The organism is Pseudomonas protegens, assembly GCF_013407925.2.
In the GTDB taxonomy this organism is placed as follows: domain Bacteria; phylum Pseudomonadota; class Gammaproteobacteria; order Pseudomonadales; family Pseudomonadaceae; genus Aquipseudomonas; species Aquipseudomonas fluorescens_AP.
In genome coordinates this window covers 5,664,305-5,776,744 of sequence record NZ_CP060201.1, presented here as the reverse complement: position 1 = coordinate 5,776,744, position 112,440 = coordinate 5,664,305, and the positions used below count along the sequence as shown (strand labels likewise).

Below are 112,440 nucleotides of genomic sequence, written 5' to 3'. Positions count from 1 at the left end.
CCCCGACCCAGTTGCTGGAGTTGAAACCGATGGCCTCGTGCTCGGGCAAAGGCCACTGGCGCAACAGGCGGCTGACCAGGGTCTGGCAGTCGTCGAAACTGCCCTGCACCGCAAAGCGCCACAGCCCCGGGTGATGGGCCGCCTGCAACTGCCGCCCCTGCTGCTCGGGCACGGCGTTTTGCGGATAGAACACCAGCACCTGGGTCTGCGGACAGTCCTTGAAGGCGTCGATCGCCGCCAGGGCGGTGTCGCCGTTGCTGGCGCCCACCAGGACCCCACGCCGCTGCCGGCGCTGGAGAAAGTAGCTCACCAGTTGGGCCTGCAGGCGCGCGGCAAAATCCTTGGCCGAACCACTGGGGCCGTGAAACAGCTCCAGCAGCCATTCGTTGCGATCGATCTGCCGCAGCGGCGCCACCGCGCGATGGCCAAAACCGCTGTAGGCCCTGTGCAGCAGCGCCTTGAAGTCGGCCTCGGGCAGGCTGTCGCCAACAAAGGGGCTGAGCACGCGAAAGGCCAGTTCGGGGTAATCCAGGGTCGACCAGTTGGCGATTTCCTGGGGGCTGAAACACGGCAGCCGCTGCGGCACATAAAGCCCGCCGTCGGCGGCCACGCCGGACAGGACCACGGTTACAAAATCCACCTGTTCGGCGGCACTGCGGGTACTCACATAGCGCATGCTTGGCTCCGGCCAGTCATTTGTAGCGATGGGCCTGCTCCACCAGCCAGGTGGAAAACTTCAGCGCATCGGGGTGTTGCTCGGCATCGGCGCCGCGCACCAGGTAAAAGGATTCGCTGGCCTCGATACGCTGCTCGAAGGGCTCCACCAGACGCCCGTCGGCAAGCATGTCGGCAACCATCGAGGAGCGGGCCAGGGCCACGCCCTGACCCAGCTCGGCCATGCGCAGGGTCGAGATCAGGGTGTCGAACTGCATGCCCCGGGACGAGTCCACCCGGCTGGCACCGGCCCGTTCAAGCCAGTAGCCCCAGCCCTCTTCGTAGCCCAGCACGTGCAGCAGTTGATGGCGGGCCAGATCGTCCGGCACCTGCAGCGGCAGGCGCGCCAGCAAGGCCGGGGCGCAGACCGGGAACAGGCTGTCCCAGGTCAGGCGCTGGGCCACCAGCCCCGGCCAGTGACCGCGGCCCCAGCGGATTTCCAGGTCGTCTTCGCCATCCAGCTCCTTGACCCAGATATTGCTGATGTAACGAATGTCCACCTGCGGCTGGGCCTGCTGGAAGGTCGGCAGCTTGGGCGCCAGCCAGTGGACGAAGAACGCCAGGCTGCCGCGCACCTTGATCGGCCGGTGCTGGTGCTGGCCGAAGATCTCGTTGGTGCCCACCGCCAGCCGGGTGATGGCGTCCTGCACCACCGGCAGGTAGGAGCGCCCCTCCTCGGTCAGGTCCAGGCCCCGGGGCAGGCGCTTGAACAGCGCCACCCCGAGGTGGCTTTCCAGCTGGCGGATCTGCTGGCTCACCGCGCCCTGGGTGAGGAACAGCTCCTCGGCGGCGTGGGTGAAGTTCAGGCAGCGGGCGGACACTTCGAAGGCGCGCAGCCAGTTCAGCGGGGGCAAGCTTTTCTGCTTCATGGCCTGGCTCTCATCAACGCCCTGGATGCCGTTGCCATCCGTCAGCCCGGCAGGGCATCGGACGAGCGTGCCAGAGGTGCCAGGGCCAGGCGCCGCTGGCGGCTGCTGCGGGTAATGTAATACACCAAGTAGCACCAGGCGATGAACGGCACACCGAAGTACAGGGCCACCCGCTGCTCAGGGTCGAAGCCGATGCCGACACAGGCCAGGGCGCAGCACAACAGCGCCCCCAGCGGCACCCAGGGGTAGCCACGGACTCGGAACTTCAAGTCGCGCACATCGCCGCCGTTGGCCACGAAGTGCCGGCGGAAGGCGATCTGGCTAGCGGCGATGCTCATCCACACCACCACCACCGCCAGCCCGGAAATCGACACCAAGGCCAGGTAGATGGTGTCCGGGGCGAACACGCTGCTGAGCAGCGAGGCGGCGCCCCCGGCCATGCTCACGATGATCGCGTTGAGCGGCGTGCCCATGCGGGTCAGGGCCGAGAACTGCTTGGGCAGGTGGCCCTGGTCGCTCAGGGTCCAGAGCATCCGCGAGGCGGCGTACAGCCCGGAGTTGGCGGCCGACAGCAGCGCACTGATGATCACGAAGTTCATGATGTCGGCCGAGTACGGAATGCCGATGTAGGTGAACACCGTGACGAACGGGCTTTCCACCAAACCGGCCTGCTCCCGCGGCAATAGGGTGGCGAGGACGAAGATGGTGCCGACGAAGAAGATCGCCAGGCGCAGCACCGTGGTGCGGATCGCCCGCGGCACGTTGCGTTGCGGGTCACGGGTTTCGCCGGCGGCGATGCCGATCAGCTCGGTGCCGGAGAAGGCGAAGGCCACCGCCAGCAGGGTCATGGCGATCGGCATGAAGCCGGTGGGGAACAGCCCCTCGCGGGTGAAGTTGCTCAGGCCGATGCTGTGGGCCTGGTCGATGTGCAAGAGGCCGAGGATCGCCCCGCCACCCACTGCCAGGAAGGCCAGCACGGTGATTACCTTGACCAGCGACAGCCAGAACTCGGTCTCGGCGAATAGCCGCACCGAGACCACGTTGGACAGGAACACCACCATGGCGAACAGCGCGCTCCAGATCCACACCGGGGTCTCGGGGAACCAGCGGGCCATGAGGATCCCGGCAGCGGTGAATTCCGAGCCGATGGCCACGGTCCAGGTCAGCCAGTACAGCCAGGCCACGGTATAGCCGGTGCCGGGGCCGAGAAAGCGCGTGGCGTAGGTGCTGAAGGAGCCGGTCTCGGGCATCTGCACCGCCAGCTCGCCGAGGCACATCATCACCAGGTACACCATCAGCGCGCCGATGATGTAGGCGATCACCGCCCCCAGCGGGCCGGCCTGGTTCACCGTGTAGCCGGAGGTCAGGAACAACCCGGTGCCGATCACCCCGCCGAGGGCGAGCATGACGATGTGCCGGGTCTGCATTTCTTGCTTGAAGCCGCCGCGCAAGTCGGTCTGTTGTTCTTGTAGGGACATGATGGTTCTCATGAAAGTTGTCAGGGCAAGTCTCAATTTCTGCGACTGTGGAAATGGGCAGAAAACAAATCGGATGCCACCAGGTTTTTATTGTTATTCCTCTTCATGAAGCCCCCACGGGCTGCCTTGCTGTGGGGGTGTTGCGCGCTCTGTCAGTGGGCGACCTCGGCCCGGGCATTCAGGGAAGGGACGGCGCCAGGCGCCGGGTTGTGCTTGAGGGATTGGCGCAGCCAGGCAAAGGCCTGTTGCAGGTCGGCCAGCAGGTCATCGGTGTCTTCGATGCCCACCGAAATCCGCACCAGCCCTTCGGAAATGCCCAGGGCCTGACGCTCTTCCAGGGTGTTTTCCACATGGCTGGTGGTGCGCGCCGGGCCGTAGATGGTTTCCACCGCACCCAGGTTGCCGGCGCAGTGGGCATAGCGCAGGCGCGGCAACAGCTGCTTGACGCTGTCCATGCCGCCCGCCAGGACAAAGCTGACGATGGCGCCGAAACCGCGCATCTGCGCACAGGCCACGGCGTGGTTCGGGTGGCTGGGCAGGCCCGGGTAGTTCACCGCCTCCACCAGCGGCTCGTTGAGCAGGAACTGCGCCAGCTGCGCGGCGCTGTGCTGTTGCTGACGCATGCGCAGGGCCAGGGTCTTGATCCCGCGGATGATCAGGTAGGCCGAAAACGGATCGAGGCTGGCGCCGTTGATTTCCCGGTAGTGACGCACCTGGCTCATCAGCGCCTCGCTGCCACAGGCCACTCCACCCAGCACGTCGCCGTGGCCACTGAGGAACTTGGTGGCGCTGTGGATCACCACGTCCACGCCCAGGGCCAGGGGGTTCTGGTTCAGCGGCGTGGCGAAGGTGTTGTCCGCCACCACCAGCGCGCCGACCTGTTTTGCCGCGGCGACCAGACGCTGGATATCGACGATCTTCAGGGTCGGGTTGGTCGGGGTCTCCAGGTAAAGCAGGTCGCAACCCTTGGCGATCTCGGCTTCGATCTGCTGCTGGTCGAAGGTTTCGCAGAGGGTCACGGCCACGCCCATGCGCGGTAGGAATTCTTCGAAAATCTTGTTGGTGCCGCCGTAGCTGTCCTTGGTCGACACCACCCGCTGGCCGTGGCGCAGGAAGCTGTAGAGCACGCCGCTGATGGCCGCCATGCCGCTGCTGAAAGCCACCGCCGACTCGGCGTTTTCCAGGTCGCACAATTTGGCTTCCAGGGTTTCCACCGTGGGGTTGCTCATGCGGCTGTAGATAAAGCCAGGGGCCTTGCCCAGGGCCACGTCGTACCACTGGTCAATGTCGTCGTAGCCATAGGCGGCGCTGGCGACAATCGGGGTTTGCGTGGCGTTGTAGGGATGACGGATCTGCTCTCCGCCCCAGACCACCCGAGTGGCGGTTCCAGGATTTTCCAGCCCTGTGCGTTCAGGTTTTTTATTCATTGCAACGGCTCACCATAGAGGGCGCGCGGCCTGTTGCCGCGCTGGATCTGGTGGCCAATATAGAGAAAAGCCCAAGCCCCGAGAAACGATGTTATCGGGGCCAAAGGGGCGGTTTTTTTAATGGCTGCAAGGCCCCGCAAACAGCCGGCACGCAAGGCTTTCGTCGCGCCCCTTGCAAGTGTGCCGCGAGGCTTGCAAAGCTGCTGCGCACCCGCCCGCACAACCCCAGAGGAACAACCATGAAGCGCACCGAGCACCTGTGCCTGATGGCCCGCTACAACCAGTGGATGAACGCCAAGTTGTACCAGGCCGCCATGAGCCTGCCCGAGGCGCAGATCGTCCTCGACCGCCAGGCGTTTTTCGGCTCGATCCTCGGCACCCTCAACCACCTGCTGGCCGGTGACACGATCTGGCTCAAGCGTTTTGCCCGACACCCGGCGCAGCCTCCGGCGCTGGCCCCGCTGCAGCAAGTGGCCCAGCCCCAGGACCTCAAGACCCTGCTGTTCCCCGACCTGCGCGGGCTCTGGCAGCAACGCCAATGGCTGGACCAGTTGATCCTGGATTTCAGCCAGTCCCTGAGCGACGCCGACCTGGACAGCAGCCTGCATTACACCAACACCAAAGGCGTGGTCGCCGAGCGTGACTTCCACGCCCTGCTGGTGCATTTCTTCAATCACCAGACCCATCACCGGGGCCAGGCCAGCACCCTGCTGAGCCAGGCCGGGGTGGATATCGGCGATACCGATCTGCTGCTGTTGATCCCGTCAGAGATCTGATCGGGCCGCGCCTGGCGATTATTTATCCGGGCCTGATCTAGCTTGCGCGCCCGGCTTCTGCGACGATGCGCGCGCAAAAAACCGCTCGCTAAGGAATGGCATCATCAAAGCCCTCAACGCTGCACTTCTGTTGACCCTGCTGTCCCTGACGGGCTGCGGCACCCTGATCGCCCGCACCCCCAATGCCCACAGCGGCTACGACTACTACAAAGGCACCCAGGCCAATATCGAACTGCTGACCATGCGCGGCGCCAGCGGCTACGACGGCTATGCCACGGTCTTCTGCTGGATGAGCATCGTCTGCCCGGTGGTCGCCATCGTCAGCCTGCCGGTGGATGCCGTGGCCGACACCGCGCTGCTGCCCTACGACGCGATGAATCACTGATTCGCGCCCGCCCCTGTCTCGACCCTGCGTGGAAGCCCGATCATCCGAATCCTCCATTACCTGTTGCTGCTCAACACCCTGCTGCTGTCCGGCTGCGGCACCTATATGACTCGCGGCAATGCCCTGGACTTTCGCGACGACCGCTACTACCGCAGCGTCAAGACCAACGCCCAAGTGCTCACCGGCTATGACATGGGCTACGCACGCATGATCACCGGCGGCTGCTGGGTGACGGTGGTGTGCCCGATCCTGATGATCGCCAGCCTGCCCCTGGATGCGGCGCTCGACACCGTGCTGCTGCCCTACGACGCGTTCCAGCCGGAACGGCCCAAGCGCAACATGCACGTGGACATGACCCGTTCGCCCCTGGAAGACCTGCCGGCATTGCCCGTCGCTGCCGAGGTGCAAGACCCGACCGCCAACACCCCGCCCATCACTGCGCAGCCCGACTGAACTGCGCGCCATCCCAGCCCCGCTGCCGCAGCGTGGCTACGCCTGATCCGGTGCGCACAGCGCGGCCATCCGCTGCTGTTCCAGGCAGCAACGCCGGCCGAGGCGATCCACCTGCGGACGCCCGAACAGATAGCCCTGCCCCCACTCGCCACCACAGGCGGTAGCCAGGTTCTGGTCGGTGCCCGTCTCTACGCCTTCGATAATCACGCAGGGCGCCAGGGTCTTGCACAGCTGCACCAGGTGGCTGAGGGTCTGGGCGCTGTTGAGTTCGCCACGGGCACGCTGGATGTAGCCCTTGTCGATCTTGACGATGTCCGGTCGGGTCTGGCGGATGAACTCCAGGGTGCCCAGGCCCGCGCCGAAATCGTCGATGGCCACCCGACAGCCCAGTTCCCGCAGGCACAGGACGAATTCGCTGGCCGCCTCGATGCTCGGCGGCGTGGCGCTTTCGGTGATCTCGATCACCAGTCGCGCGGCGACTGAGGGGAAGTCTCGCAGTTGCTGGACAATGGCGTGCCAGAAGGGGTCGATGATCGCGCTCTGGGCGGAAATATTGCACCCCAGGCGCAAGCGTTCATCCCGTTGCAGGGCATCGATCACGCAGAGCACCACGCTGCGGTCCAGCTCGCGCATCACCTGGTGCTTTTCCAGCAGCGCCAGGGGGTAGACATCGCCCCCCTGGGCATCGACATGCCGCAGCAAGCCTTCGTGGTAGAGCACCCGGCTGCTATCCGGCAGCCACACCACCGGCTGGAATGCCAGCATCAAACGGCCCTCGGCCAGTTCGCGATAAAAGTCTTTGATGCTCTGCATGACGAATCCATAGGCCAGCCAACGATGCACCCTCAGACATGGTGTGACGCCGTGGCCAGCGCGCGCCCAAGGGTCCCTGCCCAACCATGATCGACCCTGCCCAGGCCACCCGGAAGTGTTCCCGGATACCTTTCGCTTGTCCTTGGAAACCTGGCTCAGTGCTTATTCGTCTGCGGCCTTTTGTTTATTGCAATCATGCAAAAGGCCTCATCGATATCATTTAGCCACTAGTTCAGGAAGACCTATGCACAGAATGACCAGCGCCAGCTTTCGGGTGCTTGCCGATGTCATCAGAGAAGGCGGCGCCAACGTCGACGCCCTGCTCAGAACCTTCGGCAGCAGCATCCAGGACGTTGAGGACAATCCCAAGGGCGTGAGGCTGGAACTGGTTTATCAAGTGATGCGCGAAGCCGCCCGGCGCACCGGCAACCCGGACCTCGGCCTGCTGGCCTACAGCAAGGCCCATCCAGCCAACCTGGAAGCCCTGGGCTATGCGGTGATGTCCTGCGCGACCCTGGGGGCGGCGCTACAACGCCTGGTGGATTACCAGGCACTGACCCGCAACAGCTTCTGCATGTGCCTGGAACGCAAGCCCGATGCCTTGCAACTGATCGGCTTCGATATCACCGCCGAGCCCTCGCTGATTCCCCGGGCACTGATCGACGCCGGCGCCGCCCAGACCCTGGGCCTGCTGCACTGGCTGCTGCCGCAGCACAAACCGCGGCCGCAGATGGCCGCCTTCACCTACCCCGAGCCGGCGGACACCCGCATGCTGCGCCGGTTGATGGGCGACAACCTGCAGTTCGATGCTCCGCACAACAGCCTGACGTTCAGCCGTCAGGACTGCGCCATTGCCCTGCCCACCGCCGACCCGGCCCTGGACGTGTTGCACATGGAATATGCGCGCAACCGGCTCAACGTGTTGCTCAGCGGCTCGATGACGGCGCGGGTGCGTCGGGCCCTGTCCGAATCCCTGGCCCAGGGCGCGCCCAGCGACCTGCCGCATATCGCCCAGGCGGTGGGGGTCAGCACCCGCAGCCTACAACGCCGCCTGGGCCATGAAGACGTGCACTTCTCGGCGTTGCAGGACGAAGCCCGCTTGATGCTGGCCCACAGCTTTCTGCGCAACTCCATGCGCAGCGTCAAGTACATCGGCGCGCTATTGGGCTTTCGCGACCAGAGCAGCTTTCACAAGGCCTGCCTGCGCTGGTTCGGCATGACCCCGGGGCGCTACCGCGAGCAGTGAGCCGCGAAAACGACAACGCCGAGCGAAAGCTCGGCGTGAAGGCAACGCAAGGTGGATCAGTGAGCGGCCAGCTGCGGCTGGACTTCCGGCATGGCCGAGGAGTGATGGTTGAGGATCTTCCACTGACCATCGATGCGCTCGTACAGGAAGGTGTAGCGCGCCTGGACCTTCTCGCTCTTGCCCGACGCATCGGTCAGGGTGAAGGTGTAGACGCCGCTGTCCAGGGCGGCATCCGGGCCCAGGTGACGGATTTCACGGTAGTTGATCTGACCTACCGGCTTGGACGCCAGGAAGTGCTCGAAGTAGTCCTGGATCTGTGCGTGAGTGCTGCGCACCTGGTTCGACACGGTCGGCTGCAACACCGCGTTCGGCGCATACAGGCTCACCACCGACTGCGGGTTGCCGGTCTGCAAGGCGCTGTTCCAGCGATCGAACAGGCCGGCGATCTCGCGGTCCTGGGCCGCTTGCGGCTGCTCGGCAACGGCGCTGTAGACATAGGGCTTGACCTCGGCGGCCACCGCCAGTGGAGCGGTGAAGGCAAAAAACAGGGCCAGGGCAGTGGTTTTCAGTTTCATACGATTTCTCCAGTGGGTTTCAATGAGCCACACTTTGCCTATCGCCATCGCCCGCGCCATCGGCCAACTGGAGCTTTTGGCCTATGCCATTCGGCAGATAGGCGTGACGTGCAGCAGCGGGTCTAATGCCCGCTTTTGTTCAACAGCAGCGCCGCCGCACTGGAGCCCCGCCATGTCCACCCCATCCTTCGACCCCGCCAGCGCCCTGGCCCTGCGCAGCCAGTATCGACAGTCGCAGAGCCGCGCCGCGCGCCTGCGACTGCTGGTGGACACCGGCCAGGAACTGCTGCAACTGCCCCCCGAGCAGATGCGCCAGCGGGTGGTGCAACGGGCCTGCGCCTTTGCCGCCATGGACCACGGGCTGCTGCTGGAATGGGCCGAAGATGGCGTGGTCCACACCCGCGCCGCCCTGGGTCATGAAGAACGCCTGCAAGGCCTGCGCGCCCTGGCCGATCACCCGCAGTGGCCGGAGCCGCCGCCGACCCCGGACAGCGCAGTGCTGCGCGTGCTCTTGCACCGCGCCGACGGCCGGGCCTTCGGCGCCCTGCTGCTGGCCAACAGCGTGCCCATCAGCCCGCCGGACAGCGAAGACCTGGAATCCCTGCAACTGCTGGCCACCCTGCTGGCCGCGCACCTGGAAAACCAGCGCCTGCTGCGCGACCTGCAAGCCCGGGAACGCAGCATGTCGGAACTGGTGCAGCGCCTGTTCAGCGCCCAGGAAGACGAACGCAAGCGGGTCGCCTATGACCTGCACGACGGCCTGGCGCAAACCCTGGCCGGACTCCATCAGCGCCTGCAGGGCTTCGCCGGGCGCTGTCCGCCGTTGTCCGCCGAGCTGCAGCAGGACCTGCAGACCATCCTGCAACTGGCCCAGGGTTGCGTCGGCGAAGGCCGGCAGCTGATCGGCGGCTTGCGCCCTCACGTGCTCGACGACTTCGGCCTGCTGCGGGCCATCGACCGCGAAGCCGACCGCCTGCGCGACGCCGGCCTGCTGGTGTACTGGGGCCAGCGCGCGCCGCAGCGCCTGCCCGACGCAGTGGAAATCGCCCTGTTCCGCATCGCCCAGGAAGCCATCAACAACATCCTCAAGCACGCCCGGGCCTCGCAGGTGCACCTGAGCCTGGCCCTGGAGGACGGCCAGGCGCTGCTCGGGGTCAGCGACGACGGTTGCGGCTTCATCAGCTCGCCGGCCCCGGTGGCCGAACAGTTGGGTCAGGTCGCCATGCACGAACGCGCCCATCTGCTGGGCGGCTACTTCAGCTGCGACAGCCGGCCCGGCAATGGCACCCGGCTGCTGGCCAGGGTTCCCGTCCAGCCCTTGGAGCCAGTGCTATGAGTACGCTGATACGCCTGGTCCTGGCGGACGATCATGAAGTGACCCGCACCGGTTTCGTCGCCCTGCTGGCGGGCAATCCGGAATTCGAGGTGGTGGGCCAGGCCAGGGACGGTGAAGAAGCCCTGGCCCTGTGCGAGCAACTGCGCCCGGACATCGCCATCCTCGACATCCGCATGCCGCGGCTCAATGGCCTGGGGGCCGCGCGCCTTCTGCAGCAGCGCCAGCCCGAGGTCAAGGTGGTGATCTTCACCATGGACGACAGCCCCGATCACCTGGAAGCGGCCATGACCGCCGGCGCCGTGGGCTACCTGCTCAAGGACGCCAGCCGCGACGAAGTGATCGGCGCCCTGCAACGGGTGGCCCAGGGCGAGGAGGCCCTCAACAGCGCGGTCAGCGCGCGCCTGCTGCGACGCATGACCGAGCGCGGCAGCGGCCAGATCCCCCAGGCCCAGGCCCTGACCGCCCGCGAGCGCCAGGTCCTGGGGCTGGTGGCCGGTGGCTTCAGCAACCGCGAGATCGGCGAAAAGCTCGGCATCACCACCGGCACCGCCAAGGCCCACGTCGAGCGGGTGATCGGCAAGCTCGGCGCCTCCGACCGTACCCAGGCGGCGGTGCGCGGCATCGCCCTGGGGCTGGTGGCCCAGCCCAGCGGGCAGTGGCCATGAACCTGCGCAGCGCCCGGCGCTGGGCCGACCTGCCGCTGCGGGGCAAGGCGCTGGTGGTGATATCCCTGCCGCTGGTGATCCTGCTGCTGTCGCTGGTGCTGATCTACAGCGCAGAACGCCAGACCGCTCGCGCCGAAGAGGACGTGCGCCGGGTGCTGCTGGTGCAGGGCGACATTCAGACCGTGCACACCCTGCTGGCCGAGGCCGCGGCCAGTGTGCGCGGTTACTTGCTGACCCGCAGCGAGGACTTCCTGCCCGCCTACCTCCAGGCCCGCCCGCAGATCGAAGCCGCCTTGCAGCGCCTGGATCGCAACGTGCGCGACACGCGCATGCGCGAGTACCTGCACAGCATCACCCCGCTGATCCAGACCAAGCTCGAAGGCCTGGTGGCCCTGCGCAACGGCAGCCGCGACGACAGCGCCACGGTGACCGCGATCCTCATCGACAACAAGCAGGTGCTGGATGTGCTGCGCGAGCAGATCAGCGCCATGCGCATCCACGAGGACGCGCTGCTGGCCGAACGCACCGCGGCCGCGGCGGCGACCCGCATGCGCCTGCTGTTCGCCACCCTGCTGGCCGCCGGTTGCGGGCTGTTCGGCGCCATTGTCGCGGTGCTGCTGCTGTCCCGGGGCATCGTCACCCGGGTGCAGCAGGTCCAGGGCAACGCCCAGCGCCTGGCCCTGGGCCAGCCCCTGCTGCCGCAAGCCCCGGAGCTGGATGAAATCGGCCAGCTGGGCACGCGCCTGGTGGAGGCCGGGCAACTGCTGGCCGAGCGCGAGCGCGCCCTGCGCGACAACGAGGAACGCCTGCGCCTGATCATCGACGGGGTCAAGGACTACGGGATCTTCGCCCTGGATACCGCCGGCATGGTCACCACCTGGAACTTCGGCGCCGAACGGATCAAGGGCTACCGCGATCAGGAAATCATCGGCCGCCATTTCTCCCTGTTCTACCTGCCGGAGGAATGCCCGCAGCACCCGGAGATGGCCCTGCGCGAAGCCACCGCCCACGGCCACTACATGGAAGAAGGCTGGCGCTGCCGCAAGGACGGCAGCCGCTTCTGGGCCAGCGTGGTGATCACCGCGCAATACGACGCCAGCGGCGCCCTGCGGGGGTTTTCCAAGATCACCCGGGACATCACCGACCGCCGCGCCGCGGAAATCGCCCTGGGCACCGCCCGCGAAGAAGCCGAAAGCGCCAGCCGCGCCAAGAGCGAATTCCTCTCGCGCATGAGCCACGAACTGCGCACCCCGCTCAATGCCATCCTCGGTTTCGCGCAACTGCTGGACATGGACTCCAGCGCCGGCCAGCGGCCCCAGGTCGGGCATATCCTGCGGGCCGGCCAGCACCTGCTGGGGCTGATCAACGAGGTGCTGGACATCGCCCGCATCGAAGCCGGGCGCCTGCCGCTGAACGTCGAGCCCATGCCCCTGGCGGCGGTGCTGCATGAAGCCCTGACCCTGGTGTCGCCGATGGCCACCGACGCCGGCATCCAGCTCAGTGCCTTGCCGGAACTGCCCGCCGACAGCGGGGTGATTGCCGACCGCCAGCGGCTGATCCAGGTGCTGCTCAACCTGCTGTCCAACGCCATCAAGTACAACCGCGCCCAGGGCCGGGTCAGCATCGAGGTGACCCTGGAGGAGCCGCGCCTGCGCATTGCCGTGATCGACACCGGGGCCGGGATTGCCGCCGATCACCTGCAACGCCTGTTCAAGCCTTTCGAACGCCTGGACGCCGACCCCAAGGTCGAAGGCACCGGCCTGGGCCTGGCCCTGAGCAAGAGCCTGCTGGAGATGATGGACGGCAGCCTGGAGGTGCACAGCACACCGGGCAGCGGCAGCCGCTTCATCCTCGAACTGCCCTGCGTGCGCCTGCCCGATGCCCCGGCCGCGACGCCGGCCACTGTACTGCTGCAACCGCCGGCGCTGCCCACGCCCAGCCCCTATCAGGGCAAGATCCTCTGCATCGAAGACAACCTGCAAAGCCTGGCGCTGATCGAAACCCTGCTGCAGCGCCGCCCGGGGATTCAGTTGCTGTCGAGCATGCAGGGCCAACTGGGCCTGGACCTGGCCCGCCAGCACACACCGCAGATGATCCTGCTGGACGTCAACCTGCCGGACCTGCAAGGCCTGCAAGTGCTGCAGCGGCTGCGGGCCTCCAGCAACACCGCCACCACGCCGATCCTGATGATCACCGCCGACGCCAGCGAACTGACCCAGCGCCGCCTGCTGGAAGCCGGCGCCACGGCGATCCTCACCAAGCCCATTCAAATCCCGGCGTTCTTCGCCCACCTGGACGCCTGTTTAGCGGAGCCCCTATGACTGCCGATATGCGCATCCTCATCGTCGATGATCAGCGCCCCAACCTGGACCTGATGGAACAGCTGCTGGCCCGCGAAGGCCTGCACAACGTCCTGAGCAGCACCCAGCCGCTGCGCACCCTGGAGCTGTTCAACAGCTTCGAGCCGGACCTGGTGATCCTCGATCTGCACATGCCCGAGTTCGACGGCTTTGCCGTGCTCGAACAGCTCAACCGGCGGATCCCGGCCCACGACTACCTGCCGATCCTGGTGCTCACCGCCGACGCCACCCGCGACACCCGCCTGCGGGCCCTGGCCCTGGGCGCCCGGGACTTCATCAGCAAACCGCTGGACGCCCTGGAAACCCTGCTGCGGATCTGGAACCTGCTGGAAACCCGGGCCCTGTACAAGACCCTGCGCACCCTGGTGCCGCCGGAGCAGATCGCACTGCTGCGCCCGTCAAGGGCCTGACCTGCCGCGCCTTGTCGCACCATGCGGTAGTTTTCGCACTGCCGCACATCCCATACCGCTGCACCGTCGCACCCTGTAGCCGCTGCCGCAGGCTGCGATGGGCTGCGCAGCAGACCCACACCGGCTTCCTGATATAACGCTGCGGCCGCTTCGCGACCGTTCGCAGCCTGCGGCAGCGGCTACAAGGAGCGGCCAAGCCTTCATAGATCGCGGAAAAACTCCCCCGGGGTGGCGTCGAACTGCTGGCGAAACGCAGCGATAAACGCCGAGGTCGAGTCATAGCCACAAGCCAGGGCCACATCGGTGACCCGCTCGCCCTGCTCCAGCGGGGTCAACGCGCCAAGCAGGCGCAAGCGCTGGCGCCAGGCGCGGAAGGTCAGCCCGGTATCCTTGAGAAACAGGCGGCTGAGGGTCTTCTCGGTCACACCCAGCTTGTAGCTCCATTGCCTCAGGGTGGTCGGCTGTTCCGGGTGCGCCTGCAAGCTGCGGTAGATCGCCCGCAAGCGCGGATCCAGGGGCAGCGGCAGCATCAGGTCCAGTTGCGGCGCGGCGGCCAGCTGGTCCAGCAGCACCTGGGCCAGGCGCCCGTCGGCGCTGTCCTCGACATACTCCACCGGCAATTCGCTGAAGGCGCGGATCAGCTCGCGCAGCAGGCTGCTGACCGCCAGCACCTGGCAGCTGTCTGTCGCCGCCCAGGTGGTAACGCTGCAATCGAGGTACAGGCTGCGCATCTCGGTGCGCGGCGAGCTGAATACCCGGTGCGGCACCCCGGCGGGAATCCACACCGCGCGCTGCGGCGGAGCGATAAAACGCCCGGCGCTGGTCTGGATCTCCAGCACCCCGGCAATCGCGTAGGACAACTGTACCCAGGGGTGGCTGTGGCGCCGGGTCAAGGCGCGATTGGGCAAGGATTCGGTGCGCCCGTACACCGGTCGCGGCAGACTGGGCAGCCCGGGAATACTGCGGCGGACGATTTTCTCATGTCCTTTAGGCGGCATTAATGGGCTCCTTGGCGTTAGTCGGTAAATTCCAGCCACGTTAGAGTCGCCCCACCGCACTTGGCAACCCCCGGATGATCCCGCTATGACACGCTCGCGTCTTTTGCCCGACAACTTCACCCTGACCCTGATCGGCGTGGTGCTGCTGGCCAGCTTCCTGCCCGCCAGCGGCCAGGTGGCGGTCGGCTTCGGCTGGCTGACCAACCTCGCCATCGGCCTGCTGTTCTTCCTCCACGGCGCCAAGCTGTCGCGCGAGGCGATCATCGCCGGGGCCGGCCACTGGCGCCTGCACCTGCTGGTGTTCAGCCTGACCTTTGTGCTCTTCCCACTGCTGGGGCTGGCGCTCAAGCCGCTGCTGTCGCCGCTGGTGGGCAACGACCTGTACCTGGGCATGCTCTACCTGTGCGCCCTGCCGGCCACGGTGCAATCGGCCATCGCCTTCACCTCCCTGGCCCGGGGCAATATCCCGGCGGCCATCTGCAGCGCCGCGGCATCGAGCCTGTTCGGCATCTTCCTCACCCCGCTTTTGGTGACCCTGCTGCTGAACGTGCACGGCGACAGCGGATCGACCCTGGATGCCATCGTCAAGATCAGCGTGCAGCTGCTGCTGCCGTTCATCGCCGGGCAGATCGCCCGGCGCTGGATCGGCGCCTGGGTCGGGCGCAACAAGAACTGGCTGCGCTTCGTCGACCAGGGCTCGATCCTGCTGGTGGTCTACGGCGCCTTCAGCGAAGCGGTGAACGAAGGCATCTGGCACCAGATCCCGCTGTGGGAACTGGCTGGCCTGGTGGTGGCCTGCTGCATCCTCCTGGCCCTGGTGCTGCTGGCGTCGAGCTTTCTCGGCAAGCTGTTCGGCTTCGACCAGGAAGACCGCATCACCATCCTCTTCTGCGGCTCGAAAAAGAGCCTGGCCACCGGCGTGCCCATGGCCCAGGTGCTGTTCGCCGGCAGCACCCTGGGCGTGCTGATTCTGCCGCTGATGCTGTTCCACCAGATCCAGCTGATGGTCTGCGCGGTGCTGGCCCAGCGCTACGCCAAGCGCCCGGAATCGGTGGCCGAGCTGATGGGTCAGGTCGACCCGTGACCTTTCCTGCAAGGCGGCCCGGCAGTTGGCCGGGCCTGCGCGCAAATGGCGATGAAGCGTGCGCAATGGCATGATGCCGCGGCGAAAATCATCAAGGACCGCTGATGTTTCCCCATCGAATTCAAGCCCCCAGCCAGGCCGACCTGGAACTGCAGGTTAGCGCCCGCCTGGAGGCCGATGACCAGGCCCAGGTCATCGTCCAGTTCGCCAAGGCCGAACAGTACGACGGCGAACTGCTGAGTCAGCTCGACACGCTCTGCGCCCGTTTCGGTGAACGCCTCAAGGTGCGTTTCTATAGCCACTATCCGGGCAGCGCATTCGATGCCCGGGTGTTGCTGGCCCTACCCCATGTGCAGTCCCTGAGCCTGGACTGCCTCGATGCCCTGGAGCATTACGAGGCTATCGGCCGCCTGCCCCTGCTTCGGGAGTTTGCCCTGCAGGTGATCAGCGCCGACCTGCCTGAACTGCTCAGCCTGCCCAACCTCAAGCACCTGCAACAACTGCGGCTCTCCCTGGACAAGGGCCCCGCCATCGACCTCGCGCCGATCGACCAGATGCCCGACCTGCACCAGCTATCCATCAGTGTGCAAAGCCACAACCTGGACGTCCTGAGCCAGTGCCCGAACATCGCCACCCTGAACTTGCACCGCATGCCGGCCAAGACGCCCCTGGGCATGGTGGCCCGTATGTCCGGCCTGCACAGCCTGTCGGTGAGCTTCGGCAGCCGCGAGGGCATGCCGGAACTGCGCAATCCGTACGTTAAGGAACTGGATATCCTGCGGGTCCGTGGCCTCAACCGCCTGGACCTGGACGGGTTTCCACAGCTGCAAGTGCTGCAGATCGAGGATCAGGCGCAATTGAGCCGGCTGGCGCTGGGCGACACTCCCCATCTGCGCAGGCTGCGCTTGGCCAATCTCAAGGCCTTGACGGAACTCAGCGGCCTGAAAACCTCGAACATTGCTGACCTGCGCATCATCAAGGCCCCACAGATGGATCTGCTGACACTGATCGACAGCCAGCTACCGCCCAGCGTGCAGCACCTCAAGCTACTCAGTGGCAAACGCGCCGTGGACAAACAGCTCGAAGCCCGGCAACAGCAACGGGGCATCCCTGAACCCCGCGGCCCATATTGACCGTCGCCCTCTCGTAGGAGCGAGCTTGCTCGCGAAGAACCTCAACGATAACGCGCACTGGCAGGGGATAGGCGGCGCTTTGGAAAGCATCGCGAGCAAGCTCGCTCCTACAGATGGGCATTGATCTGACCGTTCCACCTATTCGGACCTGATAAGGAGATCCCATGTCCTTTGTTCCCGGCTTTACCGAGCTGCTGCTCAATCACCTGAAAAAAGACGAACGCCAGCGCATCCTCAAATCCATCATGGTCACCACTGCTCCCGAGCTGTGGCTGAGCCTGGAATCGGCGGCATTGCTGGACATCAATCGCGATCACCTCGGCCTCGGCGGCCAGCTGGATAAACGCGACGACTTTCGTCCCAGCAACATCAGCGTTGCGCGCAGCAACGTGCCGCGCTGGCTGATCGCCGCAGAACGACGCAAGGTGGATATCTGGGTCGAGGACAGCTACGGCGAACAGCCCTCGACCGCCATCGAATTCAAGGTGGTGCACAACAACAAGAATGCCTATTACAAGACCTGGGAAATCCGCAAGGACCTGGTCAAGCAGATCCCCCGCACCAGTCCCGGTGAGCGCATCGAGCGCTGGGGCATCGTGCTGCTGAGCTACTCACGCTTTTACAGCGACCAGCAAGGCAACTACAGCTATGGCCAGTTCGACAGTTGCCAGGCATTTCTCGATGCCTTCGAAAGAGGACTGAACGACAACAACGAATGGTACGAAGGCGCGCCGGAGCTGGAACTGGAGATAAGACCAACCCGGATAGCCGACCTGGACGGTGCGAACTACATCGAACCCGGGAAAGGCTCGGGGGTGTACCTGGCGCTGGTCAAGCGCAAAGGCTGAATATCCTTTGCAAATGCCATCTGAAAGCGGTTCCCGGCGGTAGCCAAGAGTGGCACTATGCCACCCCGCTTATCCCACATTCATGGAGTGACTGTGACTCATCTGTTTTCCCCGCCTGGGGTCTGCGCCCCTGAGCGTTCTACCTACCGGTTCTTTCCCAGGCTTGGCCTGTTCATTCTGGCGACCCTGTTGTACATCCTGTCGGGAGTACCCGGCATCCTGCTGATGCCGACCGTGATGCAGAGTTATCTGGTGTTCGTCATCATCAGTGGTGCTGCCGCCCTCTCCCTGTCCATCCTGTTCGCCATCCAGTACCGTTCCGGCCTGGCCGCGCAGTTGCGCGGGCGAACATTCATCCAGCCATTAAAAATGGGCGCGCTATGCCTCATCGCGCTCTATGCCCTGTGTGGCGTCATCATCATGTTTCTTTCGCTGCCTCAAGAAGCATTCATGAACGAATTGCTGACGGGGCTCGACACTCGGCAAACCCTGATCAAAGTCGCCTCACTGATTGTGCTGCCACCGATTCTCGAAGAACTGTATTTCCGCCATTACCTGCTGCGGCTGTTTCCGTATGAGAACAGCCAGCTCTGGAAATGGATTGCCGTGATCGCGACGTCGGCCATTTTTGCCGGGTTCCACACCCAGTACGACAACTGGACGTCCATCGCACTGCTCTTTGCCTGTGGCTGTGTGCTTGCTATCGCGCGCATAGCCAGTGGCGCAGTGTTGGTCCCGATACTGCTGCACATGCTGTTGGAGGTCATCGCGCTGAGCGCTGATTGGGCCTTCAAACTGGCCGACCTCTATGGCTGATCGGCGTTTCAGTCAGGACTCGCCCGGTGCTTGAAACAGCACAAGCGGCGGTGCTCGTGGCCTGTTAACCTGCCCGCAACCTCACGTCGAAACCTGCCCCATGTCGATCACCGAGAATCTCCTAGCCTTCACCCTGGCCGCCACCCTGCTGACCCTGACCCCGGGCCTGGACACCGCCCTGGTGCTGCGCACCGCCACTGTGGAAGGCAAACGCCAGGCCCTACGCGCGGCGCTGGGGATCAACGCAGGTTGCCTGCTCTGGGGAGCGGCCGTGGCCTTCGGCCTGGGGGCCTTGATTGCGGTGTCGGAACTGGCCTTCAACCTGTTGAAGTACTGCGGCGCCGCCTACCTGGCCTGGCTGGGGCTGAACATGCTGCTGCGCCCGCGCCGCACCTTTTCCCCCGCTGGCACCGCTGAAAAAACCGGGGCCAACTGGTTTCTCAAGGGCCTACTGGGCAACGTGCTCAACCCCAAGGTGGGGATTTTCTATGTGTCCTTTTTGCCGCAGTTCATTCCCCAGGGGCAGCCACTGGTGCTGTGGACCTTTGGCCTGGTGAGCATTCACGTGGTGCTGGGGCTGATCTGGTCGCTGCTGCTGATTGCCGCCACCCGGCCCCTGGCGGGTGTGCTGCAGCGGGAAAAGGTGATCCAGTGGATGGACCGCACCACAGGGATGATCTTCGTACTGTTTGCGGCTCGCTTGGCCCTGAGCAGGCGCTGAGAAGCCGTTCCCAGCCACCCCAACAAACTTACGAGATCACGCCAAGGCCGCCTCTCAGGCTTGCGCCTCGCGCCGATACTGCTGCCACTCTTCCCAGCAATCCTCGGCCACCAGATCGCGATAGCCGCGCTCGTTTTCCATGCTCAGCGCAACCGCCGCGGGTAACGCGATACAGGCGGCGCTATCACGAATTTCCAGCACTTCCGCCTCGGTCAGGGGCGTGCCCTTGGTGTTCTCGGCATTCAGCAGCAACGCCACCAACGCGGGGACGAATACAAGGCAAAGCTGATCGGTCATGGCTCACTTCCAAGTGTGGGGCAAAGGCCGGAAAGCCTACACACATCGCCCCCATACAGCCATCGAGCGCGGCCGGACATGGCCCATTCACCCCTCGGCTAGCACCGCGCCCCTCTCCTCCAGCAGCTTCACAAAACTGCTCAAACTCTGGGACACGGTGCCGCGCCGCCAGACCAGCCAGGTGCGCAGGAAGCGAAAGCGCGGCGACAGCGGCCAGACGCTGACCGTGGCGCAGCCGGGCATGCTTTCCAGCATGCTACGGGGCATCAGCGCCAGCCCGGCACCGGCGCTGACGCAAGCCAGCATGCCGTGGTAGGACTCCATTTCGTGGATCTTGCCCGGCACTGCGGCGTCCTGGGTGAACCAGCTTTCGAAGTGATGACGGTAGGAACAATTGGCGCGAAAGGCGTAGATGCTTTCGCCGTTGACTTCCCGCGCTCGGGTAATCGGCGCGTGCCCCAGGGGCGCGATCAGCACCATCTCTTCCTCGAACACCGGCAGCCCTTCCAGGGCCGGGTGGCGCACCGGGCCGTCGACGAAGGCCGCCACCAGACGCCCGGACAACACGCCTTCGATCATGGTCCCCGAGGGGCCGGTGGACAGGTCCAGCTCGACCTTGGCGTATTGCTGGTTGTAGGACGCCAGCAAGGCCGGAATGCGCACCGCCGCCGTGCTTTCCAGGGAACCCAGGGCAAACGGGCCCTGGGGTTCCTCGCCGGCCACGGTCAGGCGCGCTTCGGCCACCAGGTCGAGAATGCGCCGGGCGTAGTCGAGGAAGTTCCACCCGGCGGGCGACAGGCGCAGGCGGCTTTTCTCGCGGATAAACAGCTCCACCCCCAGGTCCTGCTCCAGTTGCTTGATCCGCGTGGTCAGGTTCGACGGCACCCGGTGGATCAATTGCGCGGCGGCGCTGATGCTGCCCTGCTCGGCAACGGCCTTGAAAATTTCCAGCTGGACCAGATCCATAGCATTCTCCAAACGTGAACGACTCGCTTAATATTATTCAGTTTTCAGCAAACAACCAGCGCCGTAACCTGCTGCCATTCCCACCCGAGCAGGACGGTGCCATGAGCCTTGTTTCCAGCCACACCCACGCCTTGTCGATCAACCCCGCCACCGGCGAGCAGATTGGCGCCTACCCCTACCAGTCCGAGGCTGAAACCGACGCCACCCTGGAGCGCGCCGCCGCGGGTTTCGCCCTGTGGAAACGCCAGAGCGTCGCCGCACGCGCCACTCGCCTGACGGCCCTGGCCCAGGCCCTGCGGGACAACAGCGAGGCCATGGCATGGATGATCAGCCTGGAAATGGGCAAGCCGCTGCCCCAGGCCCGGGGCGAAATCGAAAAATGCGCCCAGCTGTGCCTGTGGTACGCCGAGCACGGCCCAGCCATGCTGGCCCCGGAAGCGACCCTGGTGGAAAACAACAAGGCGCGCATCGAGTACCGCCCGCTGGGCCCGCTGCTGGCGGTGATGCCGTGGAACTTCCCGATCTGGCAGGTGCTGCGCGGCGCGGTGCCAGCACTACTGGCCGGCAACACCTATGTGCTCAAGCACGCGCCGAACGTCATGGGCAGCGCCTACCTGCTGCTGGACGTCATGCAGCGCGCCGGTTTCCCTGAAGGCGTCTTCGAGCTGCTCAACGTCACCCCGGACGGCGTATCCCGCGCCATCGCCGACCGCCGCATCGCTGCCGTGACCCTGACCGGCAGCGTGCGCGCCGGCATCGCCATCGGCGCCCAGGCCGGCGCGGCGCTGAAGAAATGCGTGCTGGAACTGGGCGGCTCCGATCCCTTTATCGTGCTCAACGACGCCGATCTGGACGAAGCGGTCAAGGCCGCGGTGATCGGCCGCTACCAGAACACCGGCCAGGTCTGCGCCGCCGCCAAGCGCCTGATCATCGAGCAAGGGGTGGTCGCGGAGTTCACCCGCAAATTCGTCGAAGCCACCCGTGCCCTGGTGATGGGCGACCCGCTGGCCTGCGACACCTACCTCGGCCCCATGGCCCGCTTCGACCTGCGTGACGAACTGCACCAGCAAGTCCAGGCGACCCTGGCCGAAGGCGCCACCCTGCTGCTGGGCGGCGACAAGGTCGAAGGCGCCGGCAACTACTACCCGCCCACGGTGCTGGCAGACGTCACCGAGCAGATGACCGCCTTCAGGCAGGAACTGTTCGGCCCGGTGGCCGCCATCATCAGCGCTCGGGATGCCGAGCACGCCCTGGAGCTGGCCAACGACAGCGAGTTCGGCCTTACCGCGACGATCTTCACTCAGGACCTGGAACGGGCCCGGCAGATGACCGACGAGCTGGAAACCGGCGGCGTGTTCATCAACGGCTACAGCGCCAGCGACCCTCGGGTGACCTTCGGCGGGGTGAAGAAAAGCGGCTTCGGTCGCGAGCTGTCGCACTTCGGCGTGCGCGAGTTCTGCAACGCGCAGACGGTGTGGCTGGATCGCCGTTGAGGTCGGGCACGGGGCTTGAGCCATCGGACGGGCCCTGATGCAATCGCACATCCAGCGCTGGCGAGGGGCTGGCGCCCTCGCCTCCTACCCTTGATTGAGCGGCCTGGATTTATGCGGCGCAATGCCCGGATTCGGCTCAGCGAGTCGCCCATGCCGCTCAGCGAAACTAAGCCCGATCCTGCTGTTTTTTCAGAATTTTCTTGAAGCCCTGCCTGGCCCGACCTTTCTATGATGTTTCTTTTTGATATCACCCGAGGTCCGGCATGTGCGCCCCCGCTCAAAAGTTCATCGTTCGCCTGCCTGGTGAGCTTCACACCCAAGTCAAGCGCATCGCCAAGCAGGAAAACCGCAGCATGAACAATGAAATCGTCGACCGCCTGGAAAAATCCCTGGTCGCCTCCGAAGCCCGAAGCCACGACAAGAAACTCATCACTATCCTGCTGGGCAAGATTGCAACCCTGGAACAGCAGATCGAATCCCTGCAAGTGACTCCTCCTGAGCCCAACCCATAACCCCTGCATTCCCTCCAGCAGGGCCGGCAAGCGCCCACCGGCCCTGTGCCTGTGTGCCTTTACCCCCTCGCCGCAGCTTGTATGATGGCGCCCGCCCGACAGCACACAGCTGCAACCACCCCGTGAAAGCCGGATGCCCGCCGCACGGCCCGCCCCACGCCAGTCAGCCGCTGCTGCAAAGGCCGGCCCAGGCCTGCGCTTCAGACCGCGTCGCCCTCAAGGAATGTTCATGCCCCCCGATCACTCGACGTCCCGCTCCCCCACCCTCAGCACTGGCTTGCCGCGCCATCGCCTGACCCTGGGCCTGCTGCTGGCCGGCAGCCACGCCGTGACCAACGCACCGAACTGCCGACCCAGACCATCAGCACACAAGCGCCGTCCGGCTACCAAGCCGACAGCGCCTCGGTGGGCGGCTTCAGCGAAACGCCGCTGCTGGACACCCCGGCCGCCATCAGCGTGATCAACGAAGAGTTGATCCTCGATCAGCAGGCGCGGTTGCTCAGCGATGTACTGAAGAACGACGCCTCGGTGGGCCAGAGCTACGCGCCGGTGGGCTACTACGAAAACTTCGAGGTGCGCGGCTTCTCCCTGAACGCGGCCAGCAGCTACAAGATCAACAACCGCACCATCACCGGCGAGCAGAACGTCGCCCTGGAAAACAAACAGCGGGTGGAACTGCTCAAGGGCCTTTCCGGCCTGCAAAGCGGGGTCAGCGAACCGGGTGGCCTGGTCAACTACGTGACCAAGCGGCCCACGGATATCCGCTCGGTGACCGTCGCCACCGACGATCGCGGCAGCGGTTACCTGGCCACCGACGTGGGCGGCTGGTTCGGCAGCGAACAGCAGTTCGGCCTGCGCGCCAACCTGGCCCATGAAGACCTGCACTCCTGCGTCGAGCACGCCAATGGCCAGCGCGACTTTGCCTCCCTGGCCCTGGACTGGAACATCAGCCCCGATGCCCTGCTGCAACTGGACATCGAATACCAGAACAAGCAGCAGCGCTCGGCCCCGGGCTATCAACTGCTGGGCGGCTCCAGCCTGCCCCACCACGCCTCGCCGAAAAGACTCCTGGGGCACCAGAGCGGCTCAAAGCCGGTGACCAATGAATCGCTGAACATCGGCGGCAGTATCGAGTACCGCTTCAACGACGACTGGAAGGGCAACCTCAGTGCGTCGCGCAGCAAGGTGGTGATCGATGACTACAGCTCGTTTGCCTGGGGCGGCTGCACCACCGGCTGCATCAATGCCAACGGCAACTACTTCAGCCCGGAAGGCAACTACGACATCTACGACTTCCGCAGCCCCGACGACACCCGGCGCAACGATGAAGTGCAGGCGGTGCTCAACGGCCGCTTCGACGCAGCGGGCCTGGGCCATGAGTTGAGTGTGGGGAGCAGCGCGTTCCGCCGCGTGGTGGACAATCGCGATCAGGTCATGCACCGCGTCGACAACGGCAACGGCAGTGGCAATATCGACAGCGAACCCGGGCACTTTGCCCCCTACGACGGCCCACTCGGCGACTCTCATCGACGCCTGGACAGCCGCCAATACGGCCTGTTCCTCAGCGACCGCATCAGCTTCAACGAACAGTGGCAGACAGTTCTCGGCGGGCGTGAAGTGCGCCTGGATGAAAAAGCCTTCAACAGTCAGGACGGCACCCAGCGCCACACCCAACGCTATGTGTTCCTGCCCCAGGCCGCGCTGATCTACAAACCGATCAACAACATTTCGCTGTACACCCAATACAGCAAGGGCCTGAGCCTGGGTGGTCAGGCCCCGTGGTTCGCCAGCAACGCCTACAACACCCTGGCCCCCACCGTCTCGCGCCAAATCGAAGCCGGGATCAAATACGACTGGCAGCGCATGAGCTTTACCGCCGCCCTGTTCCAGATGCGCCAGGCCTACCAGTACTCACGCCCGGATGCTGATGGCGGTTTCACCTACGTCCAGCAGGGCCAGCAAAAGAACACCGGCCTGGAGCTCTCCGCCAACGGCTGGGCCACCCAGCGCCTGCAGATTGCCGCCAGCGTCGCGGCGATCCGCTCCCGGGTCGAGGGCACCGGCACCCCGGCCTACGAAGGCCACCAAACCCTCAACGTCCCCCGCCTGCGGGCCAGCCTCCAAGGCGACTACGCCCTGCCCTGGCTCGACGGCCTGGCCCTGCTGGGTGGCATGCAATACAGCGGCAGCAAATACGCCGACCGCCAGGGCAACGTCGCCACCGGCGCCTACGCCATCTTCAACATCGGCAGCCGCTACAGCACGCGCATTGATGGCTACGACACCGTGTTCCGCCTGACCGTGGACAACCTGTTCGACAAACGCTACTGGCGCGACGCCGGGGAATACATGGGCGACGACTACCTGTTCCAGGGCGCGCCGCTGACGGCGCGGTTGAGTGCTTCGGTGAACTTCTAAGGCAGACGGCCCCTACGGGGTCGATCGCAGCCTGCGGCAGCGGCTACAACGCCCACGAAATCCCGGGCGTTGTGGCTTGCCGGAAAAACTGCAGCGCCGGCACAGGCCAGCCATCAAAATCTCGACAAACACGCCTTGCGCGGCTCCCGCCCATCCTTGACGACGAGTCGCCATGAACAGTGTCACTGAACGCACAGCCTGACCGGCGCTCATATCGGCAACCGCCTTGAGCAAGTCCTCCTGAAACAGCCGCATTTCCTGGCCCATGGCCACGACCTCTCTGCGTGGGATACGCCCTGGTATCGATCAGTACGTCCAGGGTTGCGCTGATGGTTATCCCACAGAACAGCACCGCAATCAGCGCCTCCAGCCTGCCTTACAGAAAAGACAGACCCTTCCTACATCCACCGCAGAAGTCGGCTTGCCGGCGAAGGCGTCTTCAAGCACGCCCTCGCCGGTAAAAAGCACACCCAACAGATTGAGCAAACAAAAGGTCGGCGCGCCTCTTTCCAATGCCGGTGTAAACGTCTCAATCGTCCAACACGCTGTTGGACGATTAGCGCTCCCCTACGCCCATGCAGGCCCACACCACAGAACGGACGCTGTAGCACTACCGGGTGCTGACTTGGTCGCTACTTGGTCGGTTTGTTTGTCGGCATGCCCAGGCCCCGGGGAAAATCAGCAGTCCAACCACCAGTTCAACAGCGTCTCGTCCTCATCGCCGTCGAGGTTTTTATAGACATTGGCGTAGTACCACTCGATCCCGGTTTGCTCGCGGAAGCGATCGAACACCGCGTTGATACGGTCCATGCCATTCCTCGCGGGAACAGCGAATGACAGGTTCCCCTCGAACAGCCCATCCAGGGTTCCGCCCAGCTCACCAGCAACCTCGCTTTCAAGCGCACTGACCACCGCCGGATCAATGTCATCGGCATAGATCTGAATGCAGAAATTCCCACCCCGGCGCAGCACTTGCGCCGGAGCATCGGGATTGCGAATTGAAACGATATCGCCCCGCGCCAGGTTCTGTGCCAGCCCCGGCGAGGACAGCAACTCGTAGGTATGCTCATCGATCTGCCGCGCCAGCAACTCCTCGCGAACGGCGCCATCGTCATCGGCCATGTACACCTGGATCAGCACAGGGGATTGCTTGTCATCCATACGAGGCTCCACAGTTTCCAGGTTCAACACCTGATCCTTGTTCTATTACCCAAGGCTTCCATCCCCTGCCTCAAGGCAACGGCTCAAAACGCCCACTGCCCGCATTCCACGCAAACCCCGGTAACTTGCAGTCCTGAAAGCCAATCCGCAGTTGCTCCCCCTCAGCCTGCACCTGCAAGGTATCCACCCCCAGGTTGCGACACCCCGGCGCCGCAACCGCCAGGGTCTGCAGCAACTTGCCGGTGGCCTTGTCCATCACCTCCAGCGTCGTGATCCGCTGATCATTGCCCGGCATCGGCACCTGGAAATACCAGCGTTTGGTGGAAGCACTCTGCAGCAGCGTGGTGACCGGCTGCGGCCACGAGCGATCCGAATCCACCAGGCCCACCAGCTTCAGCGCAATGGGCAAGGACTTGCCCGTGCGATAACTGGTCCAGGTGCCGCGCACCTGCTCCTGCTGGCGGGAGTTCATCAAGTCATTGAACTGCAGACGCGCCACCGGCAAGCCCTGCTCGTCCAGCTCATCCATGGCCAGCGTCTTGTTGCTGTAGCTGAAGGTCGGCTTGAGGCGGATCGGCGTGCGATAGCGCTGATAGGCATAGGTGCCCTGGTAGACCGCATTCTGGCTACCCAGGGTCAAGACAATCGCCTGCTTGCCCAAGGTCCCCTCATACACTCCATGGGACGCCTGCGCCGGCAACAGCCACAGCGCCAACACCAGCACCACCAGCCCACGAGCAACATCAAACCCGCGCATCAGAAACGCTCCTCGCCCGAAGACAGATATTCCAAACGCTCAGGGGTGATCACCCGGTAATAATCCCAACGCCGAGTGCGCTGGTCGTAGTTGATGAAGTCCTGCTTGCTGAACTCCATCTGCCCACTGGGGGAAAAGCGCAGATCACCCTCCACCGCGAACTGCTCCAACTGCGGATGACGCCGATAGGTCCGCAGATCCCGGCTATACAAGTAATACTGCGTGGGCGAGCACCACACCCGACCATCCGCCTCCCCCACGCGATAGCCCTGGACCTGAAAGTCCATCCGCGCCTCGGCATGAAAATGCCCGAAGGTCAGCGTCCTGGTGCCCACGGACGACAGACACCACTGCCCGCTAATCTCCTGCACCCGCTTACCGGTGGCCCGGCTGATCACCCGGATACTGTCCACCTGCGCCACCTCCTCCCCGGCCTTGCGCGCGGCATGCACACTGAAATAGAAATCCCGATCGAACACCGGCTGCAACAACTCCCCCTCAAACGCCTCCCGCTGACTGTCGCCAAAGCGCGTCACCCGCTGCAACTGCAACGGCTGCTGCGTACCCGTGCGCAGATCCACCAGACTGCCCTGCAGCGCCTCTGCCCCCTCGGCGAACGGCTGCAACGACACCGCCGTCGCCGGCAGGGTCGGGTTGTCCATGATGTTGATCAAAAGCGCAGAGCCGGGATGGAAAGGCGTGGATTCCAAGGCCATGGGCAGGCGCTCGGACTCGGAGAACCAATAGCCGGACATGCCGCCGCCGTATTGGGAGTCGTAGGTGAGCGCCAGTTCAACCGGGGTGTCGCCGAGGGTGCCGCGGTAGGTGGTGGTGGGGTTGGCTTGGGCGGTTGGGGTGATGAGCCAGAGGCCGAGCAAGAGTGCTGGGATCAGGCGGAACAGGAGGTGTGGCAGGTGACGCTGTTGGCCAGCCCTTGTTTGCGGACTGCTGCCAATGGACTGGGTCATGCCTGCGTTCCTTGCGGTGGGGAAAAGGGGCGCAGGATAGCAAAATCGATTGAAGGTCAGATGGTTTTGCCAAGGTCACTCTATAGGCGATATCCACCTTGCTGGTTTCAAGCCCCTTGTGTGTAGCGGATCGATAAAACACTAACCCCTTACGCACAAACCAGACCTGCCTTACAGCGCTGCCGTTGTACCAAAGAAATGCCCTGCCTACAGTTTCAGACGTGATGAAAAGCCCTACCGGCCTCCATCCTGATACTTCGTTCCCCGGCCCTCTCGGCAATCAAAACCCGCATTGATCTGAAACCCCAGAAAGAGGCCGCATGACCGACTCTCGCCCCCTCTCGCTGACCACCCCACCCGTTGGCTACAGCGACTGGCTGGCGGAGTTGAAAACCCGTATTCACCAAGCGCAGCAACGTGCCATGCGGACAGTGAACCGCGAGTTGGTCGCACTCTATTGGCACATCGGCCACGACATACTCCAACGCCAGAACCGCGAAGGCTGGGGTGCCAAAATCATCGAACGACTGGCTCAGGACTTGCGTGCAACCTTCCCCGATATGAAGGGTTTCTCCCGCGCCAACCTGATGTACATGCGCGCCTTTGCCGAAGCCTGGCCCGATTCTGAAATTGTCCAACAGGCTGTTGGACAATTGCCGTGGGGCCACAATCTGCTGCTGATCACCAAGCTGAAAGCTCCACAAGAACGCCTGGCCTACGCCCAACGGGTCGTTGAATACGGCTGGTCCCGAAACGTGCTGGGCATGCACATCGAGACTCGCTTGCTGGAGCGTGAAGGCATGGCACAAACCAACTTTTCAACGCAGTTTCCGGCCCGAAACTCGGACCTGGCCCAACAACTGTTGAAAGACCCTTATGTATTCGACTTACTCGACGTCAACCGAGAAGCAAACGAGCGCGATATCGAACATGCCCTGGTACAGCATGTCACCCGATTTCTGCTGGAGTTGGGGGCAGGCTTTGCCTTTGTTGGTCGGCAAGTGGCACTGGAAGTGGGCGGAGAAGACTTCTTCATCGACCTGCTTTTTTATCACCTCAAACTGCACTGCTATGTGGTCATCGAACTGAAATCTGACAAGTTCAAACCTGAACACCTGGGCCAGTTGGGCTTCAACCTGACAGTCGTGGACAGCCAGATGAAAAGCAGGAAAGACGCCCCCAGCATCGGTTTGCTGTTGTGCAAAAGCAAAAACAAGGTCGTGGCGGAGTACGCATTGCGTGACAGCGCCAAACCCATGGGCGTAGCGGAGTGTCAACTGAGGGCGGCGCTACCGGCGGAGTTGCAATCGACCTTGCCTAGCATCGAGCAGATTGAACAGGAATTGGCTGAGTGCTGAGTGGTGACAAACAGCGATTTAGCGGGATATTGGGTGGTGCAGGCGTGACAAGTAACTCCACCAACCCTGATTTGTTAACAGCTATCAATGGACCGGGTCATGCCGAAGCTTCTTGCAGTTGGTCTTGCTGATGCAAAGTTCATCTCATGTAACAGGTATAGATTCCTCCAAGATCTCAGCCGGCCCTTACTCGCAATAGAGACCGTTCCTACAGGACACCTGTTGTCCCTAATTCCTAGCACTCCTATAGTTTTTCAGACCCTCGATTCTGGTCATCAGCACTTCAAAGCTCCGTCGAAAGGAACAAACTACACCCCGGTTGATTCGCAGCAACAGGTGGCGACTTTTCACTCTTGGAAGGAACGACACCTTGAGCAATATTGTGTAGTGGTCTACTAACTCCGGACACCTTTTTAGGCGAAGATGATCGCCACACAGAGGTGTTCAATGAGCAGACAACGACGTACTTTCACCCCTGCCTTCAAGCGTGAGGCTGCCAGCCTGGTGCTCGATCAAGGCTATAGCTGCCCTGAGGCCGCCAAATCCCTCGACGTAGGTGAGACCGCATTACGGCGCTGGGTTGCCCAGTTGCAACTGGAACGTGGAGGCGTTACGCCGACTGCCAAGGCGCTTACACCGGAGCAGCAGACGATTCAGGAGCTTCAGGCCCGCATCAACCGGCTGGAGCTTGAGAAGAAAATCTTAAAGGAGGCCACTGCGCTCTTGATGGCCGAGGAACACGGGCGCAGACGTTGAAGTCGATTCGGCAGTTGGCCAAGCACTATCCCGTCCAGCTGTTGTGTTCCGTGTTCGAGCTGCCCCAATCCTGTTATTACGCCCATTTGGCCCGGCGGCGTCGTATCGATGTTCGCCGGGTGAGCCTGCGCAGCCGCATCAACGAACTGTTCAGCCAAAGCCGTAGTTCTGCCGGTAGCCGCAGTATCGTTGCCATGCTTCGCGACGAGGGCGTCGAGGTGGGACGCTTCAAGGTCAGAAGCTTGATGAAGGAACAAGGATTGATCAGCAAGCAGCCCGGTTCTCACGCTTACAAGAAAGCCACGGTTGAACGTCCTGACATTCCCAACCTCCTTGATCGGCAGTTCGCCGTGGCAGCGCCGAACAGGGCCTGGTGCGGCGACATCACCTACATCTGGGCGCAAGGGCGATGGTATTACCTGGCCGTTGTATTGGATTTGTATAGCCGCAGGGTGGTGGGTTGGGCAATGTCCTCCAGGCCCGATGTCGATCTGGTCATCAAGGCGCTCGACAGGGGGTATGAAATGCGTGGCAGACCACGAGGCGTCCTGTTTCACAGCGATCAGGGAAGCCAATACGGCAGCCGCAGCTTCCAACAGCGACTGTGGCGCTATCGGATGACTCAAAGCATGAGCAGACGGGGAAACTGCTACGACAACTCGCCAATGGAACGGCTGTTTCGTAGCCTGAAAACCGAGTGGGTGCCGACGGTGGGTTACATGACGAAGGCGTTGGCCGAGCAGGACATCGGTCGATACCTCATGCAGCGATACAACTGGACACGGCCACATCAGTACAACGGTTTCGTGCCGCCAGCGGTTGTTGAGGAAAAACTCAATTCTGTGTCCGGGAATTGTTGACCACTACAGATGGTGCCGCAGTCCGTAACTGGAATGCACCTGGCTGACAGCCAGGCACGCCCCGGTCATCGCATCGTTGCCTTCACCCGACTCAGGATCTCGCGGCGCTGGTTTCGTCAGCCAACGCAGCCTCCACCCGCCCACCGGTAACGGTGCTCAGGGGGCCAGATCATGAGATGCCCAAGCTCTTGGACGTAAGGAGCCGCAAGTCCCGCGTGAGTGGACATCCCCACAGGCCGCAGGGGCCTTGATCCCTGATAACACTCAGCATTCTTGGCGGGATGACGTGGAGGCAACGGTTCGAGAGGTGGTGACGGAGGTAGAGAGTATGAGACGGGTAGGTAGGCGTGATGACCCAGGGATAAATGACGCACAGACGATTGATCAACAGCCTGCCAAAGCATTCAGCACACTGCTGCTTCAGTACCGCGGGTGCTGACGGCCCCTGGGGGGGGGGGAGCAGCTACACCTCTGCTAACGGCTGTGTCTCAGGCTTTCAATCCGCTTTTGCAATCCCTAGAGGAGATGGATATGCGGGTTTAGTGTAGAATACAAGGCAATTAAAATACTTAATTTTAGATTAATTAGAAATATCAAATACATCATATAGTGTTTTTTTTATAAAAATGTCTACATGTTGATTTGGTCAGTGGCTCGTCGTATTTTAGACGGACGTGCCTGAGTGTGCGCACGGTAGCGTGTGGAGGGGTTGGATGCCTGTACTGTTGGATGCACTGTATGACAAGGACCTCAAGGCCACGCTGGAGCGCTGGAAGCAGACGCCAGACAGCCGAGTGATCATCGCCTACGAGTCGGGCGGCTGGCGGTTTGTGATCGTCCGTCTCGATACCTCATTGTGCACGCTCGTCCATGCCGTTACTGGAGAGCTGGGTGAGTTGGCGAAGGCGCTGCTTCTTGACTGGGCAATCGCGAAGGGCCATGGCGCGAGTAAGCTGGAGCTTTTCGCTGGCACCGGCCTGCCCGTCGTCGCCACTGATGTCACAAACTTCGTCGAAGGCCTGCTCAAACTGCCCGTGACAAAGGCGACGAAAAAGGAACTCACGGTGTTCTTCAAAGGGCGGGAAGCCTTGCTCTCCAATATGAGCCGGCCCAGTTTGCCTGATCAAGTCGAGAACTGGATCTACGCCAGGTCGAGCGGCATCTGCGAGTTCGAGGGGTGTGATGCAGTCCTCTTCAAGGACGACCGCGATCACTTCGGTTATTACGGATACCTGGCGCACATCGTCGCGGCGAAGGCCAATGGACCTAGGGGCGACGCAGCGCTCTCCGCCGTGTTGGCACAGTCCCCCAGTAACATCATGCTGTGCTGTGACGTCCACCATCGACTGATCGACAAGGTTGACCCCGACAGCTACCCACGGGAGCGGTTGGAGGCGATGGTCGCAGCCCGAGAGATCTGGCGAGCCCACCAGGTCAAAACGCTGGCATATCCGGTCGTCCATGCCTTGGCTTTCATTGGCGACATCGCGGGTAGAACGACGACGTTCTCTCAGCACGATGCCCGTAAAGCGCTGATGGAGGCCCAACTGATGCCTGCCAGTGAACGGGTGGTTGAGTATTTTTTGCGGGACTCGCAAGGTGGCAATGACGTAAACGACCCCGGGTACTGGTCCGCGTTCTTGCGGACATTCCGTGCCCAGATTCTTCATGTCCACGACGCCATCCGCGGGCACGGTGCCTTCGGTGCCCAAGCAGAGCAGTTGGCGATCTTTCCATTGGGTAACATGCCAGCGATGTTGCTCGGGGGATGGTTGGTCGGTGAAGCTCGGCGCGTAGAGTTGTTCAGTTTCCGGCGCAGTCAGGGAACATGGGTGCGTCCGAAGCCGGAGGCCCCTACGACCTTTACCTGGACACCGCCCGCAGAGCCCCTGCCGGCGGGGGGGACGGTGCTGATCACGCTGGAGCTGACAGCCGAAATCACCGATGCGGCATTGAACGAAGAGCTGTTGGCAATGCCCCGCATCCGCATTCAGCCGAATGCCTATGGGGTGGATGTCGTGGCGTTACCGACGTCGATGGAAAAATACCGTGAGGCCTGCCAAGAGGCTTGGGCCTACGCGGTAGATGTCCTCAAGGCCTCCGAAGTGAGCCTATGCACTGTCGCACCGGCTGCTGCGGTTTTCGCGTTTGGGATGAAGCTTCAGTCTAGGTTGCACCCACGCATTCACATGTACCAGATGGCCCCCCAGAAACCGCCATTCCTGGCCTTCAGCCTTGACCGGCACACCATCACCGCCCCCCACGAACCGCCGAACAATGTGCTGCAACTGGACGCACTGTAAGCAATGGGTGGCCCACAACCGCCTCGTCCCCCAATAAAGGAGCATTAACTTGGAAAATGAAGAGCGTAGTCTGCTAGCTGCGGTGGAGGTGCTTGAACTGCCGCCCGGTGCGTATGAGAAAGCGAAAGCTCGATATGTCTCACTGGGTGACTGGCTCGGCCGCGAGGAATCAACCTTGGCCGAGAACGATCCCCATATCTTCGTGCAGGGATCGTTTGGACTCGGTACGGCCATCAGGCCGTTGCTGGAGGGGGAGGGGGAGGGGTACGACCTGGACCTATCCTGCAAGCTGCGTACGGGCGTGTCGCGAGGCTCGCACAGCCAGGCGCAACTCAAAGAAATGGTGCGCCTGGAGCTTGAGGGGTATCGGGAGGCCAAGCGGATTCAAGAAGCGCTGGAGGAGAAGCATCGCTGCTGGCGGCTGTACTACCAGGATGAGTTGAGCTTCCACCTGGACATCGTGCCCGGCGTGCCCTTGGACGACACTAGAAAGCATCAGCTTTTCGTGGCAATGGAAAGTTTTGGCATCGATAAAGTGGTCGCCAGTGATGTGGCCGATCTTGCGGTTTATATCACCGATGACCGCGCTCCCAGCTACCGAGCAATCAGTGACGATTGGCTGCTGAGTAACCCCGACGGCTATTGCAAATGGTTTGAATCAAAGTCGTCGAACCCCCTCTCATTGGTGATGGCCATGGAGGATCTTCGGGTCGATGAGGTGCCGTTCTATGCCCGAAAAACCCACCTGCAGCGGACCGTCCAGCTCCTCAAGCGGCATCGGGATGTCATGTACCAAGATAATCCAGACTCCAAGCCGATATCGGTCATCATCACTACGCTCGCGGCGCAGGACTATGTTGGTAGCGCAACTCTCCGGGAAGCGCTGACCTGCTGCTTGGGCACGCTTAGCGCTTTCGTGGAGTCGGACGCGAATGTGGTGGTTAACCCGGTCAACCCTGAAGAAAACTTTGCCGATCGCTGGGCGACACCCGAAGGTAAAGAGCTCGAGCTCAAGGAAAACTTCCATAAGTGGGTACGCCAAGCCGTGCGCGACTTCAAACAGATCTCCGACCTGGAGGGTGCGCGCCTTGCGGGCCATTTAAGCGATGTGCTTGAGGTCAAAATCCCGGCGAGCCAGATTGGCGCACCCGGGGTGGCTGTGGCTGCCGCCGCGCCGCGCCAGATTCACATTGCACAGGCTGCCAGCCCTTGGAGTGGTCGCGGTTGAAGGCATTTGACTCGACAATCGAGGCTTTTTTAGACGCTTATCCCCTGATGCGGTATCGGCCATCGGCCATCGGCACTGTGAGGCTGACTGGCCGTTTGGAGTTTTCTGCGGTGACGGAGGGCGCTCCGCCGGTGCAGGATGAGTATCGCATCCAGGTGGACATCGCTAATCCCCTGGACCGAGCCCTCCCGCAGGTATTCGAAGTCGGTGGCCGAATTCCGCGAGAAGGGCGGTATCACGTTAACCCCGATGGTTCACTCTGCCTGGGTTCAATGCTTAGGCAGCGTCTTATCCTCGGCGCGCAGCCATCGCTCGTCGATTTCGTCGAGAAGTGCGTTGTTCCATTCCTCTTTGGACACAGCCTGCGGGAGAGCGGTGCCGCAGCGTTTCCTTTTGGAGAGCTCGCACATGGCCCGGATGGTTTGATCGACGACTACCGCCAGATCTTCGGGATATCGGACGTCAATGGCCTGCGGCGGTTGATGAGGCTGCTCGCATTGAAACGCCGGCGAGCCAATAAACTTCGCTGTAGCTGTGGCTGTGGACGTCGATTTGCTGCCTGCAGTCTGCATCGAAAAGCTCATGTCGCCCGGCGCACACTGACCCGTCTTGATATCAAGCGCGCCTATCTAGAGATTTGGCGGACGGACGTTTAACGACTCTATGCCCGCGCGTAAAGGTGTTCGGCCACAATGGGGTTATGCTGAAGGCCGGTGTGGCGCAGCCCATTCTTACTTAACCAGTACGTTCCTAGGATGCGACCGGTATGGCAACCGCCAGGCTGAAATCGGCAGTGCTCGTCAGTGTAGGGAGGGACCGCGAAAGCGCACCGATTATTGTCGAGATCCTGATCTGATCCCTCTGTGGATTGCTGCAGTTATTTGAGATGATCTGAACCTTGTAGATGGCCAGGCGCAGTCGTTCCCGCTGAGCATTTTTTGCGATGGATCTGAGGCAAGCTGGGATTTTTATGACGTCGCCAATTCTCGATAAAAAACAATTCAAACAATCGAAAACGCCAACAAAACAGGCAAAAAAAGCCGGTCTTTTGCCGGAAAAAAATCAGGCAAAAATTGCAACAAGTGGTGGAACAAATGGGGGAACGGAATAGTTTTTAACAACGATAAGTTATTTATTTTTAGATAGTTATATCAATAAAAAGCTAACCACAAGCCGGCATTTTCTACCCCATCAAATCTCTTCCGACAGTACCGCCGTCCAAATCCGCTTCAACGGCAACTCTGACTTGATCCCTTCGTCAAGCCGGTCGTAATACATAAACAGCTGTTCCAGCAGATCGTCCTGGTTCCATAAGCGCAGACGGAAAAAACTCGACGCCAGCTCTTTTTGCACATTCGAGCGATAACCACCCCACGCCACGAATAGCCCCTGACCAGCATTGAACTTACTCATCGCACCGAGCAGTTTGTCGACAGTTGGTCGATCAACCAAACCCGTGCCCGACTTCACTTCAACGCAGATGGCTTGCCCGCCAAAGCCCATCACGCCGTTACTGGCCAAAATATCAACGCCGCCATCGGCGCCTTCGGGGCTTTGCCAGACACTGAAGCCTTGTGCACGCAGTATCGCCGCCACCAGGGTGGTCAGCCGGTGCCCTTTAAAACGTCGTTCAATCAGTCGAACGATATGGTCTTTACCTGTACGTTCTAGATCCGTTTCGGCCTCTTCAACAGCCACCTCATCCGATGCAGTAGCAGTGTCACACACCAACTGCTGCAACGTCTCGGGCTGCCAGTTATGGCTAGCCATGGAACGAATACGCTCTTCTGCATTATTACGCTGAATGCGGCAAATGGTCATAAACGCGCCGAAGCTGTAGAGCAGGTCTTGGGAGAAGTTGGACCGAGGAATCGCCTCACCAATCCACTCAACCGCCCGCCAATGAAAGAATGGATCAGGGCCGGCGCTGGAGAACTGATAGCCGTCGACAAGTTTGCCGATATAAACCACCGGCTGAGTTTTGAGCGGCAGTACGATCAAGTCTCCAGCCTGCATACGCCGAGCGAAGGGCCAAATCTGGCTGCTCCAATTCTGTAGCGTTTTGGGCTTCGCTTCTGGGTAACGTATCGACAACTCTACCTGTACTTGTTCGCGATTCTTGAGGGTGCTCAAGTCGACATTCAGCCCATCCCACGTCACATAGACGCGGCGTTCACTGATGAACTTGTCCTCAAACTCCCCTGCAGACCCTGCCCGGACCAGCCATACGGCCATTGGTGTTTCTCCCTGTTTGTTGTTCAGAGCCACTATCGAGCTGGTTCTTGCTAGCGCAACTAACCGATACGTATGTGCTCTTTCAGTCATCTAACTCGGCGGATGATCTTTGGTGCGTAGAGCTGATACCCGACGATTGGATCAAGTGCAAGGGTTGGATGGCGTTTCGTTGTCGCTCAATGGCGGGTCCTCGGTTTAACTCAACTCGACTGGCACAAGGTCACCGCCCAATTCACAACTCCTTGTAAGGCTAGTCCCTTTCTATTGAGCGACTTTTCCTAGAGAATCCAACCCGCTTGCGCCTGATACTTCGGCTGGCTAGGCTCGGTTCATCACTGCATATCAGTGATCGGGTTTAGCAGCTCGAATCATCACATTGGGCGCATCGACGTCACCTGTTGGCAGAGTTTTTCTTCTGCTTTTTATGGTGGCTGTGCGCAGGGCACCTTCGGGTGCGCCGGTTTCCAATGTGACCGGTCTGCTAACCTGCGTACAGCTGCCACTCCTTCGTTTAGCAGCGATCGCTGGCAGCTCCATTCACATTGGAGATGCACCATGAAAAAGCTCGTTCCCGATCCGCCCCTGTCCTTGCCTGGGCAATTCAGAACCCCCGAACACGATATCGACACCCAGCGAATTCGCTTGGCCTTGGCCGCGCATAGCGCCGAAACCTCAATCCTGAATAGTCTGAAAGACACCGTACCTACGTCCGTAGGTCATCAATCCATGTTCAGTGTCCGCCCCGGCATCAATGCCGAAGAAGCCTTGGTGCATGTGTCGTTGCTGCTGGACTGTGCGGTACAGGTCAGCGATGAAATCACCGAGCGCGCCAGCGGTGTGGAGCGTGGTTTGATTTGGTCAATGATTCATTCGGTGGAGATGGCTAGAGCAGTGGTGGATTCGTTGCTAGATGCCAATAAACCAGCGCAGCCTCTGTAATCGACTAGATACTCAGAAGTCCGAAAAATATGGAAGCGGGGTGAAGGCTGATTTGCCCCGTTTCTGTTAGGCCGCTTTCTCAGGCAAGCCAGCTCCTACAGATGCTGTAGCCCTTCGATATTGCTTAAGCTCTCTCACTGCCCAGCCACGGCCATAGACACGTGGTGAGAGGCAACGCGCCCCCCCCCTGCTCGCTCCCTTTCATACTCACTACTGAACTCCCAAACTAGTTGGGAAAAGAATATCCTTACGGCCTCTTACGCTGTGTCGTACAGCGAATCGGGAAACCTACGGATAGCCCCCCGCATGACCTCTGCACCTATCAGCAATCAATCCAACCCTGCTTGGAGCCGCGACGAGCTCGTTCTTGCCCTGAATCTGTATCTCCTTCACCGCAACGGTTTACCCGGCGTGAATCATCCGGATGTTTTGGCGTTATCGCAGGCTCTCAATCTCATCGGCAATGCCACCGGGGTGAGCAAGAATCAGAGCTTTCGCAATGCCAACGGTGTGTGTATGAAGCTCAACAACTTCCGGCGTTGGGACCCGAGCTACACCAACAACGGGCGTACGGGGCTTGCGAAAGGCAATAAGGATGAGCAGTTGGTGTGGCTGGAGTTTGCCAATGACCCGGAGCGTCTTGCTGAGGTTGTGGCGGCGATCAATGCCAACGTTCAGACGATTCCAGCTAGCCCTATCGATTTAAGCGCAGCGGATGACCCTGGCTTCTTCGAAGCAGAGGAAGGCAAAGTGCTCACCCGGGTGCATCGGGTGCGGGAAAGAGACAAGAAAATCGTTAAGCGCAAAAAAGAAGAGGCGCTGAAGCAACATGGGGCGCTGCAGTGTGAGGCGTGTGGTTTTAATTTCAGCCAAACCTATGGTGCAGATGTGGAGGGGGTGATCGACGTCCACCACACTAAACCTCTGCACACGCTGCAGCCGGGTGACAAAACTAAGCTCGCTGATTTGGCGTTGTTGTGTGCCAATTGCCATCGGGTGGTGCATTCACAACGCAAGTGGCTGAGTGTGGCTGAAGTGAAGGAGCGGTATCAGGCCAATCTGAAGCAGACGTAAATGTGATGTTGTGACTCCCTGGTTTAGGGAGTCAGAGTGGCTGGTTGGAAGGTTTGGCGGCGATCTTGCGCCGCCTTCGCTGGCAAGCCAGCTCCTACACGGGCTGGCGTCAACCGATGGCTATGTGGTGTCAGCGAACGTTGCGATACAACATCAACCGCGCCCCCTCATGCATCCCCCGCGTCAACTCCAGCAACCTCTCAAACTCCTGCGGATGCTCCTGCGCCACATCCTCTCGCGGTGTGCTCGATGCCAAATCATGCAAGGTCGCGCCACTGCCGTCGTGCTGCATCTGCAACAAAAAGTCCTTGGTCACGCCGCCAATCACCGGGAAGGTCCCTTCCCTCAATACCAGCGGCACCACGCGCTCGCCTTCCGGCGCAGGCTGTTGAATATCCCGCCCCATGGCGTCATTGGTGAAGGGCATCCCGACCATGCCGGCCACGGTAGGCAGCAGGTCGGCGAGGCCGACGGCTTCTTCGATCACTCTGGGCTGCAACATCCCCGGGGCATGGATCAACAGCGGTACGTTGTTGCTTTCCAGCCCTAGCTGTTCAAACGCGGGGGCCATGTGGGGGATCTGGCTGATGCGGGTGTTGTGGTCGCCGAAGAACACGAAAATCGTGTTGTCGTAGTAGCCCCCCGCTTTGGCGATCTCTATAAGTCGGCCGATGTTGAAGTCCAGCAGGCGCACGGCGTTGTATTGCTCCAGGCTGCGGGAACCGGCGGCCTGGACTTGTTCCAGGGGCAGGTCTTGAGCTTGAAAGCCGTCGTTGTCCTTGGGGATGGTGAACGGGCGGTGGTTGCCGGAGGTTTGCAGGTAGGCGAAGAACGGCTGGTCCTGGGGGATGGCGCGCAGCAGGCGGTCGCTTTCCTTGAACAGGTCAAGGTCGGAGATGCCCCAGACGTCCACCAGGGGCGATTGCCAGTGGCTTTCGTCGTACAGGCGCACGTTGTCGATGCTCTGGCGGATCAGGCCGTTGATGTTGGCCCAGCCGGCGTTGCCGCCGATCAGGTAGAGCTTGTGGTAGTCGCTGAAGGCGTTGATCAGGCTGTGTTGCCGAGTGATCAGGGGCTGGCGGGTGGCGGTCTCTTGGCGGGTGACGTCGGGCACGCCGGTGATGCTGGCCCACACGGTCTTGGCGGTGCCGGTGACCGGGACGTAGAAGTGTTTGAAGAACCAGCTCTGGCGGGCCAGGCGGTCGAGGTTGGGGGTGGGGTTGAGCGGGTTGCCGTAGGCGCCCACGGCGCTGGTGCCAAGGGATTCGAGCATGACGAAGATGACGTTGGGCGGCCGGGGGCGGTCGATGCGGTACGGCTGCACGCCTTGTTGGCGGGTGAAGCTCAGGCGCTGCGGGTCCGGCTGGTCGACGCCGAGGTAGCGGGCCAGGGCCGGGTAGTGTTGGCGCACTTGGGCTTCGTCGTACTGGGCCTGGCCGGCCTTGAGGGTGTCGTAGAAGAACAGCACGGGGTTGAGGCCCAGGGCGGCGATCTGGCTGTTGCCGGAGAAATAGGCATCGCTCCAGCGCAGGGGCACGGGGTTTTCCAGGTTGAGGTTTTCTACCCGGCCCAGCAGGCCGAGGAACACGGCGGCGATGCCCAGGGAGCTGACGCTGGCCAGGGACCAGCGGCCCAGGGGTTGCGCCGGGCGGTCGAGGGTCAGGCGTTCCAGGCGCAGCAAGGCGTAGCAGCACAGGGCCAGGGCGCAGCCCCAGGCGAGGACGATCCACAGCACCGGGTAGCTTTCCCAGAGCATTTGCCGGGAGATCTGTGCGTCGTCCAGGTAGCGCAGCACCGTGGCGTTGATGCGCACGCCGAGGTAGGCGTAGTGGCCGAAGTCGATGATGTACAGCAGCCCTACCCCGCCCAGCACCAGCAGCAAGTAGGCCCGGGCCAGCCAGCGCAAAGTTGGCAGGCGCAGCAGGTTCCAGCGCGGCAGCCAGGCCAGCAGGGCCAGGGGCAGCAGTAGCAGCAGGGTCAGGCGCAGGTCGAAGCGCAGGCCGATGCCGAGGGTCTGGAGGATGGCTTCGCGCTGGTCGGCGGCGCTCAGGTCCACCCCGGAAAAACCCACGGCGAACAGCAGCCGCAGCAGTGCCAGCAAGCCGAATACCAGCCCGATTGCGCCCACGCCGTAGCGCAGGCGGCGTGATTGCAACCCGCCCATCATTGACCTCTGTGTGGTGTTGTCGAAGGCCGCGGCGCGGCCTGTTGGTTTAGCCGGCAAGGGGCTGCCCGCGGCTGCGCTGGGTGACGCGGCGCCACAGCCACAGCAGCAGCCCGCCGCTGCCGGCGATCAGGCAGTAGCCCGCCAGCAGCGGGTCCAGCAGGTAGTCCCAGTAGTTTTCCGAGGGCTTGAGGCGCAGGGCAAAGGCCAGGGTCCCGGCTGCCAGCATCAGTACCCCCAGCAGGTTGCGCTGCCACAGCAGCACCAGCGCCGTCAGGCCCATCAGCACGATCATCGGCCGTGGGTTGTAGCCCCAGCGGTAGGGGTCGAGGTAAGTCAGGCCCAGGGTCGCGGGGTACAGGCTCAGGGTCAGGCCGATAAACAGCAGCAGGACCTGCACCCGGTGTTTGGCTGGCAAGGGCGCCATCACCCCCAAGTGCCGCAGGCTGACCCAGCCCAGCAGCACCAGGGTGCTGATGGCCAGATCATCGGTGAAGCTGCGCACATAGGCCGCCAGCGGCAGCTGGTTCAGTGGAATAAAGCTGACCAGCGCCAGCACGGGCAGCAGCCAGGGCCGCCAGGGCGCGGTCAGGCGCAGGCTGCCAAGCAGCACAAAGCCCAGGAGGATAAAACTCAGGTGGGCTTGCCACAGGGAAAGCATCACAGGCGCTCCGCCAGCCACGCCGCGTTGAAGCTGACGTGCTTGATAAAGGTGTTGTTCCAGGAATAGACCAGGTGGTACAGGCCGTCCGCCCCGCGGCTGAAGTAGGGGTATTCGTACTCGAAGTCACAGCCCTGGGGCTTGCACACCCGGTAGTCGAGGTTGCTCAAGAAGCGCTGTTCCAGGGGCAGGCGCCGGGCGCCGCTGGAGGCGCGGAAGCCTTCACCGATGATGTCCTTGTAGGCCTCGTGGGAAAACGGCTGGCCCAGGGAGTCGGGGGACTGGTCCAGTTCCACCAGAGGGCGCCATTGGCTGAGGCCGGCGTCGGTGCCATACAGGCTGAGTTTGAAGCGCCCGTCCTGCAGGTCGTTAAGGGCCACCAGCAGGCCCTGGTCGTCGGTGCCCACCGCCGCCAGGGACGAGTTGGGGTTGGACGGTTGCAGCGGATAGGGCTCGCTCCAGGTCCGCCCGGCGTCTTCGGTGCGGCTGGCCAGGACCTTGTGGTGGGTGTCGCCGGCGTAGCGCAGCATGGCCACTGCGCGGCGTTCGTCCAGGGGCACGATGGTCGGTTGCAGGGAGTGCTTGCCACGGCTGATGCGGAATTTGTCGATCACTGCGCCGTCGGCGCTCAGGTACAGGTACTCGGCGAACTTGCCCATGAACTCGTGGTACACCGGCAGGCCGATTGAGCCGTCGGCATGGAACACCGGCGCGGCGCGCACCAGGGTGCTGATGTTGAAGAACGGCGAGGTCACCAGTTGGCGCGGCGCCGACCAGCTGCGCCCCAGGTCATCGGAAACCATCAGGTTGATGGCGCTGGTGGCCCAGCCGCCCACCGATACCGAGACGTAGAACAGCCACAGGCGCTGGTCCGGGCCCAGGGCGATCACCGGGTTGCCGAGCTTGCGGATGTAGCGCCCGGTGCCGTCACGGGTCGATTCGCGGGTGGCCAGCACCTGCTCGGCGCCCCACTCGCCGCTCTTGGCGTCAAAGCGTGCGCTGCGCACCTGGACGTCGGCGGCGCCTTCCCGGGAGCCGGCGAACCACACGGCCATCAGGTCGCCGCCGGGCAAGCCGGTCACCGAGGACGAATGCACGAAGTCATCCAGGTCCGAGGAGACGAAGCGGCTGCTGTAGTGCGGTGTGCTGTTGGCTTTAGCCGCATCGCCGCTAACGGCAGCCTGGGCGAACGGCGCCAGTTGGTGAGGCGGATGGCTGCGCCAGGCGACAATAAAGACGACGGCCAACAGCAGGCTGCCGCAGAGGAAGATCAGGCGAAAGGACAGCGCACGCATACAGGAGCCCGTGGCAAATACAGGGTGGGAACAAGGGAAAGACCATTAGTGCCGATCACTGTCCGGCAAGGGTCGGCGGCGGCCGGTGAGCATCGACAACGGCAGGTTGTCGCGCACCTGCAGGCTTTCAAAAATCGCCGCGCACACATGCAGCAGCACCAGGCCCAGCAGCACATCGGCGCTGGTTTCGTGCACCTGCAGCGGCCAGTCGGCGCCCCACAGGGCATCGACCTCTTCCATCAGGAAACCGCTGATGCCGATCAGCAACAGCGCCAACAACATCAGCAACATCACTAAAGCCCCGAGGGGCGAATGCCCCAGGCGATGCTCGGGGCGCCCGGCCAGCAGCGAGCGCAGGTGCCCCGCCAGCCGGGCCCGGGTCGGCCAGAAGTCGGACCAGCGCGCACTGCGCGGCCCGACAAATCCCCAGACTGTGCGCAACAGCAGCCAGGCCATGGCGTAGTAGCCGAGCCAGACGTGCCAGTCGTCACCGGCTTCATTGAAGAAGTAGTTGCCGATAAAGACCCCGGCGATGGACAGGTGAAACAGTCGCACCAGCGGGTCCCACAGCCGCAGGGAAGCGTGCGGCATCAGCCTTTGATCTCGGTCTTCACCGCCTTGCCGGTGACCGGGTCGTGGTAGATCTCGACCTTGCGCTGGTCCTTGTCAAAGCCGTAGATCTCGTAGCAGTTGCCGTCGGTGACCTTGAACTTGCTGATCTGGTAGCCCTGGGCCTTGAGCTGTTCCTGAAAGGCCTTCTGATCCTGCCATTGCGAGCGTTCGGCGGTGGTGCATTGCGGGCCGGCGACGGCCAGGGGGCTGGCGATGATCAGGGACAGCAGGAGGATCTTGCGCATGGAAAACGCTCCGGTGATGGGGGAGATTCCACTGTGCAAAACCAAGCTTAGTGAAAGCTTAGTTGGCAACGCGCGGTAACATTTTCCCCGCGAAAAACCCCTGCCGGCCAAGCTTGGCCGGCGTCATCATGCGCCCCTTCCCTGCCCCCCGCCCGACCGAGAACCACCCATGCGCCTGCTGCTTGTCGAAGATGATCGTGCCCTCGGCCAGGGCATCCGCGTGGCGCTGAGCGCCGAAGGCTACACCCTGGACTGGCTGCAGGACGGCGCCAGCGCCCTGCACGCCCTGCGCACCGAAAGCTTCGACCTGTTGCTGCTGGACCTGGGCCTGCCGCGGCTCGACGGCCTGGAACTGCTGCAGCAATTGCGCGCCGCCCAGCAGGACCTGCCGGTGCTGATTCTCACCGCCCGCGACGGCACCGCCGAGCGCATCGCCGGGCTGGATGCCGGGGCCGACGACTACCTGGTCAAGCCCTTCGACGTCGAGGAATTCAAGGCCCGGGTCCGCGCCCTGCTGCGCCGCAGCCAGGGTCGTGCCCAGCCGCTGCTGGAACACGCCGGCATCCGCCTCGACCCGGCCAACCAGCAGGTGCAGTACCACGACGCCGAGGTGGTGCTGACGCCCATGGAATACCAGTTGCTGCACCAGCTGATGGTACGCCCGGGCAAGGTGGTGACCCGCGAGCGCCTGTCCCGGGCGCTGTACGGCTGGCAGGACCGGGTCGAGAGCAACACCCTGGAAGTGCTGATCCACAACCTGCGCAAGAAGCTCTGCAGCGAGCTGATCCGTACCGTGCGCGGCGTCGGTTACGTGCTGGCGCTCAAGCCATGAACTCGGTGCGCACGCGGATTCTGCTGCCAGTCCTGGTCCTGGTGCTGCTGGGGGATTTGCTGATCAGCTGGCTGGTGCTGCGCGACAGCCACCATGAAATCGAAGAGGTCTACGACGCCCAGCTGGCCCAGAGCGCGCGCCTGCTGCAAGGGGTGCTGCGCCAGCGCGACCCGGCTCAAAAACCGGACGCAGCGGACTGGGAGCGCCTGCACCAGGCCTTCGACCAGGCCATGAGCCGGGTCGGCGTGGACGGTGCCGCCCACCCCTATGAAACCCGCCTGACCTTCCAGGTCTGGCGCGACGACGGCCAGTTGCTGATGCGCTCCGCCGAGGCCCCGCGGCTGGAGGCGCCGCCCACCACCCTGGGCGCCCACGATATCCTGGAAAACGGCAAGGACTGGTGCGCCTTCCTGCTGGCCGATCCTCAGCAGGGCTTGCTGATCTGGGTCGGCGAGCGCGATGACATCCGCCAGGACCTGATCCAGCGCATCGTCCGCCATACCCTGTGGCCGACCCTGATCGGCGTGCCGCTGCTGGCGCTGCTGATCTGGCTGACCATCGGCTGGGGCCTGGCGCCGCTGCGGGCCATGGCCCGGGCCATTCGCGGGCGCAGCAGCGACACCTTGCAGCCGCTCGGGCTCAAGCCCCTGCCCCAGGACCTGGAACCGATGCAGACCGCCCTCAACCAGTTACTGGCGCAGATCGACAGCCTGCTGGAGCGCGAGCGGCGCTTTATCGCCGACGCCGCCCATGAACTGCGCACGCCCCTGGCGATCCTGCGGATTCATGCGCAGAACGCCCAGAGTGCCGGCAGCCCGGAGCAGCGCCAAGAAGCCCTGGACTTTCTGGTGAGCGGCGTCGACCGCGCCACCCGTATCGCCAGCCAGCTGCTGACCATGGCGCGCATTGAGCCGCAACTGAACAGCCCGCGCCTGAGCCGCATCGACCTCAGCGCCCTGGTGCGCGAAGAGCTGGCGGAACTGACGCCTTTGGCCCTGGAGAAAGAGGTCGAACTGATGCTGGAAGGCGACGAAGGCTGCCTGATTGATACCGACCCGGTGGCTTTGGCCATTGCCCTGCAGAACCTGGTGACCAACGCCCTGAACTTTGCCCCCGCAGGCAGCGAGGTGCGGGTCGGCCTACGGCCCCAGGCGGATGGCGCGATGCACCTGTGTGTGGAGGACGCCGGGCCCGGCATCAATGAACAGGAGCGCGGACGTTTGCTGGAGCGCTTCTACAGCCAGGGCAATGCCCATGGCGCCGGGCTGGGGCTGGCGATTGTGCAGATGATCGTCAGCAAGATCGGTGGTCGCCTGGAGTTGCGCAATCGGCCTGAGGGCGGGTTGTGTGCATTGTTGTTGCTGGGGCCGGCGCTTTAGTCGGCGGCGCGAAGGGCCTATCCTGTGCGCCGCTCGGGAATGGGGGTGGTCTTTTGGCCGCCTTCGCTGGCAAGCCAGCTCCTACACAGGCAGGCACCATCCATCGTAGGAGCCGGCTTGCCGGCGAAGGCGATCTCGCGCCCCCCTTCTCCAGCCATATGCAATGACAATCAGGGAGATACCCATGGCCATGCCGGAACGGCTGAAACCAACACCACCGACGCCGACTACAAACGCGCTGATGAAGGACCTGCTGGAGCAGATCCTCGACCAGATCTGGGACAACCAGGGCCGGGAAAGCCCCGAGATCAGTGCGCTGATCGAGCAGTGGAACAGCCACGCCGGCCGGCCTTTTGAGTTCCACGAGTTTCTCGTGATGCACAGCCATACCAGCGCGGAGAACTTTCTGCGCACGGCCTTTCATCAGAAGCGCTACGTTGACGACCTGAGCTTCGACGAAGCGTGTGCCCTGGCGGGTTTCATCTGTAAATGCGAGGGCACGGAGTCTGATATGGACTACGCCTTGAGCCTGCTGGAAACCAACTTCCCCGAGGCCAATGCCTCGGACCTGATCTTCTGGCCCAACGAGTGGTTTGGCGAGCCGGACATGCTGCAGGTGGACATGACTGCGCCGCAGATCATCGGCTATCTGATGGGCAAATCCTCGCGGCAATTGCCGGACGCACCGCCGATCGACTTGCCCTACCCCATACCTGTGAACCCTTAGCGGCGACGGAGACGCTCGCCGCTAAGAGCGAAGGATTGCCCAGCCATCAGAAACCGGCCCGGTGAAGTTTCACCGGGGTATCGCAGCGTCTGGTTTAGCGAGCGCTTTGCGCCCGTGCGCAGCCTGCGGCAGCGGCTACAGGGTTGCGTGAGCGGCGCACTGAGCACCGCCCCCTGCCCTCAAAGGTTGCGCACGACATTCAGCGCCGCGCTGCTCTGCGCCACGGGCATGATTTCGATGGAGTTGATGTTCAGGTGCTCCGGCTGCTGAGCAATCCAGCACACGGTGTTGGCGATGTCCTCGGGGCGGATGGCTTCAACGTCCTTGTACAAGGCTTGCACCGCTTCCATGTCGCCGTTGAGCCGCACCACCGAGAAGTCGGTGCCGGAACACAGGCCCGGTTCGATGTTGGTCACCCGTACCCGGGTGCCGGCCAGGTCTGCCCGCAGGTTCAGGCTGAACTGTTTGACGAAGGCCTTGCTGGCGCCATAGACGTTGCCGCCCGGGTAGGGATAGGTACCGGCAATCGAGCCGATGTTGATGATCAGCCCGCTGTTGGCTTCGACCATGCGTGGCAGGACGCGCTGGGTAATCAGCGCCAGGCCGGTGATGTTGGTGGCGATCATGCGTTCCCAGTTCTGCGCGCTGCTGTGCTGAGCGCGTTCGATGCCCAGCGCCAGCCCGGCGTTGTTGACCAGCAGGTCGATGGCCAGGGACGCCTCATGGATCTGTTCCACCGCCCGTTCCAGGGAGGTCTTGTCGGTGACATCCAGCTCCAGGGCGATGAAGTTTTCACCCAGCTCCTGTTCCAGGCGCTGGAGCTTGTCCATGCGCCGTGCGCCACCGATCACGCGATAGCCTTCGGCGACCAGTCGGCGACAGATCGCTTGGCCAAAGCCGGCCGAGGCGCCGGTCACAAATGCGGTTTTCATGGGTTTCTCCTTGGTCAGGCGATCAGGCCAGGTATTTCACGCCGAGGCTGGCGAACAGGCACATCATCGAGAGCACCAGCACCTTGCGCACCACATCGTTGCCCTTGCGGATGGCCAGGGCGCTGCCCAGGTGGTTGCCCAAAATGTTGCAGGCCACCAAGGGCAGGGCCAGCAGGTAGATCACCTTGCCGGCCATGATGAACGCCACCAGGGCGCCGATGTTGGAGGCGAAGTTGAAGGTCTTGGAGTTGGCCGAGCTGGAAACCAGGTCCATTTTCAACAGGTAGTGAAAGGCGATGATGAATATGCTGCCGGTGCCCGGGCCGAAGAAGCCGTCATAGAAGCCGATGACCAGGCAGGTCAGGGGCACTACGGTAAACAGCATGGCATCGGACAGCACGTGTTCCCGCACCGGCCGGTCCTTGGGGGTGAGGAAAATCAGGATGCCGAAGGGGATCAAGGCGAGGATGATCTTGCCCACGGTTTCCTGGGAGATCGACACAATCAGGTGCGCCCCCAGGTAGGCACCGAGCAGGGAAAACGGCACGCCGACCAGCGCCACCTTCCAGACCATCTTGCTGTTGACCAGAAAGTTCCTGATGGCCGCCAGGGTGCCCAGGGTGCTGACCAGTTTTTCCTGGCCCAGCGCCACCTGCGGGGGCAGGCCCACCAGCAGGAATCCGGGCACCAGGAACAGCCCGCCCCCGCCAGCAATGCTGTCGACAAAACCGGCGACGAAGGCGATGGCGCCCAGCAGCAGAATCGCCAATACCCAGTGTTCAGCCCAATAGGCTCCTAACAGTTCCATAGCGTTACCCTACAAAGACAAAAAGAATCAGGAAAGGACTTCATACAGATGGTCGGCTCGCGCAAAGCGCACGCGGTTCAGGTCATTGACCGCGAACACGCGCAAGAGCCAGCGGTCGGCGCCGTCGTTTTGCGGCTCGAAACCGTCGCGGGCGTGCAGCACCCGCTGGTTCTTGAAGATCATGAAATCCCCGGGCAGCAGCAGGTGCGGCTCATCGAAGCGGCGGCTTTCCAGCAGCGCGCGCAGGGTGTTGAGCGCGAGCTCAGCGCTGGCGTTCATGCCGTAGGTGTTTTCGCTGTCGAAGCGGCACAGCCACTCGTTGGCCGCGCCGCGCACCAGCACCGCGAGGTTGGGCGTTGAACGGCGCTGGCTGGCGAACGAGTCCGGGCGGCGCACCTCGAACTGCGGCAGGCTCAGTTCGCGCACGGTGGCCGCCGGCAGTTGGTCGATCACGTCGTCCAGATTGACCAGCGTGGTGTTGATCCGCGGATCGCAACGCATGCCGAAGAACGACAGGTATTCCGGGCAGCAGGAGAGCTCGCCGAGCGCTTCGGATGACAGCGGCAAGTCCGGGTTGTCGACGTGGTAGGAAAAGCGCAGGCGCGATCCGTGCGAGCTTTTCTGGCTGGAGGAGGTACGAGAAGGAATCACATGGCGGAACAGGCGTCCGTCATTCTCCCCTTCATACACCACCGGATGGATACCCAGCAGGCTTTGCAGCGACAGGCTGACCAGGCAGGCGATGGGCGTGCTCTTGGGGCTCAGCACGCCGGAGTAAGGCGTCGGTGGAATGTCCCGGTCTCGCGGGCAGTTGCGAATCACCATCGAGGTGAGGTCGGGGTCTTCGACAAAGGTCCGGATCTGTCGCGTCAGGGCAGCCCCCAGTACATCCTGGGCCTGTTCCTTGAGCTGAAAATAAATGTCCTTGGTGGCCTCGAATTCCAGAGGCGTCTGACTCAAGACGGTTTGCCAGGCGCTGGAAATAACCCACGGCAAGCGGATTTCCAACGTTGCCACGGCCTCGACTGCCTGCTTGTGCTGTGCGCTTTCCATTTCAGTTGAATTCCATAGTTCGATGCGCGTTGCGCCTGGCCCGGGAGGCGGCACAACCTGTTGTATTTTTGTGATTCAGCTCACACGACACCCGTGTAATGCCGGGACAAACCAGTCAATGCCTCGATAACATCTCGAAACAACATCGACGTAATCATTGTAATTACACAAATAGACTCGATTCAATTTATTTCTGCCGATCTGGCTTGCAGCGCGTGAATACGGCTTTAAAGTCATTGAATTTATTGAAATTTCTCATGAAATAAAATTTCAGCACGGTAAAGCCAACGAAAAACCTGGCTTATCCGACAGAATTAAATCGCATCAATTCGGTGCAATAGCCTCGATTACCACAGGATTACGCCCCTTCGCGGGTTCATGTTAGGCTTGCGTGCTCGTGCAGACTTTGGTGCTTTACCTATGTGGGTTCCTCAATACAGCGGCCACGCGCAGCCGGTTTACCTAATGATTGCCGACGCCCTGGAGCAAGACATCCGCTCCGGGCGCCTGAGCCCTGAAGATCGGCTGCCCACCCTCAAGGAGTTGGCCGAGGCCTTGAAAGTCACCCCCGGCACCGTGGGGCGCGCCTATGACGAAGCGGCCAAGCGCGGGCTGGTGGTGGGGGAAGTCGGACGCGGGACTTTTGTCTTGCCGGCCAAGACCAGGACGGCGCCTGCCGCAGCGCAAACCAGTACCGATAGCCACAGCGCGCAGATCGATCTGTCGATCATCAAGCCCAATGACGCCAACGTCGGGATGTGGCTGCGCGATTCCATTGGCGAGCTGGCCCAGTCGGCGGACCTGAACCGGGTGCTGGACTACGCCACCGATGGCGGACACGCCGTGCACAAGCAGGCCGGAGCCCGCTGGGTGCAGCGCAGCCTGCCCGAGGCGCGCTGGCAGCAGATCGTGCTCACCAGCGGCGCGCAGCACGGCTTGCTGGTGGCCATCAACAGCCTGTCCAACACCAACGACCTGATTCTCTGCGAAGAGCATTGCTACCCCGGGATCATCTCCCTGGCCCACAGCCTGGACAGGCGCCTGATGGGCGTGCAGATCGATGAATACGGGCTGGTGCCCGAGGCCTTCCGCGCGGCGTGCGAGGAGCACCGTCCGGCCCTGCTGGTGTGCGTGACCACGCACCAGAACCCGACCAACTCGATCATGCCGCCGGAGCGCCGCGAAGCCATTGCCCAGATCGCCCGCGAATACGATGTGTTCATCATTGACGATGACATCTATGGCTTTCTGGAAACCCACAACGTGCACAAGCCGATCTCGGCCTACGCCCCCGAGCGCTCGGTCTACCTGACCAGCCTGTCGAAAAGCATCCTGCCGGCGCTGCGCATCGGTTACCTGTACGCCCCGCCCGAAACCCTCTCGCGCCTGTCGTCCATGGTCCGCAGCAGCGTGTGGATGCCCTCGCCGATGATGGCGCAACTGGCCAGCAACCTGATCAACAGCGGCACCGGCGAGCAACTGATCAAGGTGCAGCAGCAAGAGGCGGCCGTGCGCCAGCAAATGGCGCGGGAGATTCTCGGCAACTATCAAATCAGCAGCCAGCCCAACAGCTTTCACATCTGGCTGGTGCTGCCGCAGCCCTGGAACTGCGACGAGTTTGCCAACCTGGCCCGCGCCCAGGGCGTCACCGTGGTCAGCGGCAGCCAGTTCCTGGCCCAGCGCACCACGGCCAGCCGCGGCGTGCGCATTGCCTTGATGTCGCCAAGCCGCGCCGAACTGAGCTTTGCCCTGACCAAGCTGGCCAGCTTGCTCGCCTCACCCGAGCCGCGCCTGTTCTACTGACCGCCCCGGCAGCAGAGCCTGAGGCCGCCGGGCTTCAGCCCTGGTCGCCACCGCCCACCGGCAGCACCGTGCCGGTGATATAGGACGCTTCGGCGGAGGCGAGGAACAGGATCGCCGCGGCCTGCTCGTCGATGGTGCCGTAGCGTTTCATCAGGCTGCTATCCAGGGTCTGATCGACGATCTGCTGATACCAGACCTGTTCCTCGGCGCTTGGCTCGGCGCTGTTGCGCGGGATACGCCGCGGCGGGGCTTCGGTGCCCCCCGGGGCGGTGGCATTGACCCGCACGCCACGACCGGCGGTTTCGAAGGCCAGGCAGGCGGTCAGCGCGTTGATCCCGCCCTTGGCCGCGCCGTAGGGCACGCGGTTGAGACTGCGGGTGGCGATGGACGAGACGTTGACGATGGCGCCACTGCCCTGCTCCAGCATCGGCGGCAAGGCGGCGTGGCAGCACCACAAAGTGGGGAACAGCGAGCGGCGCACTTCGGCTTCGATCTGCGCGGGCTCGTAGTGTTCGAAAGGCTTGGCCCAGATGGTGCCGCCGACGTTGTTGACCAGCACATCGAGGCGGCCGAAATGGGCGATGGCCGCGGCCATGATCAGGCTGCACTCGCTGTACTGCTCCAGATCGGCGGTCAGAGCCAGGATTGGGTAGCGGGGGCTGAGTTCGGCGGCCAGTTCGAAGACCAGCTCGGAGCGGTCCACCAGCACCACGCGGGCGCCCTCTTCGGCCAGGCGCTCGGCAACGCGACGGCCGATGCCTTGGGCGGCGCCGGTGACCAGGGCGACTTGGTTGTGGAAACGGTTCATGGAAACCTCGTGAACGCAAAAAGATAGGGAGAACACCACCCGACGTAGGAGCCGGCTTGCCGGCGAAGGGGCCCTTGGGCCTTGCTGCACCCTGATGGACGCCTTCGCTGGCAAGCCAGCTCCTACAAGGCCATGGCTTGCCGTGTGGGATTGCGTAGGAGCCGGCTTGCCGGCGAAAGGGCCCTTGAGCCTTGCAGCGCCCTGATGGACGTCTTCGCTGGCAAGCCAGTTCCTACAGCGGGGAAGTGCCCTTCAGGCGGCGCTGGCGGCGAACTTCTCGTAGTAGAAGTTCGCCGGGGCGATGCCCTGCTCGCGGATGAACTGGCTCACCGCTTCGACCATCGGCGGCGGTCCGCACAGGTAGATGTCCACATCGCCCTGGTTGAGGTGCGCCGGTTCGATGTGCTGGGTCACGTAGCCCTTGCGCGGGTACTGGCTATCTGGATTGGCCACGCAGGCGCTGAAGCTGAACTGCGGGATGCGCGCGGCAAAGTCTTCCAGGCGCTCCAGCTCCACCAGGTCGAAATCGTGGGTCACGCCGTAGATCAAATGCAGCGGGTGCGCGCTGCCCTGCTCGGCGATTTTCTCCAGCATGGCGGTGAACGGCGCCAGCCCTGTGCCGCCGGCCAGCAACAGCAGGGGCCGGCGGATGTCCCGCAGGTAGAAGCTGCCCAGGGGCCCGGCCAGGGTCATGCTGTCACCGGCTTTGGCCAGCCCGGTAAGAAAGCTGCTCATCAGGCCGCCGGGCACATTGCGGATCAGGAAGCTGACTTCGCCGTCGCGTTGCAACGAACTGAAGGAGTAGGCCCGAGTCTGCTCGCTGCCGGGCACCCCGAGGTTGACGTATTGCCCCGGCAGGAACGCCAGCTGGCTCAGGGCTTCACCCTTGATCGACAGGGCAATGGTGCTGTCGGACAGCTGGCGCACCGCGCTGATGCGGGCCTGGAAAGTCCCCTGCCCGGCGCGGCAGACCTGGGACGAAGCCGGCACCCGTACCACGCAGTCGCTCAAGGCGCGCATCTGGCAGGTGAGGACAAAACCCTGCTCGGCCTCGTCGGCGCTCAGGGCGTCTTCGATGTAGTCCTCGCCCAGCTCGTAGCGCCCCGCCTCGGCAAAGCACTTGCAGGTGCCGCAGGCGCCGTCGCGGCAGTCCAGGGGGATATTGATGCCCTGGCGGTAGGCGGCGTCGGCCACGGTTTCGCCGGGGTTGGCGTTGACGAAACGGGTCACGCCGTCTTCGAAATTGAGTGCGATTTGATGGCTCATGGCAGTCGCCTCAGAGGTGGTAGATATCGACGACCTGGCGAACGTAGTCGTTCTTCAGGATGACTTTCTTGGCCAGGATCAGCGGGTTTTCGCCGCGCACATCCAGGGTGTAGAAGCTGCAGCCGAAGTAGCTGTCCACGGTCTTGTAGCGAAAGCTCAGGGTGTGCCAGTTGAAGCGCAGCTTGCATTGGCCGTCGCCCTGTTCCAGCAGCTCGATATTGCTCAGGTTGTGCGAGGTGCGGGTGTCGGGAATGCTGGCGCTGGAGCGCTCGGTCTTGATGCGGAACACCCGGTCTTCCAGGCCGCTGCGGTTGCCGTACCAGATCAGCGAGATTTCCCGCTGCGGGTCTTCGGTCAGCTGGTCGCTGTCGTCCCAGGAGGGCATCCAGAAGGTCGCGTCCGGGGCGTAGAGTTCCAGCCAGCTGTCCCAGTCCTTGTCGTCCAGGTAGCGGGCCTCGCGATACAGGAAATCGCGCACGGTGTCGTAGGAAACAGTCATTGCACGGCCTCCACGTCGATCTGGCGAGCGGCTTCACGCTCCAGGGCTGCCAGCAGGGTCTGCTGCCAGTACTTGTGCTGCATCACGAACAGGCCCTCGTCCTCGGTACGCACGCCGCTGAGGATCGGCTGCAGGTCGATTTCTTTCGCCGCGTCGTCCGCGCCCCGAACCCAATGCTCGGCGCCACGGGACATGTCGTTCCAGGCCGTGCTGCTGCCCTGGTAGCCGAGCTGGCAGGAGCGGAACTCCTCCAGGTCGTCCGGGGTGGCCATGCCGCTGACGTTGAAGAAGTCTTCGTATTGGCGGATGCGCCGGGCCCGGGCTTCGTCGCTCTCGCCCTTGGGCGCGATGCAGTAGATGGTGATTTCCGTGCGGTCAACGGAGAGCGGCCGGGCGATGCGGATCTGCGAGCTGAACTGGTCCATCAGGTAGACGTTGGGGTACAGGCACAGGTTGCGCGAGTTCTCGATCATCCAGTCGGCCCGGGCCTGGCCGAAGTCCCGGGCCAGCTCGTCGCGGCGTTCGTACAGCGGGCGATCCTCGGGGTTGGACCAGCGGGTCCAGAGCAGCATATGGCCCTTGTCGAAGGAGTAGAAACCGCCGCCCTGCTTGGCCCAGCTGCCGGCGCTCATGGTGCGGATGCCTGCCCCGGCCTCGCGCTGCTTGCGCTGGTTCTGGGTGGCGGCGTAGTTCCAGTGCACCGAGCTGACGTGGTAGCCGTCGGCGCCGTTCTCGGCGGTGAGCTTCCAATTGCCTTCGTAGATGTAGCTGGAGGAGCCGCGCAGCACTTCCAGGCCGTCGGCGGACTGGTCGACGATCATGTCGATGATCTTCGCCGACTCGCCCAGGTGTTCCACCAGGGGCAGCACGTCGGGATTGAGGCTGCCGAACAGGAAGCCGCGGTAGGACTCAAAGCGCGCGACGCGGGTCAGGTCGTGGGAGCCGTCGCAGTTGAAACTGGCCGGGTAGCCCGCGGCGGCCGGGTCCTTGACCTTGAGCAGTTTGCCGGTGTTGTTGAAGGTCCAGCCGTGGAACGGGCAGGTGAAGGAGGCCTTGTTGCCGGTCTTGTGCCGGCAGAGCATGGCGCCGCGATGGCTGCAGGCGTTGATGAAGGCGTTGAGTTCACCGTTCTTGTTGCGGGCGATGAACACCGGCTGCCGACCCATGGTGGTGCTGTAGTAGTCGTTGGGATTGGGGATCTGGCTGTCGTGGGCCAGGTACAGCCAGTTGCCTTCGAAGATGTGCTGCATCTCCAGATCGAACAGCCGGGGGTCGGTGAACATCGCCCGCTTGCAGCGGTAGACGCCCTGGTCGGGGTCTTCTTCAAGCAGGGAATGCAGGTATTCGGGTCGCAGGGACATGGCCGCCGCCTCCATTGTTTTTATTCAGGCAGGGCCATGCTAGGACCGGGGTTGGCGGGGCAATAGCCGATGCGTGCAGACCTGTATCCGTTTTCTGCAGATTGCTCTGTAGCCGCTGCCGCAGGCTGCGAACGGCTCCGCAGGAGACGCAGGGGTCCCGAGGACGCCGAAGGTCTGCCGGGTGATCGCCAGGCACAGGTCGGAACGGATGCCCATAGCGGGGTGGGCCGGTCAGTGGCGACGCTTGAGGGTGTCGGAGGGCAGTTCGCCGTATTGCTGGCGGTAGCTCTGGGCGAAGCGGCCCAGGTGCGAAAAGCCAAAATCCAGGGCCAGTTCGGTGACGTTGCGCACCGGGCATTGCGGGTCGCTGAGGCAGGCGTGCACCCGTTGCAGTTTCTGCTGGCGGATGTAGTTCTTCGGCGTGGTGCGGGCGTTGCGTTCGAACAGCGCGTACAGCGAGCGCAGGCTCATGCGTGCCTGTTGCGCCAGTTCTGCGCAGCCGATGTCCTGCTTGAGGTTGCGTTCGATGTAGTCGGCAATGCATTCGAAGGTCGCCGCCGAGGCGCTCAGGGTGCCGCGCTGGACGTTGGTCTGCATCAGGCCCAGCAGTTTGCCCACCAGAATGTGCGCGTAGTGCTCCTGGACCTTGGGCATGGCCTGCAGGGCTTCGGACTCCTGGCACAACAGGCTGAGCAAGGGCACGAAGCCTTCAAGCTCCTGCAGTTGGTAGCGCTGGCGCAGAAAGCGCACGCCCTGCCCCGGGTACTGCCAGCGCTGTTCCTGGCAGGCGGCTTCCAGCAGGCGGGTGGGAATCTTGATGATGAATTTTTCGCAGTCCTCGGAATAGGTCAGGTCCACCGGGTCGTCGGGGTTGATCAGCAGCAGCTCCCCCGGGGCCAGGCAGTGTTCCTGGCCCGCCCCCCGCCACAGGCAGTGACCGCGCAGCAGCACTTGCAGGTGATAGATGCTTTCCAGGGCCGGCGAGGTGACGCGCACGCTGCCGCCGTAGCTGAGGCTGCACAGGTCGAGGCTGGCCAGGGTCCGGTGGTTGAGGCTGGCCTGGGGCTGGCCGGCCCGGGGCAGGCGGATGCAGTGGCTGCCCACGTGCTGATTGACGTAACCGGACACGGCATGGGGATCGGCTTGAACAAACACGCGGCTGCGTTCACTCAACAGATGCATTTGCATAATCGGGTCACTCTGATTGTTCTTGTTGGGGCCGCACCGCGCGGTGGCAAGCCGCGCTGGCAGGCAATCACGCAAGGTCAAAAAGCCCAGGCCGACAACGACAAAAGCCACGGGCCGCTCAAGGCGTCCGTGGCTCGGTCTTGCCGTGTCGGGGGTCAGGCCTCCAGGGCACGCACCCGTTCGTGGCGCTGCTGTTCTTGCGGCTGGGCCGAAGGCTGCAGGGTGAAGTCGAAGTGAATTTCCGCGAAGCGGCCACTCACGCCCAGTTCCTTGGCCCGCACCGGGTCCTCACTGAAGGTGATCTTGGCGATCAGCTCGTCGCGGGTGGCGTAGGCGAAGTCGTCGTGCAGGTAGGGATCGCCGTCCAGGTTGATCTGGGTGGTCAGGTGGCGATGGTCATCGGCCGAGATGAAGAAGTGGATGTGCGCGGGGCGCTGGCCGTGGCGACCCAGTTGGTCCAGCAGTTGCTGGGTCGGGCCTTCCGGCGGGCAGCCGTAGCCGGACGGCACGATGCTGCGAAAACGGTAGCGGCCCTCGGCATCGGTGACGATGCGCCGGCGCAGGTTGAACTCCGACTGGCTGCCGTCGAAGTAGGAATAGGTGCCGCCGGTGTTGGCGTGCCAGACGTCGACGATGGCGCCAGCCAGGGGCTGGCCGGCGGTGTTGGTCACCTGCCCTTGCATGAACAGCACCACGCCCGGATCAAGGCCGTCGTCCAGGCGCGCTTCGCCCTGGCTCAGGGGCGCGCCGGCCACGTACAGCGGGCCTTCGATGGTGCGCGGTGTGCCGCCGGTCTTGCCGGCCTGTTCGTCGGCGGCGTCCATCATCAGGTCCAGGTAATGCTCCAGGCCCAGGCCCGCGGCCAGCAGCCCGGCTTCCTGGCGAGCGCCGAGGACGTTGAGGTAGTTGACGGCTTTCCAGAACTCTTCCGGGGTGACGTTCAGGTCTTCGATGATGTTCACGGTGTCCCGCAGGATGCGGTAGACGATGGCCTTGGTCCGGGGGTTGCCGCCATCGGTGAACTGGCCGCTGGCTTCTTCAAGAAAGCGTTGGGCGCTGGCAGTCTGGGAAATTCTGACGTTCATGATTAATCCTCATCTTGTATTTATTAGAGTGGTGAACGGGCTGGTGCGAACTCAGCGGTCATCCTCATGAATGGACGAAGGATGCCTGCACAGGGCGTTAACTTCGATGGCCATGTACGGGTACAGCGGCAGTTGCATCAGGGTGTCGTGCAGTTCCTGCACGCTGTCGACGTCGAACACGCTGTAGTTGGCGTACAGCCCGGCGATGCGCCACAGGTGACGCCACTTGCCTTCGGCCTGCAGGCGCTGGGCCAGGGCCTTTTCCTCGGCTTTCAGTTGCGCGGCGCGCTCGGGGTTCATGTCGACCGGCAGGTTCACGGTCATTTTCACGTGGAATAGCATGCAGCCCTCCTCAGGTGTGATGCAGCACGGGGGTGGTTTTGTCGCGACGGAAGAACGCCAGGCGGTCTTCGTCCAGGCTCAGGCCAAGGCCCGGTGCCCGTGAGACATGCAGGTGGAAATCCCGGTACACCGGCGCCTCGGCGAGGATGTCCTCGGTCAGCAGCAGCGGGCCGAACAGCTCGGTGTCCCAGCTCAGTTTGTTCAAGGTCAGGAAGGCGTGGGCCGAGGCCAGGGTGCCGATGCCGCCTTCGAGCATGGTGCCGCCGTACAGGCCGATGCCCGCCGCCTCGGCAATCGCCGCGGTGCGCAGGGTGGCGCGGGGGCCGCCGTTCTTGGCGATCTTCAGGGCGAACACCGAAGCCGCGCCTTCCCGGGCCAGGTTGAAGGCGTCTTCCACGCACTCGATGGATTCGTCGGCCATGATCGGCGCCGGGCTAATGGCATTCAGGCGCACCATGCCGGCGCGGTTGTTGCGCGAGATGGGTTGTTCGATCAGATCGATGCCGTTGCCGCCGAGGATGCGGCAGGCGCGCAGGGCCACGGCTTCGTCCCAGGCCTGGTTGACGTCGACCCGCACGCTGGCGCGATCACCCAGGGCCTTCTTGATGGCGATCACGTGGGCCAGGTCGCGGTCCACTTCACCGGCGCCGATCTTCAGTTTGAAGATGCGGTGGCGGCGCAGGTCGAGCATCTTTTCGGCTTCGGCGATGTCCTTGGCGGTGTCGCCGCTGGCCAGGGTCCAGGCCACCGGCAGCGCATCGCGCACCCGACCGCCCAGCAGTTCGCTGACTGGCAGGCCGAGGCGCTTGCCCTGGGCGTCGAGCAAGGCGCTTTCAATCCCGGATTTGGCGAAGGTGTTGCCGCGGATGCTCTGCTCCAGGCGCAGCATGGCAGCGTTGATGTTGCTGGCGTCCTGGCCGATCAGCAGCGGGGTGAAGAAGCGGTCGATGTTGGTCTTGATGCTGTCCGGGCTTTCGTTGCCATAGGCCAGGCCACCGATGGTGGTGGATTCGCCCAGGCCTTCGATGCCGTCGGCGCAGCGCAGGCGGATCAGCACCAGGGTCTGGTTCTGCATGGTGTGCATGGCCAGCTTGTGGGGGCGGATGGTCGGCAGATCGACGATGATCGTTTCGATCGATTCAATGGCAGAAGCGTGCATGTCCATACCCGTTAGGTTCTTGAAGTTCTGCGCTCGATTCTGTCCCGGCTTTTTCCGGGGTTCCAATATAGAATTGGTCTGGCTTGATACCTTAAAAGTATGCACATCTCTACAGGGGGAGCTGTCATGGAATTGCGTCATCTGCGCTACTTCCAGGTGCTGGGGGAAACCCTCAATTTCACCCGCGCCGCCGAACGCCTGCACATCGCCCAGCCGCCGTTGAGCCGGCAGATCCAGCAGTTGGAGGACGAGCTGGGGGTGCTGTTGCTGGAACGCGGCCGGCCGCTGCGCCTGACCGCCGCCGGGCGGTTTTTCTTTGAACACTCCAACCGGGTGCTGGAGCAATTGGGCAAGGTCTGCGACAACACCCGGCGCATTGGCCTGGGGCACAAGACCTGGCTGGGCATCGGCTTTGCCCCCTCGACCCTGTACGGCGTGCTGCCGCAACTGATCCGCCGCCTGCGCAGCAACGAAACCCTGGAACTGGAACTGGGGCTGTCGGAAATGACCACCCTGCAACAGGTGGAAGCCTTGAAGACCGGGCGCATCGACATCGGCTTCGGGCGGATCCATATCGACGACCCGGCCATTGTGCAAAGGGTGCTGACCGAGGACCGGCTGGTGGTCGCCCTGCCCGCTGGCCATCCCTTGCTGGGACAAGAGCTGAGCCTTGAGCAACTGGCCAACGAGCCCTTTGTGCTGTATCCGGCCAATCCGCGGCCGAGCTACGCCGACCATGTGATCGCGCTGTTCAGTGCCCGCGGCCTGAACCTGAAGATCGCCCAGTGGACCAACGAATTGCAGACCGCCATCGGCCTGGTGGGCGCCGGCATCGGCATCACCCTGGTGCCGGCCTCGGTGCAGGTGCTGCATCGCGACGACATCGGTTTTTGCCCGCTGCAAGAACCCGAGGCCACCTCGCCGATCATCCTCAGCCGCCGGGTCGGCGAGCCGTCGCCGGGGCTCACCCATTGCCTGCACCTGATTGCCCAGTTGCGCAGCGAGATCGGTCGCGAACAGCCCGTGGTCAGCTGACTCGGTGCGGGTGTAGCAGGCCCCCGCCAAAACCACTGCTACACCCCACCCTGCGGGGATTACACTGCGCCCGATGTGATGGAAAAAACTCTGGAATCGATCATGGAAGTCTCAAGAACCCGACTGATCCTGCGCCGCGCCGCCGCCTTCATGCTCGACCAGGTGCTGGCGCTGGCGGTGTATGTGCTCCTGTCGCTGAGCCTGCACGGGGTGCTGGCGTTGCAGCCGGTCAGACAGTTGCTCGAGCTCGAGCAACAGACGGGGCTGGAGCCCTACCTTCATTCAATGCTGTTCATGCTGGTCTGGCCCTTGTACTTCGTGGCCTGGGAGTATTTCTTCAAGGGCCGGACGCCCGGCAAGTGCGCCCTGGACCTGGTGGTGATCAACGCCGCCGGGACGCCGCCGACGCTGATCCAGGTACTGATCAGAAGCGCCACCCGCCATCTGGAGGCCGCGTTCGCCTTTGTCCCGCTGATGGCCTGTGCGGAATCAAGCCGCTGCCAGCGAATAGGCGATATGCTCGCCCGCACCTATGTGATCCCGCACAAGGATCTGCAGCAGATACGCAGTGAAATGCCAGCACATCCCCTGCCCCGGGCTTGATGCCTGAAGACTGCCCGTTCCCCTCAAGGAGCCCCGATGCCCGCCGATGCCCTGCACCACGAAATAGCCTTGGAAAGATTTCTCGCCGCCCGCCCCGAACTGCGCGAAGCCCTGGACAAGCTCAATCCGCTGGAGGCCCAGGCCAAGGGCGAGACGCCCGAGCAGTACCGCGCCGAACGCCTGCATGAAGCCTTCGAGGCCGAAGCCGAGCGCCTGGGGCTGTTCGCCTGGGAACAGAGCCTGCAACTGACCGCTGCCAGCCCCGAGGAATTCCACGCCCAGCGCCTTGAAGTGCACAAGGAAGTGGCGGAAATGGCCGGCATGCCGTGGGACGAGTACTGCGCCCTGCACGGACTCGAAAACGCCCATTGACCCGCACCCGTCCACCGTAGTCCCTGTTCAGGAGAACCGACGATGCTGCCTTCGACTTCCACCCAATCGGCCAGCGCCGCCCTGCAGCACACGCAGAAATGGCGCGGGCGAGTCGGCCTCGGGCTGGTGGCTTGCCTTTCGGTGCTGGCCGGGATGACCGACGCCATCGGCTTCATGGCCACTGGCGATTTCGTGTCCTTCATGAGCGGCAACACCACGCGCATGGCGGTGGCCATCAGCAATGGCGAGCTGAGCCTGGTGCTGCGCCTGTTGCTGCTGGTGGCGACCTTTGTCGTGGGTAACGCCCTGGGCGTGGTGGTCAGCCGCCTGGCCGGGCACCGCGCCCTGCCCTTGCTGCTGAGCATTGGCGCATTGCTCTGCGCCTCCGCCGCCTGGCCCTTCGAGCAGCAATTGCCGGCCTTGCTGGCAGCCATCATCGCCATGGGCATGCTCAACGCCGCGGTGGAAGAAGTGAACGGCCTGCCCATTGGCCTGACCTATGTCACCGGTGCCCTGTCGCGCTTTGGTCGCGGGCTGGGACGCTGGGTACTCGGCGAACGGCGCAACGGCTGGCGGGTACAGCTGGTGCCGTGGAGCGGGATGTTCGCCGGGGCGGTGCTGGGGGCCTTGCTGCAACAGCACCTGGGGCTCAAGGCGCTATATGTCAGCGGCTTGTTTGCCGCTCTGCTGGGCATCGCGTCGTTGAAGATTCCGCGCCGCTGGCAACTGGGCTACAAGACCCGCTGACCTGCGCCGCCGTCAGTCGAACAGACCGCCGCTGTCGGTATCGATGACGATCGATGACAGGCTGATGTGCCGCGGCCGGGTCAGGGCAAAGACCACCGCTTCCACCACGTCGCGGTTGGTGCCCTGCTCGCCCTTCTGTCGTGCTGGAACCTGCTCCCAGGCCGGGTCCAGCGGCGAAATGTCTTCCAGATACGGCGGATGCACACACAGCGAGCGCACCGGCGTGCCCTTGAGCACCTGGCGCAGGCCGTCGGCCAGGGCCAGTTGCCCGTGCTTGGCCGCGTAGAACGGCAGCGACACGCTGTGCAGCGGTGCATTGGGCAAGCCGCTGATGGAGCCGATGGTGACGATGTCCGGACGCGTGGAGGCCTTGAGCGCCGGCATCAGGCCCTGGGTCAGGAGGAAGGTGCCCGTCAGGGCCGCATCGATCACTCCGGTGACCTCGGCCGCGCTGTGGGGCTGCTCGCTGGCCTCCAGCCACATGGCGCCGTTATTGATCAGAATGTCCACCTGGGGCTGGCGCACATGAATCTCCGCCAGGGCCGCCTTGACGCTGTCGCTGCTGGCCAGATCCACCACCACGCAATCGGCAGCCTGGGCGGTGCGCGCCTTGATGGCCGCACTCACCTGCGCCAGGGCCTCGGCGTTGCGCCCACAGAGAATCAGCTTGCAGCCCAGATCCGCCAGACTGATGGCCAGTGCCGCGCCCAGACCACGACCGGCCCCCGTGACCACCACCACCGCCGAATTCAAGTCCATCATCCCTTGCTCCTTGTCCCAGGTTGAATGAAGGCGCGAGTCTATCCCTGGTTGCTGCTTCAGGGCCCGGGCAAAGCTTTACCCGATATGTCCCGGGCTGCCTGAGCCAGAGCCCTGGCGGCGAATCGGGTTTAGCCGATCCACGGAGAAAGCTTTATCATGGCCGCAGTTTTATCCATCGAGTCCGTCATGAAGTTCGCCATCGCCCTGTTCTCCGCCGCTCACGCGCCGTCCTCGCGCCGCGCCCTGCTGTTCGCCCAGGCGGCGCTGGCGGGCGGGCATGAGATTGTCCGGCTGTTTTTCTATCAGGACGGCGTGTACAACGCTGCCAACAGCATCGTCACGCCCCAGGATGAGCAGAACCTGCCCCGGGAATGGCGCGACTTTGTCGAGCAGCATCAGTTGGATGGCGTGGTGTGCATCGCCGCCGCCCTGCGTCGGGGTGTGTTGAATGCTGACGAAGCCCAGCGCTATCAGCGCACGGCGGTGAGCGTCGAGGCGCCGTGGGAGCTGTCGGGGCTCGGGCAATTGCATGACGCGGTACAGGCCGCCGACCGCCTGATCTGTTTTGGAGGGGCGTGAGATGGGCAAATCCCTGTTGTTGATCAGCCGTCAGGCGCCCTGGTCCGGCCCTGGTGCCCGGGAGGCCCTGGATATCGTCCTGGCCGGCGGCGCCTTCGACCTGCCTATCGGCCTGCTGTTTCTCGACGATGGCGTGCTGCAACTGGCGCCGGGGCAACAGGCCTCGCTGCTGCGCCAGAAAGACCTGAGCGCCAACCTGCAGGCGCTGGCGCTGTTCGGCGTCGACGAACTGTTTGCCTGCAGCGCCAGCCTCGCGGCTCGCGGCCTCGACCCGGCGGCCTTGAACCTTGACGCGGTACAGCTGCTCAACGCCCCGGAACTGGCCGGGATCATCGACCGTTTTGACCAGGTGATTACCCTCTGATGTCGACCTTGCATGTGTTGTCCCACTCGCCCTTCACCGACACCCGCCTGAGCAGTTGCCTGCGCCTGCTGGGCAGCGCCGATGGCCTGCTGCTGTGCGGCGACGCCGCCTATGCCCTGCAGCCGGGCACCACTCTTTACGGCGAACTGGGCGCCCGCAGCGGCCTGAATCTGTATGTGCTGGAAGAAGACTTGCAAGCCCGGGGCCTGGAGCTGCCGACCTGGGCCAAGGCGGTGGATTACCCAGGCTTCGTCGAGCTGTCGATTGAGCATGACAAGGTCAATACCTGGCTATGAGTACCCTGACTGTGGGCGCTCGCGCCATCGAACTGGACAAGGACGGTTACCTGGTCAACCTCGACGACTGGTCCGCCGACGTGGCCCAAGCCCTGGCAGCCAACGAAGAGCTGGAGCTGAGCCCGGAACACTGGGAAATCCTCGAACTGCTGCAGGGCTTCTATAAAGAGTTCCAGCTATCCCCGGCCACCCGCCCGCTGATCAAGTACACCGCGCTCAAGCTGGGCCCGGACAAGGGCAACAGCCTGCACCTGAACCGACTGTTCAAAGGCACTCCCGCCAAACTTGCCGCCAAGCTGGCGGGCCTGCCAAAGCCGACCAATTGCCTATGAACGATTTCGCCCCTCTGCTCACCCAGACCCCGGAAGAACACCCTTTTGCCCAGTTCGTGCGCATCCTGGGCAAGGGCAAGCGCGGCGCGCGCAACCTGACTCGCGAGGAAGCCCGGGAAGCCATGGGCATGCTGCTGGACGACAAGGTCGAGGACACCCAGCTGGGCGCCTTCCTCATGCTGCTGCGGCACAAGGAAGAAAGCCCGGAAGAGCTGGCGGGCTTCACCGAAGCCCTGCGCGAACGCCTCAACGCCCCCGAGATCGCCCTGGACCTCGACTGGCCGACCTACGCCGGCAAGAAGCGCCACCTGCCCTGGTACCTGCTGGCGGCCAAGTGCCTGGCGCAGAACGGCGTGCGCATCCTGCTGCACGGCGGCGGCGCCCATACCGCCGGGCGCCTGTACACCGAGCAGTTGCTGGAGCCCTTGGGGATTCCCCTGTGCCGTGACTGGCACTCGGTGAGCCATGCGCTGGACCAGGGCAACCTGGCCTTCATGCCCCTGGGCGACTGGGCGCCGCAACTGCAGCGCATGATCGATTTGCGCAACATCCTCGGCCTGCGCTCGCCGATCCACTCCCTGGCGCGCCTGCTCAATCCCTTGGGCGCCCGTTGCGGCCTGCAGAGCATCTTCCACCCCGGTTACCAGGCAGTGCACCGCGATGCCAGCGGCCTGCTGGGGGACAACGTCATCGTGATCAAGGGCGATGGCGGCGAGATCGAGATCAACCCGGACACCACCAGCCATCTGTACGGCAGCACCGGCGGCGTCAGTTGGGATGAAGAGTGGCCGGCACTGTCGGCCCAGCGCCATGTGAAACCGGCCAGCCTGGAACCCGAGCACCTCAAGGCGCTGTGGCGCGGTGATGTTGAGGACAGTTACCCGCAACTGGCCCTGCTGGCGACCATGGCCCTGGCCTTGCGCGGTTTGGGCACGCCGCGGGAGCAGGCCTTCGCGCTGGCCCAGCAGTACTGGGATGCCAGGGACAGATCGATTTAATCGATCAAAACCGCCCATGCTTTGCGCTTTTTGTTCGAACCCAGCGGCATAGACTGCACTCCAACGCAAAATAGCTGAGGAGCATTCCATGGGACTGCTGATCGATGGGCGCTGGCATGACCAGTGGTACGAAAGCGGCAAGGACGGCGCCTTCCAACGGGAACAGGCGCAACGCCGCCACTGGGTCACCGCCGACGGCAGTCCGGGGCCTAGCGGCGAAGGCGGCTTTGCCGCCGAAGCCGGGCGCTAACACCTCTATGTCTCCCTGGCCTGCCCCTGGGCCCACCGCACGCTGATCCTGCGCAAGCTCAAAGGGTTGGAACAGTTGATCGATGTCTCGGTGGTCAGCTGGCTGATGCGCGAAAACGGCTGGACCTTCGACAGCGCCCATGGCTCCAGTGGCGATGCCCTGGATCACTTTGATTTCATGCACCAGCGTTATACCGCCGACAGCGCCGACTACACCGGCCGCGTCACCGTGCCAGTGCTGTGGGACAAGCAGCAACAGCGCATCGTCAGCAACGAATCGGCGGAGATCATCCGCATGTTCAACAGCGCCTTCGACGGCCTGACCGGCAATGGCCTGGATTTTTGTCCGCAGCCATTGCGCGCACGCATCGATGAACTCAACGCACGCATCTACCCCGCGCTGAACAATGGCGTGTACCGCGCCGGGTTTGCCACTTCACAACAGGCCTATGAGACGGCATTCGATGATGTCTTCGCCGAGCTGGACGCCCTGGAGGCGTTGCTGGACAAGCAGCGCTACCTGGCCGGCGAGTACCTGACCGAAGCCGATGTGCGGCTGTTCACCACGCTGATCCGTTTCGATGCGGTGTACCACGGCCACTTCAAGTGCAACCTGCGGCGGATTGCCGATTATCCCAACCTGTCGAACTGGCTGCGGGAGCTGTATCAGTGGCCTGGGATTGCCGAGACGGTGGATTTTGCCCATATCAAGGGGCACTACTACGCCAGCCATAGCACCATCAATCCGACCGGGATTGTGCCGAAGGGACCGCAGCAGGACTTCAGCCGCGACCATGATCGGCAGCGGTTGAGTGGGCAAGGGGTTTGGTGCAGGGATTGAGGAGGCTTTCGCTGGCAAGCCAGCTCCTACGCAGATCGTGTAAGAGCCGGCTTGCTGGCGAAGCTTTTCAGACCTCGGACTGAGCGCCTTCGAACCAGGCCAGCTTCTCGCGCAGCTGGACCACTTCGCCAACGATCACCAGGGTCGGCGCGTGCACTTCATGCTCGGCCACCAGCGTCGGCAGGTTGGCCAGGGTGCCAGTGAAGACTCGCTGGTTGCTGGTGGTGCCCTGCTGAACCAGCGCCGCCGGCGTGTCGGCGCTACGGCCGTGCTTGATCAGTTGCTCGCAGATGGTCGGCAAGCCCACCAGGCCCATGTAGAACACCAGGGTCTGGGCTGGTGCCACCAGGTCGCTCCAGGGCAGGTTGCTGGTGCCGTCCTTGAGATGCCCGGTGACGAAGCGCACCGACTGCGCGTAGTCGCGGTGAGTCAGGGGAATCCCGGCATAGGCCGAGCAGCCACTGGCCGCGGTAATCCCCGGCACCACCTGGAATGGAATGCCGTGGGCCGCCAGCTCTTCGATCTCTTCGCCACCCCGGCCAAAGATGAACGGATCGCCACCCTTGAGGCGCACCACGCGCTTGCCTTGCCGGGCCAGGTTCACCAGTTGCTGGTTGATCTGCTCCTGCGGCACGGCGTGATTGGCGCGGCGCTTGCCAACGTAGATGCGCTCAGCATCGCGGCGGCACAGGTCGAGAATCGCCGGTGCCACCAGACGGTCGTAGAGCACCACGTCGGCCTGTTGCATCAGGCGCAGGGCGCGGAAGGTCAGCAGGTCCGGATCACCCGGGCCCGCGCCCACCAGATACACCTCGCCCGTCGCTTGAGGCGCCTTGCCGGCAATCTTGGCTTGCAACAGACGCTCGGCTTCCGCGCCCTGCCCCGCCAGTTGGCGATCGGCGATAGGGCCCTGGAACACGTCTTCCCAAAACGCCCGGCGCTGCTGCACATCCGGAAACAGGCCTTTGACCTGAGCGCGGAATCGCGCCGCCAAGCCGGCCAACTGGCCGTAGCTGGAAGGAATCCAGGTTTCCAGCTTGGCCCGGATCAACCGCGCCAGCACCGGCGCATCGCCGCCGCTGGACACCGCGATGACCAGCGGCGAACGGTCGACGATGGCCGGGAAGATCACGCTGCACAGGGCCGGCGCGTCCACCACGTTGACCGGGACGCAACGCCGATGGGCATCGGCGGAAACCTGGGCATTGAGGGATTCGTCGTCGGTGGCGGCGATGATCAGGGTGCAGCCGTCGAGGTCAGCCTCGACATACCCGCGCAGCCGGGACTCACCGCCGCTGGCGACGATCAGTTCCTGCAATTGCGCTTCTATTTCAGGTGCGACCACTCGCAGCTGCGCACCGGCATCGGCCAGCAGACGGGATTTGCGCAAGGCAATCTCCCCTCCACCGACCACCAACACACGACTGCCGCGAAGGTTGTGAAACAGCGGCAGATATTCCATTTAGCCGATGACCTCAAGGCCGCCCATGTAAGGCTTCAGCACGTCCGGCACGCGGATCGAACCGTCGGCTTGCTGGTAGTTCTCCAGCACCGCCACCAGGGTACGGCCCACGGCCAGGCCGGAACCGTTGAGGGTGTGCACCAGCTCTGGCTTGCCGGTTTCCGGGTTGCGGAAGCGTGCCTGCATGCGCCGGGCCTGGAAGTCGCCGCAGTTGGAGCACGAGGAGATCTCGCGGTATTTGTCCTGGCTCGGCACCCAGACCTCCAGGTCGTAGGTCTTGATCGCGCCAAAGCCCATGTCGCCGGTGCACAGGGCCAGTACGCGGTACGGCAGTTGCAGCAGTTGCAGGACCTTTTCGGCGTTGGCGGTCAGGCTTTCCAGGGCTTCCATGGAAGTCGACGGCTCGACCACCTGGACCATCTCGACCTTGTCGAACTGGTGCTGGCGGATCATGCCACGGGTGTCGCGGCCCGAAGCACCGGCTTCACTGCGGAAGCACGGGGTGTGAGCGACGAACTTCAGCGGCAGCTGCTTCGGATCGAGGATCTCGCCAGCCACGATGTTGGTCAGCGACACTTCAGCGGTCGGGATCAGGTACAGATCGGCCTCGCCTTCGCGAGTGATCTTGAACAGGTCTTCCTCGAACTTCGGCAACTGGCCGGTGCCCATCAGCGCCGGAGCCTGCACCAGGTATGGGGTGTAGGCTTCTTCGTAACCGTGCTCGCTGGTGTGCAGGTTGATCATGAACTGCGCCAGGGCGCGGTGCAGGCGGGCGATCGGGCCGCGCAGCAGGGCAAAGCGCGCGCCGGACAGCTTGGCCGCGGTTTCAAAATCCAGCCAGCCGTGGGTTTCGCCCAGGGCCACGTGGTCCTTGATCGGGAAGTCGAAGGTGGTCGGGGTGCCCCAACGACGCACTTCAACGTTGCCGTCTTCGTCTTCACCCACCGGCACCGACTCGTGAGGCAGGTTGGGAATGCCGAACAGGATCGAATCCAGTTCGCTCTGGATGCTTTCCAGCTCGGCCTTGCCGGTGCTCAGCTCGTTCCCCATGCGCTCAACGTCGGCCATCAGCGGGGCGATGTCTTCGCCGCGCTGCTTGGCCTGGCCGATGGACTTGGAGCGCGCGTTACGTTCAGCCTGCAGTTGCTCGGTGCGGGTCTGCACGGTCTTGCGCTGTTCTTCCAGCGCTTCGATGCGTGCCACATCCAGGGCAAAGCCGCGGGATGCCAGACGATCCGCTACGTCCTGAAGGTTGCTACGTAACAGTTTGGAATCGAGCATGTCGTTCTCTCGTTTATCAAAGTTTGGTCAAGGACAGGCCGGCCCAGGTAGCAAGCAGCCCGCCGAATACGCTCAGTGCCGCATAGCCCAGGGCCAGCGCCACTTGTCCGCTTTCCAGCAGACGCACGGTATCCAGTGAAAAGGATGAAAAAGTCGTCAGGCCACCGAGGAAGCCCACTATCAAACCGGCACGCACTTCGATCGGCACTTCCGGACGGACCAGGAACAGTCCGTACAACACGCCGATCAGCAGGCAGCCCACGATATTAACGGCCAGCGTCGCGGTATAGAAGTGCCGCGGCCAATTGGCGTTGATCCAGTTGCCGGTGGTGAAGCGCAACAGGGTGCCGGCCACGCCGCCGGCGGAGACTGCAAGGATCAGGGGGATCAAGGTTTTCTCCGCTGCAGGGGGCTGGCCCGGTCCAGGGCGGCCAGGTGCTTGAGCTTCTCGCCGATCTTCAGCTCCAGGCCACGGGGCACCGGCTGGTAGAGCGGCAAGGGCTCCAGTTCTTCGGGGAAATAGTCTTCACCGGCGGCGTAGGCATCCGGCTCGTCGTGGGCGTAGCGGTATTCGTCGCCGTAGCCCAGTTGCTTCATCAGCTTGGTCGGGGCATTGCGCAGGTGGATCGGCACTTCCAGCGAGCCGTGCTCGGCAGCGGCGCGCATGGCGGCCTTGAAGCCCATGTACACCGCGTTGCTCTTCGGCGCACAGGCCAGATAGGTGATGGCCTGGGCCACTGCCAGCTCGCCTTCAGGGCTGCCCAGACGCTCCTGCACATCCCAGGCCGCCAGACACAGGCTCAGCGCCCGCGGGTCGGCGTTGCCGATGTCTTCGCTGGCCATGCGCACCACGCGCCGGGCCAGGTACAGCGGGTCGCAGCCGCCGTCGAGCATGCGCGCAAACCAGTACAGGGCGCCGTCGGGGTTGGAGCCGCGCACCGACTTGTGCAAGGCGGAAATCTGGTCGTAGAACGCCTCGCCGCCCTTGTCGAAACGCCGACGGGTGTCGCCCAGCAGGCTTTGCAGCAGATCGACGCCGATCTCGCCGCCGTCTTCGGCCAGGTCCGAGGCGTTTTCCAGCAGGTTGAGCATGCGCCGGCCATCGCCATCGGCCGCCGACAGCAGCATCTGGAAGCCTTCATCGCTGAGGCGTAACTGGCGCTTGCCCAGCCCACGCTCTTCAGTCAGGGCGCGCTGGACCAGAGTGCCCAGGGCCGTTTCATCCAGGCTCTTGAGCACATAGACCCGGGCCCGGGACAGCAGCGCATTGTTGAGTTCGAAGGACGGGTTTTCCGTGGTGGCACCGATAAAGATCAGCGTGCCGTCTTCCACGTAGGGCAGGAAGGCATCCTGCTGCGACTTGTTGAAACGATGCACTTCGTCGACGAAAAGGATGGTCCGCCGCCCGTATTGCCCGGCCTGCTGCTTGGCGATTTCCACCGCCTGGCGGATCTCCTTGACCCCGGCCAGCACCGCCGAGACGGTTTCAAAGTGAGCATCGGAGACTTCCGCCAGCAGCCGCGCCAGGGTGGTCTTGCCCACTCCCGGCGGGCCCCAGAAGATCATCGAATGCAGGGCGCCCTGCTCCAGGGCCTCGCGCAGCGGCTTGCCCCGGGCCAGCAGGTGCTGCTGACCGACGTACTCGTCCAGGTTGGTGGCACGCAAGCGTGCGGCCAGCGGCTGGGCGATCGGGGCACTACGAAACAGGTCCATGGACTACCTTCGAAACCTTGCGGTTGCGGCTGCTTACTCTTGGATCACATCGGCACCCTTGGGGATGTCGAACTTGAACTTGGACGCCGGAATCGCTTCGTTGGCCTTGACCCCGGTGAACAGGATATTGGTGCGCTGGCCGACGCTGTCGATCAACTGCATGTCGTTGATCATGCCGTTGCGAAACGACAGGCGCAGGCTGTCGAACAGGGTGTCGCGGGTTTTCGGCTTGAGGGTGAAATCCATCACGCCACCGGCCTCCTTGGAGGTGATGTCGAAGCTTTCGCTGATCTTCGACACGTCACCGGACAGCAGCAAGGCTGGGGTCTGGGTCAGGCGCTGGTCGAGTTTCTTGATGGTCACTTGCTCCAGGTCCGGGTCCCACAGAGAGACTTTCTGGCCGTCGGAAACCATCAATTGCTCTTGCGGCGCATCGGTGTGCCAGTAGAACAGGCCTGGACGCTGCAGGGACATTTCGCCGGCGGTTTCCTGCAACTGGGTGCCGCTGCCGTCCAGGGTCAGCTGGGAGAAACGCGCGGTCAGGGTCTGGGACTTTTCCAGCAACTGGGTCAGGCGCGCCACGTCTTTGGGGTCGGCGTGGGCCGACAAGGTGGTCACAGCCAATACCGGCAGCAGCAACATGCGAATCAGGCGCATGGAATTCCTCATTAATTGGATGGGTATACGAGCGGCGTGACTTCACGCCGCTGCAAGCGAAACAGGGATCAGTCGCGCATCGGGCCCGGCGCCAGCACTTCGCGGGAGCCGTTGGTGTTCATCGCCGTCACCACTCCGGCCATTTCCATGGCTTCGATCATCCGGGCAGCGCGGTTGTAGCCGATCTTCAGCTTGCGCTGTACCGCCGAGATCGAGGCCCGGCGGCTTTCCAGGACGAACTGCACGGCTTCGTCGTAAAGCGCGTCGGCTTCCGGATCATCGCCGTCGCCACCGCCGCTGCTGCCTTCGAAACCACTGCCCGCCTCTTCGACACCGTTGAGGATGTCGTCGTTGTATTCCGGCGCACCGCGCAGCTTCCAGGCTTCCACTACGCGATGCACTTCATCGTCGGAGACGAAGGCGCCGTGGACGCGGATCGGCAGGCTGGTGCCCGGCGGCATGTAGAGCATGTCACCGTGGCCCAGCAGTTGTTCGGCGCCGCCCTGGTCGATGATGGTCCGCGAGTCGATCTTGCTCGACACCTGGAACGCCATGCGGGTCGGGATGTTGGCCTTGATCAGGCCGGTGATCACGTCCACCGACGGCCGCTGGGTCGCGAGAATCAGGTGGATACCGGCGGCCCGGGCCTTCTGGGCGATACGCGCGATCAGCTCTTCGACCTTCTTGCCGACGATCATCATCATGTCGGCGAATTCGTCCACCACCACCACGATGGTCGGCAACTTGGTCAGCAGCGGCGCTTCGTCGTGGATGCTTTCGCGGTTGTACAGCGGGTCCGCCAGCGGCGTACCGGCTTCAATCGCTTCCTTGACCTTGGCGTTGAAGCCCGAAAGGTTGCGCACGCCCATCTTGGCCATAAGCTTGTAGCGCCGCTCCATCTCCGCCACGCTCCAGCGCAGGGCGTTGGCCGCGTCCTTCATGTCGGTGACCACCGGGCACAGCAAGTGCGGAATGCCTTCGTAGATCGACAGTTCGAGCATCTTCGGGTCGATCATGATCAGCTTGGCGTCTTCCGGGCCGGACTTGAACAGGATCGACAGGATCATCGCGTTGACCCCCACCGACTTACCGGAACCGGTGGTACCGGCCACCAGCAGGTGAGGCATTTTCGCCAGGTCGGTGATGATCGGCTTGCCGCCGATGTCGTGACCCAGGGCCAGGGTGACCGGGGATTTGAAGTTGTCGTATTCCGGGGTCGAGAGCACTTCGGAGAAGCGCACGATCTGCCGGTCTTCGTTGGGAATCTCGATGCCCACGGTGGTCTTGCCGGGAATCACTTCCACCACCCGCACGCTGGTCACGGCCAGGGAGCGGGCCAGGTCCTTGGCCAGGTTGGCGATACGACTGACCTTGACCCCCGCCGCCGGCTGGATTTCGTAACGGGTAATCACCGGGCCCGGGTGGATCGAGTCCACCGCGACCTCGACGCCGAACTCCTTGAGCTTGATTTCCAGCAGGTGACCGACGGCGGCCAGGGATTCGGGCGAATAATTGAGCTGCTTCTTTTCTGCCGGATCGAGAATCGAGATCGGCGGCAAAGTGCCTTCCACCGCGCTGTCGACGAACAGCGGCGCCTGCTTCTCTTTCTGCACGCGCTTGCTGGGCTCGGGCGGCTTGACGGCCACTGGAGTGATGACCGGCGGCACCTGCTTCTCACGCTCGGACATGTGCTTGCTCAAAGCCTGCTCGCGCTCGATCAGGCGCTCCTTGACCTTGGCCTGCTCGCGTTTGTCGGCAATATTCGGTGTCACGACTTCATCGACCCGCGCATCCACCTCGCGCAGTTGCGCCACCAGTTGCTTGCGCTCCACGCGGGCATCCCACCAGCGATTGGCCGCGCCCTGGAACAGCTCGAACAGATCAAGAGTGATCTTGCCGGTGACGTCCATGACCTTGAACCAGGACAGGTCGGTGAACACCGTCAGGCCGAACAGGAACAGGGCAATGAACATCAGGGTACTGCCCTGCACGTTCAGGGCATTCTTGGCCAGGTCACCCAGGCTTTCGCCCAGGGCACCACCAGCGCCGGCCGGCAGGCCGGTGGGCGCATGAAAATGGATATGGGCCAGCGCAGCGCCGGACAGCACCAGGAATACCAGGCCGATCAGCCGCCAGGAAAACAGCCAGCCACTCCACTGCCAGGGTTCATGGCGTTGACGGAAGATCTGATAGGTCTTGATCGCCAACAACAGCGGGAAGATATAAGCGAAGTAACCCAACACCATAAACAGGATATCGGCGCTGTAAGAACCGGCGGGACCACCGAAGTTCTGCACATCTTCGATCTTGCTGTTATGACTCCAGCCCGGATCATCTTTCCCATAGGTCAGAAGTGCCATCATCAAGAACAGGCACAGGGCTCCAATGGCGATCAATGCACCTTCCTTGAGCCGGTAGTGCAATTGCTGACGCCAGAGCGGAACAACAGGTTTAGGTGCTGCGGTGGATTTCTTCAAAACGCGTCTTTTCCTGCGCCATAGGCGCGTCCAACGGGTGATTGACTAACAAGATACTGCTCAATCCGAGCAGGTAAATAAAGTTGACCGGCGTAACTGGGGCTACTTTTAACACTCTGCCCCTTGCTTCTGAAACGGTGCAATTCTGAATAAGCCTGGTACATCGTCGTATTGTACGGGTTTGTTCACACCATGCCACGTCAGAACAGTCTGTTAAGCATAGCCAATTGCGTAATACGCACTGTTCAATTGGAGCATGCATTCTCTTTTGTGACAAAGGCTTATGAGGTGTTTTTATGAACCAAGCACAGCATTCCCGCCTGATCATTCTGGGCTCCGGCCCTGCCGGTTACAGCGCCGCCGTCTACGCCGCCCGTGCCAACCTCAAACCCACGGTCATCACCGGGCTGCAAGCCGGCGGGCAACTGACCACCACCACCGAAGTGGACAACTGGCCCGGCGATGTCGAAGGCCTGACCGGGCCGGTATTGATGGAGCGCATGCAGCGGCACGCCGAACGCTTCGACACCCAGATCGTCTATGACCACATTCATACCGCTCAGTTGCAGCAGCGCCCCTTTATCCTCATCGGCGACAGTGGCACCTACAGTTGCGACGCACTGATCATCGCCACCGGCGCGTCGGCGCAGTACTTGGGCCTGCCATCGGAAGAAGCGTTTGCCGGCAAAGGGGTTTCCGCCTGCGCCACCTGCGACGGCTTCTTCTATCGCAATCAGGTGGTGGCAGTGGTGGGTGGCGGCAATACCGCCGTGGAGGAGGCCCTGTACCTGTCCAACATCGCCAAGGAAGTGCACCTGGTGCACCGCCGCGACAAGCTTCGCGCGGAGAAAATCCTTCAGGACAAACTGTTCGACAAGGCCGCCAACGGCAATATTCGCCTGCACTGGAACCAGCATCTGCAAGAAGTGCTGGGGGATGCCAGCGGCGTGACCGGTGCCCGCCTGCAGGACAGCCACAGCGGAGCCACCAAGGACCTGGCGTTGGCCGGGGTGTTTATCGCCATCGGCCACAAGCCCAATACCGACCTGTTCCAGGGGCAACTGGAGATGCGTGACGGCTACCTGCTGGTCAAGGGCGGCAGCGAAGGCGACGCCACCGCTACTGGCATCCCGGGAGTATTCGCCGCCGGCGATGTGGCCGATCACGTCTACCGCCAAGCCATTACTTCTGCGGGAGCTGGCTGCATGGCAGCCCTGGATGCGGAAAAATTCCTCGACGACCACTAACCCCTCGCCCTACGCTTGTGGCGGGTCAGCACTGACCCGCCACCGCCCTCCCCTACCACAAGTCTGGATGCCATGCTGACCTGGTTACAACGCAACAACCTTGACTTCCCCCCACTGGAAAAAGCCATGCGCGAGCCCAACGGACTGCTGGCTGCGGGGGGTGATCTATCGCCCGACCGCCTGGTCCAGGCCTATCGCCATGGCTGCTTCCCCTGGTTCTCTGAAGGCCAGCCCATCCTCTGGTGGTCTCCCGATCCGCGCACCGTACTCTTCCCCGATGAGCTGCACATATCCCGCAGCCTGGGCAAGCTGCTGCGCAAACAGCGCTATGAAGTGACCTTCGACCAGGATTTCGCTGCCGTGATCAGCGCCTGCGCAGCCCCACGCGCTTACGCCGACGGCACCTGGATCAGCGAGGCCATGCAGCAGGCCTATCTGCAATTGCACCAGCGCGGCCACGCTCATTCGGTGGAAGTCTGGGATGAGGGTGAGTTGGTAGGCGGCCTTTATGGCCTGGCCATGGGGCAGCTGTTTTTTGGCGAGTCGATGTTCAGCCGCGCCGACAACGCTTCAAAATTCGGTTTCGCGATCCTGGTGCAGCATCTGAAGGCGTGGGGCTTTGTGCTGATCGACTGCCAGATGCCCACCGAGCATCTGCACAGCCTGGGGGCTAGATCCATCACCCGAGCGGAATTTGCCGACTACCTCAAGCAGCACCTGGATCAACCGAGCCGCGCCATATGGGTTTCCTAGGCGGGTTTGACGGCAGTGGCTTACACTTAATTTCAAAGCTTATTCCGAGGGTTGACTCATGACCGAGTTGGCGCGCCTGAAGTTTTATGCCACTCAACCCCATTCTTGCAGCTACCTGCCCGACGAACAGGCCACTACCTTGTTCCTCGATCCCAGCCAGCCCATGGACGTGCATGTTTATGCGGATCTGTCGGAAATGGGCTTTCGCCGCAGTGGTGATCACCTGTACCGGCCTCATTGCCAAAATTGCAACGCTTGTGTGCCGGCGCGCATCCCCGTGGCGCAGTTCCTGCCCAACCGCCAACAAAGACGCATCCTCAAACGCAACAGCGACCTGAAGGTACAAGCGAGCAAACCGGCGTTCAGCGAAGAATATTTCGAGCTGTATCAACGCTATATCGAGCAACGCCACGCCGATGGCGACATGTTCCCGCCCAGCCGCGACCAGTTCTCGACCTTTCTGGTACGGGATCTGCCCTTCTCGCGTTTCTATGAGTTCCGCCTGGAGGGTCGCCTGCTGGCAGTAGCGGTTACCGATCTGCTGCCCAATGGCCTTTCTGCGGTCTACACCTTTTATGAACCCGACGAAGAACACCGCAGCCTGGGGCGTTATGCGATTCTCTGGCAAATCGGCGAAACCCTGCGCCAGGGCCTGGATGCGGTCTACCTCGGGTACTGGATCAAAAACTGCAAAAAAATGAGCTACAAGACCCAATACCGCCCCATAGAGCTACTGGTTAACCAGAGATGGGTGATCCTCAACTAGAAGGTCTTGGCTTAAACCCCACTTTTCGGGCACAATGCACGCCGCTTTTGCCTGGCGCAGTTGCACCGGGCCATTCATTGGATACCGAGGGCTTTACTGCATGTCGAAAGAAGACAGCTTCGAAATGGAAGGCACTGTCGTCGACACCCTGCCCAACACCATGTTTCGTGTGGAGTTGGAAAATGGGCACGTCGTAACCGCGCATATTTCCGGCAAGATGCGCAAGAACTACATTCGTATTCTTACCGGTGACAAAGTGCGCGTCGAGCTGACGCCCTATGACTTGAGCAAAGGTCGGATTACTTACCGCGCTCGCTAAACAAGTCAATACAAGACGCCCGGTTATGCCGGGCGTTTTTGTTCGCCTGCAAAAAACTTTTCAAACTCCAGATAGCACAAAGGCACCCTCCGGTGCCTTTGGCGGTACTGCTGCGTTATACGGCTATCAAGCCATTTCCGCCGTGGTTTCGAAATCGAAGGTCAACTCGCCATCCTTGATGTCGATGTGCACCACACCGCCATGGTCGGACAATTCGCCAAACAGGATCTCCTCGGCCAGGGGACGCTTGATCTTGTCCTGGATCAAACGCGCCATCGGCCGCGCGCCCATCGTCACATCGTAACCACCGGCAGCCAGCCAGCTGCGAGCGGCATCAGTCACTTCCAGCTGCACGCGCTTGTCTTCCAGTTGCGCTTGAAGCTCGGTAAGGAACTTGTCCACCACGCTCTTGATCACTTCATGGCTCAGGCGACCGAACTGGATAATGGTGTCCAGACGATTGCGGAACTCCGGCGTGAAGCTCTTCTTGATCACTTCCATGGCATCGGAAGAGTGATCCTGATGAGTGAAACCTATGGAGGCTCGCGCCGCGGTTTCCGCACCGGCGTTGGTGGTCATGATGAGGATGACATTGCGGAAATCCGCCTTGCGCCCGTTGTTGTCGGTCAGGGTGCCGTGATCCATCACCTGCAGCAGCAGGTTGAAGACTTCCGGATGAGCCTTCTCGATTTCATCGAGCAGCAACACGCAATGTGGCTGCTTGGTGATTGCCTCGGTCAGCAAGCCACCCTGGTCGAAACCGACATAGCCGGGAGGCGCGCCAATCAGACGCGAAACAGTGTGCCGCTCCATGTACTCGGACATGTCGAAGCGCACCAGCTCGATACCCATGGCCTTGGCCAATTGCCGCGCCGCCTCGGTCTTGCCAACACCGGTAGGACCGGCGAACAGGAAGGATCCGACTGGCTTGTCCGGCGATTTCAGGCCGGCACGGGACAGCTTGATCGCCGTTGACAGCGAATCAATCGCCGCATCCTGACCGAACACCGTCAACTTGAGATCGCGCTCAAGGTTGCGCAGCAGCTCTTTATCGGAGCTGGTGACATGCTTTGGTGGAATACGGGCAATTTTCGCCACGATGTCTTCAACCTGAGCCACTTCGATACGTTTCACACGTCTGTCGACGGGCTGCAGACGCTGATAGGCACCCGCCTCGTCGATCACATCAATGGCCTTGTCAGGCATATGCCGATCATTGATGTAGCGCGAGGCAAGCTCCGCAGCGGCACGCAGCGCCTCATCACTGTATTCGATACTGTGATGCTGCTCGAAACGCCCCTTGAGACCGCGCAGGATTCCGATGGTGTCTTCAACCGAGGGCTCGGACACATCGACCTTCTGGAAGCGCCGCGCCAGGGCGCGATCCTTCTCGAAAATGCCACGGAACTCCTGGAACGTGGTCGAACCAATGCAGCGGATGTCGCCCGAAGACAGCAGCGGCTTGAGCAGGTTCGAGGCATCCATCACGCCACCGGACGCCGCACCAGCGCCGATGATGGTATGGATTTCATCGATGAACAGGATCGCCTGAGGACGTTTTTTCAACTCGCTCAGCAGCGCCTTGAAGCGCTTCTCGAAGTCGCCACGGTATTTGGTACCGGCCAGCAATGCCCCCAGATCCAGGGAGTAGACCACGCTGTTGGTCAGCAGGTCCGGCACTTGATTGTCGACGATACGCTTGGCCAGGCCTTCGGCAATCGCCGTCTTGCCCACGCCCGCCTCACCCACCAGCAACGGGTTGTTCTTGCGCCGACGAGCCAGAATCTGGGCTACACGCTCCACCTCCTGCTCACGCCCTACCAGCGGATCAATGCGCCCCTGACGGGCCAGCTCATTGAGATTGCTGGCATAGGCATCCAGAGGATTGCTCGAAGAAGACGACTCACCACCCTCTTCGTCCTGCATATCCTGCTCACCTTCAGAATGATCGCCATGCCCGGGCACCTTGGAGATGCCGTGAGCAATGTAATTGACCACATCGATACGGGCGACGCTCTGCTGCTTGAGCAGGAACACCGCCTGACTCTCTTGCTCACTGAAGATGGCTACCAGCACATTGGCGCCAGTGACTTCACGCTTGCCCGAGCTCTGTACATGAAAGACAGCACGTTGCAGCACACGCTGGAAACCCAGAGTCGGCTGAGTCTCGCGATCCTCGTCATGTACCGGGATCAGCGGCGTGGTGGAGTCGATGAACTCCTGCAGGTCGTGCTTGAGTTTGTCGAGGTTTGCTCCGCAGGCACGTAAAACGGTGGCGGCGGCCTCATTATCCAAAAGAGCCAACAGAAGGTGCTCGACGGTCATGAATTCATGACGCTTCGAACGGGCCTCCTTGAAGGCGAGATTGAGGGTGACTTCGAGCTCGCGGTTTAACATAGCTTCACCTCATACCCAAGTGGTCGGCGTTAACCGTCCTTCTCGATTTCACAGAGTAGCGGATGCTGGCTTTCCCGGGCGTACTGGTTGACCTGCATGGCCTTTGTCTCGGCGATGTCGCGGGTAAACAATCCACACACTGCCCGCCCTTCTGTATGGACGGCCAGCATGACCTTGGTCGCCAGCTCGCGATTCAGGTTAAAAAACATCTCGAGCACTTCGACGACAAAATCCATCGGGGTGTAGTCATCGTTGAACAAAACCACCTTGTACATCGGCGGTGCCTGTAATGCAGGCTTAGCTTCCTGTACAGCCAAGCCAGCGGAATCGTCGTCGTGCAAGTCCGGGCGATCCTGATTGAATGTTAGTCGAATCTGGCTGATTGCATGCATGGAAAGAAAGGTTCGTCAGTTGTGCAAATACAGTGGTGGGGGCGCTCTGGATGGAATTCAACTCCGACCGCCGGGTCACCTTGACTATCGGCAAAACGGTGTTACAACCAATAGGGCCCACATTGGGTAATAAACGTCCGCGGCGTCAACCTTTTTACCAAGCTTGGCGGCGGATGAACTGGATGATACTCCAGTGATGGAGTCTGTTGCAGAGGGATATGAGTATGGCTAGCGGTAAGGTCAAGTGGTTCAACAATGCCAAGGGTTATGGCTTTATTAATGAGGAGGGCAAGACGGATGATCTGTTTGCCCATTACTCGGCCATCGAGATGGATGGCTACAAGACCTTGAAAGCCGGACAGGCGGTGAGCTTCGAGATCATCCAGGGCCCCAAGGGCCTGCATGCGGTCAAAATCAGCGCCTTGAAGGTGCCCGGTGAAATCATCCCCGCCGAGGCACAACCTGAAAGCGCCTTGAGCTGATATACCCAACATCCAGTCATAAAAAAACCGGCCGACTCAAGGGATTGAGTCGGCCGGTTTGCTTTGTACGCGACTGCGCTTACATGTGCGAGATCAACGCATCACCGAATGCCGAGGAAGACAGCAGGGTCGCACCCTCCATCAGACGCTCGAAGTCATAGGTCACAGTCTTGGCCGAGATCGCGCCGTTGGTGCCCTTGATGATCAGGTCAGCCGCCTCGGTCCAGCCCATGTGACGCAGCATCATCTCCGCAGAGAGAATCAGCGAGCCTGGGTTGACCTGGTCCTTGCCGGCATACTTGGGCGCCGTACCGTGGGTTGCCTCGAACATGGCCACGGTGTCGGACAGGTTGGCACCTGGAGCGATACCGATACCGCCCACTTCCGCCGCCAGGGCGTCGGACAGGTAGTCGCCGTTGAGGTTGAGGGTGGCGATCACATCGTATTCCGCCGGGCGCAGCAGGATCTGCTGGAGCATGGCGTCGGCGATGGCGTCCTTGACGATGACGTTCTTGCCGGTTTTCGGGTTCTTGAACTGCATCCAAGGGCCGCCATCCAGCAGTGTTGCGCCGAACTCTTCGGCCGCCACTTCATAGGCCCATTCCTTGAAGGCACCTTCGGTGAACTTCATGATGTTGCCCTTGTGGACAATGGTCAGCGAGTCGCGATCGTTATCCACTACATATTGCAGCGCCTTGCGCGCCAGACGCTTGGTGCCCTGCAGGGAAACCGGCTTGACACCGATGCCGCAGTTTTCGTCGAAACGGATCTTGGTAACGCCCATTTCTTCTTTAAGGAACTTGATGACCTTGGTGGCTTCTGCCGAACCGGCCTTCCACTCGATGCCGGCATAAATGTCTTCGGAGTTTTCACGGAAGATGGTCATGTCCACATCGCCTGGTTTTTTCACCGGGCTGGGCACGCCTTCGAACCAGCGCACCGGGCGCAGGCACACATACAGGTCCAGCTGTTGACGCAGGGCCACGTTCAGGGAACGGATGCCGCCGCCAACCGGAGTGGTCAGCGGGCCCTTGATGGAAACCACGTAATCCTTCACCGCGTCCAGGGTTTCCTGAGGAAGCCAGGTGTCCTGGTCGTACACTTGAGTCGCTTTTTCCCCGGCATACACTTCCATCCAGGAAATCTTGCGTTCGCCGCCGTAAGCCTTCTTAACCGCAGCATCGACAACCTTGATCATGACCGGGCTGATATCAACACCAATACCGTCGCCTTCGATGAAAGGAATAATCGGGTTGTTAGGAACATTGAGAGAATGGTCTGCGTTGACGGTGATTTTGTCGCCGACTGCTGGAACCTGAATCTTCTTGTATCCCATGCTGAACTCCGTTGTGTGGATTGAACATCTGGCTGCGTTCGAGCGTAACCCAGTTGAATCTGGACGGGAACCTCATGTTCCACCCATATGCCGTGAAAGCTTTACGGTTCGCGGCCTACAAGCCTGAATGCAAAGGGAAAAGTGCCAAACTCGAGCACAGCCAGCGACTCTACGCCTGCACCCCACCTGCGACCTTTAGACCAATGGACGAGCACCGGTACCTATGAAGCACCGGCGCTTTGCTAGCTACCTATGTATAATGCCGCCGCTGACCACAGAGTCACGACGGCCGAACGCTCTGCTACCGAAGAAAACAAGCCGAGACTGGCCGCCCAAAGCCGGGTTGTTACCGCAGCCCACCCGCTTGACGCTCGACTGATGCACCCAACATCACCGCGAAGAAACCTCGACATTCGGCTCATGGATGACCTTTGAACGAAAGCGCTTACCCGGCGCACCTCGAGTTTCTGCGCACGCTTTAGCAAAGAAGAGAGTTAATCCGAATATGCCCACCCGCTCGAAGATCATCTACACCTTCACCGACGAAGCCCCGGCCCTCGCCACCTATTCCCTGCTGCCTATCGTAGAAGCCTTCACCGCTTCGGCTGATATCGCCGTGGAAACCCGCGACATCTCCCTGGCCGGCCGCATCCTCGCCAGCTTCCCTGAGCAGTTGGGTGCCAAAGCGGTACCGGACCACCTCGCCGAACTGGGCGAACTGGCGGTCACCCCGGAAGCCAACATCATCAAGCTGCCGAACATCAGCGCCTCGGTGCCGCAGCTGCAGGCCGCGATCAAGGAACTGCAGGCCCAGGGCTACGCCCTGCCGGACTACCCGGAAACCGTGACCTGCGACGCCGACAAAGACGCCAAGGCGCGTTACGACAAGGTCAAGGGCAGCGCCGTGAACCCGGTTCTGCGTGAAGGCAACTCCGACCGCCGCGCTCCGCTGTCGGTGAAGAACTACGCGCGCAAGCACCCGCACAAGATGGGCGCCTGGGCCAAGGACTCCAAGTCCCACGTTGCCCACATGAGCAACGGCGACTTCTACGGCAGCGAAAAAGCCGCCCTGATCGAAGCCGCAGACAGCGTCAAGATCGAGCTGATCGCCCAGGACGGCACTGCCACCGTCCTGAAGGAAAAGACCACCGTGCAAGCCGGTGAGATCCTCGACTGCGCCGTGATGAGCAAAAAGGCCCTGCGCGCCTTCATCGCCGCTGAAATCGAAGACGCCAAGAAGCAAGGCGTACTGCTGTCGGTGCACCTCAAAGCCACCATGATGAAAGTCTCCGACCCGATCATGTTCGGCCAGATCGTTGCCGAGTTCTATCAGGACGCCCTGAGCAAGCACGCCGCCGTCCTGCAAGAAATCGGTTTCAACCTGAACAACGGTATCGGCGACCTGTACGCCCGCATCAAGGCCCTGCCGGCCGAGCAGCAAGCTGCGATCGAAGCCGACATCCAGGCCGTCTACGCTGCCCGCCCTGCCCTGGCCATGGTCAACTCCGACAAAGGCATCACCAACCTGCACGTGCCGAGCGACGTGATCGTCGACGCCTCGATGCCGGCCATGATCCGTGACTCCGGCAAGATGTGGGGCACCGACGGCCAGCTGCACGACACCAAGGCAGTGATCCCGGACCGTTGCTACGCCACCATCTACCAGGCCGTGATCGAAGACTGCAAAGCCAACGGCGCGTTCGATCCGACCACCATGGGCAGCGTGCCGAACGTTGGCCTGATGGCGAAAAAAGCCGAAGAGTACGGCTCCCACGACAAGACCTTCGAAATCAAGGCTGACGGCGTGGTTCGCGTGACCGACAGCCATGGCAAGCTGCTGCTGGAGCAGAAAGTCGAAGCCGGCGACATCTTCCGCATGTGCCAGACCAAGGACGCGCCGATCCAGGACTGGGTCAAGCTGGCCGTCAACCGTGCACGCGCTAGCAGCACCCCGGCCATTTTCTGGCTGGACCCAATGCGTGCCCACGACGGCGTGATGATCGAGAAAGTTCAGGCCTACCTGAAGGATCACGACACCAGCGACCTGGACATCCGCATCATGTCCCCGGTCGAAGCCATGAAGTTCACCCTGGCCCGGACCCGCGACGGCAAGGACACCATCTCGGTGACCGGCAACGTTCTGCGCGATTACCTGACCGACCTGTTCCCGATCATGGAACTGGGCACCAGCGCCAAGATGCTGTCGATCGTGCCGCTGATGAACGGTGGCGGCCTGTTCGAAACCGGCGCCGGCGGTTCGGCTCCGAAGCACGTACAACAGCTGCTGGAAGAGAACTTCCTGCGCTGGGATTCCCTGGGTGAGTTCCTGGCCCTGGCCGCTTCCCTGGAGCACCTGGGCAACACCTACAACAACCCTAAAGCCCTGGTACTGGCCAAGACCCTGGACCAGGCTACCGGTCAGTTCCTCGACAACAACAAGTCGCCATCGCGCAAAGTCGGCAACATCGACAACCGCGGCAGCCACTTCTACCTGGCGCTGTACTGGGCACAAGCCCTGGCCGCCCAGACCGAGGACGCTGCCCTGCAAGCGCAGTTCAGCCCTCTGGCCAAGACCCTGACCGAGAACGAAGCGACCATCGTCGCCGAGCTCAACGCCGTACAGGGCAAGCCTGTGGACATCGGCGGCTACTACAGCGCCAACCCTGAGCTGGTGAGCCAGGCCATGCGCCCGAGCGCCACCCTCAACGCAGCCATTGCTGCGCTGGTGTAAGCACGAGCGAACACACAAACCCCGGCCCCGCGCCGGGGTTTGTGCTTCTGGATGGCGCAGGAGCCGGCTGGCCGGCGAAATGCACCCACACCAAACAGGCGTCGCTCGCTTCGCCGGCAAGCCGGCTCCTACAATACTGCCCCCTTATAAAGGAGTGCCTTTATGGAATGGCAACCTCATATCACTGTCGCCACCATCGTCGAGGATCAGGGACGCTTTCTGTTCGTCGAGGAGTACTCGGGCGAACAGGCCGTGCTCAATCAGCCTGCCGGGCACCTGGATGCCAATGAGAGCCTGCTCCAGGCGGCCATCCGCGAAACCCTGGAGGAAACCGGCTGGGACGTGGAGCTGACCGGCGTGGTCGGCATCTACCTCTATACCGCCCCCAGCAACGGCGTGACCTACCAACGCGTGTGCTTTGCCGCCAAGCCGCTGCGCCACCGTCCGGACTATCAGCTGGACGACGGCATCATCGGCCCGCGCTGGCTGACCCGCGACGAGTTGCTGGAACAGCGAGCCAATTGGCGCAGCGAGCTGATCCTGCAGTGCCTGGACGATTACCTGGACGGCCAGTTGCACAGCCTGGCACTGATCCGACCCATGCTTTAACCGCAGTTTTAGCCTTGCAGGCCTCAGCCTGTTAGAATCGCGTCCTTTTTCAAGACACCCGTTGAATTCCTATGCGTGATCCAGCCTCTTCTGACACCCAAAAGAAACGCGTCATTGTCGGCATGTCCGGCGGCGTAGATTCTTCCGTTTCCGCCCTCCTGCTGATGGAACAGGGATACCAGGTAGAAGGCCTGTTCATGAAGAACTGGGAGGAAGACGACGGCACCGAATACTGCACCGCCATGGATGACCTGGCCGACACCCAGGCCGTGTGCGACAAGCTGGGCATCAAGCTGCACACCGCCAACTTCGCCGCCGAGTACTGGGACAACGTGTTCGAGCACTTCCTGGCCGAATACAAGGCCGGCCGCACGCCGAACCCGGACATCCTGTGCAACCGCGAAATCAAGTTCAAGGCCTTCCTCGACTACGCCATGATGCTCGGCGCCGACCTGATCGCCACCGGCCACTATGTACGCCGTCGCGACATCGACGGCCGCACCGAACTGCTCAAGGGCCTGGACCCGAACAAGGACCAGAGCTACTTCCTGCATGCCGTCGGCGGCGAGCAGATCGCCAAGACCCTGTTCCCGGTGGGCGAGCTGGAAAAACCCGAAGTACGCGCCATCGCCGAGAAACACGACCTGGCCACGGCAAAGAAGAAAGACTCCACCGGTATCTGCTTTATCGGTGAGCGGCGTTTCAGCGACTTCCTCAAGCAGTACCTGCCGGCCCAACCCGGCGAGATCAAGACCACCGAAGGTGAAGTCATCGGCCGCCATCACGGCCTGATGTACCACACCATTGGCCAACGCCAGGGCCTGGGCATCGGCGGCCTGAAAGACGCCGGTGAAGAGCCGTGGTACGTGCTGATCAAGGACCTGGAGCACAACGAGCTGATCGTTGGCCAGGGCAACGATCATCCATGGCTGTTCTCCCGCGCCCTGCTGGCTTCCGACATCTATTGGGTCAACCCCATCGACCTGAGCCAGCCACGGCGCCTGACCGCCAAGGTGCGCTACCGCCAGAGCGACCAGCCCTGCACCCTGGAAAAAACCGCTGACGGCTACCGCGCCACCTTCGACGACCCGCAGCGCGCCGTCACTCCCGGCCAGTCCGTGGTGTTCTACGACGGCGAGATCTGCCTTGGCGGTGGCGTGATCGAAGTGGCCGAACCCTGGAGCAGCAAGGACCTTCGCCCATGAGCCCGATTCAGGAGCAACTGACGGCGCTGGGCGGTGTATTCCTCGCAGCGGTGCTGGTGGACCGCATCGCCAAGACCGGCCAGGTCAGCGAAGCCGCCTTGAGCTGCATGCTCGGCAGCCTGCTGATACGTGATCCGAAGGACACCCTGGAAGTCTATGGCGGCGACGACATCAACCTGCGCGAAGGCTATCGCGCTCTGATCGGCGCCCTGGAACGCGACCCCAGCACCCTGCAACGCGAACCCTTGCGCTACGCCCTGTCGATGCTCGGCCTGGAGCGCCAGCTGGCCAAGCGCGACGACCTCCTGGAAACCATCGGCAAGCGCCTGCCGCAGATCCAGTCCCAGGTCGAACACTTCGGCCCGGCCCACGAAAACGTCATTGCCGCGTGCGGCGGGCTGTACCAGGACACCCTGAGCACCCTGCGCCAGCGCATCCAGGTGCATGGCGACATGCGCAACCTGCAGCAGCCGAGCAATGCCTCGAAGATCCGCGCCCTGCTGCTGGCCGGCATCCGCTCCGCACGCCTGTGGCGCCAGCTGGGCGGCCATCGCTGGCAACTGGTAATCAGCCGGCGCAAATTGCTCAAAGAACTCTATCCATTGATGCGCAGCAGCTGAGCTGCGCCTGATTTTTCAAGAGCTGCGCGTAAGACGCTGGTCAGTTGGCAACGGACCGGCGGATATTTTCATGTATGATACGCGCCCCATTTCGTTGCCCGACTGTCCGAGAACACCCCATGCAGCTCTCTTCGCTCACTGCGGTTTCCCCTGTTGACGGCCGCTACGCCGGCAAAACCCAGGCCCTGCGCCCCATTTTCAGCGAATACGGCCTGATCCGTGCTCGCGTCCTCGTTGAAGTGCGCTGGCTCCAGCACCTGGCCGCCCACAGCGCCATCAGCGAAGTGCCGGCGTTCTCCGCCGAAGCCAACGCCGTCCTCAATGCCCTGGCGGAGAACTTCTCCCTGGAGCACGCCGAGCGCGTCAAAGAGATCGAGCGCACCACCAACCACGACGTCAAGGCCATCGAGTACCTGCTCAAGGAACAAGCCGCCAAGCTGCCTGAGCTGGCCAACGTCAGTGAGTTCATCCACTTCGCCTGCACCAGCGAAGACATCAACAACCTGTCCCACGCCCTGATGCTGCGCGAAGGCCGTGATGAAGTGATGCTGCCGCTGATGCGCCAGACCGCCAACGCCATCCGCGAACTGGCGATCCGCTTCGCCGAAGTGCCGATGCTGTCGCGCACCCACGGTCAGCCGGCCTCGCCGACCACCCTGGGCAAAGAGCTGGCCAACGTCGTGTACCGCCTGGAGCGCCAGATCGCCCAGGTCGCCGCCGTGCCGCTGCTGGGCAAGATCAACGGCGCCGTGGGCAACTACAACGCCCACCTGTCGGCCTACCCGGACATCGACTGGGAAGCCAACGCCCGCGCCTTCATCGAAGACGAGCTGGGCCTGGCCTTCAACCCCTACACCACGCAGATCGAGCCGCACGACTACATCGCCGAGCTGTTCGACGCCATTGCGCGCTTCAACACCATCCTGATCGACTTCGATCGCGATATCTGGGGCTACATCTCCCTGGGCTACTTCAAGCAGCGCACCATTGCCGGCGAAATCGGTTCCTCGACCATGCCGCACAAGGTCAACCCGATCGACTTCGAAAACTCCGAAGGCAACCTGGGGATCGCCAACGCCCTGTTCCAGCACCTGGCGAGCAAGCTGCCGATTTCCCGCTGGCAGCGTGACCTGACCGACTCCACCGTGCTGCGCAACCTGGGCGTGGGCTTTGCCCACAGCGTGATCGCCTACGAAGCCAGCCTCAAAGGCATCAGCAAACTGGAGCTCAACGCTTCGAAGATCGCTGAAGACCTGGACGCTTGCTGGGAAGTGCTGGCCGAGCCGATCCAGACCGTGATGCGTCGCTACAACATCGAAAATCCTTACGAAAAGCTCAAGGAACTGACCCGCGGCAAGGGCATCAGCCCTGAAGCGCTGCAGACTTTCATCGACGGGCTGGACATGCCTGCCGCGGCCAAGGCCGAGCTCAAGCAGCTCACCCCGGCCAGCTACATCGGTAATGCCGCGGCCCAGGCCAAGCGCATCTGACCGACTGCTCGACCTTTTGACGCCCGGCCGCGCCGGGCGTTTTTATTCCTGCTAGAAAAGTAAACTTTTTCAATAGGTTACACATGAATCCTGACATTCCACTTCAACTTCTGGGCGGCATCACTGCACGGGAATTTCTGCGTGACTACTGGCAGAAAAAGCCCCTGCTGATCCGTCAGGCCCTGCCTGACTTCGAAAGCCCGATCGAACCCGACGAACTGGCCGGCCTGGCCCTGGAAGAAGAAGTCGAATCGCGCCTGGTGATCGAGAACGGCGAACGCCCCTGGGAACTGCGTCGCGGCCCGTTCGCCGAAGACGAGTTCAGCAAGCTGCCGGAGCGCGACTGGACACTGCTGGTCCAGGCCGTGGATCAGTTCGTCCCGGAAGTCGCCGAGTTGCTGGAGCACTTCCGCTTCCTGCCGAGCTGGCGCATCGATGACGTGATGATCAGCTTCGCCGCGCCAGGCGGTAACGTCGGCCCGCACTTCGACAACTACGACGTGTTCCTGCTGCAAGGCTTTGGTAAGCGCAACTGGAAGATCGGCCAGATGTGCGATTCCGAAAGCCCGCTGCTGCAGCACGCGGACCTGCGCATCCTCGCCGAATTCGAAGAGACCGAAAGCTGGGTCCTGGAGCCGGGCGACATGCTTTACCTGCCACCGCGCCTGGCCCACTACGGCGTTGCGCTGAATGACTGCATGACCTATTCGGTGGGCTTCCGCGCCCCAAGCGCCGCCGAAGTGCTGACCCACTTCACCGACTTCCTCGGCCAGTTCCTGCCGGACGAAGAGCGCTACACCGACGCCGACGTGCAACCGGTCAGCGATCCGCACCAGATCCAGCAGGACGCCCTCGACCGCCTCAAAAGCCTGCTGGCCGAGCACATGAGCGACGAGCGCCTGCTGCTGACCTGGTTCGGCCAATTCATGACCGAGCCGCGCTACCCGGAACTGGTGGTCGGCCCGGAACTGGAAGAAGACGACCTGCTGGGTAGCCTGGAACAGGGCGCGATCCTGATCCGCAACCCGAGCGCACGCCTGGCCTGGTCGGAAGTGGATGAAGACCTGCTGCTGTTCGCCAGCGGCCAGAGCCGCCTGCTTCCCGGTAAACTGCGCGAACTGCTGAAAATGATTTGCGCCGCCGACGCCCTGCATATCGACAACCTCGGCCACTGGCTGGCGGATGACGATGGGCGCGGCCTGTTGTGTGAACTGGTCAAGCAAGGGAGCCTGGGGTTTGCCGATGAATAAGATTCACGTACGTGTCGCAGACTGGCAAAAGGACAACGCCGAGATCCGGCGCATCCGTGAAGCCGTGTTCATTGCCGAGCAATCGGTTCCGCCCGAGCTGGAATGGGATGCCGACGACGACAGCGCCGTGCATTTCCTGGCCTTCGAAGGTGATTTTCCTATCGGGACCGCGCGCTTGCTGCCCGACGGCCATGTCGGCCGGGTTTCGGTGCTCAAGGACTGGCGCGGCCTCAAAGTCGGCGACGCGCTGATGCGCGCGGTGATCGACGAAGCCGAGAAACGCGGCCTGAAGCAGCAGATGCTCAGCGCCCAGGTCCAGGCCACGCCGTTCTACGAGCGCCTGGGCTTCTCGATTGTCAGCGAGGAATTCCTCGAAGCGGGCATCCCCCACGTCGACATGGTCCGCGGCGCCTGACCGACAAGCCCTAGCGGCAATGGCCAGAGCGAACGCCCCGCCATCCCCTTGCACCCACCAGGCGCAGGACCAGGATGCCGGGGCGTTTTGCCGTCTAGGATTCAACTTGCCTCACCCAAAGCCGACAAAGTGTCAAACTCAAGGCTTTCCCAGCTACTCGCGGAGATAACGGATATGTCCCTACGCACCTTGCTCACGACGCTGCTGCTGACCTTCAGCTGCTCGGTCATGGCCACCACCGAGATCGTGCCCCTCAACAACCGCACCAGTGCCGACCTGCTGCCGGTGGCGCAGAATTTTCTGGGCAAGGACGGCAAGGTCAGCGCCTATGGCAACCAACTGATCGTCAACGCCGAGCCGGGCAAGATCGCCGAACTGCGGGCCTTCATTGCCCAACTGGATACGGCGGCCAAGCGCCTGCTGATCACCGTCGACACCAATGAAAACAACTTCCAGGACAACCAGGGGTATTCGGTCAACGGTGCGCCGCAAACCCGGATCATCAATCGCAGCACCGAGAGCCGCGACGGTGGCATCCAGCAGATCCAGGCCAGCGAAGGCGTGCCGGCGCTGATTCAGGTCGGCCAGAGCGTGCCCCTGACCACCACCCAGATCGATCCCTACGGTCGCCCGCAAAACCAGACCCAGTACCGCAACGTCACCCAGGGTTTCTATGTCACCGCCAGCGTCACCGGTGAAACCGTACACCTGAGCATCAGCACCAATCGTGACCGCATGAGCCAGGAACGTCCCGATGTAGTGAACGTGCAAAGTACCGACACAACCGTCAGTGGCCGCCTCGGCGAGTGGATCACCCTGGCCGGGGTCAATCGCCAGACCCAGGCCGACAGGCAGGCTCTGGGCCGCAGCTATTCGACCCAGGGCCGGGATGACATGACCTTGCGGGTCAAGGTCGATGCGTTGGACTAAAGCACCAAAAACTGACTGATTAGTCGTATTAGACCAAAGATGTAGTGGCGCAAAAAAAGCACTACAAAACATTTGACGGGCCAAAAAACCGCGGGCATGATGGCCTCGCTCCCGCTAATCAGGGGCCCTGGCAAGGGCCTTCGGATCGCCGCTCTAACCTACCCAACCGAGCCGATTCGTGTCTGTACTGCCCACAAGGTGTGTTTGACGAGATTGCGACTGGAACGAAGTTGTCCCGAGGGACGGAAGCGTAATTAGGTCGATCGGCAACACACTGTTGGAACGCACCCAGGCCCACGACGCCCGAATGCGCACCGCAGCGCGCCTTCACCTGCTCACTTTTCCCCTCGAGCCCATCGTTCACCCGTCGCCATCCCCGCCATACACCCTCGACCGCCTAAGCTTCCTGGTCAGCGAGCAGCCTTCCACGCAGCGTTATGACGCGTGATCGGCGGAGCCGGAATTTTCCAACCAAGAACGACTTTTTACACAAGACGCGACGAGGTTTATCTCCATGGCACTGACACGCGAACAGCAAATTGCAGCCCTTGAAAAAGACTGGGCTGAAAACCCGCGCTGGAAAGGCGTGACTCGCACCTACTCCGCTGCCGACGTGGTCCGTCTGCGTGGTTCGGTTCAACCCGAGCACACCCTGGCACGCATGGGCGCCGAGAAGCTCTGGAACCTGGTCACCCAAGGTGCCAAGCCGTCCTTCCGTCCTGATAAAGATTTCGTCAACTGCATGGGCGCCCTGACCGGCGGCCAGGCTGTTCAACAGGTTAAAGCCGGTATCCAGGCTATCTACCTGTCGGGCTGGCAAGTGGCTGCGGACAACAACTCCGCCGAATCCATGTACCCCGACCAGTCGCTGTACCCGGTGGACTCGGTTCCAACCGTGGTCAAGCGCATCAACAACTCGTTCCGTCGTGCCGACCAGATCCAGTGGAAAGCCGGCAAGAACCCGGGCGACGAAGGCTACATCGACTACTTCGCGCCAATCGTGGCCGACGCTGAAGCCGGTTTCGGCGGCGTGCTGAACGCCTACGAGCTGATGAAGAGCATGATCGAGGCAGGCGCCGCCGGCGTTCACTTCGAAGACCAGCTGGCTTCCGTGAAGAAGTGCGGCCACATGGGCGGCAAGGTGCTGGTTCCAACCCAGGAAGCCGTACAGAAGCTGACCGCTGCCCGTCTGGCGGCCGACGTTGCCGGTGTACCGACCATCATCCTGGCCCGTACCGACGCCAACGCTGCCGACCTGCTGACTTCGGACTGCGACCCATACGACCAGCCGTTCGTGACTGGTACTCGCACCCAGGAAGGCTTCTACAAAGTGAAGGCCGGCCTGGACCAGGCGATTGCCCGCGGCCTGGCTTACGCGCCTTACGCCGACCTGATCTGGTGCGAAACCGCCAAGCCGGACCTGGACGAAGCCCGTCGTTTCGCCGAGGCGATCAAGAAGGAATATCCGGACCAGATCCTGTCGTACAACTGCTCGCCTTCCTTCAACTGGAAGAAGAACCTGGACGACGCGACCATCGCCAAGTTCCAGCGCGAACTGTCCGCCATGGGTTACAAGCACCAGTTCATCACCCTGGCTGGTATCCACAACATGTGGCACAGCATGTTCAACCTGGCGCACGACTACGCCCGCAACGACATGACCGCCTACGTGAAACTGCAAGAGCAGGAATTCGCTGACGCCGCCAAAGGCTACACCTTCGTGGCGCACCAGCAGGAAGTGGGCACCGGCTACTTCGACGACATGACCACCGTGATCCAGGGTGGTTCGTCCTCGGTAACCGCCCTGACCGGCTCCACCGAAGAAGAGCAGTTCCACTGATTCCAGGCCTCGCGCCGTGATCGAGCGGCCAATGCAGACCCGGTAAAACAACTGCATTGCTGTAAAGCTGACGCCCCGACTGGCTCGGGGCGTTTTTTTGCCCGCCAAACCTGTACCAGCCAGCTTGCCGGCGAACCGCCCCACGCCTACCGCCCCCCGTTGACCGAAAAACTCGCGGGCAAGCCGCCACCGACGTAAAAGCCGACAAAAATTGATCCAGAGCGGTGTTACCCAGAGTGAAACAGGTTAAAAGGTGCGCCCCTGCTACTTGCAGTAACAGGGATATAACAAGCAACTTTCCCACTCCCCGAAGGAAAGCAGATTAAAACAACACCTAAACAATATTGATTATCATTTAGGCGTTGTAACTTTCGTTGCAGCCGCAACAAAACATAATTAACAAAACCTCCCCTAATGCCCGCAGGCTGCGGCTTACGGGGCTACAGGGGTAAGCTATGTCCTTATTGCGATAAACAATTTCGCTTTAGAAATTTTACTTGCCCGGTGTTTAGCCATAAAATCAGCGCGATTGATTGCGCTGCGACATATCGTCACTGCTTTATTTCTTTATCAAGCTCAGAGACTCTTGCTCTCTGTTAAGGATTACCAGCATGCCCGAAGCGACAGGACTCATGGCCCACAACTGGGGCTTTGCCATTTTCCTTCTGGGTGTTGTCGGCCTTTGTGCCTTCATGCTCGGCGTCTCCAGCCTCCTCGGGTCAAAAGCCTGGGGCCGCAGCAAAAACGAACCGTTCGAGTCCGGCATGCTACCCACCGGTGGCGCCCGCTTGCGGCTCTCAGCCAAATTCTATCTGGTCGCGATGCTCTTCGTGATCTTCGATATAGAAGCCCTCTTTCTCTTTGCATGGTCTGTGTCCGTCCGCGAAAGCGGCTGGACCGGATTCGTCGAAGCTCTCGTTTTCATAGCAATTCTGTTGGCAGGTCTTGTCTACCTTTGGCGAGTGGGGGCTCTTGACTGGGCTCCGGAAGGTCGTCGTAAGCGGCAGGCGAAGCTAAAACAATGAGGCTTTGGCGATGCAATACAATCTCACCAGGATCGACCCCGATGCTCCTAACGATCAGTACCCGATCGGCGAACGGGAAACCGTTTCCGATCCGTTAGAGGATCAGGTTCACAAAAACATCTTCATGGGCAAGCTGGAAGACGTGCTGAGCGGCGCGGTCAACTGGGGGCGTAAGAACTCCCTGTGGCCGTACAACTTCGGTCTGTCCTGTTGCTACGTGGAAATGACCACCGCCTTCACGGCGCCCCATGACATCGCGCGCTTTGGCGCCGAGGTTATCCGGGCATCGCCGCGTCAGGCGGACTTCATGGTTATCGCCGGTACCTGCTTCATCAAGATGGCGCCGATCATCCAGCGCCTCTACGAGCAAATGCTCGAGCCCAAGTGGGTCATCTCCATGGGTTCGTGCGCCAACTCCGGCGGCATGTACGACATCTACTCCGTAGTTCAGGGGGTGGACAAGTTCCTGCCCGTGGACGTCTACGTACCTGGCTGCCCGCCCCGCCCTGAAGCGTTCCTGCAAGGCTTGATGCTCTTGCAAGAATCCATTGGCCAGGAGCGTCGCCCACTGTCCTGGGTCGTCGGTGATCAAGGCGTGTATCGCGCCGAGATGCCGTCGCAAAAGGAGCAGCGCCGCGAACAGCGTATTCAGGTCACCAACCTGCGCAGCCCTGACGAAGTCTGATCCAGATCTGTTCTGACAAAGAAACGACACTGGCTTCACTCTTTACGTTGACCGAAAGCGATAAAAAACCATGACTACAGGCAGTGCTCTGTACATCCCGCCTTATAAGGCTGACGACCAGGATGTGGTCGTCGAACTCAATAACCGTTTTGGCCCTGAGGCGTTCACCGCCCAGGCCACCCGCACCGGCATGCCGGTGCTGTGGGTTACCCGCTCCAAACTCGTCGAAGTCCTGACCTTCCTGCGTAACCTGCCCAAGCCGTACGTCATGCTCTATGACCTGCACGGCGTGGACGAGCGCCTGCGCACCAAGCGCCAGGGGCTGCCGGGCGCCGACTTCAGCGTGTTCTACCACTTGCTGTCGATCGAACGTAACAGCGACGTGATGATCAAGGTGGCGCTCTCCGAAGGCGACCTCAGCCTGCCCACCGTCACCGGTATCTGGCCCAACGCCAACTGGTACGAGCGTGAAGTCTGGGACATGTTCGGCATCGACTTTGCCGGCCACCCGCACCTGTCGCGGATCATGATGCCGCCGACCTGGGAAGGTCACCCGCTGCGCAAGGACTTCCCGGCCCGCGCCACCGAGTTCGACCCGTTCAGCCTCAATCTGGCCAAGCAGCAACTGGAAGAAGAAGCTGCACGCTTCCGTCCGGAAGACTGGGGCATGAAGCGTTCCGGCGCCAACGAGGACTATATGTTCCTCAACCTGGGTCCGAACCACCCTTCGGCCCACGGTGCCTTCCGCATCATCCTGCAGCTGGATGGCGAAGAAATCGTCGACTGCGTACCGGACATCGGCTACCACCACCGTGGTGCCGAGAAAATGGCCGAGCGCCAGTCCTGGCACAGCTTCATCCCTTACACCGACCGTATCGACTACCTCGGCGGGGTGATGAACAACCTGCCGTACGTGCTGTCGGTCGAGAAGCTGGCCGGCATCAAGGTGCCGGAGAAGGTCGACGTCATCCGCATCATGATGGCCGAGTTCTTCCGCATCACCAGCCACCTGCTGTTCCTGGGTACCTACATCCAGGACGTTGGCGCCATGACCCCGGTGTTCTTCACCTTCACCGACCGTCAGCGCGCCTACACCGTGATCGAAGCCATCACCGGCTTCCGTCTGCACCCAGCCTGGTACCGCATCGGCGGCGTCGCCCACGATCTGCCCCGCGGCTGGGAAAAGCTGGTCAAGGACTTCGTTGAATGGCTGCCCAAGCGCCTCGACGAGTACACCAAGGCCGCCCTGCAAAACAGCATCCTCAAGGGCCGGACCATCGGTGTCGCCGCCTATAACACCAAGGAAGCCCTGGAGTGGGGCGTCACCGGTGCCGGCCTGCGTTCCACCGGTTGCGATTTCGACCTGCGCAAGGCTCGCCCGTACTCCGGCTACGAGAACTTCGAGTTCGAAGTCCCGCTGGGTGCCAACGGTGACGCCTACGACCGCTGCATGGTTCGCGTCGAAGAAATGCGCCAGAGCATCAAGATCATCGACCAGTGCCTGCGCAACATGCCGGAAGGCCCGTACAAGGCGGATCACCCGCTGACCACGCCGCCGCCGAAAGAGCGCACCCTGCAGCACATCGAAACCTTGATCACGCACTTCCTGCAAGTTTCGTGGGGCCCGGTGATGCCGGCCAACGAATCCTTCCAGATGATCGAAGCGACCAAGGGCATCAACAGCTATTACCTGACGAGCGATGGCGGCACCATGAGCTACCGCACCCGGATCCGTACCCCAAGCTTCGCCCACCTGCAGCAGATCCCTTCGGTGATCCGCGGCAGCATGGTCGCAGACTTGATCGCGTACCTGGGTAGTATCGACTTCGTTATGGCCGACGTGGACCGCTAAGCATGAACAGCACGCTTATCCAGACAGACCGTTTCGCCCTGAGCGAAACCGAGCGCTCGGCCATCGAGCACGAGATGCATCACTACGAAGACCCGCGCGCGGCGTCGATCGAAGCCCTGAAGATCGTCCAGAAGGAACGTGGCTGGGTGCCGGACGGCGCGGTCTACGCCATCGGCGAGATCCTCGGCATCCCCGCCAGCGACGTTGAAGGCGTGGCGACGTTCTACAGCCAGATCTTCCGTCAGCCAGTGGGCCGCCACATCATTCGCGTCTGCGACAGCATGGTCTGCTACATCGGCGGCCATGAGTCCGTGGTCAGCCAGATCCAGAGCGAGCTGGGCATTGGCTTGGGTCAGACCACCGCCGACGGCCGCTTCACCCTGCTGCCGGTGTGCTGCCTGGGCAACTGCGACAAGGCTCCGGCGCTGATGATCGACGACGACACTTTCGGCGACGTACAGCCTGCTGGCGTGGCCAAACTGTTGGAGGGCTACGTATGACCCTGACTTCTTTCGGCCCTGCGAACCGCATTGCGCGCACCGCAGAAACCCATCCCCTGACCTGGCGTCTGCGTGACGACGGCGAGCCGGTCTGGTTCGACGAGTACCAGGCCAAGAACGGTTACGCCGCGGCGCGCAAGGCCTTCGCCGACCTGTCCCAGGACGACATCGTCCAGACCGTCAAGGATGCCGGCCTCAAGGGCCGCGGCGGTGCGGGCTTCCCCACCGGCGTGAAGTGGGGCCTGATGCCCAAAGACGAATCCATGAACATCCGCTACCTGCTGTGCAACGCGGACGAAATGGAACCCAACACCTGGAAGGACCGCATGCTGATGGAGCAACTGCCCCATCTGCTGATCGAAGGCATGCTGATCAGTGCCCGCGCACTGAAAACCTACCGCGGCTACATCTTCCTGCGCGGCGAATACACCACCGCCGCCAAGCACCTGCGGCGCGCCGTGGAAGAAGCCAAGGCCGCAGGCCTTTTGGGCAAGAACATCCTGGGCAGCGGTTTCGATTTCGAACTGTTCGTCCACACCGGCGCCGGGCGCTACATCTGCGGTGAAGAAACCGCACTGATCAACTCCCTGGAAGGCCGTCGCGCCAACCCACGTTCCAAGCCGCCCTTCCCTGCCGCCGTTGGCGTATGGGGCAAGCCGACTTGCGTGAACAACGTCGAGACCCTGTGCAACGTGCCGGCGATCATCGGCGACGGCGTGGAGTGGTACAAATCCCTGGCCCGCGAAGGCAGTGAAGACCACGGCACCAAGCTGATGGGCTTCTCCGGCAAAGTGAAGAACCCTGGCCTGTGGGAGCTGCCCTTCGGCGTGACCGCGCGCGAGCTGTTCGAGGACTACGCCGGCGGCATGCGCGACGGCTACAAGCTAAAGTGCTGGCAGCCTGGCGGCGCCGGTACCGGCTTCCTGCTGCCGGAACACCTGGATGCGCAAATGTACGCCGGCGGCATCGCCAAAGTGGGCACCCGTATGGGTACCGGCCTGGCCATGGCGGTGGACGACAGCATCAATATGGTGTCGCTGCTGCGCAACATGGAGCAGTTCTTCGCCCGCGAATCCTGCGGTTTCTGCACCCCTTGCCGCGATGGCCTGCCATGGAGCGTCAAACTGCTGATGGCCCTGGAGAAAGGCCAGGGCCAGCAAGGCGACATCGAGACCCTGCTGGGCCTGGTGGGCTTCCTCGGCCCGGGCAAGACCTTCTGTGCTCACGCACCGGGAGCCGTGGAGCCTTTGGGCAGTGCCATCAAGTATTTCCGTCCAGAGTTCGAAGCCGGCATCGCGCCCACCAGCGCTGCCGTCCCGCCTCTGGCCCGACCGATCGTAGTCGGCGCGTAACGCTTAGATGAGGGCGCAGGGTCCGTGCCCTGCGCTCGACGTGCGATGACGCCGTGAACGGCTGTGTTGATTCGCACGCATAACAAGATTCCATTAGCCACGCCCGCTGACACCGGGCCAACGAAGAACTTTGAACCATGGCCACTATCCACGTAGACGGCAAAGCGCTCGAAGTCGATGGGGCGGACAACCTGTTACAGGCATGTCTGTCACTAGGCCTCGACATCCCTTATTTCTGCTGGCACCCCGCTCTCGGTAGCGTCGGTGCCTGTCGCCAGTGCGCGGTCAAGCAGTACACCGACGAGAACGACACCCGTGGTCGTATCGTCATGTCCTGCATGACCCCGGCCACCGACAACACCTGGATCTCCATCGACGATGAAGAATCCAAGGCCTTCCGCGCCAGCGTCGTCGAATGGCTGATGACCAACCACCCGCACGACTGCCCGGTCTGCGAGGAAGGCGGTCACTGCCACCTGCAAGACATGACGGTGATGACCGGCCACAACGAGCGCCGTTATCGCTTCACCAAGCGCACCCACCAGAACCAGGACCTCGGCCCGTTCATCGCTCACGAGATGAACCGCTGCATCGCCTGCTACCGCTGCGTGCGCTTTTACAAGGACTACGCCGGCGGCACCGACCTGGGCGTCTACGGCGCCCACGACAACGTGTACTTCGGTCGCGTTGAAGACGGCACCCTGGAAAGCGAGTTCTCCGGCAACCTCACCGAGGTCTGCCCGACCGGTGTGTTCACCGACAAGACTCACTCCGAGCGCTACAACCGCAAATGGGACATGCAGTTCTCGCCGAGCATCTGCCATGGCTGCTCCAGCGGTTGCAACATCTCCCCGGGCGAGCGCTACGGCGAGCTGCGGCGCATCGAGAACCGCTACAACGGTTCGGTAAACCACTACTTCCTGTGCGACCGTGGCCGCTTCGGCTATGGCTACGTCAACCGCAAGGATCGTCCACGCCAGCCACGCCTGGCCGATGGCACCCAACTGACCCTGGACCAGGCCCTGGACCAGGCCGCCGAGCTGCTGCGCGGTCGCAACATCGTCGGTATCGGCTCGCCTCGCGCCAGCCTGGAAAGCAACTACGCCCTGCGTGAGCTGGTCGGTGCCGAGCACTTCTACAGCGGTATCGAAGCTTCCGAACTGGAGCGTATCCGCCTGGTTCTGCAGGTTCTGAACGACAGCCCGTTGCCGGTTCCGAACCTGCGCGAGATCGAAGACCACGATGCCATCTTCGTCCTTGGCGAAGACCTGACCCAAACCGCCGCGCGCATGGCCCTGGCCCTGCGTCAGTCGGTCAAGGGTAAGGCCGAGGAAATGGCCGACGCCATGCGCGTCCAGCCTTGGCTCGACGCCGCGGTGAAGAACATCGGTCAGCACGCGCTGAACCCGCTGTTCATCGCCAGCCTGGCTGAAACCAAGCTCGACGACGTCGCCGAGGAGTGTGTACACGCCGCTCCAGACGACCTGGCACGCATCGGTTTCGCCGTGGCCCACGCCATCGACGCCAGCGCCCCAGCCGTCGAAGGCCTGGACAGCGAAGCCCTGGAACTGGCCAAGCGCATTGCCGACGCCCTGCTGGCGGCCAAGCGCCCACTGATCATTTCCGGCACTTCGCTGGGTTCCAAGGCGCTGATCGAAGCCGCGGCGAACATCGCCAAGGCCTTGAAGCTGCGCGAGAAAGCCGGCTCCATCAGCCTGATCGTGCCAGAGGCCAACAGCCTCGGCCTGGCCATGCTCGGCGGCGAATCCGTGGACGCGGCCCTGCAGGCGGTGATCGACGGCAAAGCCGACGCCATCGTGGTGCTGGAAAACGATCTGTACACCCGCACCGACGCGGCCAAGGTGGATGCAGCTCTGAACGCGGCGAAGGTGGTGATCGTGGCCGATCATCAACAGACCGCCACCGTCGAGCGCGCGCACCTGGTGCTGTCGGCGGCCAGCTTCGCCGAAGGCGACGGCACCCTGGTCAGCCAGGAAGGTCGCGCCCAGCGTTTCTTCCAGGTCTTCGATCCGACCTACCTGGACGCCAGCATCATGGTCCACGAAGGCTGGCGCTGGCTGCATGCCCTGCGCAGCACCCTGCTGAACAAGCCGGTGGACTGGACCCAGCTGGACCACGTCACCGCTGCCTGCGCCGCGAGCACCCCGCAACTGGCTTCCATCGTCGACGCAGCACCTTCCGCAGCGTTCCGTATCAAAGGCCTGAAACTGGCTCGCGAACCGCTGCGCTACAGCGGCCGTACCGCCATGCGCGCCAACCAGAGCGTGCACGAACCGCGCACCCCGCAAGACCCGGATACCGCCTTCGCCTACTCCATGGAAGGTTACTCGGGCTCCGCCGAACCGCGCTCGCAAGTGCCGTTCGCCTGGTCGCCGGGCTGGAACTCGCCACAAGCCTGGAACAAGTTCCAGGACGAAGTCGGCGGCCACCTGCGTGCCGGTGACCCGGGTAAACGCCTGATCGAAAGCCAGGGCGACCGTCTCAGCTGGTTCGCCAGCGTGCCGCGTGCCTTCTCTCCGGCTCAGGGCACTTGGCAAGCGGTGCCGTTCTATCACCTGTTCGGCAGCGAAGAGAACTCTTCGAAGGCCGCTCCGGTACAGGAACGCATCCCGGCTGCCTACGTGGCCCTGGCCAAGTCCGAAGCCGATCGCCTGGGCGTCAACGACGGCGCCCTGCTCGCCGTGAGTCTGGCTGGCCAGACCCTGCGTCTGCCGCTGCGCATCAACGAAGAGCTGGGTGCCGGCCTGGTGGGCCTGCCTGCCGGTCTGGCGGGCATTCCTCCGGCATTCTTTGGCAAATCCGTTGACGGTCTGCAGGAGGCGGCGCAATGAGTTGGTTTACCCCTGAAGTGATCGACGTGATCCTGACGGTCGTCAAGGCCGTCGTGATCCTGCTGGCCGTTGTGGTCTGCGGTGCGCTGTTGAGCTTTGTCGAACGTCGCCTGCTGGGCTGGTGGCAGGACCGTTACGGTCCGAACCGCGTTGGCCCGTTCGGCATGTTCCAGATCGCCGCCGACATGCTGAAGATGTTCTTCAAGGAAGACTGGACCCCGCCGTTTGCCGACAAGGTGATCTTCACCCTGGCACCGGTGGTCGCCATGTCCGCCCTGCTGATCGCCTTCGCGATCATCCCGATCACCCCGACCTGGGGCGTGGCGGATCTGAACATCGGCCTGTTGTTCTTCTTCGCCATGGCCGGTCTCTCGGTCTACGCGGTGCTGTTCGCCGGCTGGTCGAGTAACAACAAGTTCGCCCTGCTGGGCAGCTTGCGGGCCTCGGCGCAGACCGTGTCCTACGAAGTGTTCATGGGCCTGGCGCTGATGGGCATCGTGGCTCAGGTCGGTTCCTTCAACATGCGCGACATCGTCGAGTACCAGGCGCAGAACCTGTGGTTCATCATTCCGCAGTTCTTCGGCTTCTGTACTTTCTTCATCGCTGGCGTGGCCGTGACTCACCGTCACCCCTTCGACCAGCCGGAAGCGGAACAGGAACTGGCCGACGGTTACCACATTGAATACGCCGGTATGAAATGGGGCATGTTCTTCGTTGGCGAGTACATCGGCATCATCCTGATCTCGGCGCTGCTGGTCACCCTGTTCTTCGGTGGCTGGCACGGTCCGTTCGGCATCCTGCCGCAACTGTCCTTCGTCTGGTTCGCCCTGAAGACCGCGTTCTTCATCATGCTGTTCATCCTGCTGCGCGCCTCTATCCCGCGCCCGCGCTATGACCAGGTGATGGACTTCAGCTGGAAATTCTGCCTGCCGCTGACCCTGATCAATTTGCTGGTGACCGCTGCGCTTGTGTTGTTGAACACGCCTGCGGGCGCGGTTCAGTGAGGATTTGACCCATGTTCAAATATATTGGCGACATCGTTAAGGGTACTGGTACCCAGTTGCGCAGCCTGGTGATGGTGTTCGGTCACGGCTTTCGCAAACGCGACACCCTGCAATACCCCGAAGAGCCGGTGTACCTGCCGCCACGCTACCGTGGCCGTATCGTCCTGACTCGCGACCCCGATGGTGAAGAGCGTTGCGTTGCCTGCAACCTGTGCGCCGTGGCCTGCCCTGTGGGTTGCATCTCGCTGCAGAAAGCTGAAACGGAAGACGGTCGCTGGTACCCGGAGTTCTTCCGCATCAACTTCTCGCGCTGCATTTTCTGCGGTCTCTGCGAGGAAGCCTGTCCGACCACCGCGATCCAGCTGACACCGGATTTCGAGATGGCCGAGTTCAAACGTCAGGACCTGGTTTACGAGAAAGAAGATCTCTTGATCTCCGGTCCCGGAAAGAACCCTGACTACAACTTCTATCGTGTTGCAGGTATGGCCATTGCCGGTAAGCCAAAAGGCTCCGCGCAGAACGAAGCCGAACCGATCAACGTGAAGAGCTTGCTGCCTTAAGGAAGAACGATGGAATTCGCTTTCTATTTCGCATCAGGTGTTGCCGTTGTTTCCACGCTGCGCGTGGTCACCAACACCAACCCTGTGCACGCCCTGCTCTACCTGATCATTTCGCTGATCGCCGTGGCCATGACCTTCTTCAGCCTCGGCGCGCCGTTCGCCGGCGCCCTGGAAGTGATCGCCTACGCTGGCGCCATCATGGTGCTGTTCGTGTTCGTGGTGATGATGCTGAACCTCGGCCCAGCCGCGGCCCAGCAAGAGCGCATCTGGCTCAAGCCGGGTATCTGGATCGGCCCGGTGATCCTCGCCGCGCTGCTGCTGGCTGAACTGCTGTACGTACTGTTCAGCCACCAGAGCGGTGCCGGTATCGGTCAAACCACCGTCAGCGCCAAGGCCGTGGGCATCAGCCTGTTCGGCCCTTACCTGCTGGTGGTCGAACTCGCCTCGATGCTGCTGCTCGCCGCAGCCGTCACGGCGTTCCACTTGGGCCGCAACGAGGCGAAGGAGTAATACGATGCCTACTATCCCTCTCGGTACTATCCCGATGGAACATGGTCTGGCGGTTGCCGGCATCCTGTTCTGCCTCGGTCTGGTCGGCCTGATGGTCCGCCGTAACATCCTCTTCGTGTTGATGAGCCTGGAAGTGATGATGAACGCCTCGGCATTGGCTTTCATCGTTGCGGGCGCCCGTTGGGCGCAGCCGGATGGACAAGTGATGTTCATCCTGGTGATCAGCCTGGCAGCCGCCGAGGCCAGTATTGGCCTGGCGATCCTGCTGCAGCTGTACCGCCGCTTCCACACTCTCGATATCGATGCAGCCAGCGAGATGCGCGGATGAACCTTCTCTTTCTGACTTTCGTATTCCCCCTGATCGGTTTCCTGCTGCTGTCGTTCTCCCGGGGACGCCTCTCGGAAAACCTCTCGGCCCTGATCGGCGTCGGCTCCATTGGCCTGTCGGCCATCGTCGCTGCCTACGTGATCTGGCAATTCAACGTCGCGCCACCGGCGGGTGGTCACTACACCCAGGTGCTGTGGCAGTGGATGTCGGTGGACGGTTTCGCACCGAACTTTGCCCTGTACCTGGATGGTCTGTCCGTGACCATGCTGGGTGTAGTAGTGGGCGTGGGCTTTTTGATCCACCTGTTCGCGTCCTGGTACATGCGTGGTGAAGCTGGCTACTCGCGCTTCTTCGCCTACACCAACCTGTTTATCGCCAGCATGCTGTTCCTGGTGCTGGGCGATAACCTGTTGTTCCTGTACTTCGGCTGGGAAGGCGTGGGCCTGTGCTCCTACCTGTTGATCGGTTTCTACTACAGCAACCGCAACAACGGTAACGCGGCACTCAAGGCCTTTATCGTCACCCGGATCGGCGACGTGTTCATGGCCATCGGCCTGTTCATCCTGTTCCAACAGGTGGGCACGCTGAACGTCCAGGAACTGCTGGTGCTGGCACCGCAGAAATTCCAGGCCGGCGACTTCTGGATCACCCTGGCGACCCTGATGCTGCTGGGCGGCGCCGTGGGTAAATCCGCGCAACTGCCGCTGCAGACCTGGCTGGCGGACGCGATGGCCGGTCCGACCCCGGTTTCGGCACTGATCCACGCCGCGACCATGGTGACCGCCGGCGTCTACCTGATCGCCCGTACCCACGGCCTGTTCACCCTGGCGCCGGAAATCCTGCACCTGGTGGGCCTGGTGGGCGGCGTGACCCTGGTCTTGGCCGGCTTCGCCGCGCTGGTGCAGACCGACATCAAGCGGATCCTCGCCTACTCCACCATGAGCCAGATCGGCTACATGTTCCTGGCCCTGGGCGTTGGCGCCTGGGACGGCGCGATCTTCCACCTGATGACCCACGCCTTCTTCAAGGCCCTGCTGTTCCTGGCCTCCGGCGCGGTGATCGTTGCCTGCCACCACGAGCAGAACATCTTCAAGATGGGCGGCCTGTGGAAGAAACTGCCTCTGGCCTACGCCAGCTTCATCGTCGGCGGCGCGGCCCTGGCGGCCCTGCCTCTGGTGACCGCGGGCTTCTACTCCAAGGACGAGATCCTCTGGGAAGCCTTCGCCAGCGGCAACCACGGCCTGCTGTACGCCGGCCTGGTGGGTGCGTTCATGACCTCGCTGTACACCTTCCGCCTGATCTTCATCACCTTCCACGGTGAAGCCAAGACCGAAGCCCACGCCGGCCACGGGATTTCCCACTGGCTGCCGCTGGTGGTGCTGATCGTGCTGTCCACCGGGATCGGCGCGATGATCACTCCGCCCCTGCATGGCGTGCTGCCGCTGAGCGCCGGTCATGCCGGTGGCGAAGCCAAGCACAGCCTGGAAATCGCCTCGGGTGCCATCGCCCTGGCCGGTATCCTGCTGGCCGCCCTGTTGTTCCTTGGCAAGCGTCGCGTTGTGACCGCCATCGCCAACAGTGGCATCGGGCGTCTGCTCTCGGCCTGGTGGTTCGCCGCCTGGGGCTTCGACTGGATCTACGACAAACTGTTCGTCAAGCCATACCTGGCCATCAGCCATGTACTGCGCAAGGACCCGCTCGATCAGACCATCGGTTTGATCCCGCGTATGGCCAAAGGGGGTCACAACTCCCTGAGCCGTACCGAGACCGGTCAACTGCGTTGGTACGCCGCCTCGATGGCAGCCGGTGCCGTGCTGGTCATCGGCGCCATTGTGCTGGTAGCGGTCTGATATGAACCTTGCGAACTTGCGAAAGGAATTGAGCCCGTCATGATTCTGCCTTGGCTAATCCTGATCCCCTTCATCGGCGGCCTGCTGTGCTGGCTGGGTGAGCGCTTCGGCGCCACCCTCCCCCGCTGGATTGCGCTGTTGACCATGACCCTGGAACTCGCCCTCGGCCTCTGGCTGTGGGCCCACGGTAACTATTCATATGCTCCGGCGCCTGGCGTCGATCCGACTTGGGCGATCGAGTTCAAGCACCAGTGGATCGAGCGCTTCGGTATCAACGTGCACCTGGCCCTCGACGGCCTGTCGCTGTTGATGGTGCTGCTGACCGGCCTGCTGGGTATCCTCTCGGTACTCTGCTCCTGGAAAGAGATCCAGCGCCACGTGGGCTTCTTCCACCTGAACCTGATGTGGATCCTGGGCGGTGTGGTCGGCGTGTTCCTGGCGCTGGACCTGTTCATGTTCTTCTTCTTCTGGGAAATGATGCTGGTGCCGATGTACTTTCTCATCGCGCTCTGGGGTCACAGCTCGGCAGACGGCAAGAAAACCCGGATTTACGCAGCAACCAAGTTCTTCATCTTCACTCAGGCTTCCGGCCTGATCATGCTGGTGGCGATCCTGGGTCTGGTGCTGGTCAACTTCAACAACACCGGGGTAATCACCTTCGATTACGCCCAGTTGCTGAAGACCAAGATGTCCACCGCCACCGAGTACATCCTGATGCTCGGCTTCTTCATCGCCTTCGCGGTGAAGCTGCCGGTGGTGCCGTTCCACTCCTGGCTGCCTGACGCTCACGCCCAGGCACCGACTGCCGGTTCCGTGGACCTGGCGGGCATCCTGTTGAAGACGGCGGCCTACGGCCTGCTGCGTTTCGCCCTGCCACTGTTCCCCAACGCCTCGGCAGAGTTCGCACCGATCGCCATGACCCTGGGTCTGATCGGGATCTTCTACGGCGCCTTCCTGGCCTTCGCCCAGACCGACATCAAGCGTCTGATCGCCTTCTCCAGCGTTTCCCACATGGGCTTCGTGCTGATCGGTATCTACTCCGGCAGCCAGCAGGCCCTGCAGGGCGCGGTGATCCAGATGCTGGCCCACGGTGTTTCGGCAGCCGCGCTGTTTATCCTCAGCGGCCAGCTGTACGAGCGCACCCATACCCGCGACATGCGTGAAATGGGCGGCCTGTGGTCACGCATCGCCTACCTGCCGGCCATCAGCCTGTTCTTCGCGGCCGCTTCCCTGGGCCTGCCAGGTACCGGCAACTTCGTCGGCGAGTTCCTGATCCTGATCGGCACCTTCGTCAGCGCTCCATGGATCACCGCGATCGCGACCTCCGGCCTGGTGTTCGGCTCGGTCTACTCGCTGATCATGATCCACCGTGCCTACTTCGGCCCGTCCAAGTCGGACGCGGTGCTGCACGGCATGGATGCTCGCGAACTGATCATGGTGCTGGGACTGGCGGTCCTGCTGATCTACATCGGCGTCTACCCGCAACCGTTCCTCGATACCTCTGCCGCCACCATGCATGGCGTGCAGCAATGGCTCAGCACCGCCTTCACTCAACTCGCTTCGGCCCGGTAAGAGCGCTATGGACTTTACGATTCAACACTTTATAGCCCTGGCGCCGCTGCTGATCACCAGCGCCACCCTTGTGGTGGTGATGCTGGCGATCGCCTGGCGGCGCAACCACGCCCAGACCTTCCTGCTGTCGGTGGCCGGTCTGAACCTGGCATTGCTGTCGATCTTCCCGGTGCTGAAAGTGGCACCGCTGGCGGTCACCCCGCTGTTGCAGATCGACCAGTTCGCCTGCCTGTACATGGCCCTGATCCTGGTGGCCACCCTGGCCTGCGTCACCCTGGCCCACGCCTACCTGGGCGACGGCAGCAGCGGTTACCCGGGCAACCGTGAAGAGCTGTACCTGCTGATCCTGCTGGCCGCCGCCGGTGGCCTGGTACTGGTCAGCGCGCAGAACCTGGCCGGCCTGTTCATTGGCCTGGAACTGCTCTCGGTACCGGTATACGGCCTGGTGGCCTATGCCTTCTTCAACAAGCGCTCCCTGGAAGCCGGCATCAAGTACATGGTGCTGTCGGCCGCCGGTTCGGGCTTCCTGTTGTTCGGCATGGCCTTGCTCTACGCAGAAGCCGGCAGCCTGAGCTTCAGCGGCATCGGTCAAGCCCTGGCCGCTACCGGGTTGCCAAGCCCGCTGGCGCAACTGGGCCTGGGCATGATGCTGATCGGCCTGGCCTTCAAGCTGTCGCTGGTGCCGTTCCACCTGTGGACCCCGGACGTCTACGAAGGCGCCCCGGCCCCGGTGGCCGCCTTCCTGGCCACCGCCAGCAAGGTGGCGGTGTTCGCGGTACTGGTGCGTCTGTTCCAGCTCTCGCCAGTGGCCAGCAGCGGTGTCCTGAGCAACGTGCTGACCGTGATCGCCATTGCCTCGATCCTGGTGGGCAACCTGTTGGCGCTGACCCAGAGCAACCTCAAGCGTCTGCTGGGTTACTCGTCCATCGCCCACTTCGGCTACCTGCTGATCGCCCTGGTGGCGAGCAAGGGCCTGGCCATGGAAGCCATCGGCGTGTACCTGGTCACCTACGTGATCACCAGCCTTGGCGCCTTCGGTGTGATCACCCTGATGTCCTCGCCGTACAAAGGCCGTGACGCCGACGCCCTGTACGAGTACCGCGGCCTGTTCTGGCGCCGTCCGTACCTGACCGCCGTGCTCACCGTGATGATGTTGTCCCTGGCCGGTATCCCACTGACCGCAGGCTTCATCGGCAAGTTCTACATCATCGCTACCGGTGTCGAAGCGCACCAATGGTGGCTGGTCGGTTCCCTGGTCATGGGCAGCGCCATCGGCGTCTTCTATTACCTGCGAGTGATGGTCACCCTGTACCTGATCGAGCCGAACCTGCGCCGCGTCGATGCCCAACTGCACTGGGAACAAAAAGCCGGTGGCGTCATGCTGCTGGCCATCGCGGTCCTGGCGTTCTTCCTCGGCGTGTACCCACAGCCGCTGCTGACACTGGTCCAGCACTCCGGCCTGGCGGGTTGATCGCTTAGGTTTCAAGGCAACAAACAGAACGGCACCTTCGGGTGCCGTTTTGCGTTTCTGGCCCCTGCCCTCCCCCTCTTCCCAGCGAAACTCGGAATCGCCCTTCCTGTCACGTCGGCCCGGTCTGACATTCAGCCCGATGCCACAGGCATAAACTGTTGCCAGATCAAACACGGCGCTCAGCGGGCCTTGACCAAAGCTGTAGCGTAATCCAATCTATACGCAGGAAGCGTATGAAATGAATGCTCTGTTTATTGAACTGCCGGCATTTGCACGATACCGAAGGGACTTCCTTGACGACGAGTTGTTCTGCGAACTGCAGATCGAGTTGCTGCGCCACCCGCACGCGGGTGTTCTGATCCAGGGCACTGGCGGCTTGCGCAAGATGCGTTTCGTCGATGAGCGACGCAACAAGGGCAAGCGTGGCGGGTTGAGGGTGATTTATTACTGGTGGTCCGGAGGGGCGCAGTTCTGGCTCTTCACCCTGTTCGACAAGGAGCAGATGGACGACCTGCTACCGCAGCAGCGACAACAACTCAAACAACTGCTGGAACGTGAAATCGAGGCCAGAAGACATGACCAAACGTGACATCTTTTCCGAACTGGTAGAGGGCATCGACGCCCTCACCCAGGAACGCCAGGGCAAGATCACCCTGCGCAGCCATAAAGTGAAACTCGACAAGCTGCCCCCCATCACCGCCGCCGAGGTGATGAACATCCGCCAGCAACTCAACCTCTCGCGCTCGGTATTCGCCATGTACCTGCGCACCAACACCCGCACCCTGGAGAACTGGGAACAGGGCCGCGCCACGCCCAATGCCCAGGCCACTACCCTGATCCGCCTGGTGGAACGCTACCCCGACACGGTGGAGCGCCTCGCTTCGCTGGCCTGAGTAAGCAGACACTGTTTTACGGGCAACAAAAAACCCGCGCCAGGCGGGTTTCTTGTAGCTGCGAACGTAGGCTTAGTCAGCCAAGCGCCAGGTAGTACCACCCTTGCCGTCTTCCAGGATCACGCCCATGGCGGTGATCTGGTCGCGGATGCGGTCGGACTCGGCCCAGTCCTTGTTGGCACGGGCCGCCAGACGGGCCTGGATCAGCGCCTCGACTTCTGCCGCATCAACCCGACCTTCGGCACCGGCCTGCAGGAAGTCGTCGGCTTCCAGTTGCAGCACGCCCAGCACGCTGGCCAGCTCTTTCAGACGTGCTGCCAGGCCCGCCGCCGCATCGATGTCGCTCTCACGCAAGCGGTTGATCTCACGCACCATCTCGAACAGCACGGCGCAGGCTTCCGGAGTACCGAAGTCGTCGTTCATCACCTGGGTGAAACGTTCGACGAAGGCTTCGCCACCGGCCGGCGCCACTTTCGGCAGCCCCTTGAGCGCATGGTAGAAACGTTCAAGCGCGCCCTTGGCGTCCTTGAGGTTGTCTTCCGAGTAGTTGATGGCGCTGCGGTAGTGGCTGGCCACCAGCAGGTAACGCACTACTTCCGGATGATACTTGTCGAGCACGTCGCGAATGGTGAAGAAGTTGTTCAAGGACTTGGACATCTTCTCGCCATTGATGCGGATCATGCCGCAGTGCATCCAGGCATTGGCGTAGGTCTTGCCAGTCGCCGCCTCGCTCTGGGCAATCTCGTTCTCGTGGTGTGGGAACTCCAGGTCGCTGCCGCCACCATGAATGTCGAAGGTCTCGCCCAGGCAGCAGGTGGACATCACCGAGCATTCGATATGCCAGCCCGGACGACCGTCACCCCAAGGCGATGGCCAGCTTGGCTCGCCCGGCTTGGCGGCTTTCCACAGGACGAAGTCCAGCGGGTCCTGCTTCGACTCATCCACTTCGATCCGCGCACCGATGCGCAGGTCTTCGATCTTCTTGCGCGACAGCTTGCCATAGCCCATGAACTTGCCGACGCGGTAGTACACGTCGCCATTGCCCGGAGCGTAGGCATAACCCTTGTCGATCAGGGTCTGGATCATCGCGTGCATGCCAGGGATATGGTCGGTGGCCCGCGGCTCCATGTCCGGCTTGCGGATATTCAGCCGCGCCTCGTCCTCGTGCATCGCCGCGATCATGCGCTCGGTCAGGGCTTCGAAGGACTCACCGTTTTCGTTGGCGCGATTGATGATCTTGTCGTCGATGTCCGTGATGTTGCGCACATACGTCAGGTCATACCCACTGAAACGCAGCCAGCGGGTAATCAGATCGAAGGCCACCATGCTGCGGCCGTGGCCCAGGTGGCAGTAGTCGTACACGGTCATGCCGCACACGTACATGCGTACCTTGTTGCCATCCAGCGGCTTGAAGACTTCTTTGCTCTTGGTGAGCGTGTTGTAGATCGTTAGCACGTTAGTTCCTTGACTGAATCACTGACCCCAGGAGTCGCGCAGGGTCACGGTACGGTTGAATACCGGAGCACCGGGTTTCGAGTCCTTGATATCCGCGCAGAAGTAGCCTTCGCGCTCGAACTGGAAACGGTCTTCCGGCTGTGCGTTGCCCAGCGAGGGTTCGGCACGACAACCAGTGAGCACCTGCAGGGAGTCAGGGTTGATGTTGTCCAGGAAACTGGCGCTGTCCTCAGCCTTCTCCGGATTCGGAGAGCGGAACAGACGATCGTACAGACGCACTTCGCACTCGACGCTGGCGGCAGCCGGCACCCAGTGAATCACGCCCTTGACCTTGCGGCCTTCAGGGTTCTTGCCCAGGGTGTCCGGGTCGTAGGAGCAACGCAGTTCGACGATATTGCCCTCGGCATCCTTGATCGCTTCGTCGGCGCGGATCACGTAGCTGCCACGCAGGCGCACTTCGCCGGCCGGCTCCAGGCGCTTGTAGCCCTTCGGCGGCTCTTCCATGAAGTCGTCACGGTCGATGTAGATTTCACGGGCGAACGGCAGCTGGCGCACGCCCAGTTCTTCTTTCTGCGGATGACGCGGCAGTTCGAGGTTCTCGACCTGGTCTTCCGGGTAGTTGGTGATCACGACTTTCAACGGACGCAGCACGCACATGGCACGCGGGGCGTTCTGGTCCAGATCCTGGCGGATGCTGAATTCCAGCATGCCGTAGTCGACCACGCCGTCGGAACGGTTGGTGCCAACCATCTCGCAGAAGTTGCGGATCGACGCCGGGGTGTAGCCGCGGCGGCGGAAGCCCGACAGGGTCGACATGCGCGGATCGTCCCAGCCATTGACGTGCTGCTCGTCCACCAGTTGCTTGAGCTTGCGCTTGCTGGTGATGGTGTAGTTCAGGTTCAGGCGGCTGAATTCGTACTGACGCGGGTGCGCCGGTACCGGCAGATGCTCGAGGAACCACTCATACAGCGGACGATGGCTTTCGAATTCCAGGGTGCAGATCGAGTGGGTGATGCCTTCGATGGCATCCGACTGACCGTGGGTGAAATCGTAGTTGGGGTAGATGCACCACTTGTCACCGGTCTGATGGTGATGAGCGTGGCGGATGCGGTACATGATCGGGTCGCGCAGGTTCATGTTCGGCGAGGCCATGTCGATCTTGGCCCGCAGCACCCGCGCACCATCCGGAAACTCGCCGGCGCGCATGCGGGCGAACCAGTCGAGGTTCTCTTCTACCGAACGCTCGCGGAACGGGCTGTTCTTGCCCGGTTCGGTGAGGCTGCCGCGGTATTCCCTGGCTTGCTCAGGCGTCAGGTCGCAGACATAGGCCTTGCCTGCCTTGATCAGTTCCACCGCCCAGTCGTGCAACTGGTCGAAGTACTGCGAGGCATAACGCACTTCGCCGGACCACTGAAAGCCCAGCCACTTGACGTCGCTTTCGATGGCGTCGATGTATTCCTGGTCTTCCTTGGCCGGGTTGGTGTCGTCGAAACGCAGGTGCGTGACGCCGCCAAACTCCTGGGCCAGACCGAAGTTCACGCAGATCGACTTGGCGTGACCAATGTGCAGGTATCCGTTGGGCTCCGGAGGGAAGCGGGTCACGATCTGTGTGTGCTTACCCGAGTCCAGATCCGCCTGGATAATCGGGCGCAGGAAGTTGACCGGCACGGCCGGTCCAGTCTTGGAATTCGAGGTAGGGTCGACAGTGGGCTTGCTCATAGGATCCTTGAACGTACAAGTGCGCGGCCGGACGCGGCCTGATAAATCAAAACGGGTATCATAGCCGATGCTGTCAAGCGCCTGACAGAGCGCAGCTTTAAAACTGCGGCGATTAATGGCCCGGCGGTGAAAAAACAGCCTCGAATTTCGCGGTTGTCACGCTAAACTGCGCTCCTTGGCCGCAGGATGGCCAAATCGGTGCGGACCGCATGCATGCCCCGCCACCCAGGATTTTCTTGAAAACGCTTTTCCTTATAAAGAGTACCGACCATGACCCAAGTCAAACTGACCACCAACCACGGCGAGATCGTGCTGGAACTGAACGCCGAGAAAGCCCCGTTGACCGTGGCCAACTTCGTCGAATACGTGAAAGCCGGTCACTATGAAAACACCGTATTTCACCGCGTCATCGGTAACTTCATGATCCAGGGCGGCGGCTTCGAACCTGGCATGAAAGAAAAGAAAGACAAGCGTCCAAGCATCCAGAACGAAGCGGACAACGGCCTTTCCAACGACAAGTACACCGTCGCCATGGCCCGCACCATGGAGCCGCATTCGGCCTCCGCGCAGTTCTTCATCAACGTTGCCGACAACAGCTTCCTCAACCACAG

Annotated in this window: 108 protein-coding genes and 2 pseudogenes (2 of these 110 only partly in view); 68 read left to right on the top strand and 42 right to left on the bottom strand. The window is 62.4% G+C overall.

The annotated features are described in order from the left end of the window. The 4 genes from thrC to GGI48_RS26755 all read right to left on the bottom strand — a co-directional run. A protein-coding gene (gene thrC, locus GGI48_RS26770; RefSeq protein ID WP_179600845.1) for a threonine synthase crosses the window boundary here: on the bottom strand, window positions 1–676 show its 5' portion. It extends 701 nt beyond the left edge of the window; only the first 676 of its 1,377 coding nucleotides appear in the window; it begins with the start codon at window positions 674–676; the stop codon falls past the left edge of the window. A gap of 16 nt (window positions 677–692) precedes the next feature. After that, complete coding sequence (locus tag GGI48_RS26765) at window positions 693–1,583, bottom strand: LysR substrate-binding domain-containing protein (protein ID WP_016967790.1); 891 nt, start codon at window positions 1,581–1,583, stop codon at window positions 693–695. 41 nt (window positions 1,584–1,624) lie between these two features. Then, window positions 1,625–3,061, bottom strand: coding sequence for an amino acid permease (locus GGI48_RS26760; protein ID WP_103739712.1), 1,437 nt, complete (start codon window positions 3,059–3,061; stop codon window positions 1,625–1,627). A 152-nt stretch (window positions 3,062–3,213) separates the two neighbouring features. Further along, window positions 3,214–4,488, bottom strand: a complete 1,275-nt coding sequence (locus tag GGI48_RS26755) for a cystathionine gamma-synthase family protein (protein WP_179600843.1) — start codon at window positions 4,486–4,488, stop codon at window positions 3,214–3,216. A gap of 239 nt (window positions 4,489–4,727) precedes the next feature. Here GGI48_RS26755 and GGI48_RS26750 point away from each other — a divergent pair, with 239 nt between their 5' ends. The 3 genes from GGI48_RS26750 to GGI48_RS26740 all read left to right on the top strand — a co-directional run bounded on the left by GGI48_RS26750 (window position 4,728) and on the right by GGI48_RS26740 (window position 6,102). Further along, the gene (locus GGI48_RS26750) at window positions 4,728–5,264 is read left to right on the top strand and encodes a DinB family protein (protein WP_179600841.1); all 537 of its coding nucleotides are present in this window, start codon (window positions 4,728–4,730) and stop codon (window positions 5,262–5,264) included. 130 nt (window positions 5,265–5,394) lie between these two features. Further along, complete coding sequence (locus GGI48_RS26745) at window positions 5,395–5,649, top strand: YceK/YidQ family lipoprotein (RefSeq protein WP_233172515.1); 255 nt, start codon at window positions 5,395–5,397, stop codon at window positions 5,647–5,649. A gap of 63 nt (window positions 5,650–5,712) precedes the next feature. Continuing rightward, window positions 5,713–6,102, top strand: a complete 390-nt coding sequence (locus tag GGI48_RS26740; protein WP_233172516.1) for a YceK/YidQ family lipoprotein — start codon at window positions 5,713–5,715, stop codon at window positions 6,100–6,102. Window positions 6,103–6,138: 36 nt separating this feature from the next. On the opposite strand, the gene GGI48_RS26735 is transcribed toward GGI48_RS26740, so the two are convergent. Further along, window positions 6,139–6,915, bottom strand: a complete 777-nt coding sequence (locus GGI48_RS26735; RefSeq protein WP_179600839.1) for an EAL domain-containing protein — start codon at window positions 6,913–6,915, stop codon at window positions 6,139–6,141. A gap of 244 nt (window positions 6,916–7,159) precedes the next feature. Here GGI48_RS26735 and GGI48_RS26730 point away from each other — a divergent pair, with 244 nt between their 5' ends. After that, window positions 7,160–8,161: an AraC family transcriptional regulator gene (locus GGI48_RS26730; RefSeq protein WP_016967797.1), complete on the top strand. Its 1,002-nt coding sequence runs from the start codon at window positions 7,160–7,162 to the stop codon at window positions 8,159–8,161. A 56-nt stretch (window positions 8,162–8,217) separates the two neighbouring features. Here the strand turns inward: GGI48_RS26730 and GGI48_RS26725 are convergent, their stop codons facing one another. Next, a complete protein-coding gene (locus GGI48_RS26725) occupies window positions 8,218–8,736 on the bottom strand; it encodes an SgcJ/EcaC family oxidoreductase (protein WP_016967798.1) in 519 nt (172 codons plus the stop codon). A gap of 172 nt (window positions 8,737–8,908) precedes the next feature. Between GGI48_RS26725 and GGI48_RS26720 the strand changes: the two genes are divergently transcribed. The 4 genes from GGI48_RS26720 to GGI48_RS26705 are packed head-to-tail and all read left to right on the top strand — an operon-like array spanning window position 8,909 to window position 13,507. Further along, entirely contained in the window at window positions 8,909–10,072 is a 1,164-nt protein-coding gene (locus GGI48_RS26720) for a sensor histidine kinase (protein ID WP_179600837.1), read from the top strand. Beyond that, window positions 10,069–10,737: a response regulator gene (locus tag GGI48_RS26715; RefSeq protein ID WP_016966771.1), complete on the top strand. Its 669-nt coding sequence runs from the start codon at window positions 10,069–10,071 to the stop codon at window positions 10,735–10,737. The genes GGI48_RS26720 and GGI48_RS26715 overlap by 4 nt, the downstream gene beginning before the upstream one ends. Next, window positions 10,734–13,058, top strand: a complete 2,325-nt coding sequence (locus GGI48_RS26710; protein WP_179600835.1) for an ATP-binding protein — start codon at window positions 10,734–10,736, stop codon at window positions 13,056–13,058. The genes GGI48_RS26715 and GGI48_RS26710 overlap by 4 nt, the downstream gene beginning before the upstream one ends. After that, the gene (locus GGI48_RS26705) at window positions 13,055–13,507 is read left to right on the top strand and encodes a response regulator (protein WP_016966775.1); all 453 of its coding nucleotides are present in this window, start codon (window positions 13,055–13,057) and stop codon (window positions 13,505–13,507) included. Before GGI48_RS26710 ends, GGI48_RS26705 begins: the two co-directional genes overlap by 4 nt. Before the next feature lie 200 nt (window positions 13,508–13,707). Here the strand turns inward: GGI48_RS26705 and GGI48_RS26700 are convergent, their stop codons facing one another. Then, window positions 13,708–14,505, bottom strand: coding sequence for an AraC family transcriptional regulator (locus tag GGI48_RS26700; protein ID WP_179600833.1), 798 nt, complete (start codon window positions 14,503–14,505; stop codon window positions 13,708–13,710). An 85-nt stretch (window positions 14,506–14,590) separates the two neighbouring features. On the opposite strand from GGI48_RS26700, the gene GGI48_RS26695 reads away from it, so the two are divergent. The 5 genes from GGI48_RS26695 (at window position 14,591) to GGI48_RS26675 (ending at window position 19,107) form a co-directional block, all read left to right on the top strand. Then, window positions 14,591–15,589 (top strand): bile acid:sodium symporter family protein, encoded by a 999-nt coding sequence (locus GGI48_RS26695; protein ID WP_179600831.1) that lies wholly within the window; start codon window positions 14,591–14,593, stop codon window positions 15,587–15,589. A gap of 104 nt (window positions 15,590–15,693) precedes the next feature. Continuing rightward, complete coding sequence (locus GGI48_RS26690; RefSeq protein ID WP_179600829.1) at window positions 15,694–16,722, top strand: hypothetical protein; 1,029 nt, start codon at window positions 15,694–15,696, stop codon at window positions 16,720–16,722. Window positions 16,723–16,886: 164 nt separating this feature from the next. Beyond that, window positions 16,887–17,570 carry a hypothetical protein gene (locus tag GGI48_RS26685; protein WP_179600827.1) on the top strand — a complete coding sequence of 228 codons (684 nt, stop codon included), beginning with the start codon at window positions 16,887–16,889 and terminating at the stop codon, window positions 17,568–17,570. A gap of 93 nt (window positions 17,571–17,663) precedes the next feature. Further along, entirely contained in the window at window positions 17,664–18,386 is a 723-nt protein-coding gene (locus GGI48_RS26680) for a CPBP family intramembrane glutamic endopeptidase (RefSeq protein WP_103739722.1), read from the top strand. 100 nt (window positions 18,387–18,486) lie between these two features. Further along, on the top strand, window positions 18,487–19,107 hold the full coding sequence (locus GGI48_RS26675) for a LysE family translocator (protein ID WP_179600825.1): 621 nt from the start codon (window positions 18,487–18,489) through the stop codon (window positions 19,105–19,107). Between the two features lie 54 nt (window positions 19,108–19,161). On the opposite strand, the gene GGI48_RS26670 is transcribed toward GGI48_RS26675, so the two are convergent. Next, window positions 19,162–19,404 carry a hypothetical protein gene (locus tag GGI48_RS26670; protein ID WP_103739724.1) on the bottom strand — a complete coding sequence of 81 codons (243 nt, stop codon included), beginning with the start codon at window positions 19,402–19,404 and terminating at the stop codon, window positions 19,162–19,164. 87 nt (window positions 19,405–19,491) lie between these two features. After that, window positions 19,492–20,370, bottom strand: coding sequence for a putrescine utilization regulator PtrR (ptrR, locus tag GGI48_RS26665; protein ID WP_179600823.1), 879 nt, complete (start codon window positions 20,368–20,370; stop codon window positions 19,492–19,494). A gap of 101 nt (window positions 20,371–20,471) precedes the next feature. On the opposite strand from ptrR, the gene GGI48_RS26660 reads away from it, so the two are divergent. The 4 genes and pseudogenes from GGI48_RS26660 to GGI48_RS26650 all read left to right on the top strand — a co-directional run bounded on the left by GGI48_RS26660 (window position 20,472) and on the right by GGI48_RS26650 (window position 24,793). Continuing rightward, entirely contained in the window at window positions 20,472–21,863 is a 1,392-nt protein-coding gene (locus GGI48_RS26660) for an aldehyde dehydrogenase family protein (protein ID WP_179600821.1), read from the top strand. A gap of 263 nt (window positions 21,864–22,126) precedes the next feature. Then, window positions 22,127–22,201: pseudogene (locus GGI48_RS31665) on the top strand (hypothetical protein); the annotation flags it as partial. A 15-nt stretch (window positions 22,202–22,216) separates the two neighbouring features. Next, window positions 22,217–22,375 (top strand): hypothetical protein, encoded by a 159-nt coding sequence (locus GGI48_RS31245; protein WP_260620540.1) that lies wholly within the window; start codon window positions 22,217–22,219, stop codon window positions 22,373–22,375. 345 nt (window positions 22,376–22,720) lie between these two features. Beyond that, a complete protein-coding gene (locus GGI48_RS26650) occupies window positions 22,721–24,793 on the top strand; it encodes a TonB-dependent siderophore receptor (protein WP_260620682.1) in 2,073 nt (690 codons plus the stop codon). A 678-nt stretch (window positions 24,794–25,471) separates the two neighbouring features. Here the strand turns inward: GGI48_RS26650 and GGI48_RS26645 are convergent. The 3 genes from GGI48_RS26645 to GGI48_RS26635 all read right to left on the bottom strand — a co-directional run bounded on the left by GGI48_RS26645 (window position 25,472) and on the right by GGI48_RS26635 (window position 27,679). Continuing rightward, on the bottom strand, window positions 25,472–25,954 hold the full coding sequence (locus GGI48_RS26645; RefSeq protein ID WP_047305252.1) for a DUF4265 domain-containing protein: 483 nt from the start codon (window positions 25,952–25,954) through the stop codon (window positions 25,472–25,474). 70 nt (window positions 25,955–26,024) lie between these two features. Further along, window positions 26,025–26,711: a hypothetical protein gene (locus GGI48_RS26640; RefSeq protein ID WP_179600819.1), complete on the bottom strand. Its 687-nt coding sequence runs from the start codon at window positions 26,709–26,711 to the stop codon at window positions 26,025–26,027. Further along, complete coding sequence (locus GGI48_RS26635) at window positions 26,711–27,679, bottom strand: hypothetical protein (RefSeq protein ID WP_179600817.1); 969 nt, start codon at window positions 27,677–27,679, stop codon at window positions 26,711–26,713. Before GGI48_RS26635 ends, GGI48_RS26640 begins: the two co-directional genes overlap by 1 nt. A gap of 320 nt (window positions 27,680–27,999) precedes the next feature. Here GGI48_RS26635 and GGI48_RS26630 point away from each other — a divergent pair, with 320 nt between their 5' ends. The 4 genes from GGI48_RS26630 (at window position 28,000) to GGI48_RS26615 (ending at window position 34,184) form a co-directional block, all read left to right on the top strand. Next, window positions 28,000–29,037 (top strand): YhcG family protein, encoded by a 1,038-nt coding sequence (locus GGI48_RS26630; protein WP_179600815.1) that lies wholly within the window; start codon window positions 28,000–28,002, stop codon window positions 29,035–29,037. Window positions 29,038–29,484: 447 nt separating this feature from the next. Next, window positions 29,485–30,653 (top strand): IS3 family transposase gene (locus GGI48_RS26625; protein WP_103739732.1). Its coding sequence is split into 2 segments (ribosomal slippage): window positions 29,485–29,746 and window positions 29,746–30,653, totalling 1,170 coding nucleotides; the frame shifts between segments, so codons are not numbered across the junction. Window positions 30,654–31,366: 713 nt separating this feature from the next. Then, window positions 31,367–32,956 (top strand): SAVED domain-containing protein, encoded by a 1,590-nt coding sequence (locus tag GGI48_RS26620; RefSeq protein WP_103739733.1) that lies wholly within the window; start codon window positions 31,367–31,369, stop codon window positions 32,954–32,956. Between the two features lie 49 nt (window positions 32,957–33,005). Then, the gene (locus tag GGI48_RS26615; protein WP_181957006.1) at window positions 33,006–34,184 is read left to right on the top strand and encodes a nucleotidyltransferase; all 1,179 of its coding nucleotides are present in this window, start codon (window positions 33,006–33,008) and stop codon (window positions 34,182–34,184) included. A gap of 269 nt (window positions 34,185–34,453) precedes the next feature. On the opposite strand, the gene GGI48_RS26610 is transcribed toward GGI48_RS26615, so the two are convergent. Further along, window positions 34,454–34,756 (bottom strand): hypothetical protein, encoded by a 303-nt coding sequence (locus GGI48_RS26610; RefSeq protein ID WP_103739735.1) that lies wholly within the window; start codon window positions 34,754–34,756, stop codon window positions 34,454–34,456. 371 nt (window positions 34,757–35,127) lie between these two features. Between GGI48_RS26610 and GGI48_RS26605 the strand changes: the two genes are divergently transcribed. Next, the gene (locus GGI48_RS26605; protein WP_158552877.1) at window positions 35,128–35,295 is read left to right on the top strand and encodes a hypothetical protein; all 168 of its coding nucleotides are present in this window, start codon (window positions 35,128–35,130) and stop codon (window positions 35,293–35,295) included. A gap of 80 nt (window positions 35,296–35,375) precedes the next feature. Here GGI48_RS26605 and GGI48_RS26600 read toward each other — a convergent pair whose 3' ends face one another. Next, window positions 35,376–36,419, bottom strand: a complete 1,044-nt coding sequence (locus tag GGI48_RS26600; RefSeq protein ID WP_103739736.1) for a restriction endonuclease — start codon at window positions 36,417–36,419, stop codon at window positions 35,376–35,378. Window positions 36,420–36,974: 555 nt separating this feature from the next. Here GGI48_RS26600 and GGI48_RS26595 point away from each other — a divergent pair. Together GGI48_RS26595 and GGI48_RS26590 are read left to right on the top strand one after the other, a co-directional pair. After that, the gene (locus GGI48_RS26595; protein WP_179600813.1) at window positions 36,975–37,358 is read left to right on the top strand and encodes a DUF6124 family protein; all 384 of its coding nucleotides are present in this window, start codon (window positions 36,975–36,977) and stop codon (window positions 37,356–37,358) included. A gap of 306 nt (window positions 37,359–37,664) precedes the next feature. Beyond that, window positions 37,665–38,432, top strand: a complete 768-nt coding sequence (locus tag GGI48_RS26590) for an HNH endonuclease (RefSeq protein WP_173664417.1) — start codon at window positions 37,665–37,667, stop codon at window positions 38,430–38,432. 130 nt (window positions 38,433–38,562) lie between these two features. Here GGI48_RS26590 and GGI48_RS26585 read toward each other — a convergent pair whose 3' ends face one another. Genes GGI48_RS26585 through GGI48_RS26565 form a run of 5 tightly spaced genes read right to left on the bottom strand, consistent with a single transcriptional unit; the run spans window position 38,563 to window position 43,409 of the window. After that, the gene (locus GGI48_RS26585; protein WP_179600812.1) at window positions 38,563–40,596 is read right to left on the bottom strand and encodes an LTA synthase family protein; all 2,034 of its coding nucleotides are present in this window, start codon (window positions 40,594–40,596) and stop codon (window positions 38,563–38,565) included. Between the two features lie 49 nt (window positions 40,597–40,645). Then, complete coding sequence (locus tag GGI48_RS26580) at window positions 40,646–41,257, bottom strand: hypothetical protein (protein WP_179600809.1); 612 nt, start codon at window positions 41,255–41,257, stop codon at window positions 40,646–40,648. Then, window positions 41,257–42,552: a sialidase family protein gene (locus tag GGI48_RS26575; RefSeq protein WP_179600807.1), complete on the bottom strand. Its 1,296-nt coding sequence runs from the start codon at window positions 42,550–42,552 to the stop codon at window positions 41,257–41,259. The genes GGI48_RS26580 and GGI48_RS26575 overlap by 1 nt, the downstream gene beginning before the upstream one ends. A 45-nt stretch (window positions 42,553–42,597) precedes the next feature. After that, window positions 42,598–43,143 (bottom strand): cytochrome b/b6 domain-containing protein, encoded by a 546-nt coding sequence (locus GGI48_RS26570; protein ID WP_179600806.1) that lies wholly within the window; start codon window positions 43,141–43,143, stop codon window positions 42,598–42,600. Further along, window positions 43,143–43,409, bottom strand: a complete 267-nt coding sequence (locus GGI48_RS26565; RefSeq protein ID WP_179600804.1) for a PepSY domain-containing protein — start codon at window positions 43,407–43,409, stop codon at window positions 43,143–43,145. Before GGI48_RS26565 ends, GGI48_RS26570 begins: the two co-directional genes overlap by 1 nt. A gap of 169 nt (window positions 43,410–43,578) precedes the next feature. Here GGI48_RS26565 and GGI48_RS26560 point away from each other — a divergent pair, with 169 nt between their 5' ends. From GGI48_RS26560 to GGI48_RS26550, 3 genes are all read left to right on the top strand, one after another. Beyond that, window positions 43,579–44,241: a response regulator gene (locus tag GGI48_RS26560; RefSeq protein WP_016966833.1), complete on the top strand. Its 663-nt coding sequence runs from the start codon at window positions 43,579–43,581 to the stop codon at window positions 44,239–44,241. Next, window positions 44,238–45,620, top strand: a complete 1,383-nt coding sequence (locus GGI48_RS26555; RefSeq protein ID WP_179600801.1) for an ATP-binding protein — start codon at window positions 44,238–44,240, stop codon at window positions 45,618–45,620. The genes GGI48_RS26560 and GGI48_RS26555 overlap by 4 nt, the downstream gene beginning before the upstream one ends. 184 nt (window positions 45,621–45,804) lie before the next feature. Further along, window positions 45,805–46,347: a hypothetical protein gene (locus GGI48_RS26550; protein WP_179600799.1), complete on the top strand. Its 543-nt coding sequence runs from the start codon at window positions 45,805–45,807 to the stop codon at window positions 46,345–46,347. A 179-nt stretch (window positions 46,348–46,526) separates the two neighbouring features. Here GGI48_RS26550 and GGI48_RS26545 read toward each other — a convergent pair whose 3' ends face one another. The 3 genes from GGI48_RS26545 to GGI48_RS26535 are packed head-to-tail and all read right to left on the bottom strand — an operon-like array spanning window position 46,527 to window position 49,140. After that, a complete protein-coding gene (locus GGI48_RS26545; RefSeq protein ID WP_103739746.1) occupies window positions 46,527–47,279 on the bottom strand; it encodes an SDR family NAD(P)-dependent oxidoreductase in 753 nt (250 codons plus the stop codon). A gap of 22 nt (window positions 47,280–47,301) precedes the next feature. Beyond that, entirely contained in the window at window positions 47,302–48,087 is a 786-nt protein-coding gene (locus GGI48_RS26540) for a sulfite exporter TauE/SafE family protein (protein ID WP_179600797.1), read from the bottom strand. Between the two features lie 27 nt (window positions 48,088–48,114). After that, a complete protein-coding gene (locus GGI48_RS26535) occupies window positions 48,115–49,140 on the bottom strand; it encodes a TauD/TfdA family dioxygenase (protein ID WP_179600795.1) in 1,026 nt (341 codons plus the stop codon). A 420-nt stretch (window positions 49,141–49,560) separates the two neighbouring features. Here GGI48_RS26535 and GGI48_RS26530 point away from each other — a divergent pair, with 420 nt between their 5' ends. After that, a complete protein-coding gene (locus GGI48_RS26530) occupies window positions 49,561–50,943 on the top strand; it encodes a PLP-dependent aminotransferase family protein (protein ID WP_103739749.1) in 1,383 nt (460 codons plus the stop codon). Between the two features lie 34 nt (window positions 50,944–50,977). Here GGI48_RS26530 and GGI48_RS26525 read toward each other — a convergent pair whose 3' ends face one another. From GGI48_RS26525 to GGI48_RS26490, 8 genes are all read right to left on the bottom strand, one after another. Further along, window positions 50,978–51,751: a 1,6-dihydroxycyclohexa-2,4-diene-1-carboxylate dehydrogenase gene (locus GGI48_RS26525; RefSeq protein WP_179600793.1), complete on the bottom strand. Its 774-nt coding sequence runs from the start codon at window positions 51,749–51,751 to the stop codon at window positions 50,978–50,980. Between the two features lie 252 nt (window positions 51,752–52,003). Then, on the bottom strand, window positions 52,004–53,017 hold the full coding sequence (gene benC, locus GGI48_RS26520) for a benzoate 1,2-dioxygenase electron transfer component BenC (RefSeq protein ID WP_179600791.1): 1,014 nt from the start codon (window positions 53,015–53,017) through the stop codon (window positions 52,004–52,006). Window positions 53,018–53,027: 10 nt separating this feature from the next. Then, window positions 53,028–53,516, bottom strand: coding sequence for a benzoate 1,2-dioxygenase small subunit (benB, locus tag GGI48_RS26515; RefSeq protein WP_047305296.1), 489 nt, complete (start codon window positions 53,514–53,516; stop codon window positions 53,028–53,030). Continuing rightward, complete coding sequence (gene benA, locus GGI48_RS26510; protein WP_179600788.1) at window positions 53,513–54,877, bottom strand: benzoate 1,2-dioxygenase large subunit; 1,365 nt, start codon at window positions 54,875–54,877, stop codon at window positions 53,513–53,515. The genes benB and benA overlap by 4 nt, the downstream gene beginning before the upstream one ends. 231 nt (window positions 54,878–55,108) lie before the next feature. Beyond that, the gene (locus tag GGI48_RS26505) at window positions 55,109–56,065 is read right to left on the bottom strand and encodes an AraC family transcriptional regulator (RefSeq protein ID WP_179600786.1); all 957 of its coding nucleotides are present in this window, start codon (window positions 56,063–56,065) and stop codon (window positions 55,109–55,111) included. A 155-nt stretch (window positions 56,066–56,220) separates the two neighbouring features. Continuing rightward, complete coding sequence (gene catA / locus GGI48_RS26500) at window positions 56,221–57,150, bottom strand: catechol 1,2-dioxygenase (protein ID WP_103739754.1); 930 nt, start codon at window positions 57,148–57,150, stop codon at window positions 56,221–56,223. 51 nt (window positions 57,151–57,201) lie between these two features. Next, the gene (gene catC, locus GGI48_RS26495; RefSeq protein ID WP_016966965.1) at window positions 57,202–57,492 is read right to left on the bottom strand and encodes a muconolactone Delta-isomerase; all 291 of its coding nucleotides are present in this window, start codon (window positions 57,490–57,492) and stop codon (window positions 57,202–57,204) included. 10 nt (window positions 57,493–57,502) lie between these two features. Continuing rightward, complete coding sequence (locus GGI48_RS26490) at window positions 57,503–58,651, bottom strand: muconate cycloisomerase family protein (RefSeq protein WP_179600784.1); 1,149 nt, start codon at window positions 58,649–58,651, stop codon at window positions 57,503–57,505. Between the two features lie 126 nt (window positions 58,652–58,777). Between GGI48_RS26490 and GGI48_RS26485 the strand changes: the two genes are divergently transcribed. The 4 genes from GGI48_RS26485 (at window position 58,778) to GGI48_RS26470 (ending at window position 61,408) form a co-directional block, all read left to right on the top strand. Then, the gene (locus tag GGI48_RS26485) at window positions 58,778–59,686 is read left to right on the top strand and encodes a LysR family transcriptional regulator (RefSeq protein WP_179600782.1); all 909 of its coding nucleotides are present in this window, start codon (window positions 58,778–58,780) and stop codon (window positions 59,684–59,686) included. 102 nt (window positions 59,687–59,788) lie between these two features. Further along, entirely contained in the window at window positions 59,789–60,289 is a 501-nt protein-coding gene (locus tag GGI48_RS26480; RefSeq protein WP_179600780.1) for an RDD family protein, read from the top strand. 36 nt (window positions 60,290–60,325) lie between these two features. Further along, window positions 60,326–60,661, top strand: a complete 336-nt coding sequence (locus GGI48_RS26475) for a DUF6388 family protein (protein WP_179600779.1) — start codon at window positions 60,326–60,328, stop codon at window positions 60,659–60,661. A gap of 42 nt (window positions 60,662–60,703) precedes the next feature. After that, entirely contained in the window at window positions 60,704–61,408 is a 705-nt protein-coding gene (locus GGI48_RS26470) for a YoaK family protein (protein WP_103739758.1), read from the top strand. Window positions 61,409–61,420: 12 nt separating this feature from the next. On the opposite strand, the gene GGI48_RS26465 is transcribed toward GGI48_RS26470, so the two are convergent. Then, a complete protein-coding gene (locus GGI48_RS26465) occupies window positions 61,421–62,170 on the bottom strand; it encodes an SDR family oxidoreductase (protein WP_179600776.1) in 750 nt (249 codons plus the stop codon). A 186-nt stretch (window positions 62,171–62,356) separates the two neighbouring features. Here GGI48_RS26465 and tusD point away from each other — a divergent pair, with 186 nt between their 5' ends. From tusD to GGI48_RS26435, 6 genes and pseudogenes are all read left to right on the top strand, one after another. Beyond that, on the top strand, window positions 62,357–62,749 hold the full coding sequence (gene tusD, locus GGI48_RS26460) for a sulfurtransferase complex subunit TusD (protein WP_179602134.1): 393 nt from the start codon (window positions 62,357–62,359) through the stop codon (window positions 62,747–62,749). A gap of 1 nt (window position 62,750) precedes the next feature. Further along, window positions 62,751–63,113 carry a sulfurtransferase complex subunit TusC gene (gene tusC, locus GGI48_RS26455; protein WP_179600774.1) on the top strand — a complete coding sequence of 121 codons (363 nt, stop codon included), beginning with the start codon at window positions 62,751–62,753 and terminating at the stop codon, window positions 63,111–63,113. Beyond that, window positions 63,113–63,409: a sulfurtransferase complex subunit TusB gene (gene tusB / locus GGI48_RS26450; protein WP_179600772.1), complete on the top strand. Its 297-nt coding sequence runs from the start codon at window positions 63,113–63,115 to the stop codon at window positions 63,407–63,409. Before tusC ends, tusB begins: the two co-directional genes overlap by 1 nt. Continuing rightward, window positions 63,406–63,741, top strand: coding sequence for a TusE/DsrC/DsvC family sulfur relay protein (locus GGI48_RS26445; protein ID WP_179600769.1), 336 nt, complete (start codon window positions 63,406–63,408; stop codon window positions 63,739–63,741). Before tusB ends, GGI48_RS26445 begins: the two co-directional genes overlap by 4 nt. Beyond that, complete coding sequence (locus GGI48_RS26440) at window positions 63,738–64,739, top strand: glycosyl transferase family protein (protein ID WP_047305307.1); 1,002 nt, start codon at window positions 63,738–63,740, stop codon at window positions 64,737–64,739. Before GGI48_RS26445 ends, GGI48_RS26440 begins: the two co-directional genes overlap by 4 nt. 88 nt (window positions 64,740–64,827) lie before the next feature. Then, window positions 64,828–65,829 (top strand): annotated as a pseudogene (locus GGI48_RS26435) (glutathione S-transferase family protein). 67 nt (window positions 65,830–65,896) lie between these two features. On the opposite strand, the gene cysG reads toward GGI48_RS26435, so the two are convergent. The 6 genes from cysG to GGI48_RS26405 all read right to left on the bottom strand — a co-directional run bounded on the left by cysG (window position 65,897) and on the right by GGI48_RS26405 (window position 73,419). Further along, window positions 65,897–67,291, bottom strand: a complete 1,395-nt coding sequence (gene cysG / locus GGI48_RS26430) for a siroheme synthase CysG (protein ID WP_179600766.1) — start codon at window positions 67,289–67,291, stop codon at window positions 65,897–65,899. Then, a complete protein-coding gene (gene serS / locus GGI48_RS26425) occupies window positions 67,292–68,572 on the bottom strand; it encodes a serine--tRNA ligase (RefSeq protein ID WP_016966952.1) in 1,281 nt (426 codons plus the stop codon). Window positions 68,573–68,588: 16 nt separating this feature from the next. Continuing rightward, on the bottom strand, window positions 68,589–68,963 hold the full coding sequence (crcB, locus tag GGI48_RS26420) for a fluoride efflux transporter CrcB (protein ID WP_041119048.1): 375 nt from the start codon (window positions 68,961–68,963) through the stop codon (window positions 68,589–68,591). Beyond that, the gene (locus GGI48_RS26415) at window positions 68,960–70,285 is read right to left on the bottom strand and encodes a replication-associated recombination protein A (protein ID WP_047305310.1); all 1,326 of its coding nucleotides are present in this window, start codon (window positions 70,283–70,285) and stop codon (window positions 68,960–68,962) included. The genes crcB and GGI48_RS26415 overlap by 4 nt, the downstream gene beginning before the upstream one ends. A 33-nt stretch (window positions 70,286–70,318) precedes the next feature. Continuing rightward, the gene (lolA, locus tag GGI48_RS26410) at window positions 70,319–70,942 is read right to left on the bottom strand and encodes an outer membrane lipoprotein chaperone LolA (protein WP_011062167.1); all 624 of its coding nucleotides are present in this window, start codon (window positions 70,940–70,942) and stop codon (window positions 70,319–70,321) included. A gap of 68 nt (window positions 70,943–71,010) precedes the next feature. Next, on the bottom strand, window positions 71,011–73,419 hold the full coding sequence (locus GGI48_RS26405) for a DNA translocase FtsK (protein WP_016964810.1): 2,409 nt from the start codon (window positions 73,417–73,419) through the stop codon (window positions 71,011–71,013). Between the two features lie 296 nt (window positions 73,420–73,715). Between GGI48_RS26405 and trxB the strand changes: the two genes are divergently transcribed. From trxB to infA, 4 genes are all read left to right on the top strand, one after another. Next, complete coding sequence (trxB, locus tag GGI48_RS26400; RefSeq protein WP_047305311.1) at window positions 73,716–74,666, top strand: thioredoxin-disulfide reductase; 951 nt, start codon at window positions 73,716–73,718, stop codon at window positions 74,664–74,666. A 72-nt stretch (window positions 74,667–74,738) separates the two neighbouring features. Then, window positions 74,739–75,419: a leucyl/phenylalanyl-tRNA--protein transferase gene (gene aat, locus GGI48_RS26395; protein ID WP_179600763.1), complete on the top strand. Its 681-nt coding sequence runs from the start codon at window positions 74,739–74,741 to the stop codon at window positions 75,417–75,419. Between the two features lie 58 nt (window positions 75,420–75,477). Beyond that, window positions 75,478–76,185, top strand: a complete 708-nt coding sequence (locus tag GGI48_RS26390) for an arginyltransferase (protein WP_016964812.1) — start codon at window positions 75,478–75,480, stop codon at window positions 76,183–76,185. Between the two features lie 100 nt (window positions 76,186–76,285). Continuing rightward, window positions 76,286–76,504, top strand: coding sequence for a translation initiation factor IF-1 (gene infA / locus GGI48_RS26385; RefSeq protein WP_002553999.1), 219 nt, complete (start codon window positions 76,286–76,288; stop codon window positions 76,502–76,504). Between the two features lie 126 nt (window positions 76,505–76,630). Here infA and clpA read toward each other — a convergent pair whose 3' ends face one another. Together clpA and clpS are read right to left on the bottom strand one after the other, a co-directional pair. Then, window positions 76,631–78,901 (bottom strand): ATP-dependent Clp protease ATP-binding subunit ClpA, encoded by a 2,271-nt coding sequence (clpA, locus tag GGI48_RS26380; RefSeq protein WP_016964813.1) that lies wholly within the window; start codon window positions 78,899–78,901, stop codon window positions 76,631–76,633. Window positions 78,902–78,930: 29 nt separating this feature from the next. Then, window positions 78,931–79,293 (bottom strand): ATP-dependent Clp protease adapter ClpS, encoded by a 363-nt coding sequence (gene clpS, locus GGI48_RS26375; protein WP_011062173.1) that lies wholly within the window; start codon window positions 79,291–79,293, stop codon window positions 78,931–78,933. Between the two features lie 224 nt (window positions 79,294–79,517). Here clpS and cspD point away from each other — a divergent pair, with 224 nt between their 5' ends. Continuing rightward, entirely contained in the window at window positions 79,518–79,775 is a 258-nt protein-coding gene (cspD, locus tag GGI48_RS26370) for a cold shock domain-containing protein CspD (RefSeq protein WP_016964814.1), read from the top strand. Window positions 79,776–79,854: 79 nt separating this feature from the next. Here the strand turns inward: cspD and icd are convergent, their stop codons facing one another. Continuing rightward, entirely contained in the window at window positions 79,855–81,111 is a 1,257-nt protein-coding gene (gene icd / locus GGI48_RS26365; RefSeq protein WP_016964815.1) for an NADP-dependent isocitrate dehydrogenase, read from the bottom strand. Window positions 81,112–81,616: 505 nt separating this feature from the next. On the opposite strand from icd, the gene GGI48_RS26360 reads away from it, so the two are divergent. From GGI48_RS26360 to GGI48_RS26245, 24 genes are all read left to right on the top strand, one after another. Then, the gene (locus GGI48_RS26360; RefSeq protein WP_179600761.1) at window positions 81,617–83,842 is read left to right on the top strand and encodes an NADP-dependent isocitrate dehydrogenase; all 2,226 of its coding nucleotides are present in this window, start codon (window positions 81,617–81,619) and stop codon (window positions 83,840–83,842) included. 162 nt (window positions 83,843–84,004) lie between these two features. Further along, window positions 84,005–84,451: an NUDIX hydrolase gene (locus GGI48_RS26355; RefSeq protein ID WP_179600759.1), complete on the top strand. Its 447-nt coding sequence runs from the start codon at window positions 84,005–84,007 to the stop codon at window positions 84,449–84,451. Window positions 84,452–84,522: 71 nt separating this feature from the next. Continuing rightward, window positions 84,523–85,656: a tRNA 2-thiouridine(34) synthase MnmA gene (gene mnmA, locus GGI48_RS26350; protein WP_179600756.1), complete on the top strand. Its 1,134-nt coding sequence runs from the start codon at window positions 84,523–84,525 to the stop codon at window positions 85,654–85,656. Beyond that, window positions 85,653–86,276: a high frequency lysogenization protein HflD gene (gene hflD / locus GGI48_RS26345; RefSeq protein WP_011062179.1), complete on the top strand. Its 624-nt coding sequence runs from the start codon at window positions 85,653–85,655 to the stop codon at window positions 86,274–86,276. Before mnmA ends, hflD begins: the two co-directional genes overlap by 4 nt. Before the next feature lie 119 nt (window positions 86,277–86,395). Beyond that, window positions 86,396–87,766, top strand: coding sequence for an adenylosuccinate lyase (gene purB / locus GGI48_RS26340; protein WP_179600754.1), 1,371 nt, complete (start codon window positions 86,396–86,398; stop codon window positions 87,764–87,766). 83 nt (window positions 87,767–87,849) lie between these two features. Beyond that, entirely contained in the window at window positions 87,850–89,016 is a 1,167-nt protein-coding gene (locus GGI48_RS26335) for a cupin domain-containing protein (protein WP_016964774.1), read from the top strand. After that, window positions 89,009–89,431 carry a GNAT family N-acetyltransferase gene (locus GGI48_RS26330; protein WP_016964775.1) on the top strand — a complete coding sequence of 141 codons (423 nt, stop codon included), beginning with the start codon at window positions 89,009–89,011 and terminating at the stop codon, window positions 89,429–89,431. Before GGI48_RS26335 ends, GGI48_RS26330 begins: the two co-directional genes overlap by 8 nt. A gap of 174 nt (window positions 89,432–89,605) precedes the next feature. After that, window positions 89,606–90,361: a secretin N-terminal domain-containing protein gene (locus GGI48_RS26325; RefSeq protein WP_179600752.1), complete on the top strand. Its 756-nt coding sequence runs from the start codon at window positions 89,606–89,608 to the stop codon at window positions 90,359–90,361. Between the two features lie 514 nt (window positions 90,362–90,875). Next, a complete protein-coding gene (gene aceA, locus GGI48_RS26320) occupies window positions 90,876–92,201 on the top strand; it encodes an isocitrate lyase (protein ID WP_016964777.1) in 1,326 nt (441 codons plus the stop codon). Window positions 92,202–92,812: 611 nt separating this feature from the next. Then, window positions 92,813–93,226: an NADH-quinone oxidoreductase subunit A gene (locus GGI48_RS26315; RefSeq protein ID WP_011062185.1), complete on the top strand. Its 414-nt coding sequence runs from the start codon at window positions 92,813–92,815 to the stop codon at window positions 93,224–93,226. 10 nt (window positions 93,227–93,236) lie between these two features. Then, window positions 93,237–93,911 carry a NuoB/complex I 20 kDa subunit family protein gene (locus GGI48_RS26310; RefSeq protein ID WP_011062186.1) on the top strand — a complete coding sequence of 225 codons (675 nt, stop codon included), beginning with the start codon at window positions 93,237–93,239 and terminating at the stop codon, window positions 93,909–93,911. A gap of 70 nt (window positions 93,912–93,981) precedes the next feature. After that, the gene (gene nuoC, locus GGI48_RS26305; RefSeq protein WP_016964778.1) at window positions 93,982–95,763 is read left to right on the top strand and encodes an NADH-quinone oxidoreductase subunit C/D; all 1,782 of its coding nucleotides are present in this window, start codon (window positions 93,982–93,984) and stop codon (window positions 95,761–95,763) included. Window positions 95,764–95,765: 2 nt separating this feature from the next. Beyond that, entirely contained in the window at window positions 95,766–96,263 is a 498-nt protein-coding gene (gene nuoE, locus GGI48_RS26300; protein WP_011062188.1) for an NADH-quinone oxidoreductase subunit NuoE, read from the top strand. Continuing rightward, on the top strand, window positions 96,260–97,615 hold the full coding sequence (gene nuoF, locus GGI48_RS26295) for an NADH-quinone oxidoreductase subunit NuoF (RefSeq protein ID WP_016964779.1): 1,356 nt from the start codon (window positions 96,260–96,262) through the stop codon (window positions 97,613–97,615). The genes nuoE and nuoF overlap by 4 nt, the downstream gene beginning before the upstream one ends. 137 nt (window positions 97,616–97,752) lie before the next feature. Beyond that, window positions 97,753–100,467 carry an NADH-quinone oxidoreductase subunit NuoG gene (gene nuoG / locus GGI48_RS26290; protein WP_179600750.1) on the top strand — a complete coding sequence of 905 codons (2,715 nt, stop codon included), beginning with the start codon at window positions 97,753–97,755 and terminating at the stop codon, window positions 100,465–100,467. Next, window positions 100,464–101,471, top strand: coding sequence for an NADH-quinone oxidoreductase subunit NuoH (gene nuoH, locus GGI48_RS26285; RefSeq protein WP_016964781.1), 1,008 nt, complete (start codon window positions 100,464–100,466; stop codon window positions 101,469–101,471). The genes nuoG and nuoH overlap by 4 nt, the downstream gene beginning before the upstream one ends. Before the next feature lie 11 nt (window positions 101,472–101,482). After that, the gene (gene nuoI / locus GGI48_RS26280; protein ID WP_016964782.1) at window positions 101,483–102,031 is read left to right on the top strand and encodes an NADH-quinone oxidoreductase subunit NuoI; all 549 of its coding nucleotides are present in this window, start codon (window positions 101,483–101,485) and stop codon (window positions 102,029–102,031) included. A 9-nt stretch (window positions 102,032–102,040) separates the two neighbouring features. Further along, a complete protein-coding gene (nuoJ, locus tag GGI48_RS26275; RefSeq protein ID WP_016964783.1) occupies window positions 102,041–102,541 on the top strand; it encodes an NADH-quinone oxidoreductase subunit J in 501 nt (166 codons plus the stop codon). 4 nt (window positions 102,542–102,545) lie between these two features. Next, window positions 102,546–102,869 carry an NADH-quinone oxidoreductase subunit NuoK gene (gene nuoK, locus GGI48_RS26270; RefSeq protein ID WP_016964784.1) on the top strand — a complete coding sequence of 108 codons (324 nt, stop codon included), beginning with the start codon at window positions 102,546–102,548 and terminating at the stop codon, window positions 102,867–102,869. Continuing rightward, window positions 102,866–104,719: an NADH-quinone oxidoreductase subunit L gene (nuoL, locus tag GGI48_RS26265; protein ID WP_047305320.1), complete on the top strand. Its 1,854-nt coding sequence runs from the start codon at window positions 102,866–102,868 to the stop codon at window positions 104,717–104,719. Before nuoK ends, nuoL begins: the two co-directional genes overlap by 4 nt. Window positions 104,720–104,758: 39 nt before the next feature. After that, window positions 104,759–106,291 carry an NADH-quinone oxidoreductase subunit M gene (gene nuoM, locus GGI48_RS26260; protein WP_016965722.1) on the top strand — a complete coding sequence of 511 codons (1,533 nt, stop codon included), beginning with the start codon at window positions 104,759–104,761 and terminating at the stop codon, window positions 106,289–106,291. Between the two features lie 7 nt (window positions 106,292–106,298). Continuing rightward, window positions 106,299–107,762: an NADH-quinone oxidoreductase subunit NuoN gene (nuoN, locus tag GGI48_RS26255; protein WP_015636299.1), complete on the top strand. Its 1,464-nt coding sequence runs from the start codon at window positions 106,299–106,301 to the stop codon at window positions 107,760–107,762. 238 nt (window positions 107,763–108,000) lie between these two features. Beyond that, window positions 108,001–108,351, top strand: coding sequence for a hypothetical protein (locus GGI48_RS26250; RefSeq protein ID WP_016965723.1), 351 nt, complete (start codon window positions 108,001–108,003; stop codon window positions 108,349–108,351). After that, window positions 108,338–108,655: a DNA-binding transcriptional regulator gene (locus GGI48_RS26245; RefSeq protein WP_179600748.1), complete on the top strand. Its 318-nt coding sequence runs from the start codon at window positions 108,338–108,340 to the stop codon at window positions 108,653–108,655. Before GGI48_RS26250 ends, GGI48_RS26245 begins: the two co-directional genes overlap by 14 nt. Window positions 108,656–108,727: 72 nt before the next feature. Here GGI48_RS26245 and cysS read toward each other — a convergent pair whose 3' ends face one another. Then, the gene (gene cysS, locus GGI48_RS26240) at window positions 108,728–110,110 is read right to left on the bottom strand and encodes a cysteine--tRNA ligase (RefSeq protein ID WP_016965725.1); all 1,383 of its coding nucleotides are present in this window, start codon (window positions 110,108–110,110) and stop codon (window positions 108,728–108,730) included. An 18-nt stretch (window positions 110,111–110,128) separates the two neighbouring features. Next, window positions 110,129–111,829 (bottom strand): glutamine--tRNA ligase/YqeY domain fusion protein, encoded by a 1,701-nt coding sequence (locus GGI48_RS26235; protein ID WP_179600746.1) that lies wholly within the window; start codon window positions 111,827–111,829, stop codon window positions 110,129–110,131. A 270-nt stretch (window positions 111,830–112,099) separates the two neighbouring features. Here GGI48_RS26235 and GGI48_RS26230 point away from each other — a divergent pair, with 270 nt between their 5' ends. Further along, on the top strand, window positions 112,100–112,440 hold the 5' portion of the coding sequence (locus GGI48_RS26230) for a peptidylprolyl isomerase (protein ID WP_016965727.1). The gene runs 163 nt beyond the window's last position; 341 of the gene's 504 nt are visible here — the first part of the coding sequence; it begins with the start codon at window positions 112,100–112,102; the stop codon falls past the right edge of the window.

Excerpts from the sequence above, each read along its gene's own strand:
- GGI48_RS26765 (WP_016967790.1), bottom strand. The coding sequence starts at position 1,583 with ATGAAGCAGAAAAGCTTGCCCCCGCTGAACTGGCTGCGCGCCTTCGAA.
- GGI48_RS26760 (WP_103739712.1), bottom strand. The coding sequence starts at position 3,061 with ATGTCCCTACAAGAACAACAGACCGACTTGCGCGGCGGCTTCAAGCAA.
- GGI48_RS26755 (WP_179600843.1), bottom strand. The coding sequence starts at position 4,488 with ATGAATAAAAAACCTGAACGCACAGGGCTGGAAAATCCTGGAACCGCC.
- GGI48_RS26750 (WP_179600841.1), top strand. The coding sequence starts at position 4,728 with ATGAAGCGCACCGAGCACCTGTGCCTGATGGCCCGCTACAACCAGTGG.
- GGI48_RS26735 (WP_179600839.1), bottom strand. The coding sequence starts at position 6,915 with ATGCAGAGCATCAAAGACTTTTATCGCGAACTGGCCGAGGGCCGTTTG.
- GGI48_RS26730 (WP_016967797.1), top strand. The coding sequence starts at position 7,160 with ATGCACAGAATGACCAGCGCCAGCTTTCGGGTGCTTGCCGATGTCATC.
- GGI48_RS26725 (WP_016967798.1), bottom strand. The coding sequence starts at position 8,736 with ATGAAACTGAAAACCACTGCCCTGGCCCTGTTTTTTGCCTTCACCGCT.
- GGI48_RS26720 (WP_179600837.1), top strand. The coding sequence starts at position 8,909 with ATGTCCACCCCATCCTTCGACCCCGCCAGCGCCCTGGCCCTGCGCAGC.
- GGI48_RS26715 (WP_016966771.1), top strand. The coding sequence starts at position 10,069 with ATGAGTACGCTGATACGCCTGGTCCTGGCGGACGATCATGAAGTGACC.
- GGI48_RS26710 (WP_179600835.1), top strand. The coding sequence starts at position 10,734 with ATGAACCTGCGCAGCGCCCGGCGCTGGGCCGACCTGCCGCTGCGGGGC.
- GGI48_RS26705 (WP_016966775.1), top strand. The coding sequence starts at position 13,055 with ATGACTGCCGATATGCGCATCCTCATCGTCGATGATCAGCGCCCCAAC.
- GGI48_RS26700 (WP_179600833.1), bottom strand. The coding sequence starts at position 14,505 with ATGCCGCCTAAAGGACATGAGAAAATCGTCCGCCGCAGTATTCCCGGG.
- GGI48_RS26695 (WP_179600831.1), top strand. The coding sequence starts at position 14,591 with ATGACACGCTCGCGTCTTTTGCCCGACAACTTCACCCTGACCCTGATC.
- GGI48_RS26690 (WP_179600829.1), top strand. The coding sequence starts at position 15,694 with ATGTTTCCCCATCGAATTCAAGCCCCCAGCCAGGCCGACCTGGAACTG.
- GGI48_RS26685 (WP_179600827.1), top strand. The coding sequence starts at position 16,887 with ATGTCCTTTGTTCCCGGCTTTACCGAGCTGCTGCTCAATCACCTGAAA.
- GGI48_RS26675 (WP_179600825.1), top strand. The coding sequence starts at position 18,487 with ATGTCGATCACCGAGAATCTCCTAGCCTTCACCCTGGCCGCCACCCTG.
- GGI48_RS26670 (WP_103739724.1), bottom strand. The coding sequence starts at position 19,404 with ATGACCGATCAGCTTTGCCTTGTATTCGTCCCCGCGTTGGTGGCGTTG.
- ptrR (WP_179600823.1), bottom strand. The coding sequence starts at position 20,370 with ATGGATCTGGTCCAGCTGGAAATTTTCAAGGCCGTTGCCGAGCAGGGC.
- GGI48_RS26660 (WP_179600821.1), top strand. The coding sequence starts at position 20,472 with ATGAGCCTTGTTTCCAGCCACACCCACGCCTTGTCGATCAACCCCGCC.
- GGI48_RS31245 (WP_260620540.1), top strand. The coding sequence starts at position 22,217 with ATGAACAATGAAATCGTCGACCGCCTGGAAAAATCCCTGGTCGCCTCC.
- GGI48_RS26645 (WP_047305252.1), bottom strand. The coding sequence starts at position 25,954 with ATGGATGACAAGCAATCCCCTGTGCTGATCCAGGTGTACATGGCCGAT.
- GGI48_RS26640 (WP_179600819.1), bottom strand. The coding sequence starts at position 26,711 with ATGCGCGGGTTTGATGTTGCTCGTGGGCTGGTGGTGCTGGTGTTGGCG.
- GGI48_RS26635 (WP_179600817.1), bottom strand. The coding sequence starts at position 27,679 with ATGACCCAGTCCATTGGCAGCAGTCCGCAAACAAGGGCTGGCCAACAG.
- GGI48_RS26630 (WP_179600815.1), top strand. The coding sequence starts at position 28,000 with ATGACCGACTCTCGCCCCCTCTCGCTGACCACCCCACCCGTTGGCTAC.
- GGI48_RS26620 (WP_103739733.1), top strand. The coding sequence starts at position 31,367 with ATGCCTGTACTGTTGGATGCACTGTATGACAAGGACCTCAAGGCCACG.
- GGI48_RS26610 (WP_103739735.1), bottom strand. The coding sequence starts at position 34,756 with ATGCAGACTGCAGGCAGCAAATCGACGTCCACAGCCACAGCTACAGCG.
- GGI48_RS26605 (WP_158552877.1), top strand. The coding sequence starts at position 35,128 with ATGGATCTGAGGCAAGCTGGGATTTTTATGACGTCGCCAATTCTCGAT.
- GGI48_RS26600 (WP_103739736.1), bottom strand. The coding sequence starts at position 36,419 with ATGGCCGTATGGCTGGTCCGGGCAGGGTCTGCAGGGGAGTTTGAGGAC.
- GGI48_RS26595 (WP_179600813.1), top strand. The coding sequence starts at position 36,975 with ATGAAAAAGCTCGTTCCCGATCCGCCCCTGTCCTTGCCTGGGCAATTC.
- GGI48_RS26590 (WP_173664417.1), top strand. The coding sequence starts at position 37,665 with ATGACCTCTGCACCTATCAGCAATCAATCCAACCCTGCTTGGAGCCGC.
- GGI48_RS26585 (WP_179600812.1), bottom strand. The coding sequence starts at position 40,596 with ATGGGCGGGTTGCAATCACGCCGCCTGCGCTACGGCGTGGGCGCAATC.
- GGI48_RS26580 (WP_179600809.1), bottom strand. The coding sequence starts at position 41,257 with ATGCTTTCCCTGTGGCAAGCCCACCTGAGTTTTATCCTCCTGGGCTTT.
- GGI48_RS26575 (WP_179600807.1), bottom strand. The coding sequence starts at position 42,552 with ATGCGTGCGCTGTCCTTTCGCCTGATCTTCCTCTGCGGCAGCCTGCTG.
- GGI48_RS26570 (WP_179600806.1), bottom strand. The coding sequence starts at position 43,143 with ATGCCGCACGCTTCCCTGCGGCTGTGGGACCCGCTGGTGCGACTGTTT.
- GGI48_RS26565 (WP_179600804.1), bottom strand. The coding sequence starts at position 43,409 with ATGCGCAAGATCCTCCTGCTGTCCCTGATCATCGCCAGCCCCCTGGCC.
- GGI48_RS26560 (WP_016966833.1), top strand. The coding sequence starts at position 43,579 with ATGCGCCTGCTGCTTGTCGAAGATGATCGTGCCCTCGGCCAGGGCATC.
- GGI48_RS26555 (WP_179600801.1), top strand. The coding sequence starts at position 44,238 with ATGAACTCGGTGCGCACGCGGATTCTGCTGCCAGTCCTGGTCCTGGTG.
- GGI48_RS26550 (WP_179600799.1), top strand. The coding sequence starts at position 45,805 with ATGGCCATGCCGGAACGGCTGAAACCAACACCACCGACGCCGACTACA.
- GGI48_RS26545 (WP_103739746.1), bottom strand. The coding sequence starts at position 47,279 with ATGAAAACCGCATTTGTGACCGGCGCCTCGGCCGGCTTTGGCCAAGCG.
- GGI48_RS26540 (WP_179600797.1), bottom strand. The coding sequence starts at position 48,087 with ATGGAACTGTTAGGAGCCTATTGGGCTGAACACTGGGTATTGGCGATT.
- GGI48_RS26535 (WP_179600795.1), bottom strand. The coding sequence starts at position 49,140 with ATGGAAAGCGCACAGCACAAGCAGGCAGTCGAGGCCGTGGCAACGTTG.
- GGI48_RS26530 (WP_103739749.1), top strand. The coding sequence starts at position 49,561 with ATGTGGGTTCCTCAATACAGCGGCCACGCGCAGCCGGTTTACCTAATG.
- GGI48_RS26525 (WP_179600793.1), bottom strand. The coding sequence starts at position 51,751 with ATGAACCGTTTCCACAACCAAGTCGCCCTGGTCACCGGCGCCGCCCAA.
- benC (WP_179600791.1), bottom strand. The coding sequence starts at position 53,017 with ATGAGCCATCAAATCGCACTCAATTTCGAAGACGGCGTGACCCGTTTC.
- benB (WP_047305296.1), bottom strand. The coding sequence starts at position 53,516 with ATGACTGTTTCCTACGACACCGTGCGCGATTTCCTGTATCGCGAGGCC.
- benA (WP_179600788.1), bottom strand. The coding sequence starts at position 54,877 with ATGTCCCTGCGACCCGAATACCTGCATTCCCTGCTTGAAGAAGACCCC.
- GGI48_RS26505 (WP_179600786.1), bottom strand. The coding sequence starts at position 56,065 with ATGCAAATGCATCTGTTGAGTGAACGCAGCCGCGTGTTTGTTCAAGCC.
- catA (WP_103739754.1), bottom strand. The coding sequence starts at position 57,150 with ATGAACGTCAGAATTTCCCAGACTGCCAGCGCCCAACGCTTTCTTGAA.
- catC (WP_016966965.1), bottom strand. The coding sequence starts at position 57,492 with ATGCTATTCCACGTGAAAATGACCGTGAACCTGCCGGTCGACATGAAC.
- GGI48_RS26490 (WP_179600784.1), bottom strand. The coding sequence starts at position 58,651 with ATGCACGCTTCTGCCATTGAATCGATCGAAACGATCATCGTCGATCTG.
- GGI48_RS26485 (WP_179600782.1), top strand. The coding sequence starts at position 58,778 with ATGGAATTGCGTCATCTGCGCTACTTCCAGGTGCTGGGGGAAACCCTC.
- GGI48_RS26480 (WP_179600780.1), top strand. The coding sequence starts at position 59,789 with ATGGAAGTCTCAAGAACCCGACTGATCCTGCGCCGCGCCGCCGCCTTC.
- GGI48_RS26475 (WP_179600779.1), top strand. The coding sequence starts at position 60,326 with ATGCCCGCCGATGCCCTGCACCACGAAATAGCCTTGGAAAGATTTCTC.
- GGI48_RS26470 (WP_103739758.1), top strand. The coding sequence starts at position 60,704 with ATGCTGCCTTCGACTTCCACCCAATCGGCCAGCGCCGCCCTGCAGCAC.
- GGI48_RS26465 (WP_179600776.1), bottom strand. The coding sequence starts at position 62,170 with ATGATGGACTTGAATTCGGCGGTGGTGGTGGTCACGGGGGCCGGTCGT.
- tusD (WP_179602134.1), top strand. The coding sequence starts at position 62,357 with ATGAAGTTCGCCATCGCCCTGTTCTCCGCCGCTCACGCGCCGTCCTCG.
- tusC (WP_179600774.1), top strand. The coding sequence starts at position 62,751 with ATGGGCAAATCCCTGTTGTTGATCAGCCGTCAGGCGCCCTGGTCCGGC.
- tusB (WP_179600772.1), top strand. The coding sequence starts at position 63,113 with ATGTCGACCTTGCATGTGTTGTCCCACTCGCCCTTCACCGACACCCGC.
- GGI48_RS26445 (WP_179600769.1), top strand. The coding sequence starts at position 63,406 with ATGAGTACCCTGACTGTGGGCGCTCGCGCCATCGAACTGGACAAGGAC.
- GGI48_RS26440 (WP_047305307.1), top strand. The coding sequence starts at position 63,738 with ATGAACGATTTCGCCCCTCTGCTCACCCAGACCCCGGAAGAACACCCT.
- cysG (WP_179600766.1), bottom strand. The coding sequence starts at position 67,291 with ATGGAATATCTGCCGCTGTTTCACAACCTTCGCGGCAGTCGTGTGTTG.
- serS (WP_016966952.1), bottom strand. The coding sequence starts at position 68,572 with ATGCTCGATTCCAAACTGTTACGTAGCAACCTTCAGGACGTAGCGGAT.
- GGI48_RS26415 (WP_047305310.1), bottom strand. The coding sequence starts at position 70,285 with ATGGACCTGTTTCGTAGTGCCCCGATCGCCCAGCCGCTGGCCGCACGC.
- lolA (WP_011062167.1), bottom strand. The coding sequence starts at position 70,942 with ATGCGCCTGATTCGCATGTTGCTGCTGCCGGTATTGGCTGTGACCACC.
- trxB (WP_047305311.1), top strand. The coding sequence starts at position 73,716 with ATGAACCAAGCACAGCATTCCCGCCTGATCATTCTGGGCTCCGGCCCT.
- aat (WP_179600763.1), top strand. The coding sequence starts at position 74,739 with ATGCTGACCTGGTTACAACGCAACAACCTTGACTTCCCCCCACTGGAA.
- GGI48_RS26390 (WP_016964812.1), top strand. The coding sequence starts at position 75,478 with ATGACCGAGTTGGCGCGCCTGAAGTTTTATGCCACTCAACCCCATTCT.
- infA (WP_002553999.1), top strand. The coding sequence starts at position 76,286 with ATGTCGAAAGAAGACAGCTTCGAAATGGAAGGCACTGTCGTCGACACC.
- clpA (WP_016964813.1), bottom strand. The coding sequence starts at position 78,901 with ATGTTAAACCGCGAGCTCGAAGTCACCCTCAATCTCGCCTTCAAGGAG.
- clpS (WP_011062173.1), bottom strand. The coding sequence starts at position 79,293 with ATGCATGCAATCAGCCAGATTCGACTAACATTCAATCAGGATCGCCCG.
- cspD (WP_016964814.1), top strand. The coding sequence starts at position 79,518 with ATGGCTAGCGGTAAGGTCAAGTGGTTCAACAATGCCAAGGGTTATGGC.
- icd (WP_016964815.1), bottom strand. The coding sequence starts at position 81,111 with ATGGGATACAAGAAGATTCAGGTTCCAGCAGTCGGCGACAAAATCACC.
- GGI48_RS26360 (WP_179600761.1), top strand. The coding sequence starts at position 81,617 with ATGCCCACCCGCTCGAAGATCATCTACACCTTCACCGACGAAGCCCCG.
- GGI48_RS26355 (WP_179600759.1), top strand. The coding sequence starts at position 84,005 with ATGGAATGGCAACCTCATATCACTGTCGCCACCATCGTCGAGGATCAG.
- mnmA (WP_179600756.1), top strand. The coding sequence starts at position 84,523 with ATGCGTGATCCAGCCTCTTCTGACACCCAAAAGAAACGCGTCATTGTC.
- hflD (WP_011062179.1), top strand. The coding sequence starts at position 85,653 with ATGAGCCCGATTCAGGAGCAACTGACGGCGCTGGGCGGTGTATTCCTC.
- purB (WP_179600754.1), top strand. The coding sequence starts at position 86,396 with ATGCAGCTCTCTTCGCTCACTGCGGTTTCCCCTGTTGACGGCCGCTAC.
- GGI48_RS26335 (WP_016964774.1), top strand. The coding sequence starts at position 87,850 with ATGAATCCTGACATTCCACTTCAACTTCTGGGCGGCATCACTGCACGG.
- GGI48_RS26330 (WP_016964775.1), top strand. The coding sequence starts at position 89,009 with ATGAATAAGATTCACGTACGTGTCGCAGACTGGCAAAAGGACAACGCC.
- GGI48_RS26325 (WP_179600752.1), top strand. The coding sequence starts at position 89,606 with ATGTCCCTACGCACCTTGCTCACGACGCTGCTGCTGACCTTCAGCTGC.
- aceA (WP_016964777.1), top strand. The coding sequence starts at position 90,876 with ATGGCACTGACACGCGAACAGCAAATTGCAGCCCTTGAAAAAGACTGG.
- GGI48_RS26315 (WP_011062185.1), top strand. The coding sequence starts at position 92,813 with ATGCCCGAAGCGACAGGACTCATGGCCCACAACTGGGGCTTTGCCATT.
- GGI48_RS26310 (WP_011062186.1), top strand. The coding sequence starts at position 93,237 with ATGCAATACAATCTCACCAGGATCGACCCCGATGCTCCTAACGATCAG.
- nuoC (WP_016964778.1), top strand. The coding sequence starts at position 93,982 with ATGACTACAGGCAGTGCTCTGTACATCCCGCCTTATAAGGCTGACGAC.
- nuoE (WP_011062188.1), top strand. The coding sequence starts at position 95,766 with ATGAACAGCACGCTTATCCAGACAGACCGTTTCGCCCTGAGCGAAACC.
- nuoF (WP_016964779.1), top strand. The coding sequence starts at position 96,260 with ATGACCCTGACTTCTTTCGGCCCTGCGAACCGCATTGCGCGCACCGCA.
- nuoG (WP_179600750.1), top strand. The coding sequence starts at position 97,753 with ATGGCCACTATCCACGTAGACGGCAAAGCGCTCGAAGTCGATGGGGCG.
- nuoH (WP_016964781.1), top strand. The coding sequence starts at position 100,464 with ATGAGTTGGTTTACCCCTGAAGTGATCGACGTGATCCTGACGGTCGTC.
- nuoI (WP_016964782.1), top strand. The coding sequence starts at position 101,483 with ATGTTCAAATATATTGGCGACATCGTTAAGGGTACTGGTACCCAGTTG.
- nuoJ (WP_016964783.1), top strand. The coding sequence starts at position 102,041 with ATGGAATTCGCTTTCTATTTCGCATCAGGTGTTGCCGTTGTTTCCACG.
- nuoK (WP_016964784.1), top strand. The coding sequence starts at position 102,546 with ATGCCTACTATCCCTCTCGGTACTATCCCGATGGAACATGGTCTGGCG.
- nuoL (WP_047305320.1), top strand. The coding sequence starts at position 102,866 with ATGAACCTTCTCTTTCTGACTTTCGTATTCCCCCTGATCGGTTTCCTG.
- nuoM (WP_016965722.1), top strand. The coding sequence starts at position 104,759 with ATGATTCTGCCTTGGCTAATCCTGATCCCCTTCATCGGCGGCCTGCTG.
- nuoN (WP_015636299.1), top strand. The coding sequence starts at position 106,299 with ATGGACTTTACGATTCAACACTTTATAGCCCTGGCGCCGCTGCTGATC.
- GGI48_RS26250 (WP_016965723.1), top strand. The coding sequence starts at position 108,001 with ATGAATGCTCTGTTTATTGAACTGCCGGCATTTGCACGATACCGAAGG.
- GGI48_RS26245 (WP_179600748.1), top strand. The coding sequence starts at position 108,338 with ATGACCAAACGTGACATCTTTTCCGAACTGGTAGAGGGCATCGACGCC.
- GGI48_RS26235 (WP_179600746.1), bottom strand. The coding sequence starts at position 111,829 with ATGAGCAAGCCCACTGTCGACCCTACCTCGAATTCCAAGACTGGACCG.